Origin of the sequence: Ensifer sp. ENS08 (assembly GCF_014852195.1) — a bacterium.
In the GTDB taxonomy this organism is placed as follows: Bacteria; Pseudomonadota; Alphaproteobacteria; order Rhizobiales; family Rhizobiaceae; genus Ensifer; species Ensifer adhaerens.
Window position 1 is genome coordinate 227,831 of sequence record NZ_JACVBF010000007.1, and the last position, 81,030, is coordinate 308,860.

Genomic DNA, 81,030 nt, shown 5'->3' on the forward strand with positions numbered 1-81,030 from the left:
ATCTTCAACAATCAAGGCGTAAGTTTGCCGCCCGATGTCGCTCTGCCCTACCCGATCACCAGGGTCGAGGCGACCGCTCCATTCCCGGTGCCAGCGCCCCTTCCCTCCCAGGTCGGCGCCGCCCTTCACAAGGATACTTATCTAGATGCGCTACAACACGCTTGGCCGCACCGGCATCAAGGTCTCGGAAATCTGCCTGGGCACCATGACCTGGGGTTCACAGAACTCCATCGCCGAGGCGCACGAGCAACTGGATTACGCCTTCGAAAAGGGCGTCAACCTCATCGACACGGCCGAACTCTACCCCACGACCCCGCTTTCGCCGGAGACCTATGGCGACACGGAACGCTTCATCGGCGAATGGCTGGCCAGGCGCGGCCGGCGCGATGAGGTCGTCGTTGCGACCAAGGTCGCCGGCCCCGGCCGCCCCTATATCCGCAACGGCAACCCGACGACACCCGAGGGCATCGACCAGGCGATCGACGCCAGCCTCAAGCGGCTGAAGACCGATTATGTGGACCTTTATCAGCTTCATTGGCCGAACCGCGGCCACTACCATTTCCGCAATGCCTGGTCCTATGACCCGTCCAGGCAGGACAAGGATCATGTCGCGAGTGACCTCCGGGCAATCCTCGACAAGCTCGGCGACCTCGTGAAAGCCGGCAAGGTCCGCGCCATCGGCCTCTCCAACGAAACGGCCTGGGGCACGATGAAGTTCATCGACATGGCGGAGCGTCATGGCCTGCCGCGCGTCGCCTCGATCCAGAACGAATACAACCTGCTTTACCGCGCCTACGACCTCGACCTGTCGGAGCTGTCGCACCACGAAGACGTGGGCCTGCTCGCCTATTCGCCGCTCGCCGCCGGCCTCTTAAGCGGCAAGTACCTCGATGGCGCGAAGCCGAAGGGCTCGCGACTTTCGATCAACGGCGATCTCGGCGGCCGCTTCACGCCGCACCAGGAACCGGCCGTCGAAGGCTATGTCAAACTGGCACGCGAGCACGGCCTCGATCCGGCGCAGATGGCCATCGCCTTCTGCCTGGCGCGGCCGTTCATGGCTTCCGTCATCATCGGCGCAACCTCGATGGAGCAGTTGAAGACCAACCTTGGCGCCGTCGACCTTACGCTGTCGCAGGACATCGTGAACGGGATCCGGCGGCTGCACCGGATCTACCCGATGCCGATCTGAGCGTGAGACCAGATCGTCGATGCCGGTACCCCAGACGAAAGCGGAACTGCTTGCGGCGATCGACGTCCAGTTCGCCAGGCTGATGCGCGAGCTGGAACGGGTTCCTGACGAGCGCTACCGCGAACCGTCGCTCGAAGGCCACGCCAAGGGCACGATGATGAGCGTCGGCGACCTCGTCGCCTACCTCATCGGCTGGGGCGAACTCGTGATCAAATGGATCGATCGCGATCAGCGCGGCGAGCTGGTCGACTTCCCCGAGACGGGCTATCAATGGAACGAACTCGGACGGCTTGCGCAGAAATTCTATGCGGACTTCCACGCTCTTTCGCCGGGCGAGCTTGTCGCCAGACTGAGGCGCAGCAAGGAGACGCTCGAGGTACTCATCAGGGATCGCGACGAGCGGACGCTTTACGGGCGGCCATGGTACGGAAAATTCACGCTCGGACGCATGATCCAGTTCAATACTTCCTCTCCCTATGCCAACGCCCACGGCCGCCTGCGCAAATGGAAAAAGGTGAACGGGCTGGCGTAGAAAGCGGAAAAGACGCGGCAAGCCTTGCCTTCCGCGGAAAAATGCGTATAAGCGCGCTGTTCGAAATGCCCGGTCTTCTGGCTGGTGGCTGAACGGAGGGCCGGCTTCCTCGAGGGGAGCCGTTAGGATTGCACGTCTTTCCGGCCTCCCGTGTCTCCGCTCTCGACCGTCTCGATACAACACTTTCTTGCCGGCTGCCTGCAGCCACTAAGAACAGTCGTTGAGGCTTAGCCGCCGAGGTCCGGGCTGATTAACGCAAGAAAGGCAAGCCACAATGGCTCTTTATGAACACGTATTCCTGGCCCGCCAGGACATCACGCCGCAGCAGGTCGACGGTCTCGTCGAGCAGTACAAGGGCGTGCTCGAAGCAAACGGCGGCAAGGTCGGTCGCGTCGAGAACTGGGGCCTGAAGTCCCTCACCTACCGCATCAAGAAGAACCGCAAGGCTCACTACGTTCTCATGGACATCGATGCTCCGGCAGCGGCTGTTCACGAAATCGAGCGCCAGATGCGCATCAACGAAGACATCCTGCGCTACATGACGATCGCCGTCGAGAAGCACGAGGAAGGCGCGTCTGCCATGATGCAGAAGCGCGACCGCGACGACCGTCCGCGCCGCGATGGCGACCGTCCGGAGCGTGGCTTCGGCGACCGTGGTCCGCGTCCGGACCGTGGCGACCGCGAAGACCGCCCGCGCCGTCCGCGCGAAGACCGCGCGTAATCAAGAAGCTTTAGGAGATTAAGACAATGGCTGAAGTTTCTTCCGCTCCGGTTCGTCGCCCGTTCCACCGCCGCCGCAAGACCTGCCCCTTCTCGGGCGCAAACGCTCCGCGGATCGACTACAAGGACATCCGTCTTCTGCAGCGCTACATTTCCGAGCGCGGCAAGATCGTTCCTTCCCGCATCACGGCCGTTTCCCAGAAGAAGCAGCGCGAACTCGCCCAGGCGATCAAGCGTGCACGCTTCCTCGGCCTGCTGCCCTACGTCGTTTCCTAAGAACGGCTGACTCTCCGTCAGTCTTCTGACTCGACGGAACCCGACTTGTTGGGAGAGGCGCTCCCCTAAGGTGAGCGCCTCTTTCTCTCCCTTCCGCGATGGGCGCGGATCGGAACCGGCGCGATGCGCCAAAATCCCATGCTGGGGCTGCGCTTTGGCCATCCCCTAACTGCACGAAGCAGGACAGCGAACGTGACGAATGTGAACAGGACATCGCTGCTGACCGGCGTTCTCGCCGGCTTTACCGCCGCCCTCTTGTCGATGGGCGCGAATACGCAGTCGTCTCTTGCGATCGTCCTTTATGCCGCTTCGGCACTTCCAATCCTGATTGCCGGCCTCGGCTGGGGCAATGCCGCAGCGATCACCGCGATCGTCACGGCCGGTGCCACCGGTGCCGTTCTCGTTTCGCCCTACTTCGCGCTGCTGATCCTCGTTGTCACGCTGATCCCGGCCGGTTGGCTGAGCCATCTCGCCAATCTCGCCCGCCCGGCGTCCGAACTCGGCGGCCCGGACGAGGCGCTTGCCTGGTATCCGCTCTCCGATATCCTCAGCCATCTCGCCGGTCTGGTGACTGTCGGCATGATCATCGTCGGCGTGATCGTCGGTTATGGAGCCGATATCTCCGATCGCATGGTCGATATCGTCATTCAGGCCGTGAAGGCGCAGGACAGCGCCTACAACCCGGATGCGGCTGCCATCGCCCAGATCAAGTCGCTTTTCACCCTCGCTTTGCCGCTCGTCCAGGGCGCGATCTGGGTGCTGATGCTGTTTACCGCCTACTACCTCGCCACCCGCATCGTGCAGATGTCCGGCCGGTCGTTGCGCCCGCGCGAGGACATTCCGTCGACGCTGCGCATGCACCGCAACGCGATCTTCATCTTTCTCGGCGGCCTGGTCCTCACCTTCCTCGGCGGCGCACCCGCAACGATCGGCGCGCTGATCTGCGGAACCTTCGGCGCGGGCTTCCTGCTTGCCGGTTTCGCCTCCTTCCATTTCCGCACACGCGGCAAGTCCTGGCGGCTTCCCGTGCTGTGGATTGCATACCTGTCGGTGCTCGTGTTCACGATCCCGGCATTCTTCTTCCTCCTGTCCGGCCTGATCGATACGCGACGCACCATCGCGGTCACGCCGGTTGGAAAAAACTGACCAACGAACTGGAACTCTGAAAGGAAACCAACATGGAAGTCATTCTTCTCGAACGTATCGCCAAGCTCGGCCAGATGGGCGAAACCGTAAAGGTTCGCGACGGCTTTGCCCGTAACTACCTCCTGCCGCTCGGCAAGGCGCTGCGCGCCAACGCTGCCAACAAGGCCCGTTTCGAAGCTGAGCGTTCGACGCTCGAAGCCCGCAACCTCGAGCGCAAGTCGGAAGCCCAGGCTGTTGCCGAGAAGCTCGACGGCAAGTCGTTCATCATCGTCCGCTCGGCTGGCGAAACCGGCCAGCTCTACGGTTCGGTTGCTGCCCGCGACATCATCGAAGTGCTCGCTGCCGAAGGCTTCAACGTCGGCCGCAACCAGGTCGACCTCAACCAGCCGATCAAGTCGATCGGCCTGCACAAGGTCACGCTGCACCTGCACTCGGAAGTCGAGATCTCGGTTGAAGTCAACGTTGCCCGTTCGGCCGAAGAAGCCGGTCGCCAGGCAAAGGGCGAAAGCCTGACCTCGGCCGACGCCATCTACGGCGTTGACGAAGACGCCCTGAAGCCGGAAGACTTCTTCAACCCGGAAGCCGAATTCGAAGGCGAAGAAGAATAAGCCTTAAAGGCCATTCAACACGCGAAAGCCCGGATCATCGATCCGGGCTTTTTTCTTGGTTGCGCGGCCGTTTCTGGCAATGGCTCTGTGGACCTCGGCCGTCTTATCCGTGGGCAGCAACAGGCGCGACACCGATGTTCGCCTGGTCCGGTGCAACGCGCACCGGCGCGTCCTTGTCGACGCGCACGACGACCGAAAGGCCGGGCGACAGCATTTCCGCCAGCGGCTGGCCGGGATCGACGACGATGCGCACGCCGACGCGCTGGGCCACCTTGGTGAAGTTGCCGGTGGCGTTGTCCGGACGGATGATGCTGAACTCCGAACCGGCGGCGGGCGAGAACCGCTCGATATGCCCCGTCAGCTCGTTCCGCTGCAGCGCGTCGACCGCGATGGCGACGGGTTGGCCCGCCTTCATGCCGTCGAGCTGCGTTTCCTTGAAATTGGCGACGACCCAGACGTCGTTCGGCACCAGCGCCAGGAGTTGCGAGCCGGCCGTCACATATTGACCGATCCGCGCGCCGATCTCACCGAGACGGCCGTCCCGCGGCGCGACGATGCGGGTGTTGTCGAGATCGATTCGCGCGAGTTCGACGGCCGCTTCCGCCCCGCTCACCGCGGCTTGCAGTCCGGCACGCGCGCCAAGCGTCGTCGCCAGCGCCTGCTTCGACACTTCCAGCCCGGCCTCTGCCTGGCTCACGGCAGCGTCGGCCTGCTCAAAGCCTGCACGCGCCTGGTCGGCATCACTGCGGGTCGAAACACCCTTTTCCGCAAGCGGGCGGATGCGGTCCCAGGTCGCCCGGGCCCGATTGAAGGCAGCCTTGGCACCATCGAGCTGCGCCTGGCTGGCGGCGATGCCCGCCTTGGCGGAAAGCTCCTGCTGAAAGGAATTGGCAAGTGCGGCTTTCTGCCCGGCAAGCGTGGCTTCCGCCTGCGCCACCTTCTGCGCATAGATGCGGTCGTCGATCTTGACCAGCAGTTGCCCGGCCTTGACCGTCTCGTAGTCGTGCACCGGAACGTCGGCGACATAGCCCGCAAGCTGCGGGCTCATGATCGTTACAAAGCCGCGCACATAGGCATTCTCCGTCGATTCCACCGAACTGTGGAACGGCGGCAGCCGCCAGGCGTAGAGCACAAGGGCGATACCGGCGATGCCGGCGAGAAGAACGATGATGCTCGTGGGAGAGCGCAGGGATTTCAACATGGTCGTCAACTCTGTCAATCAGGTGGCCGGCATCGGCGCAGGAGCGGACAATCTCTGCCTGAGCCAGTTGTGGGAGATGTGCAGCAGCAGCCCGGCGAGCGCGAAAAGCGCGACCGCCGAGGCAAGCAGGAAGGCGTCGTTGTAGGCGAGGATGTAAGCTTCGCGGGTCACCTGTTGTGACAACAACACGGTGCCCTCGCCGCCGAGCAGGGTCTTGTCGCCCATCACCTTGGCGTAGGCGGCGGAAAGCTGGTTGACGCGCTGGGCAACCAGAGGGTTCGAGAGCACGATCTGTTCCGCGAGAAGGTTGGAATGAAACTTTTCACGGATCGTGACGAAGGTACCGAAGGCGGCGGAGCCGATCAGGCTGCCGATGCTCTGGGTAAAGAGGAAGATCACGATGAAGCTGAGGATATAGCTCGGCCCCTTGGCGAGCGCCGCCTTGAAGCCGCGCGCCATGGCCGGCGGCAGGAAGAGCGCCGTTCCGGACGCGATCATCGCCTGGCTCAGATACATCTGCTCCGGCCGTGTCAGGCTGGTCGCCTGGCTGTCCATGTAGGCGCCGGCCGCCAGGAGGCCGAGTGCCAGAATATGCACGCGCTCCGCATGTTCAGGATTCATCAGCGCGGCGCAAAGCAGACCGCCGCCGATGGCCGCAGCAAGGATGATCCAATAGAGGGTTGCGACCTGCTCGAACTGGAGACCGAGCTGCTGGTAGAAGTTCGCAGCAACAGTCGATTGTTCGGAGGCGACCAGCCGGAAAATCAAGAGAACGGCGGCAAAGTGCACGATCTCCTTTGAAGCGATCCAGCGCACGTCGATCAACGGCACCGGGCGATAAAGCTCGATCAGCACCGCGGTCGTCAGCGTCGCTATCGAGACGACCAGCAGGACGCCGAGCCAAGGAGCCTCGAACCACCAGTAGAGGCGCCCCATGGTCAGGACCACGGCGAGGCAGCCGAAGGCGACGGCGACGAGGAGGTAACTCAGGATATCCATGCGCTGGATAACCTTGGCATGCGGGACCGGCGTCAGCGGCAGCAGGTAGATGATCGGCAGCGCGATCAGCGCCAGCGCCATTTCCAGCGTGTAGAGCGCATGCCACTGGCCATATTCGATCAAGGTCGGCGAGATCAGGCGGGTGACCGGCGCGGAAATCGTCGTGCAGGTGAGCGCCAGCGCCAGCCCGACGGTCAGTTTGCGCGCCGGCGGAAAGGCTTCGAGCATGTAGAGGAAGCCGAGCGTCGACATCGGTGCGGCGGCAATGCCGCTGATGAAGCGCACGACGATCGCCGAATGCAGATCGGAAACGAAGACGTTCATCAACGAGACGACGACGAAACCGGCGATGCTGATTTCGGCAAAACGGCGCAGCCCGTATTGGGCGCGGATCTTCACCAGCGCGATCGACAGGCTGACATTCGGCGCCATGTAGGCCGCCGAGAGCCAGCCGGCTTCGATGGAGGTCGCCGAAAGCGAGCCCTGGACCTGCGTAAGGTTGGCGAGCGCCAGGTTCATGCCGAGCCCCTGCGTTAGGAACAGGAGCACGGAGCCCAGGACATAGACCGCCGAAAGCAACAGACCTTTCTCGACGGGGGCCGGCACGGGGGTTGGCGCCGGTTCCGGCGCAATAACGGTTTCTCCGTGTTGGTCCTCGTCGACGGCCTCCGCGGCCTCAAGCTCGGAGGCAAGGCGATTGTCGTTTGCGGCGGCCGTCGCGACTGCGCCCATCGCCGTCACTCCCGCGCCAGCGACTGAACATTGTCGGCGATCGCACGAACCACCCGCTTTGTCACGGCAAGCTCGGCTGCGTCGATGCCTTGCAGCACTTCGGCCCGGATTTCGTCGGCAAGCCTGAGGATCTCGTCGGCAACGGTGCGGCCGAGTTCGGTCATATGGATCTGCTTGGCGCGTCGGTCGGAGACCTCGACCCGCCGCTCGATGAAGCCCTGCTTCTCCATGCCGTCGAGCAGGCGCACCAGTGTCGGGGTCTCGATGTCGAGTTCGTCGGCGAGCTCCCGCTGGTTCAGGCCATCCTTCTTCGTCAAGGCGAAGAGCGCGCGGGCGCGCGACAGCGTCAGCCCCTTCTCCTTCACCCGCGCATCGAACACGGCGCGCAGCTTGCGATTGAGCAGCGACAGGGCATCGAACAGTTCGCGGTTCACGGTGGGTTGATACATTGGTATCTTTTCCATATTACTAGCATGCTAATTATTCTGCCTCTATCTAATCCAAATGCGGTGGATTTTCAAGATGCGGATTTGAGGCAGAGGAGGACGGCGCTACACTTCGTTTCGTCGGGAAGGTTCGGGTGATTCGCGGCGTCAACGACCAAATTTGTGACGACGGCATAATCCGCACATTTGCGAGCCCCCGCCTGTGGATCAGTCGAACAACGGGAACAGCGCCGGGCGCGGTGACGTCGCTTCGCGACTGTGTCCCTCGTGCACTTGACCCGGCCCGCGCTAAAACGCAAACCGGTGCCACACCAGACAGAGGCAGAGATAAACGAATGAACGAAGCGTCGCGAAAGCTATCCCCTATCGGCAAGGATCAGGCGGACCAGCACTACCGCGAGGCCCCGAACAACCTCGAGGCCGAGCAGGCGCTGCTTGGCGCGATCCTCGTCAACAACGACGCGTACTACCGCGTGTCGGACTTCCTGAAGCCGGTGCATCTGCACGAACCGCTGCACCGCAAGATCTACGAAGTCGCCGGCGACATCATCCGCATGGGCAAGATGGCGAACCCGGTCACCATCAAGACCTTCCTCAAGGCCGACGAGAAGGTCGGCGACGTGACCGTCGCGACCTATCTTGCGCGCCTTGCCGGCGCTGCCGTCTCGATCATCAACGCCGAAGACTATGGCCGGGCGATCTATGACCTGGCGCTACGCCGTTCGCTGATCACCATCGGCGAGGACATGGTCAACATCGCCTATGACGCGCCGCTCGACATGCCTCCGCAGGGCCAGATCGAAGACGCCGAGCGCCGTCTGTTCGAACTTGCCGAGACCGGTCGATACGACGGCGGTTTCCAGTCGTTTAACGACGCCGTGGCGCTCGCCATCGACATGGCCGGCCAGGCCTTCGAGCGCGACGGCAGCCTTTCGGGCATTTCAACCGGCATCCTGTCGCTTGATGGCCGGATGGGCGGCCTGCAGCGTTCCGACTTGATCGTGCTTGCCGGACGCCCCGGCATGGGCAAGACCTCGCTTGCCACCAACATCGCCTACAACATTGCTGCGGCCTACGAGCCGGAAGTCCAGGCTGACGGCTCGTTCAAGGCCAAGAACGGCGGCGTCGTCGGCTTCTACTCGCTCGAAATGTCGTCCGAACAGCTCGCCACCCGTATCATCTCCGAGCAGACCGAAGTCTCCTCCTCGAAGATCCGTCGCGGTGACATCTCCGAGGCCGACTTCGAAAAGCTCGTCGCCTGCTCGCAGATGATGCAGAAGGTGCCGCTCTATATCGACCAGACCGGTGGTATCTCGATCGCCCAGCTTTCCGCCCGCGCGCGGCGCCTGAAGCGCCAGCGCGGCCTCGACTGCCTGGTGGTGGACTACATCCAGCTCATGACCGGCTCGGGCAAATCCAGCGACAACCGCGTGCAGGAAATCACCCAGATCACCACCGGCCTCAAGGCGCTCGGCAAGGAACTGAACGTTCCGATCATCGCGCTCTCGCAGCTCTCCCGTGGCGTCGAAAGCCGCGAAGACAAGCGGCCGCAGCTGTCCGACCTTCGTGAATCGGGCTCGATCGAGCAGGACGCCGACGTCGTGCTCTTCGTGTTCCGTGAGGAATACTACGTGAAGAACCTGGAGCCGCGCGACGAGTTCGACCCGAAGTACGAAGAATGGAAGATGAAGATGGAGCAGGTGAAGGGCACGGCCGACGTGATCATCGCCAAGCAGCGTCACGGACCGACCGGTACCGTGAAACTCGCCTTCCAGTCGGAATTCACGCGCTTCACCGATCTCGCCGATCCATCCTTCACCCAGTACGAAGAACACTAGGGTTCCGTGGGGGCGGCCGGAGCGGGCTGGGAAAAATGTTTGCGGTTTCCCAGCCCGCTCTCAATCTCAAATGGCACGTGCCTTTTGGCTGAAGCGCGCCGCGCCAGCACAAACCTCTCAGAACACGAGGCGCAGCAGCGCTACCGAGACGACACCGACGGCGACCGATACCAGGAGCGGCAGCCGCATGGCGGCCACGGCCGTCGCGGCAACGGCGATCGTTTCCGCCGGGCCGGTCACGAAGGCCGTCGGCGCGATAACCGCCATCAGCACGGCCGGCGGTATCGCCTCCAGTGCGCGCTTCTGGCTTTCCCCGATCGTCACATACCGGATCAGCACGAGACCGCCGATGCGGGTCGCGATCGTCGCAACCGCCATGGCGACGATGGCAAGCAGTGTATTTGGATCGACGGTCATGCATGGGCCTCCTTGCGTGCACCGGAGAGAAGCGCGACCACGACCCCGGCCGCAGCCCCGGCAGCGATGTACCAGACCCCTGGCAGCAACTGATGCGTGAGCACGGCGGCGCAAGCGCTAGCCGCCAGAACGGCACCCGTCTCCCGTCCTTTCCAGAACCCCATGACCAGCACGATGAAGACGGCGGGGAACGCAAAGTCGAGGCCGGTAACCTTCGGATCGCCCAGGAATGCCCCAAGCAACGCGCCCGCAAGGCTCGTCAGCACCCAAAGGCAGTAGAAAGGCACCGCAAGGCCCGCATACCAGGCAGGCGTCAGCTTGCCGTTGCTCGCCCGCATCTCGGCCATGGCCCAGATCTCGTCGGCCAGAAGCAGCATCGAGGCATAGCGCGCCGGGCCGGAGAAACTGTCGAGCTTGCCGCCGATCGAAGCGCTCATCAGCACATGGCGGATGTTGACGAGCAGTGCCGAAAAGCCAAGCGCCGCCCAGGACGCCGGATGCGTCCAGATATCCATCGCGACGAACTGGGACCCGCCGGCAAAGACCAGCGCGCTCATCAGCGCCACCTCGGCCGGCGCAAGTCCCTTGCTCGCCGCCACCGCACCGAACACGAGGCCGACCGGCATGACCGCGACGATCAGCGGCGTCATAGCAACGGCCGCGGCCCGAAATTCCTGGAACGCACTTCTTTCCTGCAACGTCCACGTCTCCATTCGCGCGATGCGCCGCCCTTCCACACAGGCGCGCGATCGCAATTGCCCGAGTGTTCTAGGACTCGGGCTGCGGATCGTCTTGAACGAAAGTGATCAGCCGGCGCGGAAGGCCCCAGGGGTGACGCCGGTGCGCGCCTTGAAATGACGGCTGAAATGCGCCTGGTCGGCAAAACCGCATTGATAGGCTGCGTCCACCGCCGACCAGCCGTGCCGCAGCAGTGTCTTTGCCGCCCGCACGCGCTTGTCGGTCAGGAACGCATGCGGGGTGATGTGGAACTCCTTGCGGAACGCGCGGATGAGGTGGGCGCGGCTGAGGCCGGCGACCTTCGCCAGTTCCTCGAGCCCGATGTCCTCGGCATAGTTTTCCGCCAGGAAGTCGCGCGCCCGGTGAACGGCCGATTGCTCGCGCGTTTCGATCGGCGTGATGATCGTGCTGCCGTGGCGCTCGAACATCGCGGCAAGCACCGCGAACATTTTTTCCTCCGCCTCGAGCGTCGCCCCCGACACTTCGAGCGTGCGGTGGGCCTGATGGAAGGAAAGAGCCAGGTCCGGCGCCTGCAAAACACGCTTGGAGAAGGATGGCGTGCCCTTGAAAGCGCGTCCGGTGACATCCTCGATGATGCTCACCAGCAGTTCGGCGCTGGGATAGACCATGCGATAGCGATAGCCGCTGCCGCCCGGATGACCGTCGTGAATTTCGTCGGGATTGATCAGATAAAAGTATCCGGGGCCGGCCTCCGAACGCTCGCCCTTGATCTTGCTGATCTGCGAGCCGGCCTCGATGGCGCCGATGCTGAAGGTTTCGTGCGCGTGCGGCGCAAATTCATGGGTGATGAAGGTCGCCGTCAGACATTCCATGCCCATGAAGCGGGAATCCCGCCAGAAGCGCGTGCGCTCGGCGCCCTCTATCGGCATGACATCGATGGCTTCTTCCTGCGAAATTGTCTGCATGGCAAAACCATAGTGCGCCTGCGCGGCTGCGTCTTGCACAAAAGTGCTCGTTTGCCTGGTCCATCCGCGAGGGCGCTGCGACAGGGGAATATTTGCGACGCTCTGCGCTTGGCTGTATTGATCCTGGATCATCCACGCAGAGTGCCCGGCATGCTTCCTCCAGACTTCCTTTCCGCTTCCAACCGGCTCACGATCGATCTTGGCGCGCTTGCCGACAACTGGCGGGCCATGAACAAGCGCTCCGGCAAGGCGCGTGCCGCAGCCGTCCTCAAGGCGGATGCCTATGGCATCGGCATCGCGCAGGCGGCCCCTGCCCTCTATGCGGCCGGCGCCCGCGATTTCTTTGTCGCCAATGCCGAGGAAGGCGCAGCACTCCGTCCGCTTGCACCGGACGGCCGGATCTACATTCTCGCCGGGATGTGGCCGGGCAACGAGGCGCTGTTCTTCGACAACGATCTGGTGCCGGTCATCAACTCGGACGAGCAGCTGGCGGTGTTCATGGCCGCCCTTTCCGAGCGTGGCGACCACCCTTGCGTGCTGCATGTGGATACCGGCATGAACCGGCTCGGCCTTACGGTCGAGCAGGCCGTTGCGCTTGCGACAGACCCGGCGCGGCCGGCAAGCTTTTCGCCGGTGCTGATCATGAGCCATCTCGTCAGCGCCGACGATCCGGACCATCGGCTGAATGGCCTTCAACTCCGTCGCTTCCATGAGGTGTCGACTGCCTATGAAGGGGTCGATGCGAGCCTTGCCAACTCCGGCGGCGTCTTCCTCGGGCCCGACTATCATTTCGACCTGACCCGGCCGGGCATCGCCGTCTATGGCGGCGAGGCGGTGAACGACATCCCCAACCCGATGAAGCCGGTGGTGACCGCCGACGCACGGATCATCCAGGTGCGCGACGTGGCCGCCGGCGGCACCGCGAGCTATGGCGCCTCTGCCCGCTTCGACCGCGACAGTCGCATCGCCACGGTGGCTGTGGGATATGCCGATGGCTATCACCGTTCCGTGTCCGGCGGCGGCGTCACGCTCAGGCAGGCAACGCCATCAGGGGCCTTCGGTTTCCTGCACGGCCAGAAGGTCCCGCATGTCGGGCGCGTCACCATGGACCTCAGTCTCTTCGACGTCACGGACCTTCCTGAAAGCGCGGTACGACCGGGTGATTACATCGAGCTCTTCGGCCGGCACATCGCCATCGACGATGTCGCGCGCGCCGGAGGGACGATCGGCTACGAGATGCTGACCAGCCTCGGCCGCCGCTATATCAGGCACTATATCGACAGCGTCTGACGCGCTCCTTCAGCTCATTTTTCGGTCATTCTTGCAGAAATTCACCTTTTGTTCCGCACTTTGCGGCATTATGTGACGATACAGGTGATTCTTTGCCGCCGACGTCCCCTCGCGACGTCGGCGGTCTCACATTCCGAAAGTCGATGCCGATGGCGAAAGCGCGTACCCAATTCATCTGCCAGAACTGCGGCACGATCCACACTCGCTGGGTGGGAAAATGCGAAGGCTGCGGCGAGTGGAACACGATCATCGAGGACGACCCGACGGCAGGCATCGGCGGCGGTCCGTCGCGCGCGCCGAAGAAGGGACGCCCGGTCGCACTCACCACCCTCTCGGGCGAGATCGAAGACGCGCCGCGCATCCAGACAGGCATCTCGGAACTCGACCGGGTGACCGGAGGCGGCTTCGTGCGCGGATCGGCGCTGCTCGTCGGCGGCGATCCCGGCATCGGCAAGTCGACGGTGCTGATGCAGGCAGCGGCCGCGCTCTCGCGCCGCAAGCATCGCGTCATCTATGTCTCGGGCGAAGAGGCTGTGGCGCAGGTGCGTCTTCGCGCCCAGCGGCTGGGGGCTGCCGACAGCGATGTGCTGCTCGCTGCTGAGACCAACGTCGAGGACATTCTGGCAACGCTGTCGGAAGGCAAGCGCCCGGATCTCGTGATCATCGATTCGATCCAGACGCTCTGGAGCGACATCGTCGATTCCGCGCCGGGCACGGTGACCCAGGTTCGCACCGGCGTGCAGGCGATGATCCGCTTTGCCAAGCAGACGGGAACCGCCGTCGTGCTCGTCGGCCATGTGACCAAGGAGGGCCAGATCGCCGGTCCGCGCGTCGTCGAGCATATGGTCGACGCCGTGCTCTACTTCGAAGGCGACCGCGGCCATCACTATCGTATCCTGCGCACCGTCAAGAACCGCTTCGGCCCAACCGACGAGATCGGCGTGTTCGAAATGTCGGACAAGGGCCTGCGCGAGGTCGCCAACCCGTCGGAACTGTTTCTCGGCGAACGCAACGAGAAATCGCCGGGCGCCGCCGTCTTTGCCGGCATGGAAGGCACCCGCCCGGTTCTCGTCGAAGTGCAGGCGCTGGTCGCCCCGACCTCGCTCGGCACGCCGAGACGCGCCATCGTCGGCTGGGATTCCGCGCGGCTCTCGATGATCCTTGCCGTGCTGGAAGCCCATTGCGGCGTGCGGCTCGGCCAGCACGACGTCTATCTCAACATCGCCGGTGGCTACCGCATTTCCGAGCCGGCGGCCGATCTAGCTGTGGCTTCCGCACTGGTTTCATCGCTTGCCGGGCTTGCCCTTCCGGCGGATTGCGTCTATTTCGGCGAAGTCAGCTTGTCGGGTGCCATCCGGCCGGTTGCGCATACCGCACAACGCCTTAAGGAAGCCGAGAAGCTCGGGTTCTCCCAGGCGGTCCTGCCGTCCGCTTCGACCGAACTGCCGAAAAACGGCAATGGCCGCTGGAGCGAGATGGAAAGCCTGCCCGATCTGGTGGCGCGCATCGCGGGGTCGCGAAACGCGCTGAGACCGGTGGAGGACGAAGACTGAAAGATGCGGATGCCGCAGGCCGCCCTTTAAGGGCCGCAAACAGGCTGCAAATGCCCTGAACTCAGGGCCGATGGCGGATAGGCTTGAGGAGACCCGGACGAACCGGGTCCGGAGTAAGGACAAAATGCCCATTACAATTCTCGACGGTATCGTTCTCGGCGTCGCCCTGTTTTCCGCAATCCTGGCCATGGTTCGAGGCTTCTCGCGCGAGGTGCTTTCGGTCGCGAGCTGGGTGGGTGCGGCGGCTGCCGCCTACTTCCTCTACCCGCATCTTCTGCCCTATGCGAAGCAGTATACCAACAGCGACACGGTCGCGATGATCGGATCGGCGGCGGTGATCTTCCTGATCGCGCTGATCATCATCTCCTTCATCACCATGCGGATCGCCGATTTCATCATCGACAGCCGCATCGGCGCGCTCGACCGCACGCTCGGCTTCCTGTTCGGCGCTGCCCGCGGCATCCTTTTGGTCGTCGTCGCCATGCTGTTCTTCAACTGGCTCGTCGCTCCGCAGCAGCAGCCGACCTGGGTCACCCAGGCCAAGTCGAAGCCGCTGCTCGACAATCTCGGCAACAAGCTGATCGCGCTTTTGCCCGAAGAGGCCGATGCCACCATTCTCGATCGCCTGCGCGGCAAGGACACGACCGGCGAAGGCGAAGGCGAAGCGCCGGCAACGACGCCAGGCCAGGCACCTGCGACGACGCCGGACCAGGCGCCCGCCGACGACGCCCCGGCCACCAACGGCTGAGACAGGAATGATTTGCCGACAAAGCCCGCCCCGCGGGCTTTGTCCTTTTGGGGAATAACGCTTGCAGCCGTTTTCAGCTAAGATTGCTTGAAGACGGCGGGCCTGATCACGATATGCGCACCGGTACGGAGCAAAGGCGACTGTGATGACCGATAGATCCATCGAAATCCACGATGAACTCGAAGGCGACGAGCTGCACGAAGAGTGCGGCGTCTTCGGCATACTGGGGCACTCGGACGCGGCGGCGCTGACGGCGCTGGGCCTGCATGCGCTCCAGCATCGCGGCCAGGAAGCAGCCGGCATCGTCACCTTTGACGGCAAGCAGTTCTGCACCGAGAAGCGCATGGGCCTCGTCGGCGACCACTACACGGATCCGGCGACGCTGGCGAAACTGCCGGGCTTCATGTCGATCGGCCACACCCGCTACTCGACGACGGGCGAAGTGGCGCTGCGCAACGTGCAGCCGCTCTTTGCCGAACTCGAAGTCGGTGGCATTGCGGTCGCCCATAACGGCAATTTCACCAACGGCCTCACGCTTCGCCGGCAGCTGATCGCCGACGGCGCCATCTGTCAGTCGACGTCCGACACCGAAGTCGTGCTGCACCTGATTGCCCGCTCGAAGCAGTCCTCCTCTTCCGACCGCTTCATCGATGCCATCCGCCAGATGGAAGGCGGCTATTCGATGCTGGCGATGACGCGCACAAAGCTGATCGCCGCACGTGATCCGATCGGCATCCGTCCGCTCGTGATGGGCGAACTCGACGGCAAGCCGATCTTCTGCTCCGAGACCTGCGCGCTCGACATCATCGGCGCGACCTATGTGCGCGACGTCGAGAACGGCGAAGTCATCATCTGCGAGATCCAGCCCGACGGTTCGATCACCATCGACGCGCGCAAGCCGGAGGTTTCTCAGCCCGAGCGTCTTTGCCTGTTCGAGTATGTCTACTTCGCCCGGCCGGACTCGGTCGTCGGCGGCCGCAGCATCTATGTGTCGCGCAAGAACATGGGCATCAACCTCGCCAAGGAAGCGCCGGTCGAGGCCGACGTCGTGGTTCCGGTGCCGGATGGCGGCACGCCGGCCGCCCTCGGCTATGCCCAGCAGAGTGGCATCCCCTTCGAATACGGTATCATCCGCAACCATTATGTCGGCCGCACCTTCATCGAGCCGACGCAGCAGATCCGCGCCTTCGGCGTCAAGCTCAAGCATTCCGCCAATCGCGCGATGATCGAGGGCAAACGCATCATCCTCGTCGACGATTCGATCGTGCGCGGCACGACGTCGGTAAAGATCGTGCAGATGATGCGCGAGGCCGGTGCGCGCGAAGTGCATGTGCGCGTCGCGAGCCCGATGATCTTCCATCCGGACTTCTACGGCATCGACACGCCGGACCGCGACAAGCTGCTCGCCAACCAGCATGCGGACCTCGCCTCCATGTGCCGCTACATCGGCGCGGACTCGCTCGAGTTCCTGTCGATCGACGGTCTTTATGAGGCGGTCGGCGGCGAAAAGCGCGATCCGAAGTCGCCGCAGTTCACCGACCACTATTTCACCGGGGACTATCCGACCCGCCTTCTCGACCAGGAAGGCGCCAGCAATGTCCGCAAACTCTCGGTTCTCGCCAGCAACGGATAATCAGACAGAAAAATGACGATCGATCTCAAAGGCCGGGTGGCCGTGGTCACCGGCGCATCGCGCGGTATCGGCTATTTCACCGCTCTCGAACTGGCCAAGGCCGGAGCCCATGTGGTTGCCTGCGCCCGCACCGTCGGCGGTCTCGAAGAACTTGACGACGCGATCAAGGCGGCGGGCGGCTCGGCGACGCTGGTGCCCTTCGACCTTGCCGACATGCCGGCGATCGACAAGCTCGGTGGCGCGATCAACGAACGCTGGGGTAAGCTCGACATCCTCGTTGCCAATGCCGGCGTGCTTGGCACGATCTCGCCGATCGGGCATGTCGAGGCGAAGGTGTTCGACAAGGTGATGAACATCAACGTCAACGCCACCTGGCGGCTGATCCGTTCGCTCGAGCCGCTGCTGATCAAGTCGGATGCTGGCCGTGCGCTGATCCTGTCGTCGAGCGCTGCACACAAGTGCAAGCCCTTCTGGGGGCCCTACTCCGCTTCGAAGGCTGCGGTCGAGGCTCTGGCCCGTACCTGGGCCGGCGAGACGCAGCGCCTGCCGCTGCGCATCCTCTCGGTCGACCCCGGCGCCACCCGTACGGCGATGCGCGCTCAGGCGATGCCGGGCGAGGATCCGGAAACCGTGCCGCATCCTTCGGAAGTCGCAGCCAAGCTGCTGCCGCTGGTTGGCCCCAACCAGACCGAGACCGGCAAGCTCTACATCGTGCGCGAAGACAAGATTGTCGACTACCGGCTGCCGGAATAAGCTTCGTCACACCGCTCAAATGAGAAAGGCCACCGTGTCGTCACGGTGGCCTTTTCATTTTGGGCATTGCCGGTCGGAAGGCCGATTCACGCCTCTCGCGGACTTGCGTTAGTCCTTGTCGCCCGGCAGGCCGTCGCCGCCGGTCGAAGGATGGGCCGGCCAATCGCCGCCATATTTGCGCTGCCAGGATCGCGCACCGAAGGGCAGCGTGACCAGGTAGCCAAGCGCCGTCACCGCCATCGTTTCCCATGTGTAGGTCATCAGCGTCGCGACGTAGAAGACGACGCCGAGGATGGCCGGCAGAACGAGGTCGCGGCGCACGCGGCTGTTTTCCGACTTGCCGGACCAGACCGGCAGACGGCTGACGAGCAGGAAGGCGATCAGCACCGTGTAGGCGGATGCGATGAGCGCGAAGGTGCGTTCTGGCGCCAGGCCCAGGAGGCCGAGATAGACCGGCAACAGCACCAGCATGGCGCCCGCGGGCGCCGGCACGCCGACGAAATATTCCGACTGCCAGGACGCCTTGACCTGGCGCTCCGCCATCACGTTGAAGCGGGCGAGCCTCAGGCCCATCGCGATCGCGTAGATCAGTGCCGCGATCCAGCCGATCGAACGCGCCTGGTCGAGGATGAAGACATAGAGCACGAGGGCCGGCGCGACACCGAAGTTGATGATATCGGCGAGCGAATCCATCTGGCCGCCAAAGTTCGACGTCGCCTTCAGGGCGCGCGCGACACGGCCGTCGATGCCGTCGAGAAAGGCGGCGAGCAACACCATGGCAACGGCAAGCTCGATGCGGTTTTCAAAGGCGAGCCGGATACCCGAGAGGCCGGCGCAGATCGCGAGCACGGTGATCAGATTGGGGATCATCAACCGCAGCGGGATTTCGCGCAGCCGTGGGCCGCGCGCGGTATCGCTCGAGCCGCTGGCGTCCTCGGACGCCTGCCGCGTGTCGATCGGTTTTTCCTGTTCAGAGCCTTCCATAGACACTCCTTATGCGCGGCGGCTGATGACCGGGCCCTTGGCCGAGCCAAACTCGGCGAGCACGGTTTCGCCCGCAACGGCAGTCTGCCCGACGCTGACGCGCGGCTCGGAGCCGGCCGGCAGGAACACGTCGAGACGCGAGCCGAAGCGGATCAGGCCGAAGCGTTCACCGGCCTCCAGCGAGCCGTTCTCATACTTCCAGCACAGGATGCGGCGGGCAACGAGACCGGCGATCTGAACGACGCCGATGGCGCCGTGTTTTGTATCGATCACCAGACCGTTGCGCTCGTTCTCCTGGCTCGCCTTGTCGAGCTCGGCATTGACGAACTTGCCGGCGCGATAGGCGACGCGGGTGATGGTGCCGGCCATCGGCGCGCGGTTCACGTGGCAGTTGAACACATTCATGAAAACGGAGATGCGCAGCATCGGTTCCGAACCGAGGTTCAGTTCTTCCGGTGGCAGGACCGTCGCGATCGACGACACGCGACCGTCGGCCGGGCTGATCACCAGATCGTCGTCGAGCGGCGTCATGCGCTCGGGGTCGCGGAAGAAGTAAGCGCACCACGCGGTCAGCACGAAGCCGATCCACATCAACGGCTCCCACAGGAAGCCAAGCACCAGCGACACGACGAAGAAGATCGCAACAAAGCGGTAGCCTTCCTTGTGCACCGGGACGAGTGTGTTGCGGATCGTATTGACCAGGCTCATGAACTCTACTCCAGATTTTCCGTGGAACGTGATCGTTTTCTATAAGTTAGCGCGGGATGCGGACGGAAAACCGCAAACGCTTTTCCTGCCCCCCGCTCTAGCGCGAAATGTCCCGGCGGGCAACGTTGCCCGCCCGGTAGCGACAAAACGCGTCGCGCTCAGCAAAGAAAAAGACGCCATCAAACCGCCGGCTCGCCGCGGGTGACGATGCCGAGATCGTCGCTCTCGCGCACGCGCTTCAGTTGCTCTTCGGCCTGCGTCGCTTCGCGCTGGCGGCTCCACATCGAGGCATAGAGGCCGTCGCGATCGATCAGCTCGCCATGGGTGCCGCGCTCGGCGATGACGCCGTCCTTCAGCACGATGATCTCGTCGGCGTTGATGACGGTCGAGAGCCGGTGCGCGATGACAAGCGTCGTGCGGTTGCGCGAAACGACGTCGAGTGCCGACTGAATCTCCTGCTCCGTGCGCGTATCTAGTGCCGAGGTCGCCTCGTCGAGGATCAGGATCGGCGGCGCCTTGAGAATGGTGCGGGCGATCGCAACGCGCTGCTTCTCGCCGCCCGAAAGCTTCAGGCCCCGTTCGCCGACCATGGCCTGGAAGCCCTCCGGCAGCGTGCGGATGAACTCGGCGATCTGCGCGGCTTCGGCCGCCGCCTCGACTTCGGCTTCGCTCGCCGAAACGCGGCCATAGCGGATGTTGTAGGCGATGGTGTCGTTGAAGAGCACCGTGTCCTGCGGCACCATGCCTATCACCGAGCGCAGGCTCTTCTGCGTCACTGTGCGCACGTCCTGGCCATCGATGGTGATCGCCCCTTCCTGCACGTCGTAGAAGCGATAGAGCAGCCGCGAGAGCGTAGACTTGCCGGCACCGGAGGGGCCAACGACGGCGACCGTCTTGCCGGCGGGCACTTCGAAAGTGATGCCCTTCAGGATCGGACGCGCCGCGTCATAGGCGAAATGCACATCCTTGAAGGCGATGGCGCCCTTGCCGATGACAAGTTCGCTCGCATTCGGGCGATCCACCACTTCGGCGCGCACGTCGAGCAGGTCGAACATATGCTCGATGTCGGTGAGCCCCTGACGGATTTCGCGGTAGACGAAGCCGATGAAGTTGAGCGGGATCGCAAGCTGGATCAGCATGGCGTTGATGAAGACGAAGTCACCCAACGTCTGCTCGCCACGCTGCACGGCAAGCGCCGACATGATCATCATCACGGCCGTACCGGCGCCGAAGATCAACGCCTGGCCGAAGTTGAGCCAGCCGAGCGACGTCCAGACCTGGGTCGCCGCCGCCTCGTAGCGTTCCATCGACTTGTCGAAGCGACGGGCTTCCATCTCCTCGTTGCCGAAATACTTGACCGTCTCGAAGTTCAGCAGCGAGTCGATCGCCTTGGTGTTGGCGTCGGTGTCGCTGTCGTTCATCGAACGGCGGATGGCGATGCGCCAGTCGCTCGCGCGCACGGTGAACCAGATGTAGAGCCAGACGGTGACGGCGGTGACGAGGAGATAGCTGAAGCCGTAGCCCCACCAGAAGATCACTGCCGTCAGCAGGAATTCGATCAGGGTCGGAACGCTGTTGAGGATGGTGAATCGGACGATCGTTTCGATGCCCTTGGTGCCGCGCTCGATGACGCGAGAAAGCCCACCGGTGCGCCGCTCCAGATGGAAGCGCAGCGACAGCTGGTGCATGTGCACAAAGGTCTTGTAGGCCAGTTGCCGGACCGCGTGCTGACCGACGCTTGCAAACAGCGCATCGCGCAGCTGGTTCAAGCCGGCCTGCAAAAGACGCGCGAGGTTGTAGGCAAGCACCAGCATGACCGCGCCGGTCGTGAACACGGGCAGAAAGCCCAGGACATCCGGCTTGCCGTTCAGCGCATCGGTTGCCCATTTGAAGGAATAGGGAACGAGGATCAGGACGACCTTGGCGATGATCAGAATGACCGTCGCCCAGATCACCCGAAGCTTGAGATCGGCCCTGTCCGATGGCCACATGTAGGGCCAGAGATTGGCGATCGTATGCAAGGGATTGCTGGTATCGGCCGAAACGGTTTTCTTCTGGGGTGCCACGTTCTGATCCGCTCTTACGTTTGCGCGCTTGGAGGCAGATTGTTGCGCATCCAAGCTCTGCGCCGAGCCTTCCCTGTAAACGAAGACCTGCGGCGCCGTCATCACCGTTCAATGAAAAGCGGCGCCCTGTCGAAGGCGCCGCCCTTGGTCTGGAGATAAGCATCCGTCGCAGCCGCCGCAATGTCGGCGGCCGCCGATCGGCTGCTTATTGCTCTTGTTTCATGTGCTTCTTGTGAATTTCCCGCGATTCGTCGTCCGGCAGCGCCTTGTCCGGCACGCCGAAGACCTGACCCGGGCGAATGCGGTCCGGATCCTCGATCTGGTCCTGGTTGGCGAGATAGATCGTGGTGTAGCGCAGGCCGGCGCCGTAGACGCGACGCGAGATCTGCCACAGCGTATCGCCGCGGCGGATGATCACCGAACTCTTGCTCTCCTTGAGCGGAGCCTGCTCGAGCGTCTGGGGCTGGTCGGGCGAGGCTGCAACGGCCGCGGTTTCGGTCGCCGACTGCGCCGGTGCAGCGTCGTTTACAACTGCGCTTCCAGCACCCATTGCCTTTGCCAGTTCGCCCGGAGCCGGGGCATTGTCCTTCGGCTGGGCCTTCTCGGGCGACGCCGGCGTGGCGCTGCCCTGCTCGGCAAGGACCGCACCAACCGTTTCATCAACCTTGGCAAGTGCCGTCGCCACGCTCGATGCGTCCTGAGGTGCAGCCTTCAGCGCCGCGAGCGCACTTGCGGAGGCCTTTGCGGCCCGCGTCGCGGAAGCGACGAGCGTCTGGTCGGAACTGTCGGCGAGGCGGAAATCGGCAAGCGACTTCAACGCAATCTCGGTCGCCGAACGGGCGGCGGCCAGTTGCTCGCCGTTCGGCACCTTGCCATTGGCATAGAGACCCTTCAGCAGCGCGAGCGCCTTTCCAGCTTCCGCACGCAGGCCATCGAGACCCGCGGTTGCGGACGGCGTGCCCGAAGGTGCCACGGCCGCGACCTGCGATCCGGCGGGCCGGTCGAAGGGAACCGAAGCGCGCATCACGACCTTGGTGCCATCCTCGTTCAGCATGTCGGCCCGAATGATGTGGCTGCCCACCGTCAACTCGATCTGGCCGTCGACGACGAAGTGGCCCTTGTCGTCGGCTTTCATTTCGCCGACGAGCCTGTCGTCGGCATAGACGCGAACCAAGGCGCCTGCCTTGGCGCTGCCGGCAACGAACATCTTGCTGCCTTCGATCTCGACGGCGCTCACCTGCAGGCCCGGCACGCCAGAAAGCTTGGCCGGCGCAGTAGCGGTATCGACCGCCTGCGGCGTTGCGGAAGCAACCTCGGCCGGCTTGGCGTCCACAGCCGCTGTCCCCTCCACCGTATCCGGCGTCGTGATCAGCCGGCTCGCCATGCCGGGCTTCGAGACCATGGCAAGCAGTTGACCGGACGGATCCTTGGGAACAGAAACGGTCGCGACCTCCTCGGAGCTCTTCACCGCACCGTTTTCGCCGGTGCTGCGCAGCGTGAGCTGATGGTCACCCGCCGGAAGCGGATCGTCGAAGACCGCGGCAAAGTCGCCGGTCGCGCCGACATCAGCGGTGCCGACCACCGTATCGCCGCTCAGGATCTCAAGCTTCGAATTCGGCTGGGCATGGCCGGCGATCACCGTCGAGCCATCGGGCTCCACGCGCAACACATCGAAACCGGGAATGGCGGGATCGGTTGCAGGCGCATTGGCGGCAGTCGCCGCGTCGGCCTTCGACTGTTCCTGCTGCGGCGCAGCATCCGACTTTGCTGTCTCGGCAGAGGCGCCAGCCGCCTGCGGGCCACTGGTCGCAGGCGTCGCCTCGGTCGACTGTGTCGCGGTGCCTGCCGCCTGCTCCGCCGTTGGCTTCTGGCCGTCGTCGCGCAAGTTCGGTTGAATTACGAATACCATCAACGCTGTTGCTGCCACGAGGACAGAAATGGCCACCCAGCCGGCCTTATTTTTGATCATGCCACTCTCCACACGGAGCGGAGCAACGCTCCGCGCATGCCCTCTCATCGGCCTGCGGTGCGGGCTTGCGCCGTCATTATAGCGCAACAGCAAGCAACTCGTCCGATTTCTTCAATCAATCACTGAAATTGCTAGCGATTCGCGATTCGGCATACAAGCAGCCGAAGGCACGGCAACCCACAGAAAGCCGGGTTTCCCCTCATTTTTCTTGACCCATGCTGCGCTGCAATGTTTTTTGGGGGGCATGAGCACCGAGAACAGCACGATTCGATCCATCTGCGTCTATTGCGGGTCACAGCCGGGACGCGACAATGCCTACATGGAGGCCGGCCGCGCGCTCGGCCGCTCCATCGCCGATCACGGGCTTCGCCTGGTCTATGGCGGCGGCACACGCGGCATCATGGGAGCGGTCGCCAGCGGCGTGCTTTCCAACGGCGGCGAAGTCACCGGGATCATCCCTGAATTCCTGATGGACAAGGAAGCGACCCGCCATTCGCTCGGCCAACTGAACGAACTGATCGTCACGGCCGACATGCACGAGCGCAAGCACACGATGTTCGAACGCGCCGACGCCTTCGTGGCTCTGCCGGGCGGCATCGGCACGCTTGAAGAGATCGTCGAGATCATGACCTGGGCGCAGCTCGGCCGTCACCGCAAGCCGATGGTCTTCGGCAACATCAACAATTTCTGGAGGCCGATGATGGACCTCCTGCAGCACATGCGCGAAGAGGGCTTCGTCCACACGGCGCATCTGGTGCAGCCGCTCGTCGTCAACGATGCCGCCGACATCGTGCCGACCATCCTGGCGGCCGCCAACGGCGGCAACGGCCGCGACGGCGAAGCCGAGATCATCTCCAAGCTTTGAGAAACCTGTTCAGCCAACAAAAAAGGCGCGCCCCCGGCGCGCCTTTTTTGTTTCTATCGCAACCGACCTTATTCGGCCGGGCTTGCCTGCAGGGCGCGGCGCGCCCTGCTTTCAGCCAGCATCGCGCCGGTATAGATCACCAGCGCCGCCCAGATCAGGCCGAAGGCGATGAGCTTTGCCGTACCGAAGGGCTCATGGAAGACGAAGACGGCGATCACGAAAATCATCGTCGGCGCGATGTACTGCATGATGCCGATGGTCGAGAGGCGCAGGAGCTTGGCGCCATTGGCATAGATCATCAGCGGCACGGCCGTGACGATGCCGCAGGACAACAGCCACAGGACGTCGGCCATGCCGGTGTCACCGAAATGGCCCTGCCCCGTCGTCTCCAGCCAGATGATGTAGCCGATGGCCGGAACGCTCAGCAGCAGGACTTCCAGGAAGAAGCCCTGGTTGGGGCCAACCGGCAGGGTCTTGCGGAAGAAGGCGTAGAAACCCCAGGACAGGCAGAGGCCGATCGACACCCACGGCAGACCGCCGGCATCAAAGGCGAGCACGGCGACGGCGGAAGCAGCGAGCGCGATTGCGACCATCTGCGCCGGGTTCGGCCTCTCCTTCAAAAGCACGGCGCCGAGGAAGATCGAGAAGAGCGGATTGATGTAGTAGCCGAGCGCGGTTTCGATGGCGCGGCCCGCCCCGATTGCCCAGACATAGATGCCCCAGTTGATGGTGATGAGCACGGCAGTCAGTGCGGCCATGCACAGCATGCGCGGCGAGCGCAGTGCCGTCTTGATATCGTCGGTGCGCCCGAGCCAGAGCAGCACGAGACCTGCGAGCGGCACCGACCACACGATCCGGTGCGCCACCACTTCCGGCGCCGGGATATGGGCGACAGCCTTCATGAAGAACGGCAGGAAGCCCCAAAGCAGATAGGCGGTCAGCGCGAAGGCAAAGCCTTGTGCGGAATCGGTATTTTCGGCGGGTGCTTTCGGCTCGGCCATATCATCTTTTCCTGGTGTTTTGCCGGAGAGCCCTGGCGGCAACGGCCGCTCACCGGTCAGAAGGGAGGGCACAGCCAGTCGGCCGGCACGATCTCCCATTGGTGCGTCCTACCCCAATGGCCGGTGATGCACCAATTCATTTCCGTGAAGGGAGAATGAGTTTTGCTCACCCTCCCCCGGCCAGTTCATCAGCGTTACCGGGCCGATCGCCGAAATTACTCGGCGGCGATCAGCCCGACGTGGTCGCGGTTCTTGAGCAGCTTGAAGACGATGCTGTCCATCAGCGCCTGGAAAGACGCATCGATGATGTTGTCGGAGACCCCCACGGTCCACCAGCGTGCGCCCGTGCCATCGGTCGATTCGATCAGAACGCGGGTGATCGCCTCGGTCCCGCCATTGAGGATACGGACCTTGTAGTCCGCGAGCTCCAGGTCTTCGATTTCCGACTGGTACTTGCCGAGATCCTTGCGCAGCGCCAGGTCGAGCGCGTTGACCGGGCCGTGGCCTTCGGCGACCGACATCATCGTCTCGCCGTCGACGACCACCTTCACCACCGCTTCCGACACCGTCTTCAGATGGCCGTTGGCGTCGAAGCGGCGCTCGACCATCACCCGGAAGCTTTCCACGTGGAAGAAATCCGGCACCGTGCCGAGAATGCGGCTGGCGAGCAGCGCGAAGCTCGCATCCGCCCCTTCATAGGCATAGCCGGTCGCTTCGCGTTCCTTGACGATGGCGATCAGCTTGTCGAGCTTCGGGTCGTCCTTGCTGACGACGATGCCGCGGCGCTTCAGTGCGTTGATGAAATTGGCCTTGCCACCCTGGTCGGACACCATGACCTTGCGCAGGTTGCCGATGCTTTCCGGCACCACGTGCTCATAGGTGCGCGGATCCTTGAGCAATGCCGAAGCGTGGATGCCGGCCTTGGTTGCAAAGGCCGACGCGCCCACGTAAGGCGCCTGCTGGTCTGGCGAGCGGTTCAACAGCTCGTCGAAGGAATGAGCGAGCTTCGTCAGCTCCAGCAAGCGGTCGGCATCGATCGCCGTTTCGAAGCGGCTGGAATAGGTCTCTTTCAAAGCAAGCGTCGGGATCAGCGTGACGAGATTGGCGTTTCCGCAGCGTTCGCCAATGCCGTTCAGCGTGCCCTGGATCTGGCGTACGCCGGCCTCGACCGCCGCAAGCGAATTGGCGACCGCCTGGCCGGTATCGTTATGGGCATGGATGCCGAGATTGGCGCCGGGCACGCCGGCAGCGATCACGGCCGCAACGATCTCGCGCACCTCCGGAGGCTGCGTGCCGCCATTGGTGTCGCAGAGCACCACCCAGCGCGCGCCGGCGTCAAAGGCCGTCTTCGCGCAGGCGAGCGCATAGGCGGGGTTGGCTTTGTAGCCATCGAAGAAATGCTCGCAATCGACCATCGCCTCGCGACCGGAGGCGACCACCGCCTCGACCGAGGCCCGGATGTTGTCGAGGTTTTCCTCGTTGGTGCAGCCGAGCGCCACTTCGACGTGATAGTCCCAGCTCTTGGCGACAAGACAGATGGCGTCGCTCTTGGCCGCGAGCAGCGCCGCGAGGCCCGGATCGTTCGACGCCGAAACCCCGGCGCGCTTGGTCATGCCGAAGGCGACGAAGGAGGCCTTCTGGGTGCGCTTGCGCCCGAAGAACTCCGTGTCGGTCGGGTTCGCGCCGGGATAGCCGCCTTCGATATAGTCCATGCCGAACTGATCGAGCAGGCCGGCAATCGCAATCTTGTCCTCGACGGAAAAGTCGATGCCGGGCGTCTGTTGCCCGTCTCTCAGCGTCGTGTCGAAGAGGTAGATGCGTTCCCTGGTCATGGCTCTCGTCCAAATATGCTCGGTTTACTTTTGCTCGGTCTTGCCTGCGAACTGGTCCGTGGCGCGGATCAGCCGGTCGAGGATGCCCGGCTCGGAATAGGCATGGCCTGCTCCCTCGACCAGATGCAGCTCTGATCCCGGCCAGGCCTTGTGCAGCTGCCAGGCGTACTTCGCCGGGCACGGCATGTCGTAGCGCCCGTGGATGATGACGCCGGGAATGCCGTGCAGCCGTTGGGCGTCGCGCAGCAATTGGCCCTCTTCCATCCAGCCGGCATTGACGAAGAAGTGGTTCTCGATCCGCGCGAAGGCGTCAGCATAATCGTCGTCAGCGAAGGGCTCGCTGGTTGCGAGCTCCGGCAACAGCGTGATCGTCTCACCTTCCCAGATGCTCCAGGCCTTGGCGGCCGCAAGGCGTGTCGCCTTGTCCTCGCTCATCAGGCGGCGATGATAGGCGTGCATCATCTCGTGGCGCTCGTTCTCGGGAATGGGCGCGATGAAACGCTCCCACTTGTCCGGGAACATCTCCGAGACGCCGAACTGGTAGTACCAGTCGAGCTCGGCCTTGGTCAGCGTGTAGATGCCACGCAGCACCAGTTCGGAAACCCGTTCCGGGTGCTTCTCGGCATAGGCAAGCCCCAGCGTCGATCCCCAGGAACCGCCGAAGACCAGCCACTTGTCGGCGCCGGCCATCTCGCGCAGCCGCTCGATATCGGCGACGAGATGCCAGGTGGTGTTGGCTTCGATCCTGGCATTCGGCGTCGACTTACCGCAGCCGCGCTGGTCGAACAGCGTTACGTCGTAGAGCGTCGGATCGAACAGGCGGCGGTGGTTCGGCGAGATCGTGCCGCCTGGCCCGCCATGCAGGAAGACGGCAGGCTTAGCGCCCGGCGTGCCGGCCTTTTCCCAATAGATGGTATGACCGTCGCCGACCTCGAGGTGGCCCGACGCATAGGGTTCGATTTCCGGATAAAGCGTACGCAGAACAGTCGTCATTTTCAGTCTTTCGTGAGCGGCCAGTGCACGGTGTCGTAGTCGGGATGCTGGCGGTTGGTTTCGAGAACGATCAGATGGCGGGTCGCCGAGACCTCGCTACCGTCATCCGTCTCCCTTGGTGGCAAGCCCGCGAGCCGTGAGAACCATATGACGCGGGATTCGACGCCGGACTGGTAAACGGGCTGTACGTCATCGGGGTCGTCGAGCGAGCCGAGCGCGATGTTGATGAAGTTCTCGTCGGGCATATCGTAGAACAGCGGCGTGCCGCAATCGCTGCAAAAACCGCGGCGCACCAGATGCGACGAGCGGAACCAGGACGGCTGGCCCCGGGTAATGTCGAACGTGTCTCGGGACGCATTGGCGAGCGGCATGAAATAGTTCCCGGTCGCCTTCTGGCACATGCGGCAATGACAGATATGCGGGTCCGCAAGCACGCCCTCGGCGCGGTAGCGCACGGCGCCGCATTGGCATCCGCCCGTATAGATGCGCGCGATGGTCACCGGAATGCTCCCGAGGGATGCCATTGATCGGTCTCGTGGTCGGGATGCTGGAACGAGATGATGCTTTCCTGCCTGGCGTAAAAATCCTGATCCTCAAGCACCGGCTGCTCGAAGATCGTATCGACCCAGGGCAGCCGCGAGGCGTGATTGACCTGGATTTTCGGCGCCAGATCGGTGCGATCGTCAAAGGTGCCGATGGCGATCTCAAGGCCACCCGGATGCCGATACGTCATCGGCGTTCCGCATTTCGGGCAGAAGCCACGGTCGATGTTGACCGAGGACTGGAAATAGCTCGGTTCGTCCCGCACCCATTCGACGCCATCCTTCGGCGCCGTCACCAGCGCCGAGAAGAACGAGCCGAACTGTTTCTGGCACATGCGGCAATGACAGATCGACGCGCGTCCGAGTTCACCCTTGATCCGGAAGCGGACCGCGCCGCATTGGCATCCACCTGTTCGAACGTTTTCGGTCATCGCTTCTCCTCCGGGGGCCAGGTCTCGGTGTCGTGGTCGGGATGCTGATAGGAAACGAGATTGGTCAGGAACTCGATTGCGTCCGGATCTTCCAGCGTATGAACGCCAGGCAGATCGGCAACGTGATCGACATAGGGCAGCTTACCCTCGACGCCCCATTGGATGGTCGGCACGATGCCTTGCGGCTCGTCGAAGGCAGCGATCGCCAGCGCCATGCCATCCGGTGCCTCGTAGGTCAGCGGCGTGCCGCAATCGGCGCAGAAGCCGCGGCGCGCGGCGTTTGACGACTGGAAGCGCTTGGGCTCTCCGCGGGTCCAGGTCACATGCGCGCCGCGAACCGAAACCAAGGGCATGTAGAAGTTGCCGCTCGCCTTCTGGCACATGCGGCAATGACAGACGGATGCGTCACCGAGCTTGCCCTCGACGCGGAAACGGACCGCGCCGCATTGGCAGCCGCCGGCATAATAGGGCCTGTTGTCGAGACTCATCGCAACTCCTCCTTAGCCCGGCGCGTGGCAGACGGCTTCGATATTGTTGCCGTCGGGATCGAATACGAAGGCCCCGTAATAGTCCGGGTGGTAGTGCGGTCTCAGCCCCGGCTTGCCGTTGTCACGTCCGCCGACGGCAATCGCCGCTTCATAGAAGGCATCGACCTCGGCGCGGCTGCGCGCCGAAAAGGCGTAGTGGCGGCCCGGGCCTGCCGCGGCCGTCTCATGCAGCCAGAAAACCGGCCGCTCGCGGCCATAACCGCCGACCTTCACGCCGCCGGTGTGCTCCAACGGCACCATCATCAGCAAGGAGGCGCCAAGCGGAGCAAAGGCCTTGTCGTAGAACGACTGCGCCCGGTCGAAATCCGCGACGGGAATGCCCGTATGGTCGATCATCGCACGAACTCCTCTTTCATGCATGCGCTCCGCTTTTCGCTGCCCTTTCAGATGCCCTGTCCGAACCGATCAGAGCAATCGGACAGGGCTCTGGGGGCGGCCCACCGTCACCGTTTGATATCCCAGGTCGTCACCCGCTCGCCGGTTGCCGGATCCTTGCCGTCCTTCAGCTGAACACCGCGCGCCAGCAGATCATCGCGGATCTTGTCGGCTTCCGCGAAGTTCTTCGCCTTCAGCAGTTCCAGACGGGCCCGCACGCGGCTGTCGATGTCGCGGACCAGCCCCTCGTCGAGCTCGACCGCCTGCGGCACCACGCCGATCAGCGCAGCACTTGCGGCGAAGGTGCCGAGCAGTTTGGGATCGGTCGCCGCCTTCTGGGCGAGCGCATGGACCGCCTGGACGGCCGCGACCGTGTTGAGGTCGTCGGCAAGTGCGGCGACCACGGCCGGGTCGGCCTCACCCGTGGCGTCACCCGGCACCGGCCACTTGGAGAGCAGATGCTCTGCCTCTTCCAGCCGCTTCACCGAAAAATCGATCGGCTCGCGATAGTGCGTCATCAGCATCGCGAGCCTCAGCACGTCGCCCGGCCACTGGCGGCCGGCGAACTTTTCCGTGTGCAGCAGTTCGTAGATGGTGACGAAGTTGCCTTCGGACTTCGACATCTTGCGGCCTTCGACCTGCAGGAAGCCGTTGTGCATCCAGACATTCGCCATCACCTCGGTGCCATGGGCGCAACGGGATTGGGCAATCTCGTTTTCGTGGTGCGGGAAGATGAGATCCAGCCCGCCGCCGTGGATGTCGAAAACCTCGCCGAGATAGCGGCTGCTCATGGCCGAGCACTCGATGTGCCAGCCGGGACGGCCCCTGCCCCACGGGCTTTCCCAACCCGGTTCGTTGTCGCCGGAGAGCTTCCACAGCACGAAATCGCCGGGGCTTTTCTTATGCGCCTCGACGGCGACGCGGGCGCCGGCCTGCTGTTCGTCGAGGTTGCGCTTCGAGAGCTGACCGTAATCGGCCATCGACTTGGTATCGAACAGCACCTCGCCGCCCGCCTGGTAGGCGTGGCCCTTGACGATGAGCTTTTCGATGATGTCGATCATCTGGGCGATGTTGTCGGTCGCCCGCGGCTGGACATCAGGATCGAGGCAGCCGAGCGCCCTGGCATCGTCGAGAAACTGCGTTTCGGTCTTCTCCGTCACCCGGCGGATCGCGTCGTTGAGCGGCAGGGTCGGATAGTCCCGCAGCGCCCGCGCGTTGATCTTGTCGTCGACGTCGGTGATGTTGCGCGCATAGGTGACGTGATCCGCGCCATAGACATAGCGCAGCAGCCGGAACAGGACGTCGAAGACGATGACCGGCCGGGCATTGCCGATATGGGCATAGTCATAGACCGTCGGGCCGCAGACATACATGCGAACGTTGTCGGGATCGATCGGCTTGAACTCGATCTTCTCCCGCGTCAGCGTGTTGTACAGCTTCAGTGTCGGCGTTCCGCCCATTGCCATTCTCCAAGATGCATACGACCGTAAAATACCGCGCCCGGGAGGCCCGCGCGTTTGTCATCTTGGATTTTAGGAGACGAAAACGGCCAGGCCAGCGGAGCGCTAGCGAATAATGTTCCGGCAGATAATGCAGATAACCGTTTTCATGGCCTCACTTATCGCGCGTCACCCGATTTCGGTCAAGAGGTCAGCCGCGTGCAAGCACAGCCGACTATCGAAAGGATTCCGCGGTCATGGATTTGTCATGATTAGGCTTATCTGAGATCGCCATGCGGAAAACAGATTCGCGGTGTAGTTGGTAGCACACCACGAAATCCTGTCTCCGGAGAGCGAGGAGGAGCGTCGCTTTCGTGAAGACGTGCGAAAGCGGCAGTGTATCCGGTTCGGGAAAGCATCAAGGAGTGAGTGCAAGTGAAAGCCGCAAAGACCAAAGACATCACCAAATCCGCCAACCTCGTCGAACAGTATCGCCCGCTCGGCCTGAAGGCCGTACTTGCCGCAGCGTTGCAGGTGAAGGCGAAGCCGGCTGGCAAGCTGACCAAGCGGCCAGCCTGACGGTTCCGACGCTCTTTTCCTTAAAAGAGAGACATCTGCCCGCCATCGGGCTCGGTCGGCTCGTCCTTGCCCTTTAGCTGGGCATTCGCAACCGACCTGGGCGTGACGGCATCCTGGATTTCGGGACCGGTGTTGACGACCTTGTTGACCTTGTCCGAGACAGGGATCGCCTCGAAGTAGTCCTCCGCGACGGGGCCGAAGAGATCGGCAACCTCGCGCGGCTCCTGCGTCTTGCAATCCAGCCAGCGGGCAAAATCCTCGGGCTGGATAACGACCGGCATACGGTCATGGATCTGCCGGATCGAGGCGTTGGCGGCCGTCGTCAGGATGGCCGCTGTGTCGACCTCGGAGCCGTCGGCCGAGGACCAGGTTTCCATCAGCCCGGCGAAAGCGACGATGCCGCCCTTCCGCGGGCGCACCCAATAGGCCTGCGACGGCTCGCGGCTGCCTTTCGGCGGCCGGCGCCATTCGTAAAAACCGGAGGCCGGCACGAGAACACGCCGGTGGCGCATGGCGGCGCGAAACGAGGCCTTGTCGATTGCCGATTCGGCCCGCGCATTGATCAGCAGCGGAAAGTCACGCGGGTCTTTCACCCAGCCCGGCATAAAGCCCCAACGCACGAGCACCGCCTTGCGCTCCGGCAGGTTGCTGCCGGGTGCCGCGCGCTCGCCGGCCACGACAACCATGATCGGCTGGGTTGGCGCGATATTGAAGCGCGCCGGAAAGTCGTCGCTTTCCAGCAGGCTGAACAATTCCATCATTTCGTCGGGGGTCGCCGTCAGCGCAAAACGTCCGCACATGACATCGATGTGGCACTTCACGTAGGATGGGTCAACGCTACCGAGACGATTTGATTCCCTGATGCCGACCAAGCCCGAACTTGCTTCCTCCGTCATTCTAGAACGCGACGGCCGCTATCTGCTCGTTCGCCGGGCCAACCCACCGTCGGCCGACATGTACGCCTTTCCGGGCGGCCGTGCCGAGCCCGGCGAGACGCCGGCGGAGACAGCGCTTCGCGAATTGTTCGAAGAAACCGGCATCAAGGCGCGCGATCCGGTGCTGTTTGAAATCTACGATCTGCCAGGCAAGGAGTCCGAAGGGCGGCACTTCCTGCTTTCGGTGTTCCGGGCCGAGGCGGATGCCGACGCGGTTGCCATCGCCAGCGACGACGCGGCAGGGCTCGGCTGGTTCACGCCTGAAGAGATCTTCACCCTGCCGATCCCCGACAGCGTGCGCGAATGTGTGGAAAGACTCTCCGGCACCGGCGCGAACGCCGCGACATCCGGCGACGGCCTTGAAACCGCCGCCAATTCGGGCTTGATGAAATCATGATCCCTGTCCCGATCCTCGCAAGGCTTACGCTCGCCGGCATCGCCTTGACGGTCGCCACTGGCGCGGCGGCGCAAAAAACACCGACGAAAGAGGCGGCCAAGACCGAGACCGCAGCCCCTGCCCCGGCCGCCGTGGAAGAAAAGCCGACGCCCTATGACCAGCGGCTGATTCGACTCTCGGAAATCCTCGGCTCCGTGCACTACCTCAGGAATCTCTGCGTCAAGGAACCGGAAGACGTCTGGCGCCGCTCGATGCAGGATCTGATCGACAAGGAAACCGCCACTGAAGTCAAACGACGCGAGCGGATGACTGCCGCCTTCAACCGCGGGTACCGCACCTTCGCATCGGTCTATACGAACTGCACAGGCCCTGCGATCGTCGCCGAACAGCGATATCGTGCCGAAGGGGCAACACTTGCGTCAGAAATCGTCGCCCGCTTTGGAAATTAGCAATAAATTAACCTCTTTTCTCACGACCCCGTGTCGTTTCGGGAAAAGGCTGCTAAGTTCGTTAAGAGAGTGGTAAGAAGTGGCGAGTCCGTCACGGTCGTTCAGTCGGAGTTCAGCCGAACGGCCATAATATGAACCGCTTGCACAATGGAAGTCGCATGGAACGAATGATGGAACCAAGCCTGACCGACATCGATGACATGATCGTCCACGAGAAGATGCAGGCTGCGCTGGAACACCAGAGCGAGGCCTGGGCGGACGGAATGGCCGACGGTATCGAGCCGGAAATCATCGCCGATGCGGCCATTGCTCTTGCCATGCGGGAAACCGTTCGGCTTCATGGCGAAGACGGCGCCGAGGCAATGCTCAATTCGCTTCGCGAGCGCGTGCTCGCCGGCGAATTCTCGCCCCAGCGCACGATTCAGTAATATCAGGACTGCCCGATGCATCGGAATCTTGCAAACCGGACCCTTCCGGTTCGCCTCGCCACACTGCTGTTGGCCGGTGTCGCCTTGACCACCCCGGCAGCGGTTTCCCCCGCCTTCGCTCTCAGCGAATTGCAGGGCGCGCCGCAACCCGTTCCGGCCGAGCAACAGCCTGCCGCCGGCGACCAGAAGGCGACGCCGCCTGCCGCCGAACCCGTTGCCGAAGAGCCGGATGAGGAAGAGACGCTTCCGCTCGAAATCCCGATGCCCGACCCGCTGATCAACAAGTCGGCGACAGCCACCAAGGAAGATGCTCCCGAAGCTGAAGAGCCGGAGCCGACCGGGCCTGTCGAAGTCCTGACCGACGTTTCCAAGATTCCGGCGCCGGTCGCCCGCATGCGCGAGCTGATCGTCGAGGCGGCGGCTTCCGGCGACATCGAGCGGTTGCGCCCATTGCTCGGCAAGGGCCCGAACCAGACCCAGGTCACCGGCGTCACCGGCGACGAAGACCCGGTGTCGATCCTGAAGAGCCTTTCGGGCGACCAGGAAGGCGTCGAAATTCTCGCGATCCTGCTCGACGTGCTGTCGACCGGCTTCGTGCTGGTAGACAAGGGCACGCCGCAGGAGGCCTATGTCTGGCCTTATTTTGCGGAAAAGAAGCTTTCGACGCTGACGGCACCGGAAAAGGTCGACCTGTTCCGCCTGGTCACCGCCGGCGATTTTGCCGACATGGAAGAATTCGGCAGTTACAACTTCTATCGCGTCGGCATCATGCCGGACGGCAAGTGGAAATTCTTCATCGCCGGCGACTGAGCGCCGGCGACCTGCTTGCCGATGACAGCCGAACATCCTACCTCTTCGCCAAGAGATCGCCGGTGAGACCGGGGCCTGAGTCGGCCGCGGCTAACCAGGTGATCGTTTGCTAGGTTAGCGCGGGAGCCTCCCCTCCCGTCGAACAGGATTCGAACGATGCCCAGAGTTCGCCTCGACGATCGTGCGATCGTCTCCATTTCCGGCAAGGACGCCGAAGATCTTCTTCAGGGACTGATCACCACCGACCTCGACGCGCTTGCGCCCGACGAGGCGCGTCCTGGCGCGCTTCTGACGCCACAGGGCAAGATCCTGTTCGAGTTCCTGATCTCCCGCGATGGCGACGGCCTGCGGCTGGAAACGGCATGCGACCAGGCCGAAGCGCTGCTGAAGCGCCTGACGATGTACAAGCTTCGCTCGGCGGTAGAGCTTTCGATCGATGCTTCCCAGGCTGTTACCGTGATGTTCGACGAAGCTGCAGCTGAGGGTGCCTACCGGGACCATCGCTTCGAGAAGGCCGGCATCCCGGTCTTCCGCGCCTATGGCGAGCCGGCGGGCGACACGGCCGGCGCAGAAGACCTCGAACGGCTGCGGATCGCAGCGGGCATTGCAAATGCCGGTGCCGATTATGCGGTGCAGGACGCGTTCCCCCATGACGTGCTCCTGGACAAAAACGGCGGCCTCTCCTTCAAGAAGGGCTGCTACGTCGGTCAGGAAGTGGTGTCGCGCATGCAGCACCGCAGCACGCCGCGCCGCCGGGTCGTGATCGTTTCGGCGGACGCCGCCCTTCCCCCGACGGGAACGACGATTACGGCGAACGACAAGGCGATCGGCGCGCTGGGCACGGTGCAGGGCAAGTCGGCCCTCGCGATCGTGCGCATCGACAAGGCCGGCGAAGCCATGGCGAATGGGATCCCGCTGCTCGCCGGCGACGTGCCGGTGACAATGGTTCTGCCCGAATGGACCGGCCTCACCTTCCCGACCAGCACGGACGAGGCAAGCGCGTGACGGCGGCCCGCGCCTGGCAGCGCATGCTTTCCGGCCGAAGGCTGGACCTGCTCGATCCCTCGCCGCTCGATGTCGAGATCGGCGACATCGCCCATGGCCTCGCCCGTGTTGCCCGGTGGAACGGCCAGACCGCCGGCGATCATGCCTTCTCCGTCGCCCAGCACAGCCTGATGGTCGAAGATATTTTTCGCCGCAGCAACAAGTGCAGCACCGACGATTGCCTGCTGGCGCTTTTGCACGACGCGCCGGAATATGTGATCGGCGACATGATCTCGCCGTTCAAGGCGGTGGTCGGCGGCGGCTACAAATCGGTCGAGAAGCGGCTGGAAAGCGCCATCCACCTTCGTTTCGGCCTGCCGCCGCATTGCTCCAAGGAATTGAAGGACCGCATCAAGAAGGCCGATCATGTCGCGGCCTATTTCGAAGCAACGGTGCTTGCCGGCTTCTCCGTCGAAGAGGCGCGCAAGTTCTTCGGCCAGCCGCGCGGCATCACCCGCGAGACGCTGCTGATCGATCCCTTGCCGGCGGTCGAGGCGCAGCGCCTGTTCACCGAACGGTTCCTCACGCTGGAAGCGCAGCGCGTGCCCGCGCGCGCGGAAATCTGACATGCCCGGCATTATCGTTTCTCCGCTTTCCCGCATCGCCGAAATGGCCGTCCGCCATGGCTGCACCGAGATGATCAGCCTCGTCGCCAAGGGCCAGGATTTCCATCGCCCCGGCGTCATCGCCAAGGCGCGACATCTGACGCTCGGCATGAACGACATCACCTTTGCCGGCACCGGCGACCTCATTGCGCCGCAGGAAGACCATGTCCGGCAGATCGTAGCCTTTGCGCGCGAATGGGACCGTGCACGGCCGCTCCTCGTTCATTGCTGGATGGGCGTCTCCCGTTCGCCGGCAGCCGCCCTCATCGCCGCGCTCGCGGCCGAGCCGGACCAGGACGACGCGGAGCTGGTGCAGCGGCTGCGCCGCGCCTCGCCCTATGCGACCCCCAACAGCCGGCTCGTCGAAATTGGCGACGGCGTGCTCGCGCGCAATGGAAGGCTGATCGCCGCCGTTCGCGCGATCGGTCGCGGCGCGGATGCAGACGGCAATGCACCGTTCCTTCTGCCGCTTGCTTCCGAAGGAGCAGCCGTTGCCGATTGAGACGCAGCCGACAACGGTCGAGATCGGCCTCAATGCGGCGATCGTCGCCGTCGTCAACCGCAGCCCGCGCATCCTCGCCGTCAGCGAAAGTGACGGCGATGCGCGTGACAGCCTGCCCTTCGGTCCCTTCGATCCGGCGCTCCACCGGACCTTTGAGACGAGCCTGCGCGATCGCGTCGAAAAGCGTACGGCGCTGAAGCTCGGCTATATCGAACAGCTTTACACCTTCGGCGATCGCGGCCGTCAGCGGCTGCCGGGCGAAGAAGGCAAGCACATGGTCTCGGTCGGCTATCTGGCCCTGACGAGAACCGATGCCGAAAACACCGAACGGCTGGCCGAAGCCGGCGCGCATTGGCGCGACTGGTACGGCTACCTGCCCTGGGAGGACTGGCGGCAGGGTCGCCCGGCGGTGCTGGACCAGGCGCTCCTGCCGGCACTTGCCCGCTGGGAAACAGGTGTGTCCGGTGACGACCGAGCCGCCCGGATTGCCGGGCGCCGGGCGCGCATTCGCCTGGCCTTCGGCCTCGGCGATTTTCCCTGGGACGAGGAACGCGTGCTGGAGCGCTATGAGCTGCTTTACGAGGCAGGGCTCGTGCCCGAGGCGGCCATCGACGGCCACGGTAATGGCAACGACGTTCTGACCGCCGGGCTGGCGATGCGCCACGACCATCGCCGCATCGTCGCCACGGCAATGGCGAGGCTGCGCGGCAAGATCAAATACCGGCCGGTCGTCTTCGAACTGATGCCGCCCGAGTTCACGCTGACCGATCTGCAGGCAACCGTCGAAGCGATCTCCGGGCGCCACCTGCACAAGCAGAACTTCCGCCGCCTGGTCGAAGGGGCCGAACTGGTGGAGCCGACGGGGATGACGCTGTCTTCCACCGGTGGCCGGCCGGCCGCCCTCTTCCGCTTCCGCCGCCAGATCCTCGACGAGCGCCCCGCCCCGGGGCTCAAGGTCGGTGGGCGATGAGGGCAGTACCGCCCACCAAACGGCGGATCGGCACCTAAAAACCTCCACCAGAACGCCCTACATGTGCGGGGATGATGCTATAATCGATGCAGTGGGACGCGACCGAACTTTCGCTGCCCGCAAACCATGCGGCGTTTACGACCGAGGTGACAACCATGCTGCTCGTCCTGACCCTGCTTACGTCGCTGCTCGGCACCTCGCCCCAATCGGGAACCGACGAAAAGCCGAAGATGCCCGACTACTTCAAGAACCAACAGGGCGGCGGCATGCAGCCGCAGACAACCATCTGCAATCTCAACAGTCAGGACCTGAACGGGCAGTTTCGGACCTGCCGCTACGACTGCGGCACGCAGATCACCGTCGGCGAACGTTTCTCCTGCCCGTTCATCATGCAGCGTTGACGTTCAAAACCTCGGTTAGCTTCTGAAAAGACGCAACTCCGGACGGAAAACCGCTTCGCACTTTTCCTGGAGTTGGCCTCTTTTGGGCGCAACTCCGGACGGAAAACCGCTTCGCACTTTTCCTGGAGTTGGCCTCTTTTTGGCGCAACCCCGGACGGAAAACCGCTTCGCACTTTTCCTGGCGTTGCTTACCTTTCGATCACCACGTCAAGGCCGATGTCGAGCGTCGGGGCGGCCATGGTGATCTTCGAGGTCGAGATGTAATCGACGCCGCTCTCGGCGATTGCCCGCACCGTATCGATCTTGACGTTGCCTGAAGCCTCCAACCGCGTCCGGCGGGCATCGACCGCATAGGCGTCGGCGGAGAGCTGCCAAAACGCGCGGTTGACCGCAACGGCCTCGCGGAGCAAGTCCGGCCCCATGTTGTCGAGCAGGATGACGTCGGGTTGGGCCGTCAGCGCCTCGCGCATCTGATCGAGGCCATCGACCTCGATCTCGATCTTGACGAGATGGCCGCAATAGGCACGTGCCGCATGGACGGCGCTGGCGACGCCGCCGGATACGGCAATGTGGTTGTCCTTGATCAGCACGGCATCGTCGAGGCCGTAGCGATGATTGGAGCCACCGCCCAGACGCACCGCGTATTTTTCCAGCGCCCGCAGCCCAGGAATGGTCTTGCGGGTGCAGCAGACCTTCGCACGCGTGTGGGCGATCTCGTCGGCGAATTTCGCCGTATAGCTGGCGATGCCCGAGAGGTGCATCAGGAAGTTCAGGCCAACACGTTCGGCCGACAGCAGCCCGCGGGCGCGACCGGAGATCCGGGCGATCGCCGTGCCCGGCGCGACCCGGTCACCATCCGCCACCAATGCCTCGAAGCGGATCGATGGATCGACCAGACGGAAGGCGGCACGCGCAAGCTCCAGCCCGGCAACGACACCCGCATCGCGCACGTTCATGCCGGCCTTTGCGGTCAGCTCCGGCCCGATGGTCGAGAGCGTGGTAATGTCGCCGGCGCGGCCGAGATCCTCGTTAAGTGCGGCACGCACCTGGTCCTCGATCATCAGTGCGGGAAGTTCGGGGCGGAGGGCTGCGGTCATCTGCTTTTTCGTCCTTGAGTGTCGGTCCATGCAAGCGGCGCGCGTGAAATCACGCCGCTTCCGTCTCCGCCAGTTCGCTCGCCAGGCGGTTGGCGTCGGCGAGCGTCAGATAGGTGCGGCGGCGCCATTCCGGCTGTTCCTGTGGGCAATCGGCGCGGAAGTGACCGCCGCGGCTTTCCGCGCGCCGCAGCGCGCCGACGGCGATCAGCTTGGCCGTGGTAATAATGTTGGTGAAGCGCATGCGGGTGTTGTCGCGCTCGAGCTGTGCGATCTCGCGGATCGCCTTTACCAGGCTCTCGCGGGTTCGGATCACGCCGACGCAATCGCTCATCACATGGCGCAGGATCTTCAGTTGCGGGCTGTCCTCGACCGTCACCGGATCGTCATTCTCGCCGGCATTGTCGCCCCATTCGGTAAGCTGCGGCGTCGGCAGCGTGCCCTTGATGTTTTCGGCGATGCGGGCCGCAAAGACGACGGCTTCGAGCAGCGAGTTGGAGGCGAGCCGGTTTGCGCCGTGCACGCCGGTGGAGGTCACTTCTCCAGCAGCCCAGAGACCGTCGATCGAGGTGCGACCTTCAGCATCGGTGAGCACGCCGCCCATGTGATAGTGAACCGCCGGCACGACCGGGATGGCTTGCGTCACCGGATCGATGCCGGCCGCCATGCAAGAGGCATAGACCGTCGGGAACATCTCGGGGAAATGCTCGCCCACAGCCTTGGTGCAGTCGAGGAAGGCGCCGCGGCCGGCCTGGACCTCAGCAAAGACACCACGCGAAACGATGTCGCGCGGCGCAAGCTCGCCGTCCGGGTGGATATCGAGCATGAAGCGATGGCCGGCGGCGTTCAGAAGCTGGGCGCCATCACCGCGCAACGCCTCGGTCGCGAGCGGCGCCGGATCCTTGCCGATGTTGATCGCCGTCGGGTGGAACTGCACGAATTCCGGATCGGCGATGATCGCGCCGGCGCGGGCGGCCATGCCGAGCCCCTGCCCGCACGCTTCCCACGGGTTGGTCGTGACAGCATAGAGATGACCGATTCCACCGGAGCAGAGCACGACGGCACGGGCCGGGAAAGCCACACGCTTCTTCGACTGGCCGGCATCGGGCCGGGCGATGACGCCGGAGATGAACCGGCCTTCGCGTACAAGTTCCTCGACCACATAGCCTTCGATCACGCGGATCGAAGGCGTCCGGCGGACGGCGGCAATCAGCGCTTCCATGATCGCCTTGCCGGCCATGTCGCCCTTGACGCGGACGATGCGTCGCTCGGAATGGGCCGCCTCACGCGAGAGCAGCAGCTTGCCTTCGAGATCGCGATCGAAGGGCACGCCGTATTCGAGCAGATCGTGAATGCGCGCCGGGCCTTCGGCCACCATCATGCGCGTCATCTTCTCGTCGACGATGCCGGCACCGGCGGCCAACGTGTCAGCGACATGTTTCTCGAAGGTGTCGCCGGGGCTCATGGCTGCGGCGATGCCGCCTTGAGCCCAGGCCGACGAGGCGCCGTGGCCGATCGGGGCTGCGGCAAGGATCGTCACCGGTCTCGGGCTCAGTTTCAGCGCGCAGAAGAGGCCGGCCAGGCCGCCACCGACGATGACGATATCGTCAATCCCGTTGAAGGATTGCGGGCGGAAATGGTCGGTCAGCATGATTCATTCTCCTCCAATGCGCATGCCTGCATCCGGTATGACCCGGCGGAAATTGTTACTGCTTGAGGTTCACCATGCGCTCGACCGCGAGGCGGGCGCGATCGGCGATATCAGGATCGACGAGAACCTCCTCCGTCATGGTCAGCAGGCTGTCGAGGATCTTCGGCAGCGTGATGCGCTTCATGTGCGGACAGAGGTTGCACGGCTTGACGAACTCGACGCCTTCGATCTCGGCCTGGATGTTCGACGCCATCGAGCACTCGGTGACGAGCAGCACCTTCGACGGGCGATTGTCCTTGACGTAGTTGATCATGCCGGAGGTCGAGCCGGCGAAGTCGCAGACGGCGATGACGTCCGGGTGGCATTCCGGATGACCGATGATCTCGATGCCCGGATTGGCTTCCTTGTAGGCGAGCAACTCGGCGGCGGTGAAGCGCTCGTGCACCTCGCAGTGGCCCTTCCAGGTCAGGATCTTCTTGTTGGTCTGGCGCGCGACGTTCATCGCCAGGTATTCGTCGGGAATGCAGAGAACCGTGTCGGATTCCAGGCTCTCGACGACATCGAGCACGTTCGACGAGGTGCAGCAGATGTCGGTCTCGGCTTTCACGTCGGCAGACGTGTTGACGTAGGTGACGACGGGAACGCCGGGGTAGCGCTGCTTCAGAAGGCGGACATCGGCGCCGGTGATCGATTCCGACAGCGAGCAGCCTGCCTTGGCGTCGGGGATCAGCACGGTCTTTTCCGGACTCAGCAACTTCGACGTTTCGGCCATGAAGTGCACGCCGCACTGGATGATGATTTCCGCATCGACTTTGGCAGCATCGCGCGCGAGCTGCAGCGAGTCGCCGACGATGTCGGCGACACAGTGGAAGATGTCCGGCGTCTGATAGTTATGCGCGAGGATGACCGCATTACGCTCCTTCTTCAGCCGGTTGATGGCGTGCACATAGGGCGCGTAGACCGGCCACTCGATCGCCGGGATGAAATCCTTGACCTTCTCGTAGAGATGCTCGGTTTCGCGCGCGATCGCCGGCGTAAAGGCAAGCTCGGGCCTTTCGATGATGCCGAAGCGCTCAGCGGCGCTGACAAAAACCGGTTTCGCCACGGCCGCGGTGCGGGGTGCAAGGCGCGTCATCGACATCTCCTCTCCGCCCCTCTTCCTGGGCGGGCTTTCAATTATGCTCAATCTGAGCATAATTGAACCAAAACAAAAGCGGCAAAGCCGCATGGGTTGATTTAGAAAGTTTTGTGACAGAATTCAAGAATAGAAGCGCCGCTTTTCGCGGCGCTTCTGATTTTGGTTCGCGATCAGGCCATCGCCGGCCGTGCCACGCCCTTCTCCTCGATCGGCCAGTGGACGATTGCGGCGAAGACGCCGAGGGCTACACCGAGCCACCACACCGGATCGTAGGAACCGAAGTGGTCGTAGAGGTAGCCGCCCATCCACACGCCCAGGAACGAGCCGACCTGGTGCGACAGGAAGACGATGCCGCCGAGCAGGCCGAGGTGGCGCGTACCGAACATGATCGCGACCAGCGCATTGGTCGGCGGCACGGTCGAAAGCCAGAGCAGGCCCATAACGATGGCAAAGACGATGACCGAGGTCGGCGTCTGCGGCAGCAGCAGGAAGGCCGTCACCGCCACCGAGCGCGCGATATAGATCAGCGCCAGGAAATAGGGTTTCGAGTAGCGCTGGGCGATGAAGCCCGCCGACAGAGAACCGATGATGTTGAAGAAGCCGATGAGTGCCAGCGCGATCACCGCATAGCGCGCGTCGATGCCGATATCGCCGATGTAAGCCGGGAAGTGCGCGGTGATGAAGGCAACCTGGTAGCCGCAAACGAAGAAGCCGGAAACCAGCAGCAGGTAGCTCTTGTGGCCAAGTGCCTCCTTCAGCGCCTCGCCGATCGACTGCTTGAATTGCGCCTCGCTCTGGCGGCCGGAGGACGCGTTGCCGCGCAGTGGGATCGCGAAGAACGGCACCACCAGCATGAGGACGCCGAGATAGACCAGGCTGTCCGACCAGCCATAGGCCGAGATCAGCCCCTGGCTCAGGGGCGCGAACAGGAACATGCCGGCCGAGCCCGCCGCCGTGCAAATGCCGAAGGCGAGCGACCGCTGATGCGGCGTGACGTTGCGGGCAAAGGCGGAGAGCAGGATGCCGAAGGAGCCGGAGCCCACCGCCATGCCGACGAGCACGCCGCCGCCGATGTGCAGCCAGATCGGCGCGTTGGCGAAGGCCATGATAAAGAGACCAGCAGCGTAGAGAAGGCCCGACATGGCGAGCACGCGCCACGTTCCGAACTTGTCCGCAATCGCGCCGAAGAAGGGCTGGCTCAGGCCCCAACAGAGGTTCTGCAATGCCATGGCAAGGCCGAAGGTCGTCCTGTCCCAGCCCGTATCGGCGAGCATCGGCAGCTGGAAGAAGCCCATCGCCGAGCGCGGGCCGAAGGTGAGCATCGCGACGACCGAGCCGGCCGCAATGATCAGCCAGGGCATCTCCTGACGGGCACTGGACGGCGCGGATGCTCCGGAAACAGTGGACATGGAATCTCTCCGATTGATGGAGCGCGATCCTAGGCGGCTGCTAAAACAGATAAAAGCCAATTAAATTGACGCCGCAATCACCGGAATTGATGCCTTGATCAAGCGGCGCTGCGGAACCGGTCGCGAAACGCTCTCGGCGTCATGCCCTTGGCCGCCTTGAACTGGCGATTGAAGTTGGCAAGCGAACGATAGCCGACGGCATCGGCGATATGAGCGATCGAACGCGCCGAACCACTGAGCAACGCGCAGGCCTCGCCGATCCGCAGGCGCATCAGATATTCCGAGACCGGCATGTTGAGGTGGCGCAGGAACAGGCGATGCAGGCCGGAAAGACTGAGCGCGGCCAGATCCGCGAGTTCGTCCATCGACGGGTTTTCGGCGTAATGCAGGTGGATATGGTCGAGCACCCGGTCGAGGCGGCCGCGGTCGACCGATCGGCCTGATGGCGTGACGACCCGCCTCGACAGTGGTGTTACCGCCTGCTCGCGCGCCAGGATCGTCAGCATTGACAGGACGTCCGGCAGGCGCTCCTCCGGCGCCAACCGGCGCAACCCTTCGAACAGCGGCCGCACGCGGGTGGCCACTTCCGGCGTGAACTGCAACCCTGGAGCCGAACGCTCGAACATCGCCTTGACGCCGGCGAGTTCGACGAAGCCCTCCTCCAGGCGCTCCACCCATTCCGGATGGAACCAGAGCACCCGCGCCACGTGCGGCTCGGCCTCGTCGATCTTACCGGCGGAGTGCCAGGTGTGCGGCAGGTTGGAGCCGACCAGCACAAGGTCGCCGTCGTCATAGGCACCGATATGGTCTCCGATGAAGCGCTGGCCGCGCGAGTTGAGCGTCAGCGTCAGTTCGAACTCGGGATGATGGTGCCATTGGAACGGGATGGCATCGTCGAGCCGGCGGTCTAGCAAGATTGATGAGGCATTGGTCGGCCTCGAGATCTTCTGCAAAACAGCCTTCATGTTGCACCATTCGCTCCTCAGAAGCCAGAATAGTATCAATGTAGGCAGGCTGCGTGCAACAGCGGCACCGTTGAAAGGGCTAGGTTTTCTCCATCACCAATCAAACCTGCCAGGCGAGGAGATCCCCATGCAGCCACTCAGAGACAGTCACCCGACGGCGGCCCATCTCGATATTCAACTGAAGGACATCCGGAAGCGGCTGCCTCTGCGCGTGCTTTCGGAAGCGGACTGGCAGCACTGGATCACCAAGGGCTACGTCATCGTCCGTCAGGCGGTACCGGCGACCAATGTCGAACGGCTCGTCGAGTTGCTCTGGCGCTTCGACGAAAAGGATCCGGCCGACCCTTCGACCTGGTATGCGCCGCAGCGACGCGAGCACAAGATGAAGGAACTCAACAACACCGGCATGCTGGAGATCTACAATCACCAGTATCTCTGGGACAACCGCCAGGAGCCGCGCATCTACGGCGCCTTCGTCGACATCTGGGACCGCGAGGACCTGTGGGTGACGATCGACCGCGCCAACCTCAACCCACCGAAGAAGGTCAAGGGCAATCCCAACGGCTTCATCCATTGGGACGTCGACACCTCGATCCGGCCGCTGCCGATCGGCGTACAGGGCGTGCTCAGCCTCAAGAAACAGGACGGCGACGTCGGCGGGTTCCAATGCGTGCCGGAACTGTTCGAAAACTTCGAAAGCTGGGAGAAGACTCAAAGCGCCGACCGCGACCCGATGCACCCCGACATGACCGGTCTTTCGACCGTCAACATCGAGATGGAGGCCGGCGACCTGATGATCTTCAACAGCCTGCTGGCCCACGGCGTGCGACCTAATCATTCCGATGGCCGCGTGCGCATGGCGCAGTACATTTCGATGCATCCGGCAGAATGGGGCAATGTCGCCGAGCGCGAGGAACGGGTCAGGCTGTGGCGTGAGCTCGACCATCCGAAGCGCGACGCCTTTCCCGGCGATCCGCGCGAATGGGAGAAGCACAACGCCTCCCCTGCCAGCCTTTCGGATCTGGGCGCCAAGCTTCTCGGTATCACGCCCTGGGCTTGATACCGAGAAACGCGTGAGATCGTTTCCGTCCGGAATTGCTTCTGAACTAAGCCGAAGCACGCACCTTCATCGGCCAGCGCTCGCCGCGTCGGCCGATGATCTTGACCTCATCGCCGAGCTTCACGGTGCCTTCGCTGCGCGGCACCGCATTCCAGCCGAAGAGCACGCCGGTCACGCGGCGGTCGGCCGACATGCGCTTCTCCGCCAACCCCTGGATCGGATTGCCGCCGATGCGCTCGCCGGTGATCTGGTCCTGGGTCGTCATGATGCAGCGCGAGCAGGGTTTGACGAGATCGAAGCGGATGCCGCCGATCTCGACGATCTCCCAGAAATCCTCCTCCCAGGCTTCATCGCAGTCGACGAGGATGTTGGTGCGGAACCGTTCCATGCCGACCGGTTCCTGGCCCTTTTCGGCGAGCGTCCGGTTGAGATCGGCAAGCGAACCCGTGGTCGTGATCAGGATCGGAAAGCCATCGGCAAAGCCGACGGGTGCGGCCGCTCCTGCCCATTCGGCGCCGACGAGCCGTTCGGCCGAGGCGTCCATATGGGCGAGCCTGACCGGGCGGCCGAACCATGAAGAGAGAACCTCGTCCGTCGTTTCATCCGACACGGCGGCATCGACCTCGCTGCCCCAAACGACGACGTTCAGACGACGGTCCGGATCGAAGCGGACGGAGATCTCCCGCTCACCCATCCTCAGGTGCACGCCGCCATCGATGTGGCTCGCCTCAACCTGCGCCAATGTCTGCAGTTCGCGCTGGGTGATAAAGCGCCCATCCGGCTGGATCAGCATGAAACGCCGGTCACCCTCGACGCCGTCGAGATTGACCGAGACCGTCTCGCGGGCAATCGCGCGACCGCTCTTCAGCGGATGAATATTGAGGCCGGTCACCTTCATGGACAGTTCCTTCCATCTTCAAAAACTGATTCAAGCGCCTGACGATCCGATTCACCGGGCGGCTGCAATCCGTTGAAAGGCCTAGATCATTTCTCGGTTTGATGGAAACGGAGAAATGTTCCGGTGCAATCGGCGCGGCACAATCGCTCGCAGAAAAGCGCCCCACGCCCTTCCCGGCAACTAGATTTCATCCAGCATCATGGCGAGCACGTCGCGTAGCCGCTGCTCACGCTCGTGAGCCAGACGGCGGCCGGCCTCGGTCTTGAACCCGTCAGCGAGCCGGAAGAGCTTGGTCTCGAAATGATCGATGGCGAAGGCCTTGTCATCGAGCGCCCGCGCCTCAGCCAACGGATCGAGCGGGTCGTAAAGGCCGCTGCCCATGCGCCCGGCGATGTAGAAGCAGCGGGCAGCGCCGACCATGCCGATCGCATCCAGCCGATCGGCATCCTGAAGGATCTTCGCCTCCAGGGTTTCCGGCGGGATGTTCGCCGAGAAGCTGTGCGTCAGGATGGCGTGCGCCACCGCGGCAATCTCATCCGTGCCCCAACCGAGATCTTTCAGAATGCCCGTCGCCTTTTCGGCCGCCAGTCGTGATGCCTGCGTGCGCAGGGGCGAGTTCTTCTCGACCGAGACGCAGTCATGCAGCAGCACCGCGGCGGCGAGCAAACGCGCCTCACTGCCCTCCTCCGCCTGGATGCGGGCGGCATTCTTCCAGACACGGATCAGATGCGCGGCATCGTGCGAGCCGTCATCGGCGGCGAAGGCATGCGGCAGCAACGCCGCCGCAAGTTCCTCATGCGGCGCGAAGGCGGCCGCGAGTTTCGAAATCTCTGTCATGATGTCCTATTGCTGTTCGGCAGGCTTTGCCGGCGCCGTCGGTGCAGCGCCGACGCCGGACAAGATCTTCTGGTAGAAGAGCCCTATCCCGATCAATACCCCGCCAAGGCCGATGAAGGACAGAGCCCGCAGGAAACCTTCGAGGTTGGACATGTCGATCAGGAACACCTTCAGCACGGCAACGAAGACCAGAACGGCCGACGCGATGCGGATGCTCTTGGCATGGAAGCGCGAGCCGAGCACCAGCAGCAGCACGCCGAGCAGCAGCCAGACGACCGAATAGGTGTAGGTCTCGCCCTGCAGAAAACCCTTCCAGTCCGCGATGTTTTCCCCCTGCCAGACACGGCGGACCGTGAGGCTCGCCCAGGCGAAAGCAAGCACCGCGCCGCTGACCGCAAGTGCCATGACATAGGGCAAGGGCCGCTTGTCGCGTGCATACCAGGCGAGCCCCGCATAGCCGAGCCCCGGTAACAGATAACCGATCAACAGCAGGTCGAAGAACGGGATACGCCCCAGCAGTTCGCCGCTGAAATAGGGGTTGAGGCCGAGGAGATGCGCCGAAAGCACCGACAGCATCGAGAGCACGCCGAGGCCCATGCCGCCGTAGCGGAAGACCGGGCTCGGTGATTTCATGTCGAGGCTCATGAAGATCGCCGAGGCGCCGATTGCCAGCAGCGTGTAGATCGACTGCTCGCCGAGGGTCGGCACCGCGCTGTCGAGCACGCCGCCGTTCATCGCATGGCGCACCAGGATCGCGAGCGTCAACAGCACGAAAAGGCTGGCAAGCGCCTGCAGCAAGTTGCGCACCCGCGTGCCTGGCCAGGATCTCAGGAAATAGGCGGAGCCCGCAAGCAGCACGGCGGGGATGCCGTAGCCCGGCAGCAGCGCATTGAAGACGGGCGTGGTGCCGAGATTGCCGGCACCGACGATCGTCGGCTCCCAGGCGATGCGCCCGAGTACGACGACGGCCGCTGCACCAGTCATCCACGGCAGAATCGGCCAGGTGCGGATCCGCGTGGCGAGCGCATAGGCCGTTCCAAGCACGGCGATCGCAAGCGTCGTGACCAGCCCGTCCGTCCAGGCGTGGAGGGCAAGCACGAGAAAGGTGAAGGAGCCGGCCACCAGCAAGCCGGCCGCCGTATCGCGCGCCACCGCCTCGCTTTCGCGGCGGTAGAGCCAGTCCGCAAGCGCCAGCAGCGCCGCCGCGGCGACGAGTGAGAACAGGCCGTGCGGCAGGTCGAAGGCATAGTTGCCGGTCATCAGGAACGACATCGCGACGAGCGCGATCGGAACGACCGCGGCGATGCCCGCCCAGAGTGTCGAATATTGCGGATGGGCGACGAGCCGGCGCGACAGCACGAAACCGCCGAGTGCGACGAACAGCGCCGCAAGCAGCATTGCGGTGATCATCGCGGTGCGCCCGGGCAGGACGACTGCCGGAAGAGCGTCGGCCAGCGAGGGATCGAGATAGGCGAGCACGCCGCTCAGCGCCGTCAGGCTCCAGACGCCAGCAACAGCGCCGACCGCTGAAAGCACGGCGGGATAGACTGCCGTTGTCCGCCAGGCGCCCAACGCCGCCAGCGCCGCAACGACAACTGCAAACTCCGCCACCGGAAAGCGGACCGCATAGACTGCCGGGCTGATGAGGAGGAGCGCAAGCATGGTGACGACGATCGCGGCCGAAATGGAGATTGCCGCGTGCGGTGGAACGAACAGGCGTTCCCATGGCCCGACGACGGCCCGGGGTCGGGTTGTCGCTTCGGTCGGCTCCAGCATTTCGGACCCTTCAGTCGCATCACGCACTTCGCGCGCTTCTGCCACTGGCTCCCGTTCGATGGCGGCAGGCCAGATAAGTCCGATGCCGGCGATCATCACAAGTAGGACGAAAGCGACCGGCCGTGCTTCGAAGGGCGATGCCGCAGCGACATAGGCAAGGCCCCAGAGCCCTATGCCAACATTGGCAAGCGTTGGCACTACGGTCCATCGGCGCAGCCGCGATGCAAGCAGGGTCGCGAGCCAAACGATCGCGAGGAAGCCGAAAAGAACCCAGGGGCGCGGTTCGTTGCTCGAAACCAGCGCCGGCGTGATCAGCGAGGCAAGCAGGCCGAGGCCAGCGAGCGCCTGCCCATGCAGCAGCGACAGACCAACCGTGGCGAGCGAAATCGCCGCCAGGAGAACGAAGGCCGTGCCCGTGCCGATATAGTCGTAGATGCCATAGGCGGCATAGGCGACCCCGAAGAGGGTGACGGCACCGGCCGCCGTCAGGATGCCGGGGATCATGGCGTTATGGAATTCGTTGGCGATCACGGGCACCGCGCGCCGACGGATGACCTCGCCCGCCGCCATCAGCAGGAGGCCGAACAAGGCAGCAAGCGTCAGGCGAACCGCCGGGCTCAACAGCCCGGCATCGATTGAATACTTGACCATGAAGACGCCGCCGAGCGCCAACGCGATGCCGCCAACCCAGACGGCCCAACGGGCGCCGAGGCGACTTTCCAGGCTTTCGGTCTGACGGGGTACGGTTGCGACCGGCTGCGGTGCTTCCGTGCTGGCAGCGATCGTCTCCTCGCCCTCGATTTTGGCCGCGGCTCCTTCCGCATCGCCGAAAATCCGCGCGCCCTCGCGCGCACTGGCCGAGAAGGCGGCAGCGGCATCGTCCAGCGTCTCTGGCTCCGGCGTCTCCGACATGGCCGACAACTCGTCCGCAGCCGCAAACGCCTCGGTCGCCGTTTCAGCCGGGGCGCCTCCCCCCGGAGCGGCCTTCAGCGCCACGACCTCCGCCTTGAGGGCGGCGAGTTCGGCACCAAGACGCTCGGTCGTCCTTCGGTTGCCGAGATAGGCGGACAGGGCCAGAATAAAGGCAGCTAAAGCAATAAGTTCGAACATACTTTCCCCTGGCAGTCGCAATCGCCGGCGCGCGCAACCATACAGACTTTTATGCAAGCGCCAAATCTATAGACGGCCGAGCGCTGTAATCTCTTCACGGAAATGTCGCAGAACTGTCATGGGGCAGCTGGTACAGGCGGATGAACACCGCTGCCTTGCGCGGTGGTTTCCATCGTTCAACCAGGAGACCCGATCATGGACAAGCATCTCGCCCAGACGGAAGAGACCGAATTCAAGACGCTGACGGAACGCAGGGAAGAGCTGGAAGACGTTGGCCACAACTGTTCCGCCAATCCGACAATGGGCGACATCATCCACCGCCGCTTCTCGCGCCGGTCGTTCATCGGCGGCTCGCTGGCAGTTGCCGCGATCTCGACCACCGTCAGCCCGCTCGCTCTCCTGACCGCCGAAGAGGCACGCGCCGAGGACGGTTCGCGCTTCGACTTTACCGAGATCGAAGCCGGCGTCGACGAAAAGCACCATGTCGCCGAAGGTTACGATGCCGACGTCCTGCTTCGCTGGGGCGACAAGATCTTCGCCGACAGCCCGGAGTTCGACCCGAAGAACCAGACGGCCGCTGCCCAGGAAAAGCTGTTCGGCTACAACAACGACTATGTTGGCTTCATCCCGCTCGACGGCAGCGCCGACCACGGCCTGCTCGTCGTCAACCACGAATACACCAATGCCGAACTGATGTTCCCGGCCTTCGCCAGCGTCGTGAAGGAAAAGGTGACGAAGGACGGCAAGGAAGTCGAGGAAGAGAAGGTCGTTCTCGGCGAATACAGCAAGGAGCTGGTCGACATCGAGATGGCCGCACATGGCGGCACGATCATCGAGATCCGCAAGGTCGACGGCAAGTGGCAGCCGGTTCTCGACGGCAAGAACAACCGTCGCATCACCGTCAACACCGAGATGCAGATCACCGGCCCGGCCGCCGGTCACGACCGCCTGAAGACGCCGTCCGACCCGACCGGCAAAAAGGTGTTCGGCACGCTCAACAACTGCGCCGGCGGCGTCACCGCCTGGGGCACCTACATGATGGCCGAAGAAAACTTCAACGGCTATTTTGGCGGCGAGATTGCCGAGGACCATCCGGAATACAAGCAGCTGAAGCGGCTGGGCGCACCGGGCGGCCAGTATGAATGGGCGTCCTTCTACGACCGTTTCGACGTCTCCAAAGAGCCGAACGAAGCCAATCGCTTCGGCTGGATCGTCGAGGTCGACGCGCTTGATCCGACGTCGGTGCCGAAGAAGCGCACAGCCCTCGGCCGTTTCAAGCACGAAGGCTGCGAATCGATCGTCAACAAGGACGGCCGCGTCGTGCTCTATTCCGGCGACGACGAGCGCTACGACTATGTCTACAAGTTCGTGACCAAGGGCACGTTCAACCCTGACGATCGCGCCGCCAACATGGACCTCTTCGACGAGGGCACACTCTATGTCGCCAAGTTCGACGAAGACGGCACCGTCACCTGGATGCCGCTGACGCACGGCGAAGGCCCGCTGACCGAAGCCAACGGCTTTGCCTCGCAGGCGGACGTGCTGATCAACACCCGTCTTGCCTCCGACGCGCTCGGTGCCACCAAGATGGACCGTCCGGAAGACGTTCAGCCGAACCCGAAGACGGGCAAGGTCTACGTGATGCTGACCAACAACACCAAGCGCAAGGCCGAAGAAGTCGACGCGGCCAACCCGCGCGCCAAGAACGCCTTCGGCCACATCGTCGAGATCACCGAGACCGACGGCGACTTCGCGTCGCTGAAGAGCCGCTGGGACGTTCTCTTGAAGTGCGGCGATCCGAGCGTTGCCGAGGTCGGCGCTTCGTTCTCGACCGCCACCACCAAGAACGGCTGGTTCGGCATGCCCGACAATTGCGCCATCGACACCGATGGCCGCCTCTGGGTATCGACCGACGGCAACAACGAAAAGGACACCGGCCGCACCGACGGCATCTGGGCGATCGACACGGACGGCGCCGCCCGTGGCACGTCGAAGCTCTTCTTCCGCGTGCCGGTCGGCGCCGAAATGTGCGGCCCCTGCTTCAACCCGACCTCGGACACATTCTTCCTCGCCGTCCAGCACCCAGGCGACGCCGGCCTTGCAACTTACGAGACGCCGGCCACCCGCTGGCCGGACTTCCAGGACGACATGCCGGTACGCCCGGCTGTCGTCGCCGTAACGAAGCAGGGCGGCGGTCGCATCGGCTGATCAGGACTGCGATTACAAAGAGGAACGCCGCGCCATTCTGCGCGGCGTTTCTTGCTTCCGACATTGCTTGAGCGACGCAATTCCGGGCAGACAACCGCTTCGCACTTTTCCTGGAATTGCTCAGCTTGAAGTGACGCAATTCCGGGCGGAAAACCGCTTCGCACTTTTCCTGGAATTGCTCAGCTTGAAGTGACGCAATTCCGGACGGAAAACCGCTTCGCACTTTTCCTGGAATTGCTTTAACGCCTGAGATTGTCGATCGGGAAGATGGCGCAGGTTTCGGTGCCGTGGGCGAGCAGCTTGCCGTTACGGTCGCGCAGCCAGGCTTCGGAGGTCGCGATGGTGCGGCCACGATGCACGATGCGCCCCTCGCAGAAGACCTCGCCCATATCGGGCAGCAGCGGCCGCACGAGGTTCACCTTGAACTCGACCGTCGTATAGGCCTCCCCAGGTTTGACGGTGGTGAAGACAGCGCAGCCGAGGGCCGAATCCATGATCGTTGCCGTCCATCCGCCATGCACTGTGCCAAGCGGATTGAGGTGTTCCTCGGTCGGCAGCCCCTTGAAGACCACCCGACCCTCCTCGACTTCGCTCAACCCGAACTTCAGCGTCTTCGACATCGGCGGCGCCGGCAGCTCGCCGCTCAAAAGATCCTGCATTGCCTTGAGACCGCCATCGCGGGCGACGCGGTCGAGCGACAGCACGCCGACGCCGGATACGGACATGCCGGGATAAAGCTCTTGGTACATCGATAACTCCTGGGAATCAGGCGGCTGAGGATTGCGCTTTCAGCGCCTTCAGCGCCGCATGGACGAAACCGTCGCGGGCGGAAGAAACGTCGAGGCCGCGCGGCTCATAGACATGGCGGTGGAGGAAGAAGGCGGTCAGGCGGAAGGCGGCGGCGAGGCTGTCGTGATCCGCAGCCCTTCGCGCTTCGGCCGAAAGGAAGTCCGGCAACGCCAACATGCGGTCGGCATAACGCTCTCCGGCCTCCCGGCAGACCGCCCTGCCCGATTTCGGCGAGACATAGACGAGTTCGGTACGAGCGCCGGTTGCAACGCATTCGGTGAGATCGAGCCCGAAGCCGAGGTCGTTGAGGACTGCGAGTTCGAAACGGACGAACAATTCGCCGGCGTCGGCGGGATCGGCGAGATGGTCGACGATGACGGCCAGCGCCTCATAGAGATGCGGATGCGGGTCGCGCTCGGGAAGCAGCCTAAGGAGAGCGCCGAGCGCCTGGATACCATAGACCGAGGTCGCCGTTTCCATCAGCCGGGCTGCGCGCAGCTCCACCGGCTCGATGCGGAATTCGCCCATGTGCTCGTCGAGCCGGGCGCGCCAGGTGACCTCCACCGAGTTGCCCGGCTGCAGCACCGGCTGCATCGAACGCGAGCGGCCGGAGCGCACCATGCCGAGATGCCGGCCGTGGGTAGCGCTCATGACCTCGACAATGGCCGAGCTTTCGCCGTGCCGCCGGATCCCGAGAATGATGGCCTGATCGCTCCATTGCATGGCTATGGCATACACCCGCGGTCGAAAGCGGATCAAGCTGTCTTGCGGAAGCAAAACGCCATTGCCGACTGTAGCCTTTCGGCCACACCTAATGGTTGCCTCATTTGCGACATGCTGTCGCCGCCCCGACGCCGTCTTTGACATTAGAACGGAAGGGCGGCAAAAGCCGTGTCTCCCGCCCGAAAATGACAATCAGCAGGATCAAAACTTTATTATGTGTGTGTCCCGGAACAGCGCCGGCCGCCTGGCGCAGCTCTTCGCCCTTCTTCTCGCCACCTCGACGCTCGCAAGCTGCGTCACCACGTCGGGGCCAGCCAAGCCGAAGGGACCGGATCCATACTACGTGGCGATGTACGGCCCGCTGCCGAACGAGAAATTCCCACTGGATGCCATCGACATCAGCAAGGTCGACAAGCGCTATCTGCGCCAGCAGGTCGCCTACCAGACGCATGAGCCGCCGGGCACGATCGTGATCGATACCCAGAACCGCTTCCTCTACCTCGTGCAGGATGGCGGCATGGCGATGCGCTACGGCATCGGCGTCGGCAAGGCCGGCCTTGAGTTCGAAGGTGAAGCGCGGATCGCGCGCAAGGCCGAATGGCCGCGCTGGACGCCGACGCAAGAGATGGTGGCGCGCGAGCCGGAACGTTACGGCCCGCTTGCCGGCGGCATGGAGCCGGGCGTGCGCAACCCGCTTGGCCCCCGCGCGCTCTATCTATTCCAGGGCAACCGCGACACGCTGTTCCGCATCCACGGCACGACCGAGGCCTGGTCGATCGGCAAGGCCGTGTCCAGCGGCTGCATCCGTCTCTTCAATCCCGATATCATCGACCTCTACAGCCGCGTACCGGTCGATTCGCGCGTCGTCGTGCTGCAGGCCGAACCGCCGATGACGGAGCCGGCCGGCGGCATTCCCATGGCGAGCGCCGCCAATGGCGGCCTTCCTCCGATGTATTGAGACGCCGAATGCTCAGCCGGGCGCGCCTCAGTGACGCCCGGCGCATTCAGGCACATTAACGCCCGTCGCTCAAGTCGGCGCCGCACTGCAGACGACCGGCCGGCTAGGCCTGCGGCTCGAGCGCCGGCTTGCCTGAGAGTTCGCTGAGGTAATAGCCGTCGCGCAGGTTGATGCCGTATTCGAGCCAGGCCTTCATACAGGCGAGCATCTGCGACCAGCCCTCGCAGTTGACGTAGGAGCTCTTCTGCCCCTGCGCGTTCTCGCGCCAGCCGGTTTCGGCGATCGTCACCATCGTGGCGCCATCCTCCAGCGGCTGGAAGCGCATCTCCACACGGGTCTGGTAGGCATCCTCGCCCTCGGCGACCATGGCGCCCCAGCAAAAGACGATACGCTCGTTGGGCTCGACCACCTCCACCTGGATCGGCACCTCGCCCCACCAGGTCACGGTTGCGCCGGCCACCAGCGGCCCGCTGATGCCGCCGAGCGTCACGAAGTAGCGGCTGAGCTGGTCCGGATTGACGACCGCATCAAATACCTGGGCGACAGGGCGGCCGATCCGTCCGTTCACACGAAATTCAAAGGGCATGGCGTATTCCTCCTGTCGGGGCCAACAAGAGTATGTTATAGAAACATAACATGTCAACCGATTCGAAAGACGACCTGGTATTCAAGGCGCTCGCCAACGGGCTGCGCCGGCAGATGCTCGACGCCATGCGCCAGGAGCCGCAGACCACCGGCATGCTCTGCGAGCGCTTCAGCAATCTCGACCGCTGTACGGTCATGCAGCACCTGAAAGTCCTTGAGCAGGCCGAGCTCGTACTCGTCCGCCGCGAGGGGCGTGAACGCTGGAACCATCTGAACGCATTGCCGATCCAGGCGATCCATGATCGCTGGATCAGCCAGTATGCCGGCCATGCGATGTCGGTGCTGTCCGCCCTGCAACAGGACCTCGACCGGTAACCAGACCGATGGTTTCGGCTTTCAATCGATCGGCTTTCTTCGTATGAACGGCCGATACGTAAATTGGGGACATCGTCGTGCGCTACCTCATCACCGGCACCGCAGGCTTCATCGGCTTTCACCTCGCCAAGCGGCTGATCGACGAAGGGCATTTCGTTGTCGGCTTCGACGGGATGACCCCCTATTACGACGTTACGCTGAAAGAGAATCGGCACGCGATCCTCGCTCGCTCGAACGGCTTCAAGCCCGTCGTCGGCATGCTTGAGGACAGAGACGCGCTGCGCCGGGCGGCCGAGCTCGCCGAACCCGAAGTCATCATCCACCTCGCCGCCCAGGCGGGTGTGCGCTACAGCCTCGAGAACCCGAAGGCCTATGTGGATTCCAACCTGGTCGGCTCCTGGAACATGCTGGAACTGGCGCGGGAGCTTAACCCTAAGCACCTGATGCTGGCCTCGACCTCCTCGATCTACGGCGCCAACGAAAAAACCCCGTTTGCCGAAACCGACCGTGCCGACGAGCCGATGACGCTCTATGCCGCCACCAAGAAGTCGATGGAGCTGATGGCGCACAGCTATGCCCATCTCTACAAGGTGCCGACCACTGCCTTCCGCTTCTTCACGGTCTACGGCCCCTGGGGGCGGCCCGACATGGCGTTGTTCAAGTTCGTCGATGCCATCCACAAGGGACAGCCGATCGATATCTATGGCGAAGGCCGCATGAGCCGCGACTTCACCTATATCGACGACCTGGTCGAGGGCATTCTCCGGCTTTCCCATGTGGCGCCGGCGGAAGAAAACCGCGTGCCGGAGGAAAAGGCCGAGGACACGCTCTCGCGCCAGGGGCCTTTCCGCGTGGTCAACATTGGCGGCGGGCAGCCGGTCGAACTGATGACCTTCGTCGAAACGGTCGAGAAGGCGGTCGGCAAGCCGGCGGTGCGCAACATGCTGCCGATGCAGCAGGGCGATGTGCCCCGCACCTACGCCTCCCCCGACCTTCTCGAAGCGCTGACCAATTTCAAACCCTCGCTTTCTGTCGAAGAGGGCGTGGCGCGCTTCGCTGCCTGGTACAAGGATTACTACAACGCGAGCCGGTGAGCCGCTCACCAGCTACTCCCCACGGATTATTCTGCTGGCGGGACGGCTTGCTTTAAGCGCAATCGAGCATAAATGGGTGTGAACCTGAGCGCATAAGCAATTGCAAAAATACGCAATTGCACGTTCTATGAACTGAGTTCGCTGTGGAACACAACAAGGGAAAGAGCCTATGAAAATCACGATGATCGGCGCCGGCTATGTTGGCCTTGTTTCCGGCGTGTGTTTTGCGGACTTCGGTCACGACGTCGTTTGTCTCGACAAGGATGAGAGCAAGATCGACGCCTTGATGCAGGGGCGCATTCCGATCTTCGAACCCGGCCTGGACCAGTTGGTGGCCAGCAACGTCGCTTCGGGCCGCCTTACCTTCACGACTGATCTCGTTGCCGCCGTCGCCGACAGCGATGTCATCTTCATTGCGGTCGGCACGCCGTCACGGCGCGGTGACGGCCATGCCGACCTTTCCTATGTGCATGCGGCTGCGCGCGAGATTGCCGAGAACCTCAAGGGGTTCACCGTGATCGTGACGAAATCGACCGTTCCGGTCGGCACCGGCGACGAGGTCGAGCGCATCATCCGCGAAACCAATCCGGACGCCGATTTCGCCGTCGTATCCAACCCGGAATTCCTGCGCGAGGGTGCCGCGATCGAGGACTTCAAGCGGCCCGACCGCATCGTCATCGGCCTTTCGGGCGACGACGCGCGGGCACGGGACGTGATGACCGAGGTCTATCGTCCGCTCTATCTCAACCAGTCGCCGCTGGTCTTCACCTCGCGCCGCACGTCCGAGCTGATCAAATATGCCGGCAATGCGTTCCTCGCGATGAAGATCACCTTCATCAACGAGATGGCGGATCTCTGCGAGCGGGTCGGTGCCAATGTCCAGGATGTCGCCCGCGGCATCGGCCTCGATGGCCGAATCGGCTCGAAATTCCTGCATGCCGGTCCAGGTTACGGCGGATCGTGCTTCCCGAAGGACACCCTGGCGCTGGTGAAGACCGCGCAGGATTATGACAGCCCGGTGCGACTGGTCGAGACGACGGTGGCCGTCAACGACAACCGCAAGCGGGCCATGGGCCGCAAGGTCATCGCAGCGGCCGGCGGGGACGTGCGCGGCCGCAAGATCGCGATCCTCGGCCTCACTTTCAAGCCCAACACCGACGACATGCGCGACAGCCCGGCGATCGTGGTCGTCCAGACGCTGCAGGACGCTGGCGCCCATGTCATCGGCTATGATCCGGAGGGCATGGAAAACGCGAAGAAGGTGATCGACGGGATCGACTACGCCAGCGACCCCTACGAGGCCGCCAACGAAGCCGATGCGCTGGTGATCGTTACCGAATGGAACGAGTTCCGGGCGCTTGATTTCCGCCGGCTCAAGACCGTGATGAAGACGCCCATTCTCGTCGACCTCAGGAACATTTACCGCGAGGACGAGGTGGTAAAGCACGGCTTCAGCTATTCGAGCGTCGGCCGGTCGCTCTGACAGGAGCGGCTGCGCCCGCTCAGCCCCAAGAAGCTAGGCTTTCGGTATCGGCAAGGGTGGCAGGGTTTCCCAGCTCTTGCCGGCGAGGATGACGCAGCTTCGCCCATTGACGTCGGTGACGATCAGCGTCCAGCTGCCGTTGTCGGCAGCGTAGATCTCCATGATCGCCTGCTGGTTGATCAGCGCGGTTGCCGCCTGCTTCTCTTGATATTGCCGCGTCAGAAACGCGATCACTTCGGACCGGTCGGCACAATTGACCGGAGCCTGGGAGATCGCGGGAACGGGACGCGCCGCCACGCCCGCCGCCAAGAGGGCGACCAATGCCAGGCCGCGGATCGCACTGCCCACCATCACCGAACTCCTTTCACCGGACGCCCGGCGAAGGAGTTTGCGTTGACCTTTCCGTCGCCGGCCGGCTGCGGCATGGGCACGATATGCCCGCGCCGCCCCGCAGTCAGTATGGTGGAAAGGCCGGATTATTACAATTAGCTAATTTATAGAGCATGCGGCCGGGGGCGCCGGATGCGCCCGCGGCGAAGGCCTGCCCTATTTGCGCTTCATCGCTTCCATCAGCGCCGCACCGAAGGCGCCCTGAGCCGGTTGCTGCGGTTTCTGCTGGCGCGGGGCGGGACCACGATTGTTGTTGCCGCCCGGCGCGCCCGACCGCGGCTCGCGGCCCGTCTCGGCGCCACCATCCTTGCGCATGGTGAGGCCGATCCGCTTGCGCGGAACATCGACCTCCGTGACACGAACGGTCACCACATCGCCGGCCTTTACCACCTCATGCGGATCCTTGACGAAGCGGTCCGCGAGCTGGGACACGTGCACGAGGCCGTCCTGGTGCACGCCGATGTCGACGAAGGCGCCGAAGGCGGCGACATTGGTCACGGTGCCCTCGAGCTGCATGCCGACCTTCAGGTCCTTGATGTCGTCGATACCGTCGGCGAAGGTCGCGGTCTTGAAGCTCGGGCGCGGGTCGCGACCGGGCTTTTCCAGTTCCGCAAGGATGTCCTTGACCGTTGGCAAGCCGAAGCGCTCGTCGACGAAAACCTTCGGATCGAGGCTCTTCAGCGCGACGCTGTCGCCCATCAGCGCACGTACGTCGCGACCACAGGCAGCAACGATCTTCTTGGCGACCCCATAGGCCTCCGGGTGGACCGAGGAGGCGTCGAGCGGCTCTTTGCCGTTGGGAATGCGCAGGAAGCCCGCGCACTGCTCGAAGGTGCGCGCGCCGAGCCGTGGCACGTTCAACAGTTCCTTGCGGCTCGCAAACGGGCCGGTCGCATCGCGATGAGCGACGATCGCCTCGGCGGAAGATTTGCCGAGGCCTGAAACGCGCGCCAGCAGCGGCGCAGAAGCCGTGTTGACATCGACACCGACGGCATTCACCGCGTCTTCCACCACCGCATCCAGCGAACGGCTGAGCTTCGACTGGTCGACATCGTGCTGGTACTGGCCGACGCCGATCGACTTCGGCTCGATCTTCACGAGTTCGGCCAACGGATCCTGCAGGCGGCGGGCGATCGAGACCGCACCGCGCAGCGAAACGTCGAGACCCGGGAATTCCAGGGCGGCGGTTTCGGAAGCCGAGTAAACCGAGGCGCCGGCCTCGGAAACGATGACCTTGGTCGGCTTCGGCGCCGGGAGCTGCGAGAGCATGTCGGTCACGAGCTTTTCGGTTTCGCGGCTGCCGGTGCCGTTGCCGATGGCGATCAGCTCCACCTTGTGCTTGCGAATGAGCGAAGCGAGTTCCGCCTGGGTGCCACGGACGTCGTTCTTCGGCGGAAACGGGTAGACGGTTGTGGTTTCGAGCAACTTGCCGGTGCCGTCGACGATGGCGACCTTGACGCCGGTGCGGATGCCCGGATCAAGCCCCATGGTCGCCCGCGATCCCGCAGGTGCGGCCAGCAGCAGATCCTTGAGGTTGCGGGCAAAGACGTGGATCGCCTCTTCCTCGGCGCGCTCACGCAGTTCGCGCATGAGATCGAGCGACAGCGACATGGAGAGCTTCACGCGCCAGGTCCAGCCGATCATCTCGGCAAGCCACTTGTCGCCCGGCAGGTGGCCACCGACATTGTAGGCGGCGGCGATCATGCGCTCGACCGGCTTGACCGGCGAGGTATCGTCCTGGTCGACGACGATATCGACGGACAGCACCTCTTCGTTCCAGCCGCGCAGCATGGCCAGGGCGCGATGGCCTGGCGTCGTCGCCCAGCGCTCGGAATGATCGAAGTAGTCGGAGAACTTGGCACCGGCCTCCTGCTTGCCGTCGACGACCTTGGCGCGCAGGAAGGCGGCCCCCTTCATGTGGTTGCGCAGGCGGCCGAGCAGATCGGCATTCTCCGTCATGCCTTCGGCGATGATATCGCGCGCACCATCGAGCGCCGTCTTCACATCGGCCACCTCTGCAGTCAGGAAGGCCGCGGCGCGGTCGGCAGGTGCTATGGAGCGATCAGCAAGGATCGCTTCTGCCAGAGGCCCGAGGCCACGCTCGCGGGCGATTTCCGCCTTGGTGCGGCGCTTTGGCTTATAGGGCAGATAGATGTCCTCGAGTTCGGCCTTGGTTTCGACGGCGGCGATCTTGGCTTCGAGTTCGGCGGTCAGCTTGTCCTGGCCGCGGATCGATTCGAGGATCGATGCACGGCGCGCCTCGAGTTCGCGCAGATAGGTCAGCCGTTCCGAAAGCATACGCAGCTGCGTATCGTCGAGCCCGCCCGTCACTTCCTTGCGGTAACGCGCGATGAACGGCACCGTGGCGCCCTCGTCGAGCAGCTCGACCGCCGCAACGACCTGCGAAGGTGTCGCCTTGATTTCACTGGCGATGATGGCGGCGATGGGTTTTGCAGGGCTGGCCATATGGGAATTCCGTCTTTGCTGTTTGATCGGCGACCATAAAGGCGCAGACCTTGAAGGCCAAGTGAAGGCCTTCAGCGGAAAACCGGAACTCCACAGAAGATGGATCGGCCGCCCCGCTTTCAGACGGGACGGCCGATGGTTCAGCACGCCATGGCGGCAGGCTCGACATGCTCCTGCTCGGGCACGACGTCCCAGGTGTTGACTGGCTCGAGCGGTGGCCGGCGCTTTTCGAACTCGATCAATTGCCGCTCCCTCTCCTCGATATAGCCGCGCGAGGCCGGGACGGCACCGAGAGACGGTGAGATCTGCAGCTGGAAGATGAAGTGCTTGTCGTAGAGGAAGGCCGTCTCCGACGCAGCCAGATAGAACTCCCACATGCGGAAGAACCGCTCGTCATAGAGCTTGATCGCCTCTTCGCGCCGGGCGACGAAACGCTCGCGCCAGGCTTTCAACGTCCAGGCATAGTGCATCGGCAGGATTTCGACATCCTTCACCAGCAGCCGCGTGCGCTCGACGGAAGGCAGGACCTCCGAAATCGCCGGGATATAGCCGCCGGGGAAGATGTACTTCTCGATCCACGGGTTGGTGGCCCAGGGCTTGTAGATCTGGCCGATCGAATGCAGCAGCATGACGCCGTCGGGCTTCAACAGCGCGTTCATCTTGTCGAAAAAGTTGCCGTAGTTGCCGATGCCGACATGCTCGAACATGCCGACCGAGACGATGCGGTCGAACTGCCGGCCCTGCAAAGTGCGGTAGTCCTGCAGTTCGAAGCGGACCCGATCGGAGAGCCCACGCCTGGCGGCACGATCCCGCGAGACCTTCAGCTGCTCTTCGCTGAGCGTGATGCCGGTGACCTCAACGCCCGAGGATTCGGCCAGATACATGGCCATGCCGCCCCAGCCGGAGCCGACCTCCAGCACCTTCTGGCCCGGCTCCAGCAGGAGCTTTGCCGCGATATGCCGTTTTTTGGCGAGCTGCGCGGCATCGAGCGATATGCCCTGCGGTTGAAAATAGGCGCAGGAATATTGCCAGTCCTCGTCGAGGAACAGGTCGAAAAGCTTGCGATCAAGGTCGTAGTGATGGGCGACGTTGTGCCGGTTACGATTGACCGGGATTCGGCTCAGCAATTGCTGACGCGCCACATGCCACAGGCCGGTCATCGTGTTGGTGGCATTGGCCGCGTTCTCGACGCCGTTTTCCTTGACGATCGAGAGCACATCAAAGATGTCGCCCTTCTCGATGACGACACGCCCGTCCATATACATTTCACCGAAACGAAGACCGGGATCACGAACGATCGCCGCCTCCGCATCCGCATCGATGATGCGGATTGATGCCGGCTTTCCGCCGCCGTCACCCAGGATCACTTTTTCACCGGAAGAAAATACAACCGTCAGGTTACCGTTGCGCACCAGACGGCGAAGCAATGTCAACAATGCTGCATTCATATCCCACCCCTACCAGAGCTTCCGAACGTGTCCTGGTGCATGAGAGATGCGAAGGGTCGGCTCTTTCGGGGCTTCAGGAGTGGTTGCGCGGGGCGCATCGGGAACAGGCGCCAGCGCGTCCGGAAGCGGCGAGAACCGGCACGGGCGTAGCCTCACGGGTATCCGGCGGGCACATCGCCGCGACTTCGTCAGGCAGCCGCCATCGGGCTCCTATCCATCAGAACTCAAATTAAGGTAGGAAGCTTCGATCGATTGACAATGGGTTCTTTATGGCCCCTCATAAATTTGTTTCCTTAGCAAATGCTGAGAAACAAACCTAGATTTCAGCGACACCTAGACCCGGCAGACGCGCGCGGTCATGGGGCCGGTCGAAATCGAGCAGCGGGCCTGCCGGAACGATGCGCGTCGGGTTGATGTGGACGATGCCATAGTAGCCGCGCTTGATATGGTCGATGCGTACGCTCTCGCGGATGCCTGGCCACTGGTAGATCTCGCGGAGGTAATTCGACAGCGCCGGATAATCCTCGATCCGGCGGATGTTGCATTTGAACGCCCCGTGATAGGCCGCGTCGAAGCGAACGAGGGTGACGAAGAGGCGGATGTCGGCCTCGGTCAGGTGCTCGCCGGCGAGGTAACGATTGTCCGCAAGGTGGGCCTCCAGTTCGTCGAGCATGCCAAAGAGGCTTGCCACCGCCTCGTCATAGGCGCCCTGGGTCTTGGCGAAGCCGGATCGATAGACGCCGTTGTTGACACGCTCGTAAATCGGGCCGTTCCAGCGGTCGATCTCGGCACGCAGCGCCTCGGGGTAGAAGTCGAGCCGGTTGCCGGTGAGCCCATCGAAGGCCGAGTTCAAGATGCGGATGATATCGGCGGACTCGTTGTTGACGATCCGCCCTTCGCGCATGTCCCAGAGCACGGGAACAGAGACCTTACCGGTGTAGGTCGGATCGCTCGCCACATAGAGCTCGTGATGGAAGCGGATCTTGCCGACGCGCGCGCCGGCATCGACAGGCTCGTCATAGACCCAGCCATCTTCGCCCAGTTCCGGATTGGAAACGGTCAAGCCGACAATGTCCTGCAAGCCCTTGAGATTGCGGAAGGCGATCGTACGCGAGGCCCAAGGGCAGAGATAGGAAACGAACAGGCGGAAGCGCCCGGCCTCGGCTGGCAAGGCCTCCTGCCCTTCCGGGCCCGGCCTGCCATCGGGCGTGATCCAGCGGTGAAACCGCGTCGGCTCGCGATGGAACGCGCCGCCCTTCATCTCGCTCGCCGCAACGTCGCCCTTGACCCATTTTCCCTCGACGAGCTGCGGCATCTCTTTCTCCTGGATCGCAAGTCTGTGACGGCTACCTCTCACGGGGCCCGGACCACGGTCAACCGCGCGCGCGGGTGACACATTGTTCGCAATCCGCGACACGCACGCACGCGATACGTGCAAAACAACATCGTCGCGCCACAATGTCGGGCAATCCCGATTCCCAGAGGAGAATCAGGATGAAGAAAGCGCTTGCCATTTTCGTGCTGTTTGTCGCGGTCGTGTGGTTGATGAACACATCGTTGTTCGTCGCGCCGCCGGCGGGCACCGCAAAACTGCTTGCCCACCGGGGCATGCATCAAACCTATCCGAAGGACAACGTCGGCAGGGACACGTGTACGGCAACGATCATCAGGACGCCGGAGCATCCCTATCTCGAAAACACGATCGCCTCGATGCAGGCCGCCTTTGACGCCGGCGCAGATGTCGTCGAACTCGACGTGCATCTGACGCCCGACAGACAGTTCGCCGTCTTCCACGACTGGACGCTCGATTGCCGGACCGAGGCCAAGGGCGTCACCGAGGAAACGCCGATGACGTCGCTGAAGTCTCTCGACATCGGCTATGGCTACACGGCGGACGGCGGCAAGACCTTCCCGTTCCGCGGCAAGGGCGTCGGCCAGATGCCGACGCTCGAGGAGGTGCTGGCCGCCCTGCCCGACCGCAAGTTCCTGATCAACTTCAAGAGCCGGCGCGCCGAGGAAGGCGCTGAACTCGCAACGCGTGTCGACGCGCAACCGCAATGGCGGGAGGCCGTGTTCGGCGTCTATGGCGGCGAGGAGCCGACCCGCGAGACGCTGAAACGCCTGCAAGGGATGCGAGGCTACGACCGGACGTCGACGATGGCGTGCCTGACCCGTTATCTCGGCTACGGCTGGAGCGGCCTGATGCCGGACGCGTGCAAGAACACGTTTGTGATCGTGCCCGGCAATTATGCGCCGCTTCTCTGGGGCTGGCCCGACCGTTTCGCTGCACGGATGAAGGCGGCCGGGAGCGAGATCATCCTGCTCGGTCCCTATGGCGGCGGCGATTTCACCACCGGCATCGACACGATGCAGGATCTGGAAATGGTACCGCCAGGGTTCTCCGGCTACATCTGGACCAACCGGATCGAGATGATCGGCCCGGCGCTCGCAAAGCGGCAGGTCGCTGACGCCGGTACGAACTGACACGGGCAGCCGACTTGCCTGCGGCAAGCTTCGAACCTATGGCTTTGAGCAACCGTCGAAGCTGGCCGCAGCGGCGGACTCAACACCGCGGAAGGCAAGCGCATGAATGTCACGATCTACCACAACCCCGCCTGCGGCACCTCGCGCAACACGCTGGCGATGATCCGCAACGCCGGTATCGAGCCGACGGTGGTCGAGTATCTGCAGGCGCCGCCGTCGCGGCAGGCGCTGGGAAAGATGATTGCCGATGCCGGCCTGACGGTGCGGGACGCACTCCGGGAGAAAGGCACGCCCTATGCGGAACTCGGGCTTGGCGAGCCCACGGTCAGCGACGAACGGCTGATCGACGCAATGATGGCCCACCCGATCCTCATCAACCGCCCCTTCGTGGTGACGCCGATCGGAACGCGGCTCTGCCGTCCATCCGAACGGGTGCTCGACATCCTGCCGGACACGCACAAGGGCCCGTTCTCGAAGGAGGACGGCGAACCGGTTCTCGATGCAAAAGGAAAGCTGATAGCGGGCGCCTGAGGCCGCCTGCGTTTGATACGGCACCCGTTTCAACGGGTGCCGTAGAACATCACACCAAACGGTGTGCGTGCGGCCTTATCGCGGAAATTCCAGGCCCATTTCGCGGAAGCGCTCGGGGTCGTCGCCCCAGTTTTCGCGTACCTTGACGAACAGGAACAGGTGCACCGGCTGCTCAAGGATCTCGGAGATCTCCTTGCGCGATGCGGTCGAGATCGCCTTGATCGCATCGCCGCCCTTGCCAAGCGCGATCTTCTTCTGGCTCTCGCGCTCGACGTAGATTACCTGCTCGATGCGCACCGAGCCGTCCTTGCGCTCTTCCCACTTCTCGGTTTCGACATGCGAGGCATAGGGAAGTTCCTGGTGCAGCCGCAGGAAGAGCTTTTCGCGGGTGATTTCAGCGGCAAGCTGGCGCATCGGCAGATCGGAGATCTGGTCTTCCGGATAGTACCAGGGGCCTTCTGGCAGCGTCTCAGCCAAGTAATCCATCAGATCCGTGCAGCCCGAGCCGTTCAGCGCCGAGATCATGAAGGTGCGCTCGAACTTGATCGTCTCGTTGGCGGCAGCCGCCAGCTTCAAGAGGTCTTCGGGACGCACCTGGTCGATCTTGTTCAGCACCAGGATCTTCGGCTGGTGCACTTCCTTCAGCCCCTCGAGGATCGCTTCCGCATCGCCCTTCAGGCCGCGTTCGCTGTCGATCAGGAACATGATCACATCCGCATCCTTGGCGCCGCCCCAGGCGGTCGTGACCATGGCGCGGTCGAGCCGGCGGCGCGGCTTGAAGATGCCGGGCGTGTCCATGAAAACGATCTGGGCGTTGTCATGAATGGCAATGCCACGCACGATCGCGCGCGTCGTCTGCACCTTGTGGCTGACAATCGAAACCTTGGCGCCGACGAGGCGGTTGACCAGGGTCGACTTGCCTGCGTTGGTCGCTCCGATCATCGCCACGAAGCCCGAGTGGGTCGGCGCGCCTTCGGCGGCCGTATCTTTTTCCATGTCCGTCATGTTTTCCGTCAATTTCCGGCGGAACTCTTCCGCCACACGCCTTCGCGTTCCAACAATTTCGTCGCGGCCACCTGCTCGGCTCCGCGCTTGGATCTGTCCGTTCCGGTCTCCGGCGCGACACCCGTGACTTCGACGGTTACCGTGAAGCGGGGGTCGTGGTCGGGGCCGGAGCGCTCATCCGTCCGGTAGGCCGGCGCGATGCCGAACTTGGCATGCGCCCATTCCTGCAATTCGGTCTTTGCATCGCGGCGCGCCCCATCGGCACGCACCGCGCGAGCTTTCCAATGGCGCAGCACGAAGCCGCGGGCAGCTTCGAGACCGCCGTCGAGATAGATGGCGGCGATCAGCGACTCTACCACATCCGCCCGCACATTCATCATCGCCTTGCCGGTTATCTTCTTGACGTCCGAGCCTGTGCGGATGAATTGGTGCAGCTCCAGGTCGTCGGCGACCTTGGCGCAGCTTTCGGCGCTGACGAGCTGGTTCAGCCGGACCGAAAGCTCGCCCTCATTGGCATCGCGAAAGGTCTGGAACAGAAGCTCCGCCACGCAAAGCCCGAGCACCCGGTCACCCAGGAATTCGAGGCGCTGATAGTTGGAACCCTTGGCGCTTCGCGCGCTGGAATGGGTGAGCGCCCGATCAAGGCGCTCCTTCTCCGTGAACTGATAACCGATCACGGCCTCAAGCTTTACCCGATCCTCCGCGCCCAGCGACCGCGACTTCATCATTCGACCGCCTTGAACAGACGGTCGTAGCGCAGGTTCGTCGGCCACTTCCACACTTCGCGGAACGACGTGTCGTGACCGAGTGAGAAGAAGATCATGCTGGCGCGGCCGACGAGGTTTTCGGCAGGCACGAAGCCGACGTCGAAGCGGCTGTCAGCCGAGTTGTCGCGGTTGTCGCCCATCATGAAGTAATGGCCGGCGGGCACGATGAATTCGCGGGTATTGTCGCCGCGCGCATCCGGGAACTGGTCAAGCGTGTCATAGGAGACGCCATTGTCCATCGTTTCGCGGAAAACCGGAACGTCGCCGCCGGTGTCGTACTGGTCGTCGGCGCGGAAGCCGCCATCCGGCGTGCGCTCGACCGGCTTGTCGTTGATGTAGAGGATGCTGTTGCGCACCTGGATGCGGTCGCCCGGCAGGCCGACGAGGCGCTTGATGTAGTCGATATCCGGGTTCGGCGGGAAGCGGAAGACGACGATATCGCCGCGCTTCGGCTCACTTGCGAAGATGCGGCCGGAGAACAGATCGGGCGAAAGCGGCAGCGAGTACTTGGAGAAGCCGTAGGCGAACTTGTTGACGAAGATGTAGTCGCCAACCAGCAGCGTCGGCATCATCGAGCCGGACGGAATGGTGAAGGGCTGAAAGAGAACCGTACGGATGACCAAGGCCAGGAGCAATGCCTGGATGACGACCTTCACGTTCTCCCAGAGGCCGCTCTGCTTCGCTTCTGTCTTTTCTGCCACGCTACTGTGTTCCTTTATCATCGCAACGCCCGCGCGGGGCCTGCTCTCAACTTTTGTCCGTACTCTCGGTCCGGCTTTGGACTGCGCGCAATCCCGGTCTCATATGCTGCAAACCGCCGCCCCTTCAATCGGTCAGGGCCGGTTTTTCCAGCGGAATGCTCTAAACCGTTCCCTCAATCGGGGCAACGGGCAGCGCCTCGATAATCACGAACGCCTGGGCCAGTGGGAAATCATCGGTAATCGTCAGATGAATGGCGGCGCGATGATGCGGCGGCAACATCTGCTCCAGACGCGCGGCGGCACCGCCGGTCAGGTTCATTGTCGGCTTGCCGCCCGGCAAATTGATGACGCCCATGTCCTTCCAGAAGACGCCCTGCGCGAGGCCTGTGCCGAGCGCCTTGGAACAGGCTTCCTTGGCGGCGAAGCGCTTGGCGTAGGATGCCGCGCGGTTCTTCCGCCCTTCGGACTTGGTGATCTCGATTTCGGTGAAACAGCGCTGAACGAAGCGCTCGCCGAAGCGGGAAAGCGAGTTTTCGATCCGCCTGATATCGATCAGATCGCTGCCTATGCCTATGATCATGAAGAGGATCCGAGCTCTTTGGTGCGTGCTCGGCGGCGCTTTTGGAAGAGCCGGGCCGCCTGGTAGGCCGCAATGTAGGAAAGGACGGCGCCGCCTGCCGCGAGCGGCAATGAGCCGACCAGCATCGGCTTGAACACCGGACCCCAAAGGGCCGGAAGGTCGAGGTGCTCGACCATGCGCATGACGTCGGCCGAGCTCGCAGCGTGTGCGCTCTCGACGCCGAGGATTGCCGTCCCGAGTTCGTAGGACGCCGTCAGGATCATCGGGATCGTGACGGGATTGGCGAGCGCGGTCGTGATCGCCGCCGCCACGAGATTGCCCGAGAACAGGAAAGCGAGCGCAACCGCTATAAGGATGTGCAGACCGAAAAATGGCGTGAAGGACGAAGCGGCACCCGCCGCCACGCCGACGGCAATCGAATGCGGTGTCGATGAAAGGCGCAACACACGCAGCGTCACATAACGCAGGCCGCGTGCAAAACCCTTGCGCGGCCAAACGATGGACCGCAGCCTTTCGGAAATCGTAACCGGTTTTCTGCGCCTGAATAACATATGCCGTCATGACCGCGTCTTGAAGCCGTCAGCCGGCACAAGACCGCGCGTCCGCCTGTTTTCTGGCCGCAAGATAGGCGTCCTGCCTGTCGCTTGCAACCCGCACAGGCGCCGCGCGCATGTCGCAGGCGAGCCATCCACCGAACGCATGGCTCGGCATCCCGCCAGAAGACGGGACGCAGCGGGCTTAGTAGTTACGGAACAGGCCGCGATCGATCTGGCGCTGGCGGTACTCGAGGTCGATACGGTCGACCGAGTTATTGAGATAGGCGAGCTCGCGCTCTTCCTGAGTGGGGACGCGCAGAGCGCGGGTGATCTTCTTCAACTGACTAAACATGGCAAACCTCTTTGTTTACCTCCCGACCGAGAAGATAGTTTAGAGGTCCCTGTTCCACCAGACACAGGAAATAGCGGCAGCCATGCGCTGATGGCATGGCTTGCCGTTTCGCCCCGCGCAGGCTGCCTGTTTTGCAGGCATTTGCGCAAGGCGCGGCCAGTCGGCTCATTCAAACAGGCGCTTCACCATGGACACGCTCGGCAATTCCTTGAGCTGCGTGATCAGGTGGTTGAGCTGGCGCAGGTCCCAGACTTCGAGGTCGAACTGCAGTTCGCTGAAGTCCGCAGCCACGCGCCCCATCGACAAAGTCCGGATGTTGACGTCGCTGGTGGCGATCGCCTGAGCCACCTCGGCCAGCGTCCCCGGCTCGTTCAGGGCGCTGATCGCGATGCGGGCGATGAAGCGGCTGCTGTTGGCCTCGTCCAGATCCCAGCGCACGTCGATCCAGCGCTCCGGCTCGTCATCGAACTTCTGCAGGATCGGCGACTGGATCGGGTAGATGGTGATCCCCTTGTCCTTCTCCATGATGCCGACGATGCGGTCGCCCGGGATGGCCCCGGCCGGGCTGAAATGAACCTCGGCATTGCCCGAGAGACCGCGGATCGGCAGGGCCTCCGGCCCCTCGACCTGGGCGACACCGTTGGCATCCTTGCCGCGGCCCGGCAACTTGAACACCATGCCGGCGGCACTGCGCATGTTGAACCAGCCGTCGTCGGCACTGGGCTTCACCGTGACCCGCTCGTCCTGATGATCCGGGAAGACCGCACGCAGCACGTCGAGCGAGGAAAGCTCGCCACGGCCAACGGAGGCGATGGCGTCCTCGACTTCCTTCTGACCGAGCCGATGCAGCGCCGGCTTCAGCGCCTCGCGCGAAAAGCTCTTGCCGGCGCGCTCGAAGGTGCGCTCAAGAATGCGATAGCCGAGGCCGGCATATTGCTTGCGGATGGCCGCACGCGTCGCGCGGCGGATCGCCGAGCGCGCCTTGCCGGTAACGACGATTTCTTCCCAGGCCGGCGGCGGCACCTGGATGCCCGAGCGGATGATCTCCACTTCGTCGCCATTATTGAGGCGGGTGACCAGCGGCATGATACGGCCGTTGATCTTGGCGCCGACGCAGGTGTCGCCAATATTTGTGTGAACGGCATAGGCAAAGTCGATTGGCGTCGCGCCGCGCGGCAGTGCGATCAACTGGCCCTTGGGCGTGAAGCAGAATACCTGATCCTGGAAAAGTTCGAGCTTGGTGTGCTCCAGGAACTCTTCCGGGTTGTCGCCTTCCGCGAGCGATTCGATCGTGCGCCGGAGCCAGGAATAGGCGTTCGACGTCGGCGACAGGGCCGCATCTGCCGACGCACCCTCCTTGCCCTCCCTGTCCTTGTAGAGCGAGTGCGCCGCGATACCGTATTCGGCGATGTCGTTCATGCGTCGGGTGCGGATCTGTAGCTCGATGCGCTGGCGGGAAGGGCCGACGATGGTGGTGTGGATCGACTGGTAGTCGTTCTGCTTCGGTGTCGAGATGTAATCCTTGAAGCGGCCCGGGACGACGCGCCAGCGCGTATGGACGATGCCGAGCGCCCGGTAGCAGGACGGGATATCGTCGACGATGATGCGGAAGCCCCAGACGTCGGACAGCTGCTCGAAGGACAGCGACTTCGACTGCATCTTGCGGAAGACCGAATAGGGCTTCTTCTGCCGACCCTTCACCTGCGCCGCCTTCAGGCCCTCGGCCTGAAGCAGCTCGCGAAGCTCGTCCTCGATCTTCTTGATCAGGCCCTCGTTGCGCTCGGACAATTCCTCCAGCCGCCGGGTGACCGTTTCGAAGGCCTCGGGATTGATATGGCGGAACGAGAGGTTTTCAAGCTCCTCACGCATGTCTTGCATACCCATGCGGCCGGCGAGCGGCGCGTAGATATCCATGGTCTCTTCGGAGATGCGGGCGCGCTTTTCCGCCGACATGTGGTCGAGCGTGCGCATGTTGTGCAGCCGGTCGGCGAGCTTCACGAGCAAAACCCGCACATCGTCCGAAATGGCGAGCAGCAGCTTGCGCAGGTTCTCCGCCTGCTTGGCCTTCTTGGTGACGAGATCGAGCTTCTTGATCTTCGTCAGTCCTTCGACGAGCGCGCCGATATCCTCGCCGAAGAGATCGTCGATTTCCTGCCGTGTGGCCGTCGTGTCCTCGATCGTGTCGTGCAGAAGAGCAACGGCGATGGTCGACTCGTCGAGACGCATCTCGGTCAGGATCGCCGCCACCTCCAGAGGATGGGATATGTAGGGATCGCCGCTTGCCCGCTTCTGCTGGCCATGCTTCTGCATCGCATAGACGTAAGCCTTGTTGAGCAAGGCTTCATTGACGTCGGGCTTGTACTTCTGCACGCGCTCAACGAGCTCGTATTGGCGCATCATTCGCTGGCGATCCTCTAGATCATGATGATTTCAGGTCCCATCGACCTAAAATCATAAACGTGATCGTTCTCCTAATTTAGAGCGGGATGCGGGCGGAAAACCGCAAACAGTTTCCTTTTCTCGCTCTAGAAGAAATCAATAAAAAAGTGCGCCAATCATACGAGTGGCGCACTGCTTTGAAAACACGTGGGAACGGGCGTTCCGCGACGGATCTCAGTAGTCGTCGCTCTTTTCCGGCGGCACCAGACCTTCGATACCGGCAAGCAGTTCTTCTTCCGACATGCGGTCGAAGGTGATGGCTTCCGGCTGATCTTCGTCTTCGGCGACTTCGGTAAACGTCGTCTCGGCATCGGTCTGAAGCAGCGAAGCCGGATCGGGCTCGGGCTCGTCCACTTCGACATGCTTCTGCAGCGAGTGGATCAGGTCTTCCTTGAGGTCGCCGGGAGACAGGGTCTCGTCTGCAATCTCGCGGAGCGCGACGACGGGGTTTTTGTCGTTGTCGCGATCGATGGTGATGGCGGCGCCCTGAGAAATCAGGCGCGCGCGGTGGCTGGCAAGCAGAACGAGTTCGAAACGGTTATCGACCTTGTCGATGCAATCTTCGACGGTGACGCGGGCCATTGCCTGTCCTTTTGGGCTCGAAGCGCGGCGGCATCGCCGCTGCACGGATTGACAACACGAAACCGGAGCAGTCGCCTGACGGCGCCTCATCGGGTCCGATTTCTGGAATTAAGCGCCCGGATACAATCAAAACAAGGCAAGTTCAAGTTTTTCCTTCAAGGGACGCTCACGTAACGTCACACTTCGTGATAAAATGCGATGCGAATGAGCTGGAGACGTCGCTCACACATTACGGTTGCATTTTCTGGCCATAAATAAAGCCCCTGATGGAAAAAGCGACCCAGAGATGTGGACGATCTATAGCAACTGCTAAAACTAGCTATATTCGCGAGCGCGCGGCTGGAATAATGCAATACATAAGCTACATTATTTGCCATATCAGCAATTATTAATGTAATCGACTTACTTTTGCGCACCCGCCGGCAGGCGGCCTTTGATGCGCCGCGATTGAAAAAGGAAAGACGATGTTCGACCCCCGCGAAAAAATCGCACTCTTTATCGACGGCGCGAATCTTTATGCGGCATCGAAAAGCCTCGGCTTCGACATCGACTATCGTAAGCTCCTGAAAGCATTCCAGAAGCGCGGCTATCTGCTGCGCGCCTACTACTACACGGCCCTCATCGAGGATCAGGAATACTCTTCAATCCGCCCGCTCATCGATTGGCTAGACTATAACGGTTACAAGGTCGTGACGAAGCCGGCCAAGGAATTCACCGACTCGCTCGGCCGCCGCAAGATCAAGGGCAATATGGATATCGAACTGGCGATCGATGCCATGGAACAGTCCGAAACCGTCGATCACCTCGTCATCTTCTCCGGCGATGGCGATTTCACCACGCTGGTGGAAGCCCTGCAGCGCAGGGGGCGCAAGGTTTCTGTCGTTTCGACCATGTCGACGCAGCCGCCCATGATTGCCGACGACCTGCGCCGCCAGGCCGACCACTTTATCGATCTTGCGACGCTGCGTGCCGAAATCGGCCGCGAACCGTCCGAGCGTACCCCGCGACACAACACCGAGCCGGTGGCCGATCCGGTCGAGATCTGAGGCGTTCATTCGAACGCAAGGCGCGTGATCGCGATTGCGCGAGCGCCGCTTGAACCACTCCGCGTCAACGACGTCGATCGTTGAGTTCTCTCAATAAATATCAAGAATTGCAGGCAGGGCTTTCAGCGCGCCGTGGCCGACAGCTGCGTTGCATCGGCCGTCTTTGTCGGATGCAACGCAAAGCGATTTTTCTTAGCCACGGTCTTTCAACAGGCGGCTTTTCTGCCGGTTCCAGTCGCGTTCTTTCGAGCTCTCCCGCTTGTCGTGCAGCTTCTTGCCCTTGCCGAGCGCCAGCTCCAACTTGGCGCGGCCGCGATCGTTGAAGTAGATCTTCAGCGGGATCAGCGACATGCCTTCGCGGTTGACGGCGCCCTGCAACCGGTTGACCTCGCGCTTCGACAGGAGCAGTTTCCGCCGCCGCCGCGTTTCATGATTGAAACGGTTCGCCTGCAGATATTCCGGCAGATAGGAGTTGATCAGCCAGATCTCGCCGCCCTCGTCCGTCGCATAGGATTCGGCAATGTTGGCCTTGCCTTCGCGCAACGACTTGACCTCGGTGCCGGTCAAAACCAGACCGGCCTCGTAGGTGTCGACGATCTCGTAGTTGAAGCGGGCCTTACGGTTTTCCGCCACAACCTTATTGACCGTGCGCTGGCTTCCTTTGGGTGCCATCAGTTCATCAATCCTGCATGTCTGAGTGCTGCATCGATCGCGGCCTCGGTTGCCGGCTCGAGCGTCGGCAACAGCGGCGAGCGCACGGTGCGGCTCATACGACCGAGGCGGTTCAGCGCATACTTGGCGCCGCAGAGACCCGGCTCCATGAAGATCGCCTTGTGCAACGGCATCAACTTGTCCTGATAGGCAAGCGCCGTGGCATAATCGCCGGCAAGCGTCGCTTGCTGGAACTCGGCGCAAAGGCGTGGCGCAACGTTTGCCGTGACCGAAATGCAGCCAACGCCGCCATGGGCGTTGAAGCCGAGCGCGGTTGCGTCTTCGCCCGAAAGCTGGACGAACTCCGGACCACAGGCCATGCGCTGCTCGGAGACGCGCTCGATCTTGCCGGTGGCATCCTTGACGCCGATGATGTTGGCGTAAGCCTTGCTGAGCGCCGCCATGGTCTCGACACTCATATCCACAACCGAGCGGCCGGGGATGTTGTAGATGACGATCGGCAGCTTCACGCTCTCGGCGATCGCGGCATAGTGCGCGAAGAGGCCCTTCTGCGTCGGCTTGTTGTAGTAGGGCGTAACCACGAGGATCGCATCGGCGCCAGCCTTTTCGGCGTGCTGTGCAAGCTCGATCGCTTCCGTCGTGTTGTTGGAGCCGGCGCCGGCGATAACAGGCACGCGCTTGGCAGCCGCTTCGATGCAGAGCTCGACCACCTTCTTGTGCTCATCATGCGAAAGGGTCGGAGACTCGCCGGTGGTGCCGACGGGCACCAGGCCATGGCTGCCTTCTTTTATCTGCCATTCCACATGCGCGACGAAACCATCCGCATCCACCGCGCCGGTGGCGGTGAACGGTGTTACGAGAGCGGGAATGGAACCCTTGAACATGCACAACTCCTGACGGCGTAAAAGCGAAGTCTGCACTCATGCTTTGGCCGTAATCGACGGTTAAAAAACTGCCGCACCATAATCATGTGAGGTGGCTGCGGCAAGCGTTGTAACACGGCATTTCACGCCGGTTTTCATGCAAAAGCTTGATGTTTGGCCTGCATAGTCACGACCGCCCAACCAGGGCGAGAGCGGGTTTGGCGCAATTGTTACGATCGATACTGGCCGCCCGTCTTGTCATCGGACAATCTGGCGGCGGATGAATGTTGGACACGGGGAACACGGGGTTCTTGATGCGCGGGTCAATATATCTGCCTGTCGCCGCCATCATCGGCGCGGTGCTTCTGGCAGCGCCAACGGGCAACGCAGAAACCCTTGACCGCATACCAGTTCCGACACGTAAGCCCGCGCTCTTGGACAAGGCGGCCCCCATTGCCGCGAGCGAAACCACGAATGCCATAGCGACGGCTGCTGGACCCGTCAGCAACGATCTCAAGACGGGGCTCGATGCTCTGTCCAACAAGCAGCCGGCCGCAGCGATTGCCGTACGCGACGCGATGACCGAAGGCACGCTCGACCGGCACATATTGACCTGGGCGATCGCCGTTTCCGGCCAGCGGGGCGTACCTTCCTTTGAAATCGCCGATGCCCAACGGGAATTGCAGGGATGGCCGGGGCTGAAATCGCTGCGCGCCAACTCCGAACGAGCGCTCTATCGAGAGAACCCGCCGGCGGCCGATGTGCTCGCCGCTTTCGGCAACACGCAGCCGGAAACGACGGAAGGCTCCCTCATTCTTGCGCGTGCTCTCGTCGCCACCGGAAAAGCCGACATAGCCGCCAAGAACCTGCGTGCGATCTGGCAACGCGACACGCTCGACAAGGACATCGAGACCAAGATCCTTGACGAGTTTTCCGGCCTCTTGACCACAGACAATCATCAGCGCCGCATGGTGCTGCTTCTCTATCGCAACCGCGCCGAGCAGGCCGAACGGTTCGGCGACCTTGGAAAAGCTCAATCGCTTTATCGCGCCTGGGCGGCGGTCAGCCGTGGCAGCGACAAGGCGCCGGCCCTCATCGCAGCGGTCGATCCCGCCTGGCGCAAGGACGCAGCCTATCTCTTCATTCAGATCGAGTACCTGCGCAAACAGAAGAAATACGAGGAAGCAGCGAAGCTCCTTGCGCGCATGCCCAAAGACAAGGGCGCCCTGGTCAACCCTGGCGAATGGTGGGTCGAGCAACGCGTCGTCAGCCGCGGGCTGCTCGACAGCGGCGATTTTCGAGGCGCCTATCGGATCGCCGCCGGCCATCTCGCGACTGACGCGACCGATATTATCGACGCCGAGTTTCATGCCGGGTGGTATGCCCTGCGCGGCATGGAGGACCCGGCGACCGCAGCGCGTCACTTCCGCCGCATTCTGGATGTGTCGAGCCGTCCCCTCTCCGCTTCGCGCGCTTGGTACTGGCTCGGGCGCTCGGCCGAGGCCGGCGGACCGGGTGACGCCAACGGGTATTTCGCAAACGCAGCCCGCTATCCCGGAACGTTCTACGGGCAACTCGCAGCCGCCCGGCTGGGTCGCAAGACGCTGAACGTCGCCTATCCGGCCCCGACGGCAGACGACCGATCGCGGTTCGAAAGCCGCGAGGCGGTGCGCGCCATCACGCGGCTTGAAGGCACAGGCCACACCTGGCGCGCCGACAGCATCTACCGGGCGCTTGCCGACGAACTGACGAGCCCCGGCGAACTGGCGCTGCTTTCCGCCCGAGCGGAAAAAACCGGCAATCACCAACTCTCGCTCCAGGTCGGCAAGATTGCCTTTGGGCGCGGCATCGATGTTGCAGCGCTCGCGTTTCCCGTGGGCGTGATCCCGTCAAGCGCCAATATCGACGGCTCCGGCAAGGCACTCGCCTATGCGATCGCGCGCCAGGAAAGCGCCTTCAACCCGGGCGCCATTTCCACCGCCAACGCCCGCGGTCTGTTGCAGTTGATGCCGGGAACGGCCAAGGGCGTTGCCAGCCGCTACGGCCTTGCCTACTCGCAGGAACGGCTGACGAGTGACGCGGGTTATAACGCCACGCTCGGCGCCCACTATCTCGGCGAACAGATCAGCAGTTTCGGCGGCTCCTACATCCTCACCTTTATCGCCTACAATGCCGGCCCGCGCCGCGTTCCGGAATGGCTCGACCGCTACGGCGACCCGCGCGGCAAGCCGATCGACGAGGTCGTCGATTGGATCGAACGCATTCCGTTTCAGGAAACGCGCACCTATGTCCAACGGGTGATGGAGAACTATCAGGTCTACAAATCGAGGCTCGGGCAAAAAGCCGATATCGTCGAAGACTTGAGAATGGGACGGCAATAGCCGGCCTCAGCCGCGATCAAATAATTGTGATCAGCGCCGACGGCACAAACCGTGGCCTCAATCATTTCCTCTGCAAAAGCCAAGACTTTTCCGAACGGAATGGTGAGCATTATGAAGACCTTGACAATCGTTGCCCTATCGCTGGCAACCGCCATGAGCAGCGTGCCGCCGGCCGGCGCGTTCCCAAGCGCTCCGCCGATCGTCTCCGGGACGACCAATGTCCAACAGGTGCAGTTCCCGTCCGAGCGTGGGGAGGAACGGAAGAACCGATCTAGCTGCGCCGTTCCCTATTGCGAACTTCGCGGGCGACACGGCACCTACCGTGATCGGGATCGAAACTATCGCGACTATAATCGCAGCGGGTATTACCGCGACAGGTACTACCGGGATCGATATCGCCGCCACTATGACCATGACGACAACGACGTCGGGGCGGTGATCGGCGGACTGGCCGCAGGTGCGATCATCGGCGGTCTGTTGAGCCAACCGCGATATGACAACGGCCCGAGATACTACGATGGACCAAGAGCCGTCAGCGGCGACGCGCACCAGCGGTGGTGCTACGCGCGCTATCGCTCCTACAGGGCCTGGGACAACAGCTATCAGCCTTATGGTGGCCCGCGGCGCCAATGCAGTTCGCCCTACTGAGCTCGATTGAGCAGACCGCTCCTATTGCGCCGACAGCCAAGACTGTTGGCTGGCCAGCCATGTTTGGGCCGCCAAACAGCTTATGGCGGCTCGACCAGCTTGCCCTTCCCTTTCAAACGGATAGGATTTCAGCTGTTTGGGGGGAGCAGCATGGGTCAAGGCACATACCGCGAGCATTACTTCCATAGTTCCGACGGATTGCTCCTCTACGCGCGAAGCTACGGCCCTCCCCCTTCGCCATCCGCCGAAACCCCCATCATCTGTCTGCCAGGCCTCACCCGCAACAGCCGGGACTTTCACCAGTTCGCGCGTTTTCTTTCAACGTCACGGGGCTTGCCGGTCATCACACTGGACTACCGCGGGCGCGGCAACTCCGAGCGCGACACCGACAAGAGCCGATATACGGTCGCTGTCGAAACCGGCGATGTCATCACGGCCTGTACTTACTTCAACGTTGAAAAGGCGATCTTTATCGGCACTTCGCGTGGTGGCTTGATCCTCCACCAGCTCATCGATCGCGCCCCTTCGTTAATTGCAGCCGTAGTGCTCAACGACATCGGACCCGTAATCGAAATTGGAGGCCTGCTTGCGATCCGGGACTATCTCAACTCCAGCGCCGCTCCGGCAAGCTGGGCGAAAGCATCTGCGTACCTAAAGACACTGCACGGCGGCGACTTTCCAATCTTAAGCGACCGCGACTGGTCAGACATGGCCAAGGCGATATATCGCGACGACGATGGCGTCCCGGTCGCCGATTTCGATCCGGCGATTGCGCTGCCGCTGCGCGGCCTAACGCCCGAAACACCGTTGCCCGATCTCTGGAAATCTTTCGACGCCCTGAACCAGGTCCCCCTGATAGTCGTCAGGGGCGAGCATTCGCGGCTTCTTTCAGAGACTACAGTGCGCGAAATGCGCCGACGACATAATGCGATGACCGCCTTCATCGCGCCTGGCCAGGGCCATGCGCCGCTGCTTCATCTGGACGGTCCACGCGACGCCATCACCGCATTTCTAAACGACCTCGCGCGCTCGCGCTGACCCAAGGAAGCCGCGCCGACGCGGTCTTTACTCCCTGATCTCCTCAAGCACGATGATGCAAGTGCAGGACCAAAATTCATGGTGCCATACCAAAACGAAAAAACCCGGCTCGAAAGCCGGGTTTCTCTCTTCTGACCGAGGTCAGACGATCTTAGAAGTCGCGCTGCAGGCGGACGAAGCCGAATACCTGATCCTGTTCGCCGTCAGCATCTTCGTACTGAACCGACACGCGGGTCGCGAGACCTTCGGTGATCTTGTAGTCGAGCGTGACGCCAGCGCGCCATGCGTCGTCACCGCTGAAGTCGGTGAGCGAGCCGTGGCTCAGGTTGTCGAAGTACTGAACGCCGGGGGTGATGGCCAGCTTGTCGGTCGCGTTGAAGCGGTACGACGCAGCAACGGTCCACTCAGACTTTTCCCAGTAAGCGTTCGGGTTCGAAGCCCAGATACCAGCAACCTGGAAGACGCCCGGGCCGAGGTCAGCCGAGAGCAGAGCGCGGATTGCGCCTTCTTCGAGTTCAGAGTCGTAACCGCCGAGCAGGTCGAAGGAAACGCCGCCGAGCGAAGCCGAAACGATACCGGAAACGCCAACACCGTTCGACTTGGTCGAGGTGCCTTCGAGTTCGTCAACCGAGAGACCGGCCTGGAACGAACCGCCGTCGTAGAGGTAGGCGATCGAGTTGAATTCGGTGAAGTTGCCGAGCGAGTCGGTTTCGCCGTTCAGGCCCTTATCCCACCAGTTGTAGAAGAAGCCGGCCTTGAGGCCACCGAGCTGGATGTAGGCTTCGTCAACGTCGATGAAGCTGTCGCCGATGTCGGTGTCGTTGTCAGCGTTGAACTCAGCAGCGAAGAAGCCGGTGAGCGTGCCGTACTCGGTGTCGCTCTTGGCGTCAAACGAGATGTAAGCGCGGGAGAAAACGTCCCAGTCCGACGTGGACTGACCGCCCAGGTTGCCCTGGTTGTAACGGCTGTCAGCAGCGTCTTCACCGAACGAACCCTGAACACGGATGAAGCCGCCGATCTTGAGGCAGGTTTCGGTGCCCGGGATGTAGAAGTAGCCAGTGCCAAAAGCGTCGCAAACGCGAACGTATTCCATGGGCTCCGGCTCTGCTGCGACGATAGCGTCGGCTGCCTGAGCGCCGGAAACTGCTGCGAGAGCTGCAGCGGAGCCGAGAAGAAGGCTCTTGATGTTCATTTCTGACCTCCAGTCAGAATCGGAAGGTTTTCCGCATCTGACTGGGTCGGCGCCCAAGCGAAAACTCAGCATAATCGGGCTCACGGTGGTCATGCTGAGGGATTGGTAGAGGGGTGTTATTTCAGATGGCGTTCAAGC

80 protein-coding genes are annotated in these 81,030 nt (G+C 63.0%); 35 read left to right on the top strand and 45 right to left on the bottom strand.

All coding sequences use genetic code 11. The annotated features are described in order from the left end of the window. Positions 1 to 145: 145 nt before the first annotated feature. The 6 genes from IB272_RS18110 to rplI all read left to right on the top strand — a co-directional run bounded on the left by IB272_RS18110 (position 146) and on the right by rplI (position 4,471). Positions 146 to 1,189 (top strand): aldo/keto reductase, encoded by a 1,044-nt coding sequence (locus IB272_RS18110; protein WP_060580931.1) that lies wholly within the window; start codon positions 146 to 148, stop codon positions 1,187 to 1,189. Between the two features lie 19 nt (positions 1,190 to 1,208). Beyond that, positions 1,209 to 1,721 carry a ClbS/DfsB family four-helix bundle protein gene (locus IB272_RS18115; protein WP_060580932.1) on the top strand — a complete coding sequence of 171 codons (513 nt, stop codon included), beginning with the start codon at positions 1,209 to 1,211 and terminating at the stop codon, positions 1,719 to 1,721. A gap of 274 nt (positions 1,722 to 1,995) precedes the next feature. Further along, positions 1,996 to 2,442: a 30S ribosomal protein S6 gene (gene rpsF, locus IB272_RS18120; RefSeq protein WP_034803973.1), complete on the top strand. Its 447-nt coding sequence runs from the start codon at positions 1,996 to 1,998 to the stop codon at positions 2,440 to 2,442. Positions 2,443 to 2,468: 26 nt separating this feature from the next. Continuing rightward, positions 2,469 to 2,717, top strand: coding sequence for a 30S ribosomal protein S18 (gene rpsR / locus IB272_RS18125; RefSeq protein WP_025426448.1), 249 nt, complete (start codon positions 2,469 to 2,471; stop codon positions 2,715 to 2,717). Between the two features lie 192 nt (positions 2,718 to 2,909). Further along, positions 2,910 to 3,863 carry a membrane protein gene (locus tag IB272_RS18130; RefSeq protein ID WP_034803975.1) on the top strand — a complete coding sequence of 318 codons (954 nt, stop codon included), beginning with the start codon at positions 2,910 to 2,912 and terminating at the stop codon, positions 3,861 to 3,863. Positions 3,864 to 3,895: 32 nt separating this feature from the next. Next, positions 3,896 to 4,471, top strand: coding sequence for a 50S ribosomal protein L9 (rplI, locus tag IB272_RS18135; RefSeq protein WP_034803982.1), 576 nt, complete (start codon positions 3,896 to 3,898; stop codon positions 4,469 to 4,471). 103 nt (positions 4,472 to 4,574) lie between these two features. On the opposite strand, the gene IB272_RS18140 is transcribed toward rplI, so the two are convergent. Genes IB272_RS18140 through IB272_RS18150 form a run of 3 tightly spaced genes read right to left on the bottom strand, consistent with a single transcriptional unit; the run spans position 4,575 to position 7,852 of the window. Continuing rightward, the gene (locus IB272_RS18140) at positions 4,575 to 5,672 is read right to left on the bottom strand and encodes an HlyD family secretion protein (RefSeq protein WP_051659664.1); all 1,098 of its coding nucleotides are present in this window, start codon (positions 5,670 to 5,672) and stop codon (positions 4,575 to 4,577) included. Positions 5,673 to 5,690: 18 nt separating this feature from the next. Further along, positions 5,691 to 7,403: an MFS transporter gene (locus tag IB272_RS18145; protein ID WP_113135657.1), complete on the bottom strand. Its 1,713-nt coding sequence runs from the start codon at positions 7,401 to 7,403 to the stop codon at positions 5,691 to 5,693. Positions 7,404 to 7,408: 5 nt separating this feature from the next. Next, the gene (locus IB272_RS18150; protein ID WP_034803983.1) at positions 7,409 to 7,852 is read right to left on the bottom strand and encodes a MarR family transcriptional regulator; all 444 of its coding nucleotides are present in this window, start codon (positions 7,850 to 7,852) and stop codon (positions 7,409 to 7,411) included. A gap of 332 nt (positions 7,853 to 8,184) precedes the next feature. On the opposite strand from IB272_RS18150, the gene IB272_RS18155 reads away from it, so the two are divergent. Beyond that, positions 8,185 to 9,687 (top strand): replicative DNA helicase, encoded by a 1,503-nt coding sequence (locus tag IB272_RS18155; RefSeq protein ID WP_043611355.1) that lies wholly within the window; start codon positions 8,185 to 8,187, stop codon positions 9,685 to 9,687. A 117-nt stretch (positions 9,688 to 9,804) separates the two neighbouring features. Here the strand turns inward: IB272_RS18155 and IB272_RS18160 are convergent, their stop codons facing one another. From IB272_RS18160 to IB272_RS18170, 3 genes are all read right to left on the bottom strand, one after another. Beyond that, a complete protein-coding gene (locus IB272_RS18160) occupies positions 9,805 to 10,104 on the bottom strand; it encodes an AzlD domain-containing protein (protein WP_060580933.1) in 300 nt (99 codons plus the stop codon). Then, on the bottom strand, positions 10,101 to 10,754 hold the full coding sequence (locus tag IB272_RS18165) for an AzlC family ABC transporter permease (protein WP_060580970.1): 654 nt from the start codon (positions 10,752 to 10,754) through the stop codon (positions 10,101 to 10,103). Before IB272_RS18165 ends, IB272_RS18160 begins: the two co-directional genes overlap by 4 nt. Before the next feature lie 156 nt (positions 10,755 to 10,910). Next, the gene (locus tag IB272_RS18170; protein ID WP_034804294.1) at positions 10,911 to 11,768 is read right to left on the bottom strand and encodes an AraC family transcriptional regulator; all 858 of its coding nucleotides are present in this window, start codon (positions 11,766 to 11,768) and stop codon (positions 10,911 to 10,913) included. 150 nt (positions 11,769 to 11,918) lie between these two features. Between IB272_RS18170 and alr the strand changes: the two genes are divergently transcribed. From alr to IB272_RS18195, 5 genes are all read left to right on the top strand, one after another. After that, positions 11,919 to 13,058 (top strand): alanine racemase, encoded by a 1,140-nt coding sequence (gene alr, locus IB272_RS18175; RefSeq protein WP_060580934.1) that lies wholly within the window; start codon positions 11,919 to 11,921, stop codon positions 13,056 to 13,058. 149 nt (positions 13,059 to 13,207) lie between these two features. Further along, positions 13,208 to 14,611 (top strand): DNA repair protein RadA, encoded by a 1,404-nt coding sequence (gene radA, locus IB272_RS18180; RefSeq protein WP_034804296.1) that lies wholly within the window; start codon positions 13,208 to 13,210, stop codon positions 14,609 to 14,611. A 124-nt stretch (positions 14,612 to 14,735) separates the two neighbouring features. Further along, positions 14,736 to 15,359, top strand: coding sequence for a CvpA family protein (locus tag IB272_RS18185; RefSeq protein ID WP_034803987.1), 624 nt, complete (start codon positions 14,736 to 14,738; stop codon positions 15,357 to 15,359). Positions 15,360 to 15,504: 145 nt separating this feature from the next. Continuing rightward, positions 15,505 to 16,992, top strand: coding sequence for an amidophosphoribosyltransferase (purF, locus tag IB272_RS18190; RefSeq protein WP_060522118.1), 1,488 nt, complete (start codon positions 15,505 to 15,507; stop codon positions 16,990 to 16,992). Positions 16,993 to 17,004: 12 nt separating this feature from the next. Beyond that, complete coding sequence (locus tag IB272_RS18195; RefSeq protein WP_034803992.1) at positions 17,005 to 17,745, top strand: SDR family NAD(P)-dependent oxidoreductase; 741 nt, start codon at positions 17,005 to 17,007, stop codon at positions 17,743 to 17,745. Between the two features lie 108 nt (positions 17,746 to 17,853). Here the strand turns inward: IB272_RS18195 and pssA are convergent, their stop codons facing one another. From pssA to IB272_RS18215, 4 genes are all read right to left on the bottom strand, one after another. Continuing rightward, on the bottom strand, positions 17,854 to 18,729 hold the full coding sequence (pssA, locus tag IB272_RS18200; protein WP_060580935.1) for a CDP-diacylglycerol--serine O-phosphatidyltransferase: 876 nt from the start codon (positions 18,727 to 18,729) through the stop codon (positions 17,854 to 17,856). A gap of 9 nt (positions 18,730 to 18,738) precedes the next feature. Beyond that, entirely contained in the window at positions 18,739 to 19,437 is a 699-nt protein-coding gene (locus tag IB272_RS18205) for a phosphatidylserine decarboxylase (protein WP_034803995.1), read from the bottom strand. 179 nt (positions 19,438 to 19,616) lie between these two features. Continuing rightward, entirely contained in the window at positions 19,617 to 21,503 is a 1,887-nt protein-coding gene (locus tag IB272_RS18210; RefSeq protein ID WP_060580971.1) for an ABC transporter ATP-binding protein/permease, read from the bottom strand. Between the two features lie 205 nt (positions 21,504 to 21,708). Continuing rightward, on the bottom strand, positions 21,709 to 23,472 hold the full coding sequence (locus tag IB272_RS18215) for a LysM peptidoglycan-binding domain-containing protein (RefSeq protein WP_060580936.1): 1,764 nt from the start codon (positions 23,470 to 23,472) through the stop codon (positions 21,709 to 21,711). A 244-nt stretch (positions 23,473 to 23,716) separates the two neighbouring features. On the opposite strand from IB272_RS18215, the gene IB272_RS18220 reads away from it, so the two are divergent. Beyond that, positions 23,717 to 24,337: a TIGR00730 family Rossman fold protein gene (locus tag IB272_RS18220; protein ID WP_034804006.1), complete on the top strand. Its 621-nt coding sequence runs from the start codon at positions 23,717 to 23,719 to the stop codon at positions 24,335 to 24,337. A gap of 68 nt (positions 24,338 to 24,405) precedes the next feature. Here the strand turns inward: IB272_RS18220 and rarD are convergent, their stop codons facing one another. The 8 genes from rarD to cysS all read right to left on the bottom strand — a co-directional run bounded on the left by rarD (position 24,406) and on the right by cysS (position 31,519). Next, positions 24,406 to 25,338 carry an EamA family transporter RarD gene (gene rarD / locus IB272_RS18225; RefSeq protein WP_034804008.1) on the bottom strand — a complete coding sequence of 311 codons (933 nt, stop codon included), beginning with the start codon at positions 25,336 to 25,338 and terminating at the stop codon, positions 24,406 to 24,408. 215 nt (positions 25,339 to 25,553) lie between these two features. Beyond that, positions 25,554 to 27,170: a citramalate synthase gene (gene cimA, locus IB272_RS18230; protein WP_060580937.1), complete on the bottom strand. Its 1,617-nt coding sequence runs from the start codon at positions 27,168 to 27,170 to the stop codon at positions 25,554 to 25,556. A 24-nt stretch (positions 27,171 to 27,194) separates the two neighbouring features. Beyond that, positions 27,195 to 28,163, bottom strand: coding sequence for a prolyl aminopeptidase (pip, locus tag IB272_RS18235; protein ID WP_113135656.1), 969 nt, complete (start codon positions 28,161 to 28,163; stop codon positions 27,195 to 27,197). A gap of 2 nt (positions 28,164 to 28,165) precedes the next feature. Next, positions 28,166 to 28,687: a GFA family protein gene (locus IB272_RS18240; protein ID WP_034804013.1), complete on the bottom strand. Its 522-nt coding sequence runs from the start codon at positions 28,685 to 28,687 to the stop codon at positions 28,166 to 28,168. Next, a complete protein-coding gene (locus IB272_RS18245; protein ID WP_034804014.1) occupies positions 28,660 to 29,136 on the bottom strand; it encodes a GFA family protein in 477 nt (158 codons plus the stop codon). The genes IB272_RS18240 and IB272_RS18245 overlap by 28 nt, the downstream gene beginning before the upstream one ends. After that, positions 29,133 to 29,624 (bottom strand): GFA family protein, encoded by a 492-nt coding sequence (locus IB272_RS18250; RefSeq protein WP_060580938.1) that lies wholly within the window; start codon positions 29,622 to 29,624, stop codon positions 29,133 to 29,135. The genes IB272_RS18245 and IB272_RS18250 overlap by 4 nt, the downstream gene beginning before the upstream one ends. 12 nt (positions 29,625 to 29,636) lie before the next feature. Then, positions 29,637 to 30,020, bottom strand: a complete 384-nt coding sequence (locus IB272_RS18255) for a VOC family protein (protein ID WP_060580939.1) — start codon at positions 30,018 to 30,020, stop codon at positions 29,637 to 29,639. A 107-nt stretch (positions 30,021 to 30,127) separates the two neighbouring features. Then, positions 30,128 to 31,519 (bottom strand): cysteine--tRNA ligase, encoded by a 1,392-nt coding sequence (cysS, locus tag IB272_RS18260; RefSeq protein ID WP_060580940.1) that lies wholly within the window; start codon positions 31,517 to 31,519, stop codon positions 30,128 to 30,130. A 414-nt stretch (positions 31,520 to 31,933) separates the two neighbouring features. Here cysS and IB272_RS18265 point away from each other — a divergent pair, with 414 nt between their 5' ends. Beyond that, entirely contained in the window at positions 31,934 to 32,077 is a 144-nt protein-coding gene (locus tag IB272_RS18265) for a hypothetical protein (protein WP_164475065.1), read from the top strand. A 20-nt stretch (positions 32,078 to 32,097) separates the two neighbouring features. Here the strand turns inward: IB272_RS18265 and IB272_RS18270 are convergent, their stop codons facing one another. After that, positions 32,098 to 32,877 carry an SOS response-associated peptidase gene (locus tag IB272_RS18270; RefSeq protein ID WP_060580972.1) on the bottom strand — a complete coding sequence of 260 codons (780 nt, stop codon included), beginning with the start codon at positions 32,875 to 32,877 and terminating at the stop codon, positions 32,098 to 32,100. A 58-nt stretch (positions 32,878 to 32,935) separates the two neighbouring features. Between IB272_RS18270 and IB272_RS18275 the strand changes: the two genes are divergently transcribed. The 9 genes from IB272_RS18275 to IB272_RS18315 all read left to right on the top strand — a co-directional run bounded on the left by IB272_RS18275 (position 32,936) and on the right by IB272_RS18315 (position 38,618). Further along, on the top strand, positions 32,936 to 33,409 hold the full coding sequence (locus IB272_RS18275; RefSeq protein ID WP_051659666.1) for an NUDIX hydrolase: 474 nt from the start codon (positions 32,936 to 32,938) through the stop codon (positions 33,407 to 33,409). Further along, positions 33,406 to 33,858 carry a TIGR02301 family protein gene (locus tag IB272_RS18280; RefSeq protein ID WP_034804029.1) on the top strand — a complete coding sequence of 151 codons (453 nt, stop codon included), beginning with the start codon at positions 33,406 to 33,408 and terminating at the stop codon, positions 33,856 to 33,858. Before IB272_RS18275 ends, IB272_RS18280 begins: the two co-directional genes overlap by 4 nt. Before the next feature lie 158 nt (positions 33,859 to 34,016). Continuing rightward, the gene (locus IB272_RS18285) at positions 34,017 to 34,286 is read left to right on the top strand and encodes a hypothetical protein (RefSeq protein WP_089043914.1); all 270 of its coding nucleotides are present in this window, start codon (positions 34,017 to 34,019) and stop codon (positions 34,284 to 34,286) included. Positions 34,287 to 34,301: 15 nt separating this feature from the next. Further along, a complete protein-coding gene (locus tag IB272_RS18290; RefSeq protein WP_034804030.1) occupies positions 34,302 to 35,096 on the top strand; it encodes a hypothetical protein in 795 nt (264 codons plus the stop codon). A gap of 156 nt (positions 35,097 to 35,252) precedes the next feature. Next, positions 35,253 to 36,101 carry a folate-binding protein YgfZ gene (locus tag IB272_RS18295; protein WP_060580942.1) on the top strand — a complete coding sequence of 283 codons (849 nt, stop codon included), beginning with the start codon at positions 35,253 to 35,255 and terminating at the stop codon, positions 36,099 to 36,101. Further along, a complete protein-coding gene (locus IB272_RS18300) occupies positions 36,098 to 36,706 on the top strand; it encodes an HD family hydrolase (protein ID WP_034804032.1) in 609 nt (202 codons plus the stop codon). The genes IB272_RS18295 and IB272_RS18300 overlap by 4 nt, the downstream gene beginning before the upstream one ends. A gap of 1 nt (position 36,707) precedes the next feature. Further along, positions 36,708 to 37,247, top strand: coding sequence for a tyrosine phosphatase family protein (locus IB272_RS18305; RefSeq protein WP_034804033.1), 540 nt, complete (start codon positions 36,708 to 36,710; stop codon positions 37,245 to 37,247). Continuing rightward, complete coding sequence (locus IB272_RS18310; protein ID WP_060580943.1) at positions 37,195 to 38,217, top strand: hypothetical protein; 1,023 nt, start codon at positions 37,195 to 37,197, stop codon at positions 38,215 to 38,217. Before IB272_RS18305 ends, IB272_RS18310 begins: the two co-directional genes overlap by 53 nt. An 86-nt stretch (positions 38,218 to 38,303) precedes the next feature. Next, complete coding sequence (locus IB272_RS18315; protein ID WP_034804037.1) at positions 38,304 to 38,618, top strand: hypothetical protein; 315 nt, start codon at positions 38,304 to 38,306, stop codon at positions 38,616 to 38,618. Between the two features lie 188 nt (positions 38,619 to 38,806). On the opposite strand, the gene nadC is transcribed toward IB272_RS18315, so the two are convergent. The 5 genes from nadC to IB272_RS18340 form a co-directional block, all read right to left on the bottom strand. Then, the gene (gene nadC / locus IB272_RS18320) at positions 38,807 to 39,715 is read right to left on the bottom strand and encodes a carboxylating nicotinate-nucleotide diphosphorylase (protein ID WP_060580944.1); all 909 of its coding nucleotides are present in this window, start codon (positions 39,713 to 39,715) and stop codon (positions 38,807 to 38,809) included. A gap of 49 nt (positions 39,716 to 39,764) precedes the next feature. Continuing rightward, entirely contained in the window at positions 39,765 to 41,363 is a 1,599-nt protein-coding gene (locus tag IB272_RS18325; protein ID WP_060580945.1) for an L-aspartate oxidase, read from the bottom strand. 55 nt (positions 41,364 to 41,418) lie between these two features. Further along, positions 41,419 to 42,498 (bottom strand): quinolinate synthase NadA, encoded by a 1,080-nt coding sequence (gene nadA, locus IB272_RS18330; RefSeq protein WP_034804309.1) that lies wholly within the window; start codon positions 42,496 to 42,498, stop codon positions 41,419 to 41,421. A gap of 173 nt (positions 42,499 to 42,671) precedes the next feature. After that, positions 42,672 to 43,910: an MFS transporter gene (locus IB272_RS18335; RefSeq protein WP_060580946.1), complete on the bottom strand. Its 1,239-nt coding sequence runs from the start codon at positions 43,908 to 43,910 to the stop codon at positions 42,672 to 42,674. Between the two features lie 98 nt (positions 43,911 to 44,008). Further along, positions 44,009 to 44,875, bottom strand: coding sequence for an AraC family transcriptional regulator (locus IB272_RS18340; protein WP_192444602.1), 867 nt, complete (start codon positions 44,873 to 44,875; stop codon positions 44,009 to 44,011). 127 nt (positions 44,876 to 45,002) lie between these two features. Here IB272_RS18340 and IB272_RS18345 point away from each other — a divergent pair, with 127 nt between their 5' ends. Next, complete coding sequence (locus tag IB272_RS18345; RefSeq protein ID WP_060522108.1) at positions 45,003 to 45,935, top strand: phytanoyl-CoA dioxygenase family protein; 933 nt, start codon at positions 45,003 to 45,005, stop codon at positions 45,933 to 45,935. Positions 45,936 to 45,981: 46 nt separating this feature from the next. On the opposite strand, the gene IB272_RS18350 is transcribed toward IB272_RS18345, so the two are convergent. The 3 genes from IB272_RS18350 to IB272_RS18360 all read right to left on the bottom strand — a co-directional run bounded on the left by IB272_RS18350 (position 45,982) and on the right by IB272_RS18360 (position 50,556). Next, positions 45,982 to 46,833, bottom strand: a complete 852-nt coding sequence (locus IB272_RS18350; protein ID WP_060522107.1) for an MOSC domain-containing protein — start codon at positions 46,831 to 46,833, stop codon at positions 45,982 to 45,984. A gap of 180 nt (positions 46,834 to 47,013) precedes the next feature. After that, positions 47,014 to 47,670: an HD domain-containing protein gene (locus tag IB272_RS18355; protein WP_034804057.1), complete on the bottom strand. Its 657-nt coding sequence runs from the start codon at positions 47,668 to 47,670 to the stop codon at positions 47,014 to 47,016. Between the two features lie 6 nt (positions 47,671 to 47,676). Further along, positions 47,677 to 50,556 carry a DUF2339 domain-containing protein gene (locus IB272_RS18360; protein WP_060580948.1) on the bottom strand — a complete coding sequence of 960 codons (2,880 nt, stop codon included), beginning with the start codon at positions 50,554 to 50,556 and terminating at the stop codon, positions 47,677 to 47,679. Positions 50,557 to 50,751: 195 nt separating this feature from the next. Between IB272_RS18360 and IB272_RS18365 the strand changes: the two genes are divergently transcribed. Next, the gene (locus tag IB272_RS18365) at positions 50,752 to 52,764 is read left to right on the top strand and encodes a PhoX family phosphatase (RefSeq protein ID WP_060580949.1); all 2,013 of its coding nucleotides are present in this window, start codon (positions 50,752 to 50,754) and stop codon (positions 52,762 to 52,764) included. A 239-nt stretch (positions 52,765 to 53,003) separates the two neighbouring features. Here IB272_RS18365 and IB272_RS18370 read toward each other — a convergent pair whose 3' ends face one another. Next, positions 53,004 to 53,513: a PaaI family thioesterase gene (locus IB272_RS18370; protein WP_034804064.1), complete on the bottom strand. Its 510-nt coding sequence runs from the start codon at positions 53,511 to 53,513 to the stop codon at positions 53,004 to 53,006. A 16-nt stretch (positions 53,514 to 53,529) separates the two neighbouring features. Next, positions 53,530 to 54,276, bottom strand: a complete 747-nt coding sequence (gene recO / locus IB272_RS18375) for a DNA repair protein RecO (protein ID WP_060580973.1) — start codon at positions 54,274 to 54,276, stop codon at positions 53,530 to 53,532. A gap of 214 nt (positions 54,277 to 54,490) precedes the next feature. Here recO and IB272_RS18380 point away from each other — a divergent pair, with 214 nt between their 5' ends. Further along, on the top strand, positions 54,491 to 55,234 hold the full coding sequence (locus tag IB272_RS18380; RefSeq protein WP_034804083.1) for a L,D-transpeptidase: 744 nt from the start codon (positions 54,491 to 54,493) through the stop codon (positions 55,232 to 55,234). A 103-nt stretch (positions 55,235 to 55,337) separates the two neighbouring features. On the opposite strand, the gene IB272_RS18385 is transcribed toward IB272_RS18380, so the two are convergent. Continuing rightward, the gene (locus IB272_RS18385; protein ID WP_034804086.1) at positions 55,338 to 55,820 is read right to left on the bottom strand and encodes an SRPBCC domain-containing protein; all 483 of its coding nucleotides are present in this window, start codon (positions 55,818 to 55,820) and stop codon (positions 55,338 to 55,340) included. A 50-nt stretch (positions 55,821 to 55,870) separates the two neighbouring features. Between IB272_RS18385 and IB272_RS18390 the strand changes: the two genes are divergently transcribed. From IB272_RS18390 to rkpK, 3 genes are all read left to right on the top strand, one after another. Then, positions 55,871 to 56,194 carry a metalloregulator ArsR/SmtB family transcription factor gene (locus IB272_RS18390; RefSeq protein WP_034804089.1) on the top strand — a complete coding sequence of 108 codons (324 nt, stop codon included), beginning with the start codon at positions 55,871 to 55,873 and terminating at the stop codon, positions 56,192 to 56,194. Between the two features lie 77 nt (positions 56,195 to 56,271). Then, positions 56,272 to 57,288, top strand: coding sequence for an NAD-dependent epimerase (locus tag IB272_RS18395; protein ID WP_060580951.1), 1,017 nt, complete (start codon positions 56,272 to 56,274; stop codon positions 57,286 to 57,288). Positions 57,289 to 57,457: 169 nt separating this feature from the next. Further along, positions 57,458 to 58,771, top strand: coding sequence for a UDP-glucose 6-dehydrogenase (rkpK, locus tag IB272_RS18400; RefSeq protein WP_060522103.1), 1,314 nt, complete (start codon positions 57,458 to 57,460; stop codon positions 58,769 to 58,771). A 33-nt stretch (positions 58,772 to 58,804) separates the two neighbouring features. On the opposite strand, the gene IB272_RS18405 is transcribed toward rkpK, so the two are convergent. From IB272_RS18405 to IB272_RS18420, 4 genes are all read right to left on the bottom strand, one after another. Continuing rightward, positions 58,805 to 59,122, bottom strand: a complete 318-nt coding sequence (locus IB272_RS18405; RefSeq protein WP_034804097.1) for a hypothetical protein — start codon at positions 59,120 to 59,122, stop codon at positions 58,805 to 58,807. Positions 59,123 to 59,317: 195 nt separating this feature from the next. Next, positions 59,318 to 61,627, bottom strand: a complete 2,310-nt coding sequence (locus tag IB272_RS18410; RefSeq protein WP_090294631.1) for a Tex family protein — start codon at positions 61,625 to 61,627, stop codon at positions 59,318 to 59,320. A 140-nt stretch (positions 61,628 to 61,767) separates the two neighbouring features. Beyond that, positions 61,768 to 63,075, bottom strand: a complete 1,308-nt coding sequence (locus IB272_RS18415) for a cyclopropane-fatty-acyl-phospholipid synthase family protein (protein WP_060580952.1) — start codon at positions 63,073 to 63,075, stop codon at positions 61,768 to 61,770. Between the two features lie 316 nt (positions 63,076 to 63,391). After that, positions 63,392 to 64,390 (bottom strand): glutathione S-transferase family protein, encoded by a 999-nt coding sequence (locus IB272_RS18420; RefSeq protein WP_034804100.1) that lies wholly within the window; start codon positions 64,388 to 64,390, stop codon positions 63,392 to 63,394. A gap of 179 nt (positions 64,391 to 64,569) precedes the next feature. On the opposite strand from IB272_RS18420, the gene IB272_RS18425 reads away from it, so the two are divergent. Both IB272_RS18425 and arsC read left to right on the top strand, forming a co-directional pair. Then, positions 64,570 to 65,559 (top strand): glycerophosphodiester phosphodiesterase family protein, encoded by a 990-nt coding sequence (locus tag IB272_RS18425; protein ID WP_060580953.1) that lies wholly within the window; start codon positions 64,570 to 64,572, stop codon positions 65,557 to 65,559. Positions 65,560 to 65,661: 102 nt separating this feature from the next. Then, a complete protein-coding gene (arsC, locus tag IB272_RS18430) occupies positions 65,662 to 66,090 on the top strand; it encodes an arsenate reductase (glutaredoxin) (RefSeq protein WP_060580954.1) in 429 nt (142 codons plus the stop codon). 75 nt (positions 66,091 to 66,165) lie between these two features. Here arsC and era read toward each other — a convergent pair whose 3' ends face one another. The 8 genes from era to rpoZ form a co-directional block, all read right to left on the bottom strand. Continuing rightward, positions 66,166 to 67,095 carry a GTPase Era gene (gene era / locus IB272_RS18435; RefSeq protein WP_034804323.1) on the bottom strand — a complete coding sequence of 310 codons (930 nt, stop codon included), beginning with the start codon at positions 67,093 to 67,095 and terminating at the stop codon, positions 66,166 to 66,168. Positions 67,096 to 67,103: 8 nt separating this feature from the next. Continuing rightward, positions 67,104 to 67,823 carry a ribonuclease III gene (gene rnc / locus IB272_RS18440; protein WP_060580955.1) on the bottom strand — a complete coding sequence of 240 codons (720 nt, stop codon included), beginning with the start codon at positions 67,821 to 67,823 and terminating at the stop codon, positions 67,104 to 67,106. Further along, positions 67,820 to 68,563, bottom strand: coding sequence for a signal peptidase I (lepB, locus tag IB272_RS18445; protein WP_060522099.1), 744 nt, complete (start codon positions 68,561 to 68,563; stop codon positions 67,820 to 67,822). The genes rnc and lepB overlap by 4 nt, the downstream gene beginning before the upstream one ends. A 160-nt stretch (positions 68,564 to 68,723) precedes the next feature. Beyond that, a complete protein-coding gene (acpS, locus tag IB272_RS18450; RefSeq protein ID WP_060580956.1) occupies positions 68,724 to 69,143 on the bottom strand; it encodes a holo-ACP synthase in 420 nt (139 codons plus the stop codon). Then, complete coding sequence (locus tag IB272_RS18455; RefSeq protein ID WP_060580957.1) at positions 69,140 to 69,694, bottom strand: DUF2062 domain-containing protein; 555 nt, start codon at positions 69,692 to 69,694, stop codon at positions 69,140 to 69,142. The genes acpS and IB272_RS18455 overlap by 4 nt, the downstream gene beginning before the upstream one ends. Before the next feature lie 187 nt (positions 69,695 to 69,881). Then, positions 69,882 to 70,031, bottom strand: a complete 150-nt coding sequence (locus IB272_RS18460; RefSeq protein ID WP_064816984.1) for a DUF3563 family protein — start codon at positions 70,029 to 70,031, stop codon at positions 69,882 to 69,884. 165 nt (positions 70,032 to 70,196) lie between these two features. Then, on the bottom strand, positions 70,197 to 72,431 hold the full coding sequence (locus tag IB272_RS18465) for a bifunctional (p)ppGpp synthetase/guanosine-3',5'-bis(diphosphate) 3'-pyrophosphohydrolase (RefSeq protein WP_034804141.1): 2,235 nt from the start codon (positions 72,429 to 72,431) through the stop codon (positions 70,197 to 70,199). 213 nt (positions 72,432 to 72,644) lie between these two features. Further along, a complete protein-coding gene (rpoZ, locus tag IB272_RS18470; RefSeq protein WP_034804144.1) occupies positions 72,645 to 73,052 on the bottom strand; it encodes a DNA-directed RNA polymerase subunit omega in 408 nt (135 codons plus the stop codon). Between the two features lie 464 nt (positions 73,053 to 73,516). Between rpoZ and IB272_RS18475 the strand changes: the two genes are divergently transcribed. Continuing rightward, positions 73,517 to 74,098 carry an NYN domain-containing protein gene (locus IB272_RS18475; RefSeq protein WP_034804147.1) on the top strand — a complete coding sequence of 194 codons (582 nt, stop codon included), beginning with the start codon at positions 73,517 to 73,519 and terminating at the stop codon, positions 74,096 to 74,098. A gap of 192 nt (positions 74,099 to 74,290) precedes the next feature. On the opposite strand, the gene smpB is transcribed toward IB272_RS18475, so the two are convergent. Then, positions 74,291 to 74,770 carry an SsrA-binding protein SmpB gene (smpB, locus tag IB272_RS18480; RefSeq protein WP_034804150.1) on the bottom strand — a complete coding sequence of 160 codons (480 nt, stop codon included), beginning with the start codon at positions 74,768 to 74,770 and terminating at the stop codon, positions 74,291 to 74,293. Continuing rightward, positions 74,770 to 75,654, bottom strand: a complete 885-nt coding sequence (gene dapA, locus IB272_RS18485) for a 4-hydroxy-tetrahydrodipicolinate synthase (protein WP_060580958.1) — start codon at positions 75,652 to 75,654, stop codon at positions 74,770 to 74,772. The genes smpB and dapA overlap by 1 nt, the downstream gene beginning before the upstream one ends. Positions 75,655 to 75,947: 293 nt before the next feature. On the opposite strand from dapA, the gene IB272_RS18490 reads away from it, so the two are divergent. From IB272_RS18490 to IB272_RS18500, 3 genes are all read left to right on the top strand, one after another. Further along, complete coding sequence (locus IB272_RS18490; RefSeq protein WP_060580959.1) at positions 75,948 to 78,014, top strand: lytic transglycosylase domain-containing protein; 2,067 nt, start codon at positions 75,948 to 75,950, stop codon at positions 78,012 to 78,014. 111 nt (positions 78,015 to 78,125) lie between these two features. Next, positions 78,126 to 78,662, top strand: a complete 537-nt coding sequence (locus IB272_RS18495) for a BA14K family protein (RefSeq protein WP_060580974.1) — start codon at positions 78,126 to 78,128, stop codon at positions 78,660 to 78,662. Between the two features lie 150 nt (positions 78,663 to 78,812). Then, a complete protein-coding gene (locus IB272_RS18500) occupies positions 78,813 to 79,700 on the top strand; it encodes an alpha/beta hydrolase (RefSeq protein ID WP_060580960.1) in 888 nt (295 codons plus the stop codon). A 151-nt stretch (positions 79,701 to 79,851) separates the two neighbouring features. On the opposite strand, the gene IB272_RS18505 is transcribed toward IB272_RS18500, so the two are convergent. Next, a complete protein-coding gene (locus IB272_RS18505; protein ID WP_034804167.1) occupies positions 79,852 to 80,892 on the bottom strand; it encodes a porin in 1,041 nt (346 codons plus the stop codon). Positions 80,893 to 81,030: the final 138 nt, after the last annotated feature.

Excerpts from the sequence above, each read along its gene's own strand:
- IB272_RS18110 (WP_060580931.1), top strand. The coding sequence starts at position 146 with ATGCGCTACAACACGCTTGGCCGCACCGGCATCAAGGTCTCGGAAATC.
- IB272_RS18115 (WP_060580932.1), top strand. The coding sequence starts at position 1,209 with ATGCCGGTACCCCAGACGAAAGCGGAACTGCTTGCGGCGATCGACGTC.
- rpsF (WP_034803973.1), top strand. The coding sequence starts at position 1,996 with ATGGCTCTTTATGAACACGTATTCCTGGCCCGCCAGGACATCACGCCG.
- rpsR (WP_025426448.1), top strand. The coding sequence starts at position 2,469 with ATGGCTGAAGTTTCTTCCGCTCCGGTTCGTCGCCCGTTCCACCGCCGC.
- rplI (WP_034803982.1), top strand. The coding sequence starts at position 3,896 with ATGGAAGTCATTCTTCTCGAACGTATCGCCAAGCTCGGCCAGATGGGC.
- IB272_RS18140 (WP_051659664.1), bottom strand. The coding sequence starts at position 5,672 with ATGTTGAAATCCCTGCGCTCTCCCACGAGCATCATCGTTCTTCTCGCC.
- IB272_RS18145 (WP_113135657.1), bottom strand. The coding sequence starts at position 7,403 with ATGGGCGCAGTCGCGACGGCCGCCGCAAACGACAATCGCCTTGCCTCC.
- IB272_RS18150 (WP_034803983.1), bottom strand. The coding sequence starts at position 7,852 with ATGTATCAACCCACCGTGAACCGCGAACTGTTCGATGCCCTGTCGCTG.
- IB272_RS18155 (WP_043611355.1), top strand. The coding sequence starts at position 8,185 with ATGAACGAAGCGTCGCGAAAGCTATCCCCTATCGGCAAGGATCAGGCG.
- IB272_RS18160 (WP_060580933.1), bottom strand. The coding sequence starts at position 10,104 with ATGACCGTCGATCCAAATACACTGCTTGCCATCGTCGCCATGGCGGTT.
- IB272_RS18165 (WP_060580970.1), bottom strand. The coding sequence starts at position 10,754 with ATGACGCCGCTGATCGTCGCGGTCATGCCGGTCGGCCTCGTGTTCGGT.
- IB272_RS18170 (WP_034804294.1), bottom strand. The coding sequence starts at position 11,768 with ATGCAGACAATTTCGCAGGAAGAAGCCATCGATGTCATGCCGATAGAG.
- alr (WP_060580934.1), top strand. The coding sequence starts at position 11,919 with ATGCTTCCTCCAGACTTCCTTTCCGCTTCCAACCGGCTCACGATCGAT.
- radA (WP_034804296.1), top strand. The coding sequence starts at position 13,208 with ATGGCGAAAGCGCGTACCCAATTCATCTGCCAGAACTGCGGCACGATC.
- IB272_RS18185 (WP_034803987.1), top strand. The coding sequence starts at position 14,736 with ATGCCCATTACAATTCTCGACGGTATCGTTCTCGGCGTCGCCCTGTTT.
- purF (WP_060522118.1), top strand. The coding sequence starts at position 15,505 with ATGACCGATAGATCCATCGAAATCCACGATGAACTCGAAGGCGACGAG.
- IB272_RS18195 (WP_034803992.1), top strand. The coding sequence starts at position 17,005 with ATGACGATCGATCTCAAAGGCCGGGTGGCCGTGGTCACCGGCGCATCG.
- pssA (WP_060580935.1), bottom strand. The coding sequence starts at position 18,729 with ATGGAAGGCTCTGAACAGGAAAAACCGATCGACACGCGGCAGGCGTCC.
- IB272_RS18205 (WP_034803995.1), bottom strand. The coding sequence starts at position 19,437 with ATGAGCCTGGTCAATACGATCCGCAACACACTCGTCCCGGTGCACAAG.
- IB272_RS18215 (WP_060580936.1), bottom strand. The coding sequence starts at position 23,472 with ATGATCAAAAATAAGGCCGGCTGGGTGGCCATTTCTGTCCTCGTGGCA.
- IB272_RS18220 (WP_034804006.1), top strand. The coding sequence starts at position 23,717 with ATGAGCACCGAGAACAGCACGATTCGATCCATCTGCGTCTATTGCGGG.
- rarD (WP_034804008.1), bottom strand. The coding sequence starts at position 25,338 with ATGGCCGAGCCGAAAGCACCCGCCGAAAATACCGATTCCGCACAAGGC.
- cimA (WP_060580937.1), bottom strand. The coding sequence starts at position 27,170 with ATGACCAGGGAACGCATCTACCTCTTCGACACGACGCTGAGAGACGGG.
- pip (WP_113135656.1), bottom strand. The coding sequence starts at position 28,163 with ATGACGACTGTTCTGCGTACGCTTTATCCGGAAATCGAACCCTATGCG.
- IB272_RS18240 (WP_034804013.1), bottom strand. The coding sequence starts at position 28,687 with ATGGCATCCCTCGGGAGCATTCCGGTGACCATCGCGCGCATCTATACG.
- IB272_RS18245 (WP_034804014.1), bottom strand. The coding sequence starts at position 29,136 with ATGACCGAAAACGTTCGAACAGGTGGATGCCAATGCGGCGCGGTCCGC.
- IB272_RS18250 (WP_060580938.1), bottom strand. The coding sequence starts at position 29,624 with ATGAGTCTCGACAACAGGCCCTATTATGCCGGCGGCTGCCAATGCGGC.
- IB272_RS18255 (WP_060580939.1), bottom strand. The coding sequence starts at position 30,020 with ATGATCGACCATACGGGCATTCCCGTCGCGGATTTCGACCGGGCGCAG.
- cysS (WP_060580940.1), bottom strand. The coding sequence starts at position 31,519 with ATGGGCGGAACGCCGACACTGAAGCTGTACAACACGCTGACGCGGGAG.
- IB272_RS18270 (WP_060580972.1), bottom strand. The coding sequence starts at position 32,877 with ATGTGCGGACGTTTTGCGCTGACGGCGACCCCCGACGAAATGATGGAA.
- IB272_RS18280 (WP_034804029.1), top strand. The coding sequence starts at position 33,406 with ATGATCCCTGTCCCGATCCTCGCAAGGCTTACGCTCGCCGGCATCGCC.
- IB272_RS18285 (WP_089043914.1), top strand. The coding sequence starts at position 34,017 with ATGGAACGAATGATGGAACCAAGCCTGACCGACATCGATGACATGATC.
- IB272_RS18290 (WP_034804030.1), top strand. The coding sequence starts at position 34,302 with ATGCATCGGAATCTTGCAAACCGGACCCTTCCGGTTCGCCTCGCCACA.
- IB272_RS18295 (WP_060580942.1), top strand. The coding sequence starts at position 35,253 with ATGCCCAGAGTTCGCCTCGACGATCGTGCGATCGTCTCCATTTCCGGC.
- IB272_RS18305 (WP_034804033.1), top strand. The coding sequence starts at position 36,708 with ATGCCCGGCATTATCGTTTCTCCGCTTTCCCGCATCGCCGAAATGGCC.
- IB272_RS18310 (WP_060580943.1), top strand. The coding sequence starts at position 37,195 with ATGCACCGTTCCTTCTGCCGCTTGCTTCCGAAGGAGCAGCCGTTGCCG.
- IB272_RS18315 (WP_034804037.1), top strand. The coding sequence starts at position 38,304 with ATGCAGTGGGACGCGACCGAACTTTCGCTGCCCGCAAACCATGCGGCG.
- nadC (WP_060580944.1), bottom strand. The coding sequence starts at position 39,715 with ATGACCGCAGCCCTCCGCCCCGAACTTCCCGCACTGATGATCGAGGAC.
- IB272_RS18325 (WP_060580945.1), bottom strand. The coding sequence starts at position 41,363 with ATGCTGACCGACCATTTCCGCCCGCAATCCTTCAACGGGATTGACGAT.
- nadA (WP_034804309.1), bottom strand. The coding sequence starts at position 42,498 with ATGACGCGCCTTGCACCCCGCACCGCGGCCGTGGCGAAACCGGTTTTT.
- IB272_RS18335 (WP_060580946.1), bottom strand. The coding sequence starts at position 43,910 with ATGTCCACTGTTTCCGGAGCATCCGCGCCGTCCAGTGCCCGTCAGGAG.
- IB272_RS18340 (WP_192444602.1), bottom strand. The coding sequence starts at position 44,875 with ATGAAGGCTGTTTTGCAGAAGATCTCGAGGCCGACCAATGCCTCATCA.
- IB272_RS18345 (WP_060522108.1), top strand. The coding sequence starts at position 45,003 with ATGCAGCCACTCAGAGACAGTCACCCGACGGCGGCCCATCTCGATATT.
- IB272_RS18350 (WP_060522107.1), bottom strand. The coding sequence starts at position 46,833 with ATGAAGGTGACCGGCCTCAATATTCATCCGCTGAAGAGCGGTCGCGCG.
- IB272_RS18355 (WP_034804057.1), bottom strand. The coding sequence starts at position 47,670 with ATGACAGAGATTTCGAAACTCGCGGCCGCCTTCGCGCCGCATGAGGAA.
- IB272_RS18360 (WP_060580948.1), bottom strand. The coding sequence starts at position 50,556 with ATGTTCGAACTTATTGCTTTAGCTGCCTTTATTCTGGCCCTGTCCGCC.
- IB272_RS18365 (WP_060580949.1), top strand. The coding sequence starts at position 50,752 with ATGGACAAGCATCTCGCCCAGACGGAAGAGACCGAATTCAAGACGCTG.
- IB272_RS18370 (WP_034804064.1), bottom strand. The coding sequence starts at position 53,513 with ATGTACCAAGAGCTTTATCCCGGCATGTCCGTATCCGGCGTCGGCGTG.
- recO (WP_060580973.1), bottom strand. The coding sequence starts at position 54,276 with ATGCAATGGAGCGATCAGGCCATCATTCTCGGGATCCGGCGGCACGGC.
- IB272_RS18380 (WP_034804083.1), top strand. The coding sequence starts at position 54,491 with ATGTGTGTGTCCCGGAACAGCGCCGGCCGCCTGGCGCAGCTCTTCGCC.
- IB272_RS18385 (WP_034804086.1), bottom strand. The coding sequence starts at position 55,820 with ATGCCCTTTGAATTTCGTGTGAACGGACGGATCGGCCGCCCTGTCGCC.
- IB272_RS18390 (WP_034804089.1), top strand. The coding sequence starts at position 55,871 with ATGTCAACCGATTCGAAAGACGACCTGGTATTCAAGGCGCTCGCCAAC.
- rkpK (WP_060522103.1), top strand. The coding sequence starts at position 57,458 with ATGAAAATCACGATGATCGGCGCCGGCTATGTTGGCCTTGTTTCCGGC.
- IB272_RS18405 (WP_034804097.1), bottom strand. The coding sequence starts at position 59,122 with ATGGTGGGCAGTGCGATCCGCGGCCTGGCATTGGTCGCCCTCTTGGCG.
- IB272_RS18410 (WP_090294631.1), bottom strand. The coding sequence starts at position 61,627 with ATGGCCAGCCCTGCAAAACCCATCGCCGCCATCATCGCCAGTGAAATC.
- IB272_RS18415 (WP_060580952.1), bottom strand. The coding sequence starts at position 63,075 with ATGAATGCAGCATTGTTGACATTGCTTCGCCGTCTGGTGCGCAACGGT.
- IB272_RS18420 (WP_034804100.1), bottom strand. The coding sequence starts at position 64,390 with ATGCCGCAGCTCGTCGAGGGAAAATGGGTCAAGGGCGACGTTGCGGCG.
- IB272_RS18425 (WP_060580953.1), top strand. The coding sequence starts at position 64,570 with ATGAAGAAAGCGCTTGCCATTTTCGTGCTGTTTGTCGCGGTCGTGTGG.
- arsC (WP_060580954.1), top strand. The coding sequence starts at position 65,662 with ATGAATGTCACGATCTACCACAACCCCGCCTGCGGCACCTCGCGCAAC.
- era (WP_034804323.1), bottom strand. The coding sequence starts at position 67,095 with ATGACGGACATGGAAAAAGATACGGCCGCCGAAGGCGCGCCGACCCAC.
- rnc (WP_060580955.1), bottom strand. The coding sequence starts at position 67,823 with ATGATGAAGTCGCGGTCGCTGGGCGCGGAGGATCGGGTAAAGCTTGAG.
- acpS (WP_060580956.1), bottom strand. The coding sequence starts at position 69,143 with ATGATCATAGGCATAGGCAGCGATCTGATCGATATCAGGCGGATCGAA.
- IB272_RS18455 (WP_060580957.1), bottom strand. The coding sequence starts at position 69,694 with ATGTTATTCAGGCGCAGAAAACCGGTTACGATTTCCGAAAGGCTGCGG.
- IB272_RS18460 (WP_064816984.1), bottom strand. The coding sequence starts at position 70,031 with ATGTTTAGTCAGTTGAAGAAGATCACCCGCGCTCTGCGCGTCCCCACT.
- IB272_RS18465 (WP_034804141.1), bottom strand. The coding sequence starts at position 72,431 with ATGATGCGCCAATACGAGCTCGTTGAGCGCGTGCAGAAGTACAAGCCC.
- rpoZ (WP_034804144.1), bottom strand. The coding sequence starts at position 73,052 with ATGGCCCGCGTCACCGTCGAAGATTGCATCGACAAGGTCGATAACCGT.
- IB272_RS18475 (WP_034804147.1), top strand. The coding sequence starts at position 73,517 with ATGTTCGACCCCCGCGAAAAAATCGCACTCTTTATCGACGGCGCGAAT.
- smpB (WP_034804150.1), bottom strand. The coding sequence starts at position 74,770 with ATGGCACCCAAAGGAAGCCAGCGCACGGTCAATAAGGTTGTGGCGGAA.
- dapA (WP_060580958.1), bottom strand. The coding sequence starts at position 75,654 with ATGTTCAAGGGTTCCATTCCCGCTCTCGTAACACCGTTCACCGCCACC.
- IB272_RS18490 (WP_060580959.1), top strand. The coding sequence starts at position 75,948 with ATGCGCGGGTCAATATATCTGCCTGTCGCCGCCATCATCGGCGCGGTG.
- IB272_RS18495 (WP_060580974.1), top strand. The coding sequence starts at position 78,126 with ATGAAGACCTTGACAATCGTTGCCCTATCGCTGGCAACCGCCATGAGC.
- IB272_RS18500 (WP_060580960.1), top strand. The coding sequence starts at position 78,813 with ATGGGTCAAGGCACATACCGCGAGCATTACTTCCATAGTTCCGACGGA.
- IB272_RS18505 (WP_034804167.1), bottom strand. The coding sequence starts at position 80,892 with ATGAACATCAAGAGCCTTCTTCTCGGCTCCGCTGCAGCTCTCGCAGCA.